The following is a 92,649-nucleotide window of genomic DNA, read 5'->3' as shown; positions in this document are numbered from 1 at the left end:
CAGCACCGCACTGCTTGGCTTTTCTGTGGGAGCTGGCTTGCCTGCGATGCAGGCACCTCGGTGTATCAGTAACACCCAGTTGATGCCACCGCAGGCAAGCCAGGTCCCACCTACGCGACCTGCCGGGCCTGCTCGCGCTCTGCGACCAATTGGCGGGTGAGTGGGATCAAGCGCTTGCCGTAATCAATTGCATCATTGAGCGGATCGAAGCCGCGAATCAGGAAGGTGGTAATCCCCAAATCGTAGTAATCCAACAGGGCTTCAGCGACTTGTTCGGCGGTGCCCACCAGTGAGGTGGAGTTGCCTTGGGCGCCGAGCAGCCCGGCAACTGCGGTCCACAACCGCTTATCCAGCCGCGAGCCTTGCGCCGCGGCTGCCAGCAACCGGCGTGAGCCTTCGTTCGGCGGTTCCCGTCGCACGAATCCGTTCTTCTCAGCCAGCGCCGTGGCCTGTTGCAAGATCGTCTCGGCGCGCGCCCACGCCAGTTCCTCGGTCTCGGCGAGGATCGGGCGCAACGACAAACTGAAGCGGATCGTGCGCCCATGCTTGGCCGCTTCGGCACGCACCTGAGTGACTACTTCTCGCACTTGCTCATAGGTTTCACCCCACAGCGCATACACGTCGGCATGTTTGCCCGCCACCGCAATCGCTGCCGCGGAGGAGCCACCGAAATACAGCGGAATGTGCGGCTGCTGCGGTGACTTCACCGTCGAGTGCGCGCCTTCCACCTGGTAGTACGTACCCGCGAAATCGAAGGGCTGCTCGCTGGTCCATTCCTGGCGCACTACGCTGAGGTACTCGTCGGTGCGTGCGTAGCGTTCGTCCTTGCCGATGTGGCTGCCATCGGCGCGCAGTTCGCGGTCATCGCCGCCGGTGATGATGTGCACGGCGGTGCGCCCGCCGTTGAAAACATCCAGGGTGCTGAACTGGCGCGCAGCCAGCGTGGGCTGAGCAAAGCCTGGGCGGTGGGCGATTAGAAACTGCAGCTTTTGGGTCACGCTGGCGGCATGCGCGGCGATCAACGTGCTGTCCGGGCTGCTGGAATGGAAGGCCACCAAAGCGCGGTCGAAGCCCGCCTCTTCATGGGCGCGGGCCACGGTTTCGACGTAGTCCGGTTGCAGGGTGGGGCCGCTGCGCGGGTGGATCTCAGAGGCGTGATGGCCGCCGATATAGCCGATGAATTCAATGCTCATGGTCAGTCCTTGTCAGGTACGGGATCAACACCTCCTCCGGGCGTGGGGTCGGTCACTCGGCTCAAAAGTAAGGGCAGAAGCCGGGTCTGTAAAATGCCTGTTGGTTCTAACCTAAGTATTAAAATATGGAATTATCATTCGATTTATTTATTAGCAACGCGCATTAAAAGGCGAGCTACAAGCTCAGCCGAATCTGCGCGCACAGCCCGCCGCCCGCGCGATTGCTCAAGGTCAGTGAGCCACCGATCGCCACCGCCAGTTGCTGCGCAATCGCCAGGCCCAGCCCGGTGCCGCCGGTGCCGCGATTGCGTGAACTTTCTACCCGATAAAACGGCTGCATGACGCGCACCAGTTCGTCCTCGGCAATCCCGGGTCCGCGGTCCAATACGCTGATCGACAGCTGCCCGTTTGGCGTCGAGCCGACTGCCAGTTCTGCGCTGCCGGCGAATTTCAGCGCGTTGTCCAGCAGGTTCACCAACACCCGCCGCAAGGCGTGAGGGCGGGTGTCGAGCACCAGCGCACTTTTACCGGTGATGCTGACCTGCTTGTGCATGTCCTGATAATCAAACACCAGGCTGTCCAGAAACGCGTCGAGGTTGATGCGATGGCTGGCTTCGGTAGCGCCGTGCACGCTGCGCGCGTAGGCCACGCCTTCACGCACCAGGTGTTCCATTTCCCCCAGGTCACTCCAGAGTTTGTCGCGGTCGGCAGACTCTTCCATGAACTCGGCGCGCAGTTTCATGCGGGTAATCGGCGTTTGCAGGTCGTGGGAAATGGCCGCGAGGATCTGCATGCGTTCCTTGAGGTATTCAGCGATGCGTTGTTGCATCTGGTTGAACGCCGCCGCCGCATGCGCCACTTCGGTCGGGCCGTGTTCGTCCAGCGGCGTCGGATGGGCGTTGGGGTCGAGGGTTTCTACCGCGCGGGCCAGGCGCGTCAGCGGGCGAATCGCCAGGCGCACGGCCAGCCAGGTGCAGCCGAGCAACAGCGCCAATTGCAGGATCAGCACCACCGGCAACCAATACGCCACGGGCAGGGCGGCCGGGCGCACGTCGAGGGTGATCGGGTTGCCGTCGGTCAGGGTCAGGTGCGCCTGGAAGTGCTTCTGCAGGCCGGGAATGGTGCGAAAGGTCAACGCGTACTGCTCGCCCAGCGCATCCGCAATCGAGGTGGCGGCCATCGGCACGTCGTCACTGCTCATCGGCTCACCGGTCTCGCCGGCATTGAGCAGGTAATGGTAGTTCTGGCGGTCGATACGCGGCAGCCAACTGGCGCGCTCGTTGGCGGGCAGGCGGTCGAGGATTGCCACCGAGGTCGACACATCGTTCTCCAGGTTGCCGAGCATCGCGGTGCGCGCGCTGATATAGCGCTCGTAGAATTGCGCGCTGAACGACAACCCATGGGCGCACACCAGGCTGATCAGAAAGATCAGTGACAACTGCGACGCCAGCGTGCGCGGCCAACCCAACCGCCATTTCATTGCGTGGCTCCAAGGATTTCCACCGCCAGGGAAAACACATAACCCTCGCTGCGCACGGTCTTGATATACGCCGGTTCACGTGCGTCATCCAACAGGCGTTGGCGCAGGCGGCTGACCAGCAGGTCGATGGAGCGGTCGAACAGATCCGCGTCACGACCCTGGGTCAGGTTGAGCAGTTGGTCGCGGTTGAGCACGCGCTGTGGGTGATCGAGGAACACCCGCAGCAGGCGGTATTCGGCGCCGCTCAAGGCCACCAGTGTGTCGTCTTCGTCGAGCAAATGGCGGGCGGTGGTGTCCAGGCGCCAGCGCCCGAAGCGGATCAGCCGTCCGGTTTCACTCACCACCAGGTTCGGCGGCAGCATGCGCGTGCGGCGCAACACGGCGTTGATCCGTGCCAGCAGTTCGCGGGCGGAAAAGGGTTTGACCAGGTAATCGTCGGCGCCCATTTCCAGCCCGATGATGCGGTCGGTTTCATCGTTGCGCGCGGTGAGCATCAGCACCGGCGTGGCTTTGTGCTTGCCCACCCGCAGCTCGCGGCACAGCTGCAAACCGTCGTCGCCGGGCATCATGATGTCCAGCACGATCAGGTCAACCGGGGTGGTGTCGAGGAAGCTGCGCATCTGACGGCCATCGGCGACCACCGTGGTGCGCATGCCGTTTTTCTTCAGGTAATTGCCCACCAGTTCGCGGATCTCGCGGTCGTCATCGACGATCAGGATATGGTCGACATGGTCCATGCTGCGTTCCTCGTTAAATGCTCATGGGCCGCAGTCTAGCCATCGCCGCAGGCTTTGCCTTGTGCCCTTTGTATTGCAGTGTATCTGGCGATAACGAGATACACAGCGAGGCAAAAAAACCGACAGGCTAGCGTCCGGCGTCGTTCACCCGCACGCCTAAGCTAATGCTAAAAAGGTATTTATTAAGGTTTTTTAAGATCGTTTAGCTTGGTTGCTCCAACCCAAGACGCTTATGGAGTGAGCCGCCGATGCTGCAATCAATCACCACCTTGCCGCTGCTGGATCTGTCGCAGCTTGACGGCACGCCTGAGCAACGCGGCGACTTTCTCGATGCTTTGCGCTCTGCTGCACGGCAGGTCGGTTTTTTCTACCTGACCGGTCACGGCATCGACCCGGCGCTGCTGGCTCAGGTGCAGCAGCAGGCGCGCGCATTTTTTGCCTTGCCCGAGGCCGACAAACTGGCGGTCGGCATGCTCAACTCCGCGCACTTTCGCGGCTACAACCGCGCCGCGTCGGAGATCACTCGCGGCCAGCCAGACCTGCGCGAACAGTTTGACGTCGGCGCCGAACGCGAGCCGTTGAGTGAGGCTGAGCACCCGGCCGCGTGGGCCCGTCTGCAAGGCCCAAACCAATGGCCTGTCGCCTTACCCGAACTCAAGCCCTTGGTGCTGGCCTGGCAGCAGGCAATGACGCACATGTCGTTGCGCTTGCTACGCGCCTTCGCCCAGGCGCTGTCGCTGCCTGAGCACGCGTTTGACGCACTGTACGGCGACCAACCCAACGAACACATCAAGCTGATTCGCTACCCCGGCCGCCACGCGCAACAAAGTCGCCAGGGCGTGGGCGCGCACAAGGACTCCGGCTTTTTGAGCTTCCTGCTGCAGGACGAGCAGGCCGGTTTGCAGGTGGAAGTGGAGGAGGGCCGTTGGATTGATGCGTCGCCACGCCCCGCAACCTTGGTGGTGAATATCGGCGAACTGCTTGAGCTGGCCAGCAACGGTTACTTGCGCGCCACCGTACACCGCGTGGTGTCGCCGCCGCTGGGCAGCGAGCGCCTGTCCCTGGCGTTTTTCCTCGGTGCGCAGCTGGATGCGGTGGTGCCGGTGTATGACCTGGCCCCCGAACTGCTGCGCGATGCCCACGGCCCCACCAGTGACCCGCGCAACCCGTTGCTGCGCGATGTCGGCTGGAACTACCTCAAGGGCCGCCTGCGCTCGCACCCGGATGTCGCCCAACGTTTTTACGCCGACGCCACACTTCCCCACGCACTGTCCGCCTGATCAGGAGATCACCATGTTGAAGAAAACCGCACTGACGTTGGCGGCATTGCTGGCCTCATTGAGTGTGTCGGCCGCCGATGCGCTGCGTGTCGCCGCCGACCCGATTCCCCATGCGCAGATCCTCGAGTATGTGCAGAAGCTCGACCCGAGCCTGAACCTGAAAATCATCGAGATCCCCAGCGGCGTGAACTCCAACGAGCTGCTGGCGCACGGTGATGTCGACGCCAATTACTTCCAGCACCTGCCATTCCTTAACGCCCAGGAACAGGCCCTCGGCCAGAAGTTTGCCGTGGCCGCCACCGTGCATATCGAGCCGTTGGGCATCTATTCGCATCGCCACACACGCTTCGCTCAGGTGCCGGACAAAGGCACGGTGGCGGTGCCGAATAACGTCACCAACCTCAGCCGCGCCTTGTACCTGTTGCAAGCGAACGGCCTGATCACGCTCAAGCCGGGCTTCAATGACGCGTCCAAGGAGCAGGCCACGCCCAAGGACATCGCCGAGAACCCCAAGCACTTGAAGATTCTGGAGATTGAATCGCCGCAAATTCCACGGGCGCTGGACGATGTGGACCTGGCGGTGATCAATGGCAACTTCGCTCTGGAAGCCGGGTTGGTGCCGGCCAAAGACGCCTTGGGCCTGGAGAAAGCCGAGGGCAACCCGTACGCGAATATCCTGGTGACCACACCAAAACTGGTCGATGACCCGCGCATCAAGCAGCTGGCCAAGGATCTGCGCTCGCCGGAGGTGGCCACGTTTATCAGCGAAAAATACGCGGGCTCCGTGATTCCGGTGGCGGCCGAATGATCGTCGTCGAGGGCGTCAGCAAAACCTACGCCGACGGCCAGCCGGCGGCGCTGGATAACGTGTCGTTGCAGATAAACGACGGCTCGATTTTTGGCATCGTCGGCCGCAGCGGGGCGGGTAAAAGTACCTTGTTGCGCTGCCTTAACCTGCTGGAGCGGCCCACCTGCGGGCGCATCCTTTTGGATGGCCAGGACCTGACCCAACTGAGCGACAAGCAACTGCGCGAGCAACGCCAGCGCATCGGCATGATCTTCCAGGGCTTCAACCTGCTGCATTCACGCACGGTGGCGGGCAACGTCGCGGTGCCGCTGGAAATCGCCCAGGTGCCCAAGGTCGAGCGCGCGGCGCGGGTGGCCGAGTTGCTGGCGTTGGTGGGTTTGAGTGACAAGGCTGAGGCGTTTCCTTCGCAGCTTTCCGGTGGCCAGAAACAACGTGTGGGCATTGCCCGGGCATTGGCGGCGCGTCCGGCCTATTTGTTATCGGATGAGGCCACCAGCGCGCTGGACCCGCAAACCACCGCGTCGATTCTTGAGTTGTTGCGCGACATCAATCGGCAGTTGGGCGTGACCATCGTGTTGATCACCCATGAACTCGATGTGGTCAAGGCCATCTGTGACAGCGCAGTGTCGCTGGCCGATGGCCGCGTGGTGGAAAGCGGCACGCTGCTGCAGTTGCAAGCCGACCCGACATCGAGCCTGGGCCGTTCGCTGGCGCCAAGTCTGCCCGTGGTGAGGGCCGTATGAAAACCGACTGGAATGAGATTGTTCAACTGCTGCTCAACGCCACCGGCGAAACCCTGTACATGGTGCTGCTGGCGGGCCTGTTCACGCTGTTGATCGGCTTGCCGCTGGGCGTGGTGCTGTTTGTCAGCCGACGCGGCGGTTTACTGCCTTTGCCACGGCTCAACCGGGCGTTGGGCGCCGTGATCAACCTGGGGCGGTCATTGCCGTTTGTGGTGATGCTGATCGCGTTGATCCCGCTGACGCGCCTGATCGTCGGCACCACATTGGGCAGTACGGCGGCCGTGGTGCCGATCACGATTGGCGCTTTTCCATTTTTTGCGCGCATCGTCGAGACCGCCCTGGATGAAGTGGACAAGGGGCGCATAGAAGCCATCGTCGCCATGGGCGGTGACGTGCGCCATGTGATCCTCAAAGTGCTGCTGCCGGAAGCCTTGCCCGCGCTGGTGGCCGGGGTGACGCTGACGCTGGTGATGCTGATCGGCTTTTCCTCCATGGCTGGCGTGATCGGTGGCGGCGGCCTGGGCGACCTGGCGATTCGTTATGGTTATCAGCGTTTCAACAATCAGATCATGGTGGTCACGGTCATCGTGCTGGTGGTGCTGGTGCAGGGCGTGCAAAGCCTGGGTGATCGCTGTGTGAGGTCGCTGGCGCACCGCCGATAAACGGTTATGTACTAATGAATTTTTAATATTTCTAGTTATATGCGCGGCTGGGTAAAGTCACCGTCACTTCTTTTATCTCGCCGCCGGGAAATTGTTCATGAACCGTCCCCACGGGCAGCCCACGCCGATCCTGACCTTGCCCCACGGCGAAAAAGACCCGCTGTCGATCCGTGCCAAGGCCCTGGTGTTTTCCGACCCGCGCTCGTTGCAACTGCTCGATTATTTGAAACGCGTCGGCCCCAGCGAAGCGCCGGTGTTGATCAATGGCGAAACCGGCACCGGCAAGGAGCTGGTGGCGCGCTACATCCACAGCGCCAGCGGCCGCACTGGCGCGTTTGTGCCGGTGAACTGCGGGGCAATCAGCGAGAACCTGGCCGAAAGCGAGTTTTTCGGGCATGAAGCCGGCTCGTTTTCCGGTGCTTCCGGGCGGCGGATCGGTTGGTTTGAAGAGGCCGATGGCGGCACCCTGTTCCTGGATGAAATCGGCGACCTGCCACTGCCTCTGCAGGTCAAGTTGCTGCGTGTGCTGCAGGAACAGGAGGTGGTGCGGGTCGGCTCGCGCAAGCCGGTCAAGATCAATATCCGCCTGGTGACCGCCACCAACATCGACCTGGAACAGGCGGTGGAGGCCGGCAATTTTCGTCTGGACCTGTTTTACCGCATCAACGTTGCGCAGGTGCAGGTGCTGCCGCTGCGCGAGCGGCCGCTGGACATCTTGCCGCTGGTGGAGCACTTTCGCCGGCTGTACAGCGCCAAGCTCAAGATCGCCGAGCCGATGCTCTCCGAATCCGCCACCCAGGCGCTGCTGGAGTACCCGTGGCCGGGCAATATCCGCGAGCTGGAAAACGTCGTGCACCTGGCGCTGCTGGTGGCCGGCGACAAGCCGATCATGCCCAGCCACCTGAAGTTCTCCGCCGGGCTCAGCGCGCTGCACGCGAGCGCCAATAGTGGTGCGCCGCGCATCCCTCAGGAGGTGATGCGCGAGCAGCTGTTGAGGTTGTTCGAGGTGCCGGGAGACACCTTGCTGCACGATATCGAGGACCTGATCGTGCGCGAGGCGTTTGCGTTTTGTGGCTTCAACCAACTGCGCACCGCAGACTTGCTGGGGATCACCCGCAACGCGATGCGCACCTTGCTGGTCAACCACGGCATGCTCAAGGGGCGCGCACGGCCTTGAGCAGCAGTGTCTCAAATAGTTGCTGCGCGCGCGGTTCATCACTGTGGGCGACATTAAAACGCATCGCGTTGAGGTGCGACGGGTCATAACCGAACAAGGCGCCCGGCGCCAGAACCATGCTGTGTTTCAACGCGTGCTGGGCCAGCAGTTCGCCGTCCACCGCCTGCGGCAGTCGCGCCCAGATAAACATCCCGCCCTCATACGCCATCGGCAGCTCGCACCCGCAACGCTTGAGCCATTGCTCGACGCGTCCGCCGGACTCCATCAACCGTTGCACCATGCGCTTGCGATGCCTGGCGTAGCTGCCTTCGCTGAGCATGCGATAGACCAGTTGCTCGAACAGCTCTGAGGTCACGCCACCGCTCATCAACTTCATATTGGTCAGGTTCGCCGCCAGTTGCGGCGCGGCCACCACATAGCTGACGCGGGTGTTGGCGCTCAGAATCTTGGAGAAACCAGACAGGTACGTGACCTGGTCCAGCCCGGCGAGAGCCGCCAGGCGCGGGGGCGGGCTGGGGTGCAGGTCGCCGTAGAGGTCATCCTCGACGATATGGCAGTGGTATTGCTGAGTCAGTTGCAGCAGGCGAAACGCCTGGCTGGGGCTGAAGGAATGGCCGGTGGGGTTATGCAGCACGCTGGTGGTCAGGTACAGACTGGGGCGATGTTCGGCCAGCAGTGCTTCAAGGGCGGCGAAGTCAAAGCCGTCGGGGCGGCGCTCGATGGTCACCACGTTGACGCCGTGCAAGGCCAGGTTGGCGTGGAAGTTGAAGTAGCACGGCGCGTCCAGCAGCACGGTGTCGCCGGGGCGGGCGAGCAGGCGCATGAGCATGTCCAGGCCTTGCACGGTGTTGGGCGTGGTGATGATTTGTTCCACCGGCACTGACAGGCCTTCAGCGTGCAGCTTTTGTTGCAGCGCCTGGCGCAGCGGCAACAGCCCGGCCGGCGCGCCCAGCCCGGCGATGCGCAACGACGGCGCGCGCACCACACTGCGCAGGGCTTGGCGGATGGCGTCGTTGTTCAACCAGCCCTCCGGCAAGTGCCCGCTGCCGGGACGCAGCTCGCCGCCGGCGGTGACCAAAGGGCGGCGCAACACGCTGAGCAGGTCTTGGGGCAACAGGTCGACCCAGGTCATCGAGGCGGGGCGGGCACTGTCCATCGCCACGAAGTAGCCGCGGCCCTGGCTGGAGGTCAGCAGGTTACGCCCGCGCAGGCGGTCCAGCGCTTCATTGAGGGTGAATTTGCCCACGCCCAGGGTCTGGGTCAATTCACGCACTGACGGCAATTTGCTGCCCGGCGCCCAGTCGCCGTGCTCGATGGCCTGGCTGAACGCGTCGACAATCTGCTGAACCTTGGGTGTGCCGTCAACAAAGGCGATGGCGGGTACAAACATAAACCTTCCTGGTATTTGCCGGTAATTTTACCGGTGATTTTTACCGGTAAAGTTCGGCCGGATTAGGCATTACTTTACCTGCCCTGTGCAAGGCTGCCGCTCTAGACTGCGGGCCATCAATGACAGGGATTACGTGATGGACAGCCAACTGATCAACCCCGGTGTGCCGTTCTGCCTGGGGGTGGCCCAGCATAAATACCTGGGGGCCGAAAAGGGCCTGCAAAGCGCCATTGACGGGGGCTACAGCCACTGGTACATCGACGCCAGCCTGTTAGGCGAAAGGGTCGAGGACTGGACTGATGCGCGCATCGCCAGCCTGCAGGAGAAGATCGCCGCCAGCGGTGTTCAGCCAATATTCCACAGTAACTTCAAGGCGCCGCTGGGCAGCGATGTCGGTGCTTTTCGTGCGGCGGCGGTGGAGTACGTGGAAAGAGAGGTTGATGTCGCCAGCCGTCTGGGCGCGCCGTTGATCATCCACGGCGGCTGCATCGTGGGTCCGCAAAGGGTGCTGGAGGCCAAGGACATCGCCCTTGAGCATTACCTCAAATCGGTCAGGGAGCTGGCGCAGTACGCCGAGGCCAAGGGCACGGATATCTACCTGGAGAGTCTGTCCAACTACGTCAACTACCGGATTTTCACCCACCCAGCGCAATTCGCCTTTGTGTTCGAGCACCTGCAAGCGCACAGCAATGTGTACTGCTTGCTCGACGCAGGCCACACACACATCGACAGCCGCTTGCCCGCGCAAGTGATGCGCAAGTACCCCGCGCTGATCAAGGGTATTTCCTTCAGCAACCACAAGGAGGGGCACGACGCTGACAACTGCGCGTACGCCGAGGTGCTGCGAGCTATCGTCGAGACGAACTGGAAAGGCCTGGTGGCCTTTGAAACCTGTCACCACAGTGCGCAGGCCGCGCTGGCCGACCTGGCGCGCACCTTCGCCGTTGTTTCTGCCAACCCGGGTCTGGGCTCATGACCAGTACGTTGACGCTTTCTTCGTTTGTCTATTTTCTGCTGTTTTGCGCCACCATGACCTTCAGCCCCGGCCCGATGACCCTGCTGCTGTTGAGCCTGGGGTTGAAGGACGGCCTGCGCAGCTCGATCCCGGCGCAGATCGGCGCCAGTGTGTCGTACCTGATTTCGATCCTGATCTTTGCCGTAGGCTTCTCGCAATTGATCAAGGGCAACCTTGTCATCACTCAGACCCTCCAGTGTGTGGGTGTGGCCTACATCCTCTACCTGGCCTACCGGCAGTGGACCAGCAGCGGCGTATCGATCAACCGGGACGGTGCCGCGCAGGGCGCGCGCAGCCTGTTCGGCAAGGGCTTGCTGACCGGGTTTTCCAACCCCAAGACCCTCATCATGTTCAGCGCTGTGTTCCCACAGTTTGCCGGAGCGGGAGGGCACAGCCGCGCGGCAGATATCGCCATCCTCGGGCTGACGTTCCTGTTGCTGCAGTTTGCCAGCGGCTGCCTGTATTGCTATTTCGGCCAACGCATCAAGCACGTGCTGGAAACCCCCAGGCGGAGGGTGTTGCTGCAACGGGTCACGGCAGTGCTGTTGCTGGGTGTGGCGCTGATGCTGGCGCGCGGTTTTTCGCACTGAGGGCGCGATTCGCAGGTTTATGAGCGGTAGTGGCGATTTGACGTTGCCCTGATAGACTCCAGGCATTCATCCAGGATCACATCAAGCCATGTCAACCGCCGGAGGAAATGGACTTCCGCTCGCTTCACGGTTGTATAAGTCGCGCACGCTGGGGCTGACGCTCGGTTTTGTGTGCGTGGTGTTTGGCATGTACCCCCTGCATCCCCCGCTGTGGGTGTGGGCGTGGATGCTGATCAACGCCTTTGTCTGGCCGCACATTGCCTATCAATGGTCGCGCCGCGCCAGCAACTCACTGCGCAGCGAACGCCGTAACCTGTTGTTTGATTCCTTCTGCGGCGGGTTCTGGGTCGGCGCCATGCACTTCAACCCGCTGCCCAGTGTCACCACGCTGTCGATGATGACCATGAACAACGTCGCCATTGGCGGGCCGCGCTTCATGCTGGCAGGCTGGGTGGCGCAGGCCTTGGGTGTCGGCGCGTCGTTGCTGGTGTTCGCCCCGGCGTTCATTGCCGTTACCACTGAAACCCAGCTTTACGCCTGCTTGCCGATTCTGATGGTGTACCCGCTGGTTCTGGGCTGGATCTGCTATCGCCAGGCCGTGACCCTCGCCCGGCACAAACGCGAGTTGCTGGCGCTGAGCCGCACCGACAGCCTGTCCGGCCTGCTTAACCACGGTGCCTGGAAGGACCACCTGGAGATCGAATTCCAACGCTGTCGCAGAGAGCAGGTGGGCGCGGCCATTGCGTTGATCGACATCGACCATTTCAAGACTATCAACGACACCTACGGCCACGTTACCGGCGATATCGTGCTGCGCCAACTGAGCAAAGTGCTGCGACAGAACCTGCGCACCACCGACCTTGCCGGGCGCTATGGCGGCGATGAGTTCTGCGTGATCCTGCCGGACATGCCCCTGCACCGCGCCACCGAAGTGATGGACGCCTTGCGCGACCGCTTCAACGCATTGGCGTACACCCAAGACCCGACACTGCGCGCCAGCCTGAGCATTGGCCTGGCGCCGTATCAACCTGCGCACGCGGATTCGACCAGTTGGCTCAACGACGCCGACCAGGCGTTGTATGAGGCCAAGAGCAGCGGGCGCAACCGTGTGAGTTCAGTGCAAGGGAGTTGGTTGCGATCGGTCTAGTGGGGTAGGGTGTTGGCGCACCCCCCAACAAAAAAACAAGGATCGGTCCATGCTCTTCACCTTCTCCCGTACCCTCCTGGCCGCGACCCTGGCCATGTCCTTCGCCGTGCCGGCCTACAGCGCTGAACCCCACAAACAGATCCAGACCGGCGCCGAACAATACAAGGCCCCAGCTCTGAAGCTGCTTGAGCGTCTGGTGAATATCGATTCGGGCTCCGGCTACGAGCCCGGCCTGACCCAAGTGCGCGACATCGCCGTAGAAGAATTGAAGCAGCTCGGTTTCAGCATCGAGCTGGTGCCGGACAAAGCGGCCAACAACAGTCACGTGATCGCCACCCTCAAAGGCACCGGCAAAGCCAAGATTTTGCTGATGGCCCACATGGACACGGTGTTCAAGGAAGGTTCGGCCGCCGAACGCCCGTTCCACATCAAGGACGGCCGCGCCTATGGCCCCGGTGTGATGGATGACAAAGGTGGCATCGTCGCTGGCATCTATGCGCTGAAGGTGCTGAAAGATCAGGGTTTCAAGGACTACGCACAGATCACCTTCCTGCTCGATGCCAGCGAAGAAACCGGCTCCGACGCTGCCTCCGAACTGATTCGCACCACCGCCAAGGGCCACGACGTCACCCTCAACCTCGAGCCCGGCCGCCCAGCCGACGGCCTGGTGGTATGGCGCAAAGGCAGCGCCACCGCCGTGGTTGAAGTCAAAGGCAAAGCCGCCCACGCCGGCGTCGCCCCGGAACTGGGCCGCAACGCCGCGATGGAAGCGGCGCACCAGATCCTGCAACTGGGCAAACTGGGCGATGAAGAGAAGAAAACCACCATCAACTTCACCGTGCTCAAGGCCGGCGACCGCGTCAACGTCATCCCCGACCAGGCGACGGCCAAGGCAGACGTACGCGCGGCATTGCCGGAAGAGTTCGACCGGATCGAGAAGGACCTGGCCCGTGTTTCGGCGAATAAGTTGATTGCGGACACCGAAGTGAAAACCAGTTTGCTGCGCGGTTTACCGCCAATGCCGCAGACGCCGGAGTCGGACAAGCTGGTCGCAATCGCCCAGGGGATTTACGGGGAGCTGGGGCGTAAGTTGACCATTGAAGGCAGCGGCGGGGCAGCGGATGCCAGTTTGTCTGCCGGGGTTGGGACACCAACGCTGGATGGGTTCGGGATTGTCGGTGGCAACATACATACCCCAGAGGAATATGCGGAAGTGGAGAGTGTAGCGCCGCGAATTTACTTGCTTAGCCGGATGATTATGGAGCTTTCGAAGCGTTGATTGGGGCGCTGGGTTCACTCATTTTTTGAGGGTGAACCTTGGTATCTGGTGAGTAGGCCTGTTGTGACTAGCGGTTTTATTGTGGCGAGCAGGCTTGCCCTGCGTTGGGCTGCGCAGCAGGCCCGAAACTGGCGACGCGGTTTTGGCTTAAGAGGCGCGTCGCCCTTGTTGGGGCTTCAGTCCCAAGCAGGGCAAGCCTGCCCGCCACAGTATTTCTAGGCGCGTCAGTGATGCCGGTGGCATTCACCATGTGGATTGGTCTTCGAGGCTGGCTTTTTGAAGGTCGTCTTTCCAACACTCATTCGTCAACCTTTAAATGTCCTCGAAGAAACCTCTTGGGTTCTCCAGAGTGCTCCATCCCCAGGGTAGGGAGCAGTAAAGTCCAGGCGCTGGGCTAAGCGCTTGCGAGAAGTTATAAGTGTGTCCTCAAGCGTGGCGCCTAAAGTGTCGATTAAAAGTTTTCGATGTCGGTAATTCAAGTCTGAGCTTTCAGGTCGTCTGGGTTTGGGATGTATCCTTTACCACTGCCTTGCAATTGCATGCGCACTATAGGGTTTCCGTAATAGTCTTCCCCTGTAAAAGGCTCCAGATTAGGGTCTGCTCTTGTGGTGGCTTCATTCAGGGCCGCGAGTTGCATTCTGTGACTTTCGAATTGAGTGCTCATTTACATAGAATTATGTTGCCTTTAGATAGAGTGTTTAGAGAGGTCGGTCTTGTATTGATTTTTTCTTAGGCTGCTTCTCTCTCATAGTGTTTAAGGCGTTCGAGTGGCACCCTCATAAAGGCTATGTTGTCGATCATTTCATCTTCGAAATAGGTAATAGATAGAAGGCAGATTCGAAATTTTCGTCTGTGGCGCAGCCAGTGCTCCAGCGAGGTGATGACCGACTGATAGGTGGCATATAAGGCCTTGATGTGTTCTTTAGAAACGTTGGGGTAAAAATTGACTCGGTACTTCTGGTTACGATCGCACTCGGTGATTTTCAGAATGCCGCTGGGGCCGATAAATTTTTTGATGGGGTCGCCCAGGGGTCACTGTTGGGGTCGATGGTTTGCAACATCACTGGCGTGTTGCCGATGGGTACAAATCGAGAACTCTGACGTAGCTTTCCGCCCAGAGCTCGTAGGTATTGAGGCAGCGTTTGAAATCGCTGAGAACGGATTCGACGTCTCGCGTCTCTGAATCATTGCGGCCAGTACCAGAAGGCCAATGTGTTGGTTGGTGGCGACGATCAAAAGACAGCCCCATTAACTGGGGCTTTAACGGAAAAAAACCATCTGCAATCCCTCGCACTGTGTGATCAGGCGAAGGACTTTGCCGAGGTTTTCAGGTGGTATCTGTAGAGCTTATCCGGGTGTTGCCTGTGATGTTTCGGTAGCCCTTGCCTGTTCTCGCCCAAGCACCAGACTGCACAGCGCTGGCAGGAACAACAGCGTCAACACCGTGCCCACCAGTACCCCGCCAATCAGCACGTAAGCCAGGGACGACCAGAACACCGACAGAGTGAGCGGGATAAACGCCAGCGCCGCTGCCAACGCCGTCAAAATCACCGGCCGTGCGCGGCGCACGGTGGCTTCGATAATCGCTTCGCGAATCGCCATGCCGTGCTCCTGGTTCTGGCGGATCTGATCGGTGAAGATCAGCGTGTTGCGCATCAGGATGCCGCCAATCCCGATCAGGCCCAGAATCGCGTTGAACCCGAATGGCTGGTTAAACAGCAACAAGGTCGGCACGGCGCCGATCAAACCCAGCGGCGCGGTGGCGAAGACCATGAACATCACGCCGAACGAGCGCACCTGGAACATGATCACGGTGAGCGTCAGCAAAATCATGATCGGGAACAGTGCGGCCAGCGCGACGTTGGCCTTGGCGCTTTCTTCCACCGGGCCGCCGATGTCGATCTGGTAACCGGCAGGCAGCTTTGCGATCAGCGGTTGCAGGTCTTTGTACACGGCCATTTCCACGTCGGGCGGTTGTACGCCGTCGATGATGTCGGCGCGCACTTCCACGGTGCTCGCGCGGTTGCGGCGCTTGAGGATCGGTTCTTCCATGACCGCCTGAAAATGCCCGACCTGAGCCAGCGGCACCGAGGTGCCAGCGCTGTTGGTCAGGGTCATATTGTTGAGATTGCCGAGGTCTTCGCGCTGGTTGCCCTGGGCGCGGGCGACCACGGAGACGGTGCGATTGCCTTCGCGCACCTCGGTGATCGGGTTGCCACTGAGCAAGGCATTGAGCTGCGATTTGACCTCATTGGGCGTGAAGCCCAGCAGGCGCAGGCGGTCCTGATCAAGCACCAGGCGATAGCCGCTGGTGCGCTCGCCCCAATCGAGAAAGGCGTCTTTGGTGAGCTTGTTGGCGGCGACAATGCGACGCACCTCTTCGGACACGCCGCGCAGTACATCCACGTTTGGCCCGGACACACGAAACACCACCGGAAACGGCACGGGCGGGCCGAACAGCAATTGCGTTACACGCACACGCGCAGCCGGGAATTCACCGGCCGCTATGCGCTCACGCATGCGCAGTTTCAGCGCATCGCGGGCATGCGAGTCCGGGGTTTGCACAATCAGCTTGGCGAACGCCGGGTCGGGCAACTCGGGGTTCAGCGACAGGAAGAAGCGCGGGGCGCCGCCGCCCACATAGGTATCGACCAGGCGGGTCTGTGGCTCTTGCAGCAGGGCTTTCTCCAACTGCGCCGCCACCGCCTCGGTGCTTTTGAACGCGCTGCCGGGCGGCATGTACACCTCAAGGATCAGTTCGGAACGGTCAGAGTTGGGGAAGAACTGCTTCTTCACCACGCCCATCCCCAAGCCGCACAGCACAAAGGCCGCCACCACCAAGCCCGTCACCCACCAGCGCCTGCGCACACAGGCTTGGACCACATCACGCAGTTTCTGGTAGTAACGGCCGGCGTAGATGGCGTCGTGGCCGCCCGGCACCGGTTTGATCCGCGGCAGCAATTTGACGCCCAGGTACGGCGTGAACACCACCGCCACCAGCCACGACGAAATCAGCGCAAAGCCGACGATCCAGAAGATATTGCCGGCGTATTCCCCGGCGCCCGAGCGCGCAAAACCCACCGGCAGAAAGCCGATGATCGTCACCAGCGTGCCGGTCAGCATCGGCGCGGCGGTGGAGCTCCAGGCAAACGTGGCGGCGTGAATCCGGTCAACGCCTTCCTCGAGTTTCACTACCATCATCTCGATGGCGATAATCGCGTCGTCCACCAGCAAACCCAGGGAAATAATCAGCGCACCGAGGGTAATGCGGTCGAATTCACGCCCGGTCAGCAGCATGATCACAAACACCACGGACAAGGTCAGCGGCACTGCGGCGGCCACCACCAGGCCCACGCGAAAGCCCAGCGCCAGCAGGCTGATGACCATCACCACGGCCAGGGCGACGAAGAATTTGAGCATGAATTCATTCACGGCCAGGCTGATGTTTTTCGCCTGGTCGGAGACCTTGGCGAAGTTCACGCCCAGCGGCAGATCGGCCTGGATTTTGGCTTCCTGGGCCTTGAGGCTTTTGTCCAGCTGCAGGCCGTTCCAGTGCTTTTCCATGATCACGCCGAGCATCAGCGCCGGGTCGCCCTGATGGCGAATCCGGTAGCTGGGCGGGTCTTCATAGCCACGGCTGACGGTGGCCACATCGGCAATGCGCAGCACACGGCCGTTGACTTCCAGCGGCACGTTTTCGATCAGCGCGAGGCTGTCGAAGGCGCCGTCGATACGGATATAGGCGCGGGCGCCGGCGGTTTCGACGAATCCCGATGGCGCTACGGCGTTCTGCGCGGCGAGGGCGGCGAAGATCTGATCGGGCTTGATGCCCAGGGTTGCCAGGCGCTCGTAGGAAAACTCCACAAAGATCCGCTGGGCCTGCTCGCCGAGGATGTTGACCTTTTTCACGCCCGGCAGGTTGAGCAAGCCCTGGCGCAGTTCTTCGGCCATTTGCACTTGCTGGCGATGTGGCAAGTGCTCGGCTTCCAGTGCGTAAAGGGCGAAATACACGTCGGAATATTCATCGTTGAAGAACGGCCCGATCACGCCTTTGGGCAGTTTCGACGCTTCATCGCTGAGCTTTTTGCGGGTCTGGTAGAACAGATCCTGGATTTCACTGGGGCGCGTGGACTCTTTGTAGGTCATGCGCATCGACACAAAACCCGGCTGGGCGATGGTCTCGACGCGGTCGTAGTAGTCCAGTTCCTGCAGGCGTTTTTCCAGGCGGTCGGCGACTTGCTCCTGCATTTCCTGGGCGGTTGCGCCGGGCCAGGCGGCGGTGATGGTCATGACCTTGACGGTAAATGATGGGTCTTCGGCGCGCCCCAGTTGGCCGAACGAGAAGATGCCGGCGGCGAGGATCGCGATGATCAGAAACAGCGTGACTGCGCGGTGTTTCACCGCCAGTTCGGAGAGGTTGATGCCGCGCATGCTCAGTGGTCCTGTTGACGGTTGAGGGCCAGTGCTTGGGCGGGCAGCAGGCGCACCACGTCACCGCTGTGCAGCAGGTGCGCGCCGAGGGCGACGATTGTCTGGCCGGGTGTGAGGCCGCTGTCGAGCAGGGCATCCTCCTGGCCGAGACTGGCGACCTTGACGGGGGCGAAGCTGACGGTGTCGTCTGCGCCAATCAGCCACACGCCGGTGCCTTGCCCGGCGTCTTGCAACGCGCCGATGGGCACGCGGGTTTGCTGGGCCTGGCCGTTGCCTTGCAGGCGAACGGTGATGGTCGAGCCAAGGGCGAAACGGTCAACGGCGCCGTGCAATACGTAGCGCGCGCGGTAGGTGCGGGTGGTCGGGTCGGCGCTGGCGGACAGCTCGCGCAAGGTGGCAGTCACGGCCTGGTCCGGCGCGCCGAAGGGGAACGCCAAGGCTTTTTGTGAGGCGTGGTCGCGTTGGTTTTCGGGCAGGTTGACGATGGCTTCGCGAGCGCCGTCATGGGCCAGGCGCGCGACGATCTGCCCTTCGGCGACGACTTGGCCGCGGTCCACGCGCACATCGGTGATGATGCCGTCGCCGTCGGCCTTGAGCACCGAGTAGGCGCGGCGGTTTTCGATCTGGCTGGCGTCCGATTGCGCCGAAGCCAGCTCAGCCTCGGCGACGCGCAGGTTGGTCGCCGACTGGTCGAAAATCTGCCGCGACACGGCGCCGGTGCTGGCCAGGCGTTGGTAGCGGTTTTCATCATCGCGGCGCTGGCGCACTTGCGCCTGGGCCGCGTTCACGCGGTTCCTGGCCGAGCGCAGTGCCAGCTCGAAGTCGCCGATGTCCAGCACCAGCAGGGTGTCGCCACGGGAGACATGTTGGCCGGGGTCGACCTTGCGGTCTATGACCTTGCCACTGACCCTGAAGCCCAGGTCGCTTTCTGTGCGCGCAGCCACTACGCCGGTGTACGCGCTTTGCTGGGTGCCGGCGGCTTCGACTTTGGCCGCGAGCACGGGGCGGGGCGGCGGCACTTCGGCGGCGGTGTCGGCCTTGCTGTTGCAGCCGCCGAGGAGGATCAACAGGGCTAAAGGGGTGAGAAGACGCAGGGGAAGAGGGATCATGACGGGCTCCGGGCTAACCTGTGAATAAAAAATTATGGACATAATTTTTTACGCATATTATGGTCGAAATATAAATTAATCCAGCCCCCGGATATTCCCCATGGCAAGCGCCCCGGCCCCCTCGCAAAGCATGTTGTTTTTCCTGGTGGCCCTTACGGCGCTGGGTGAAGTGTCGACGCAATTGATCATCCCGGGCCTTGGCGCTATCGAGCAGGCGCTGGCGGCGCCAGCCGGTTCGGCGCTGATGGCGTTGTCGGCGTTTGTTGCTGCATTCGGCCTCGGGCAGTTGCTGTTCGGGCCGTTGTCGGACCGTATCGGCCGTCGTCCGGTGCTGATCGGCGGCTTGGTGCTGTATGTACTGGCGACTTTTTCGATGCTGCTGGTCAACGACATTGGCCAATTCATTGCCGCCCGCGTGTTGCAAGGCCTCGGCGCCTGCGCCGCGCTGGTGTTGGCGCGCACCGTGGTGCGTGACGTGTGGCAAGCCGAAGCCGGGCCGGCCCTGGCGCTGACCATGATCGGCATGCTTTACGCCATTGTCGTCGCGCCGATGATTGGCGGGCTGCTGATCAAGCTGCTGGGCTGGCACGCGCCGATTGTTGTGGCCCTGATCATTGGCAGTGTGGTGCTGGTGTTGGCTGTGCTGTTCTTTCGCGAGAGCAACCACTGCCTCGATCCCACGGCCGGCCATTGGCGTACCCTCGGCGGGCACTACCTGGATTTGCTCAAGGGTCGTCAATACCGGGCGTACGCCGTGGCATTGGCCTGTACCTATGGCGCGATGTTCTCGGTGATTGCGGGTTCGTCGGCGGTGTTTATCAACCTGCTGGGTTTCAGCAGCCTTGAATACGGCATTAATTTTGGCGTGATTGTGTCGATGCTGATCGTCGGTTCCACCTACACCCGGCGCAACATCATGCGCCTGGGGCCGCAGCGGATTGTGGCGATGGGCGTGACACTGGTGGCCATCGGCGGCCTATCGGCGGTGCTGATTTACGAGCTGTTCGGCCTGTCGGTGCCGGGCCTGGACATTCCGGTGGCGCTGGTGACCCTGGGCGGTGGCCTGGTGCTCCCCGGCTCGGTCACGGGCGCGGTGATGCCCAACGCTCACCGCGCGGGCCTGGCCGCTGGCCTGATGGGGTTTTCGCAGATGTTTGGTGCGACCTGCAGCGGCCTGTTGCTGAGCCATTTGCGCGATGGCAGTGCCACGCCGATGATCGTCATTGAGGCCAGCTTTGCGGTGTCGACGTTTGTCGCGTTCCACTTGTTGCGCCAACGTCCGGTCAAGGGACTGTCCTATACGTAGGACGATCAGGGCTGCTTTTGCCGGCTAGTGTTCAGAGGCCGACGGACTTAGGGTGTAGGCACTTTGGAGGTACACCATGAAAAAAATCATCGGCATCTACACCAGCCCCCGTGCCCATTGGGTCGGTGACGGCTTTCCGGTGCGCACGCTGTTTTCCTACGACGCGATGGGCAAGCACATCAGCCCATTCCTGTTGCTGGACCACGCCGGCCCGGCCGATTTCACCCCCACCGAACAACGTCGCGGTGTAGGCCAGCACCCGCATCGCGGCTTTGAAACCGTGACCATCGTGTATGACGGCGAAGTCGAGCACCGTGATTCCACCGGCGCCGGTGGCACGATCGGACCCGGCGATGTGCAGTGGATGACCGCCGCGCGAGGCATCATTCATGAAGAATTCCATTCCGAAGCCTTTGCCCGCAGCGGCGGGGCGCTGGAAATGGTGCAGCTGTGGGTCAACTTGCCGGCCAAGGACAAAATGGCCGACGCCGGTTACCAGACCCTCGTCGACGGCGATATTCCGGTGCTGCCGTTGGCCAACGACGCCGGGCAATTGCGCCTGATTGCCGGTGAATTTTCCGGTACTCAAGGGCCGGCGCGTACGTTCACGCCGATAGACGTGTGGGACTTGCGGCTGAACGCCGGTAAAGCGGTCACGCTGGACCTGCACGCCGGGCGCAATACTGCGCTGGTGATCCTGCGTGGCACCGTGCTGGTCAATGGCGAGGAAGTGGCACGCCACGGGCAACTGGCGTTGTTCGAGCGCGACGGCGAGCACATCACCCTTGAGGCCAACGACGACGCCAAGGTGCTGCTGCTCAGCGGTGAACCGATCGATGAACCCATCGTCGGCCACGGCCCGTTCGTGATGAACACCGAGCAGGAAATTCATCAGGCGTTTGCTGACTACCAGTCCGGTCGTTTCGGACAGATGCAGGCTTGACGGTCGAGCGCAAACCCCTGTGGGAGCTGGCTTGCCTGCGATAGCATCACCTCGGAGCCACTGATACACCGAGGTGTCGGTATCGCCGGCAAGCCAGCGCCCACATTTTGTTTTCCAGCATTCCCGATTCATGCGATCTTCTGAGCATTCGCCCTGGAGTCGCCTGGATGCCCTCATTTATCGCTGATCACCCGATGTTGTGCGCCGTGGCGCTGATCTTTATCGACATTGCCGTGTGGCGGCTTATTTCCGTCAACCTCGCCAACTGGAAGCTGGCGGCGCGGTTGGCGATCTTTGCCGTGTACAGCGCCGTGCTGTTCAACGACGGCATGAACCCCATGCAGCTCGCACCGTACACCGACAACACCGCCTTGCACCTGTCGGCTACTGCTTTGCAGATCGGCTGGTGGCTGTTCGCCGCACGAACCCTGACGGTATTGCTCGGTGCGGTGATGATGCAACGGGTCGGCCATGGTGGGCGCTTGCTGCAGGATTTGATGGGCGCGGTGATCTTCCTGATCGCGATCATCGCCGCCATGGCCTACGTGCTCGACCTGCCGGTCAAGGGCGTGCTCGCCACCTCCGGCGCGGTGGCGATCATTGTCGGCCTGGCGTTGCAAAGCACTTTGAGCGACGTGTTTTCCGGGATCGTGCTCAACACCACCAAGCCGTATCAGCTGGATGACTGGATCTCCATCGACGGCACCGAAGGCCGCGTCACCGATATCGACTGGCGTGCCACGCGCCTGCAGACTTCCCAGGGCAGCATGGCGGTGATCCCCAATTCTCTGGCGGCCAAGGCCAAGATCATCAACTTCTCACGCCCCGCCGACATGTTCGGCCTGGCCGTCAGCCTGCAAGTCAGCCCGCATGCGCGTCCGCAAATCGTGATTGAGGCGCTCGAGCGCGCCATGCAAGGGTGCCGGCCGCTGCTGGCCAACCCCGCGCCGAGCGTGGCATTCAAGACCTCCGCCAGTGGCGGCGTCGAGTATGAAATCAGCGGCTTTGTGCCAGCCATGACCCTCAAGCGTGAAGTGCGTAACCAGCTTTACGATTTGGCTTTCAGGCACCTGCAGGCGGCGGGTGTGGGGTTGCTGTCCGCCACCGAAAGCGGCGCGCCGCCAGCGCTGTCCGGCGCACGCGCATTGCTGGAGCGCTCGTCGATTTTCTCCACGCTGCGCCAGGAGGAGAAAGACACCTTCAGCCAGAACATGACGCTGCACACTTACCGTGCTGGCGAAATGATCCTGCCGGCGGGGGAGGTCAGCGATCATTTGTTTATCGTCGAGTCCGGTGTGGTCTCGGTGATGCTGATCAAGGGCGGTCACAAATTCGAAGCCGGGCGCATGGGGCCGGGTGAAGTGATTGGCGAGGCGGGGATTCTGTCCGACCAGGCGGCGCTGGCGGACTTTTCCGCCAAGACCTTCTGCACCCTGTACCGCATCGAGAAGGAATACCTCAAACCCTGCCTGGACGCGCGGCATGACATCAGCGAAGCGATGAAGGCGCTGCTGGATTTTCGCGTGCACGCAGCGCAGGCCATGACCCAGGAAGCGCCGGTGGTGCCAGTCAAAAAAGGCTTTTTGCAGTGGTTGCGCAGTCGCGGGTTGTAAGCGCTCAGGGCGCCATCGCGACGCGGTAGCGCTGGTCAAAATCATCCGCCAACTGCGCCAGCGTTACATCGCCCAAGCGCGCCATCAATAGCGCCTGCGCCTGGTCGAATGCGTCCGTGAGGGCCGCGTTTACGGCCTGTTCCACCAGGCATTGCGGGTGGTCGGTGGACAGGCCAATGGCGAAAATCGACGGCGTGCCCAGCGCGTTGTGAATATCCAGCAAGGTGATGTCGCTCAAGGGTTTGCCCAGCGTCCAGCCGCCCTGATGGCCTTTTTCCGAGCGCACATAGCCCTTTTCCTTGAGCAACCCCAGGGTGCGTCGCACCACCACCGGGTTGGTGCCTAGCATCTGCGCGATGGTTTCCGAGGTGGCGCGCTCTTCATGGCGGCCCATATGGATCAGCACATGCAGCATGCGCGAGAGGCGGGTGTCGTTTCTCATCAAATAATCCCCAGTCGAGTCGGCGCAAAGTATCGTTTGTAACCTGAAAAGTTGCGAGACGCTTGACGCGGTATTTTTACGTAACTTATGGTGTGTCGTGAAAGCGCACGGATAACCGTGCGCGCAACACACGAGGTCACGTTCATGGTGCACGACGTCATTATTGTGGGCGGCAGCTATGCCGGCCTGTCTGCAGGCCTGCAGTTGGCGCGGGCGCGGCGCAAGGTGTTGATGATCGATGCCGGTCAGCGGCGCAATCGCTTTGCCGCCACCTCCCATGGTTTTCTCGGTCAGGACGGCCAGTCACCCAACGTCATCGCCGCCGAGGGTCGCAGCCAACTGATGGAGTATCCGACGGTAACCTGGGTGCAGGACAGCGTGATCACGGCCGTCGTGCAGCAGGGCGGTTTCAGTGTGCGCACCCAGTGCAATGGCGAGTTCAAGGCCAGACGCCTGATCCTCGCCACCGGTGTGGTCGACGAATTACCCGCCATCGAAGGCCTGCAGGAACGCTGGGGCACACGCGTGTTTCATTGCCCTTACTGCCACGGCTATGAACTCGACCAAGGCCGCATCGGCGTATTGGCCACCTCCGCGCTGGCGATGCATCACTCGCTGATGCTGCCCGACTGGGGCACCACCACCTTGTTCACCAATGGCGTGTTCACGCCGGATGCCGAACAGCAGGCGCAGTTGGATCGACGGGGAGTTTCAGTGGAAAGCACAGCCGTCACGCGCATCAGTGGCGAACGCGCCGACCTGGAATTGGCAGATGGCCGCGTCATTGCGCTGGACGGTGTCTTCACCCTGTCGCGCACCCGCATCAGCCCGTTGGCTGCGCAATTGGGGTGTGAATTGGCCGACGGCCCCACGGGCGCCTATGTGCACACCCATGAAACGCGCCAGACCTCCGTGACCGGTATTTTTGCCTGTGGCGATACCTCGCTTGCCGCCGGCTCCGTGGCGCTGGCGGTGGGCGAGGGCGTGCGCGCCGGGGTGGGCGCGCACTTTTCGTTGATCAACGGGTGAGGTAGACCGGGCTGGCGGTGGACAACGAAGCTTTCACCGCGTGGGTCATGTCAGTGATCAATGCTTCTTCACGGTCTTCGCTCAGGGCTTGCAAGGTGATCGCGACCACTTCCTGGGGCGTGCTTTTCGGTGCCTGGACATCGGCCACCATGTCGGTGTCGATATAGGCCGGGTGCACGCCGATCACCAGAGTATTTTGCTCGCGCAGTTCACCGCGCAGGCCGTTGGTCAGGCCCCACTGGGCGGATTTCGACGTGCTGTAGCCGCCGGAGCCGGGCGGGCTCAGCCAGCTCAATACCGAGAGGATATTGATCAGCGCGCCGCCGCCTTGCTTGGCCAGGATTGGCGCAAATGCGCGGCTCAGGCGCAGGGTGCCGAAGGTGTTCACTTCAAAGTGCTGCTGCAGGTTCTCGACACTGTCGTCGGCGAGCAACGAGCCGTACTTCAGAAAGCCCGCGTTGTTGATCAACACGCTGACGTCAGTGCACTGCTCGGCGGCGCGCTGCACGCTGGCCGGGTCGGTGATGTCCAGGGCAATCGGCGTGCTGCCGGGAATGTTCACGCTGGCCGGGTCGCGCGCCGCTGCATACACCTTGGCCGCGCCCGCTGCCAACAGCGCGGTCACAAAGGCTTTGCCCAGGCCGCGGTTGGCGCCGGTGACCAACACCACTTTTCCACGAATATCCATGATCAGCTCCCGCGATAAATTAGGTTTAATAATGAAACCGTTTTTATCCTGAGCCTGTTGGTCCTATAATGCAACCGAATATTTCTGATTGCTGGAGGCCCGACGATGAAACGCAAATGCCTGGAGGGCGACGGCTGCCCGGTCGCCCGTGCGTTGGATGTGGTGGGGGATTGGTGGACGCTGTTGATCATCCGAGACGCGTTTGCCGGGGTGACACGCTTCGGCGATTTTCAGAAACACCTGGGCGTAGCGAAAAACATCCTCGCCACCCGCCTTAAAGACATGGTCGAGCAAGGTCTGCTGCACACCAGTGAGGTCGGCGCGCGCAATGAATACCAACTGACCGACAAGGGCCGCGCGCTGATGCCGGTGCTGGTCACGCTGGCTCAATGGGGCGAGGCGCACACTGAGCCTGAGCATGTCAGTGCGCGCGTGCTGGATGCGCGTTCGCTCAAGCCACTGCGCAAGGTCGAGATCGTGTCTGAGGATGGCCGGGTGCTGGGCCTGGAAGACATCGTTACGCAAGCGCCGGTGGCTTGATGCGGCGTAGCCGCTGGACTTTACAAGAACGCTTCCCAGTGGTGAGCGGGTTAACGCCCCGTCCGGTGTACGGAGGTCTTCCTTGAGAGGAGACACGCCATAATCACCGACTTTGAAAGCAAGACCAGCTCCCAGGGGCTGACCTTCAAGCTGTACCGCGGCGAGGGCGCTGCGCTGCTGGCGTTCGACCTCGCGCAAGACCTGGCGCCGCCCGCCTTCGTGGGCTTCAGCATCGAAGTGCGCTGCCCCGGCGCCAACCAATGGGGCGCAGGTCAAGCGCCTGCATTTTTCCAGCCAGCAGCACAACAAAGTGCTGATTGTGCGGCGCGCGGGCAAGGCCATACGTGTGCTCGGCGGCTCCACCAGTTTCGCCCTGCGCGGCCTGTATATTCAGGCCAACAACGTGCTGCTGTTCGACGATGAAAACGTGGCCGGCAAGTGTGCCGGGGTATTCGACGCCTACCGGACCGCGCCCGCGACCTTGCGCAAGCATCCGCTTTCACCGCAGTGCTGGGAGGTGCGCGATCAGCCCGGCTCAAAAGTCTCACTGTGCTTTACGCCCCACGCCGACGGCGCGCTGTCCCTGAACCCTATCGCCACCAGCATCGGGCAAACCAGCAGTTCGGTGTTGTATTCCATCGTGTTCCTCAGCCAGATCAACGGCAAACTGCGTGTCGCCCAAGATCGCCGTGGTGCATGCCATCGAGGCGTTGCGCCTATTCGATCACTTCCACTTTCGCGTCAATGCCGGCCAGCCCGGCGCGCTGCACGCCTTGCGCCTGGCCAAACCGCCGGCTGCGGGGAGAAACCCTGGTTCGATGCCTGCCATCGCCCCGGCCATGTGAAGGCGCGGGACCGGGAATTGTTCGTGAAGTAGCCAGGTTCAGCCGTCCACCAGTTGCTGAAACAGCGGCGTCAGCAAGTCGATCAACACCTGCGGGTCGGCCTTGGCCAGCACCGACAGTTCGAGCATCTGGCGCATCACTTGAAAGCCTGACACCAGCGCCATCACCAGCGCTGCGCGCTCTTCGCGATGCGCGCCCTGGAGCGCGGCGGCCATGGTCGCCTGGTGGCCTTTTTCGACGTGCTCGCGGCCAATCGCCGTCGCGCGCTTGCTCAACGCCGAGTGCAGCATGATCAGGAAGCCATCCAGCGGCGTGCTGCCCGCTTCGGTGATGCTGACCAACGCGGTGGCGAGGGTGCGGCCGAGGGTTGCCGCGCTGAGGTTGCCTTGCGTCAGGGCGCGCGGGCTGGCCAGCGCCTCGGCGATCACCTCGGCAAACAGCTGCTCCTTGGAAACGAAGTAGCGGTTGACCAGCATTACGGTCACCCCCGCGCCTGCGGCGATTTCTCCCAGCCCGGTGTCATCGTAGCCTGATCGGGAAAACGCCTTGCGCGCAGACGACACGATGGCTTCGCGGGTGACGGCGGCATCGCGCCGGCGAGGAATGGGGTTGGGCATTGGCGTCCTGACGTGGCTGGGAACTGTGGGCGCGCAACCGGTGCGCGCCGACAGGGTACAGGGTCTATTTGCTGTCGAGGAAGTCCAACAGTGCGGCATTGAACAACGCCGGGTCTTGCAGGAAGGCGAAGTGGCTGGTGTTCGGCAGAATCAGCAGGCCGGCACCCGGAATGGTCGCGGCGATGTACTCAGTGTGTTCGCGCTTGATCGCTTCGTCATGGTCGCCATCCACCACCAGAATCGGGGTCTTGATGCTCGCCAGTTGCGCGTCGGTCCAGTTCGGTTGGCTGGCCCACATATGGCTGATCTGCTCGACAAACGCGTCGTACTCTTTGGGCGTCGGCGACAGCTTGGCGTACTCCTTGCCAGCGCGTTCGATGAAGGCGGCGAAGGTCGGGTTTTTCTCGACAGCGTCTTTGACGCCGGACGTCTGGGTGTTGGCGGCGAAGGCGAACACTTTGCCGATGCGGTCCGGGTGGCGCAGCGCCAGGTCAATGCCGATGATCGCGCCGTCGCTCCAGCCGACGATATCGGCACGCGGGATTTTCAGGCTGTCGAGCACGGCCACTACATCATCCGCCATCAAGTCGTAGCCGTAGGGTTTGTCATCCCGCGAACTGCGCCCGTGGCCACGGCTGTCGATACTGATCACCGTGTGCTTGGCCGCCAGGGCCTTGACCTGGTTGCCCCAGTAATCCGAATTGGACAAGCCACCGTGCAGCAACACCACCGGCGAGCCGTGGCCGGTGCGTGTGTAATAGACCTTGATGCCATTGACGGCGGCGTAACCGGTTTTGGCACCGGCCACCGGTGCTGGGGTGGGCGGCAGGGTTTCCCAGCGTTCGGCAGCGTGGACCGCAGAGAAAGACAGCATCAGGCAGGCAACTGCCAGCAGGCGACGTGACATGGCGATTCCTTTTTTGCAGTGAGAAGGCGCTGAACTCTAGCATTGGCCTCGGTGTTGAAAATATGCATTTTTGTCTATCGAAACTCACCGAATGAGAGAAAAAAATGCAGTTATATCAATGGAATAAAACCGTCTAAGTGCTCAGGGTGATTTTCTTCAATACCACGCACGTTCAGCGCTTTACCGTGGTGCCATCTTCGCTTGACACAACAAAAAGGAATCGCAATGAGCTTGATCCTCTCCATGGCCGCCTTCGCCCTGGCCACCTCCATCACACCGGGCCCCGTCAACGTGGTCGCGCTCAGCGCCGGCGCGCGCTTCGGCTTTGCCGCCAGCCAGAAACACGTGTTTGGCGCCGCCGTCGGCTTCACCTTACTGCTGGTGCTGATCGGCCTGGGCCTGCATGAAGTGTTGGTGCGCTGGCCGATCCTGACCCAGTTGATCCAGTGGGGCGGTGTCGCGTTTTTGCTGTACATGGCCTGGAAGCTGGCGGTGGACGATGGCCGGCTCGACGCTGATGGCACCGCCACCGCGCCGTCGATGCTTTACGGCGCGATCATGCAATGGCTCAACCCCAAAGCCTGGCTGGCCTGTGTGGCAGGGATGGGGTTGTTTGTGGCGGACGGCGATGCGGGCCAAGTGTGGCTGTTTGCGGCGCTCTACCTGGTGATCTGCTACCTGTCGGTGGCGTGCTGGGCATACGCCGGGACGTTCTTGCGACGCTATCTGAGCAACCCGCAAGGCGTACGCCTGTTCAACCGCTCAATGGCCGCGTTGCTGGTGGCCAGTGTGGGTTATTTGCTGATGGCTTGAGCAAGTCGCGGTATTGCCCCGGCGTAGCGGCGAAATGCTGTTTGAACGCGCGCTGAAAATGCGCCTGGTCGGCAAACCCTGCCGCCAGCGCCACGTCAGCGATCAACTCGCCGTTGCGCAATTGCGTTCGGGCAAACTGGATACGCCGGTTGACCAGAAAGGCATGCGGCGTCAGCCCGTAATACTGTTTGAACGCACGGATCAGATACGACGGCGACAGCTCGGCCGCCAGGCAAATCTCCTCGAGCTTCAACGCCTCGGTGCAGTGCGCGCGGATGTACTCGGCGGCCCGCTCCAGCTTGTGGTTGACCTCCCGCACTGGCGTCAACGAAGGGTTTAAACGCTGTTGCACCTCGGTGAAAAAACTCACCAGCGCGCTCTGTTTTTGCAGCAGTTCGGCGTGCTCATCCAGCAGCATTGCGTACAGCTCGATCAAACCGTTGAACAGCACCGGATCGCGGGTGTAAGGCGTGTTGAACGGCCGATAACCCTGATCGGTACTGAATCCCAGCTGGTATTGCAGGTCGGTCAGCCAAGGCGTGTCGAGGTAAATCATGTGATACGACCAAGGCTGGTCGTAGATCGGATTGCACGCATGCACATCGCCGGGGTTCATCAACACCACCGTGCCGGCGCTGATCTCAAACGTCTGCGCGCCGTAGTGGTAATAACTGCGCCCGGTGGTGATCGCACCGATGGAAAAATGCTCGTGGGCGTGACGGGTATAAGTGACCTTGCGCCCATCGGCGATGGTCCGCGCTTCGATGAACGGCAAACGCTCATCACGCCAGAAGCGCGGCGCTTGTGCGGGGTCAGCGGAGGTGTTCAGCGACATGGCGGTGGCTCCATCCCTTGAGGAACGAAGGGCGATCATTACACAGACCGCCAGGGCCGTCAGCAACACTGAGCTCTACACGCAGCCGTCGGCATCGCGAGTGTGTTGGTAGGTGTAGCCGGCTGGCAGGTGCCAGCCGTCGAGTACTCCACCCGACAGTTCAGCCTCAAAACCCTTGTGCGCAAAATGGGAGCGGCTTGCGGGTGGAATACGCCGGCCAAGGTCCATTTATGCTAAAAACCCTGCTCACGCCGTTTTCAGCCCTAGAGCCGCACATGACATCGTCTTCGTCCATCCAGATTCGCGCCGCCAGCCCCCAGGATGCCTTATGCATCGGCGTGCTGGGCATGCAGGTATTTCTCGACACCTACGCTACCCAAGGCATTCGCAGCGCCATCGCCACCGAAGCGCTGCAAGCCTTTGCGCCGGCTACCATCTCGCGGCTGATGACCGAACCCGGCAGCGCTCTGGTGGTGGCAGAAACCAACGGCCACCTCATCGGTTTTGCTCAAATCAAACTGCGCGCCGGGCACGCAATGCTTCCATCCTCCAACGTTGCCGAGCTACAACGCCTGTACATCCAGGAGCGCTTTACCGGCCGGGGTATCGGCTACCAACTGCTGCAAGCGGCCGAGCAACACGCAGCGCTGGCCGGGGCTTCACTGTTGTGGGCCACGGTGTGGGTCGGCAATGAACGGGCACTGGGTTTTTACCCGCGCCGCGGCTACGAACTGCTGGGCTCGCCGACCTATACGTTCCAGGGCGAAACCCACGAGAACCGGTTGTTTGGCAAAACCCTGAGCGCCGGCGGGTGAATGATGAGCGAGGATGGAGCAGCCTTTGGTCTAACCGTCGCCTACCTCAGGTGCGCCTTGGACGTCGGCGTTATCGATGTGGCCGCGGTCATTCAATGGGCGGATGCGACACTGGCGACACTGCAGCATCCTCCCTCTCCCTATGCGCTGATAGAACTCGCGCTCATGAGCAGGTCGAGTCGCGAGGAGGTCATGTGGCAGCTATTGCAAGTCGCCACGCCGGCCATGGTCGAAGACGAAATGCTGCCTTATGTGCTGTCGGTTGCGCACAGCCGACTTCTTGGCGACCCCACCTTCGGGCGACGCCTGGCCGAGGGCATCTACCGTCTATGGGCCCGGTCAGGCTACGACTTACCCGGCACCCTGCAGGCGTGCGGGTATTTTGATGATGCGTACAGCCTGGCGGATAGCGGGGTGCATGGGCATGCCGAAGTCATCGACCGCGAGCTATTCGAATTCACGCAACACTTTGCCGGCCTCGACTGGCAAACCCTCAAAGCGCCTTAGACAAAAACACCCGGCTGCTGCCCGCAGGCAAGCACGGCACCTCACCAAACCGCACCCACCCCTGCTTCTGGTAAAACGCCGGTGCCTGAAAACTGAGGGTATACAGCACCGCGCTCAAGCAACCCCGGCGCCGGGCTTCGTCTTCGAAGGCTTGCAGCAATTGGCTGCCCAGGCCCGAGCCGCGCAGGGCATCGGGCAAGTGAAACAGGTCGAGGAAGGCCATGCCCAAAGAGGTTTTGCCGGTGATGCCGCCGAGGATCTGCCGAGTGCCCGGATCCCTGACCAGCACCGTCAGTGGCTGGCGGTCGTTGGCACCGGTGATGGCTTCATTGAACGCGGCGAGACCGTTGCCGAGCAGGCGCTCGGCGTCGGGGTTGGGTTGGTCGCTGATTTCAACAAGTGGCGGTTGCATCGTGCTGAGCTCCAGTGGGCGCGCCTGCCAATGAACACTTAGCTGGGCTTTTAGGCGTTTTTTTTATCTGCTTGATGGCCGGGGCCGCTGCCTGAGTTGCTCGCTTGGGGACGCGAATGGCGTTACTACTTTGGGTGAGTACGCAGTAAACCGAATCTTGCGGCCAATCCTGGCGTTGCTTGGTAATCAGGCTGGTTGGACACAACAACAGCACGTCGCCGAACGAAAATAACGGGAAGGCCGACACCACGGGTTGGCCGCGCCGCTTTTCGACACCGCCCCAGACCGTCCGATCAAAGTCTTCCTTGGCATAGGTTTTCGTCAGCATGAAATTGGCTGGTTCAGGGTCTCGAACTTTCATGACTAGCGCTGCCGAGTAAACAATTGCAGCAGGGCTTCCCGGCGACATGATAATAACGATCAAGCCGATGCCCACTGTTGCTATTACGCTAAACGCGATGCGATTGAACAGATCAGCTTTACTGACATAGAAAATGATTACAGGCAGTAAGGCGACGCAGGCGGCGAACATTGAGATCGTCATCAACCGATTCACAGCCTCTGGCGTGTCTTTCCCGATATACGCCTTGATGATCAGAAGCGTGGGGAATACGGCGGATATCACTGTGCTGGCGAGCAGCAGCGTGACCATCAGCATGAACCAGAACCGTATCGGCCAGCTCGTTGAATTGCCCGGCCCGGCGTTGTCTGCGCAGGTGCAAACCGCATTCCTGAACGAGGGCATTAACAACGTCCAAAACAGGGCGAAGAGCAGCCACGCCAATGCCCAAATACCTTTCCAACAATTACTCAGCAGCGGCTCTTGGAAATTCAGCCATAGAAAACCGAGAATACCCACCAGCGCAGGCACCAAAATGACGCCAGTTAGCTTGGGCTGCAGGGGCGGGGCGTCATTGAACATAGATACCGTAAGCCCGAATAACACCGTCGTCGACAACAGGATCAGCATGTACGCGGCGAGCATTCCTATGACAGTGGCAAGCCAGGGGACCAAGGCTGATTTTGCCTCCAATGCAGCCGCGATTAAGTCGGGGCGCCCAACCGCAGTCGCGTAGGTCGATAGCGTATAAAACCCCAACAGCGCGCCAAGCCCGGTAAAGATAACGCTGAGCGGTGCCCAGAACGTCAGCATGCGCTTGAGATTCTTTTTAAGAGCTTGTTGAAAGGTGAGCGGTCTTGCGCTGGTCACGTGGAGGTTCCTTCCCCGGGTCAAAAATACGGGTTGCTGAGAGTGGTTGAGTCTTTTGTTCGGGATTGACGTTCGGCCCAAGGGTCGCGTCGAGAGAGCGGATAAGTAAGGGGCTGATCCGAGTTAATTCGGCGAGCCCAATGAGACGCTGGGTGAGGTATATGGCGGCAATTATAAAGCCATCACCATCTCATGCCACGCCATCCCGCCATGGTCAGAAGGCGAAGGCTGCACATAGCTGTAACCCATGCGCGTGTACAACGGCACATGCTGCTCCTTGCACATCAAGTGAATCGTCTGCTTGCCCATGGCCTGCATGCGTTGCACAAACTCGGTCATCAACCGCTTGGAATAGCCCTTGCCCTGCTGCGCCGGGTCAACCACCACCGACATGATCACCACATTCGGCGCCTCGGCCGAATGCCCCACCAACTCCTTGAACGCCTCGTCCGACATCACCACCTGATGGGCGCAGCCAGAGTTGATAAAACCCACCATCTCGCCATCCGCCTCCAGAATCAAAAAGCCTTCGGGGTACTGCGCAATGCGCGTAGCGATTTTCTCCAGGGTCGCGGCCTCATCGCCTTCGTAAGCGCTGATTTCGATTTCAAAGCAGCGCGCGGCATCGGCGGGGAGGGCGTTACGGAAGGTGAGGGCGGGCATGGGTATTTCCTGGGACGTTAAGCGAAAGGCCACATCATAAAGAAACATCAAGGGCCTGACACGGATTGTGGCGAGCGGGCTTGTTGCAGTACGCCGGCCCATTCAATGCCGCGCGCGGGCTTTTTGTGGCGAGCGGGCTTTACCCGCGTTGGGCTGCGAAGCAGCCCCAGTCAAAACAAACGCGGTACGCCAGGCAAATTTTAGTGGCTGTTTCTGGGGCTGCTGCGCAACCCAACGCGGGGCAAGCCCGCTCACCACAAAAAAGGTGGGCTTGAACCGACCGCCGAAAGCCAGAAAACCCGCCGAAGCGGGTTTTCTCACAACTCACCTTTCATCAAGCCACAGCAGGCACATCAAACCCCCGTTTCTCAATCACAGAAAAATATCCGCGACATCCTGAGCGAGAATAGGGGTCAGACCACGTTTTCAATAATGGTAGTCCGACCCCTATTTCCGCTCTAGTGCTATGAGACGAATTGTTCTCATCAATTTAATATGCATGGGAAAAATTTACGGGTGTTCTGGTTGCCCTGAGAGCCTAACGCCGCCATAAGTTGCGAAAAAGGCTTGGCTAAAATTAGCGACGAAGGAGCGCAAGCCAAGCTTTTGCGTCCGCTCTTGATGGCTTTGTTATATTCAAAATCTCGAAAATCATCTATTAGAAAAATTCTGAATTATTACTGCATCAGACTTGTGATCATTAGTGTCGATTGAGTAGCAAAAGCTTATTGATTGATCTGCACTGAACTCTTGGTATAAAGTAGGTCTTAGAAGTCTAGTTTTATTGTCATTGAACGGTGTTCTTGCTCGCCCATCTTGATTTCTCCTAACACCATAACAGTAGCGCTTTTTAGGATCTTGGCTATCACTCTTTGATAGAGATGCAATCATTGCTTCCTCAATCCGTGGTGGTTTACCTAAAGTTATTTGAGTTGGAATAAATTGAGCAAAGTATTCATTAAACTGGCTCAATATATCTCCAAGGTTTTCACCATACTCTATATTAAAAAACTCTCTCAATAGTTTCGGTTCAATAAGAAAACCATTTGCGTTAACAGCTGAAATCAGTCGTTCATTAATATTTTGACTCTTTAATATCTCTATTTTTAGCAGGGCGTATTTCGGCTTTATTTCTCCTTTCTCGTACAATTTTGCTAAGACGATGTAGTCAAGGCCTTTGTAATTCAAAGGGAAACCTTCTATAGCCCAACCGTTTGCAATCATGTCCGCTTTTAACAACTTGAAGCTTTCAAATACACTCATCTTTTTACTCTTATTGATCAGTCATGCCTATTGTATTGAATAGAATGCAACTATTGGGAGGCACGAGCCCTATGGAATATAACGGTTGAGTTGGTCGACGGCTTTATGATTGCATATTAGTGACTTCTTCATAACAATACCTCGCCCGGTCAATTCGGTACTTAAATTCTCTCTATAAAACAATTGGTTATGTTGTTGCTGTTGCATACAACCTGTATTCGTTTAACTTTTTCTTTTTGTGCAATCAAAAATACAGCATGAATGCGATATAGACAAGACACGCCTGCGAGAGCAGTTTCGTAACGTTATTGGGGTGAATCACTACAGCATTCCCACCGAGAAGACCTACTGGTACTGGATACGCTATTTCCCGCGCTACCACCGGATGCGCCACCCTCTGGAGATGGGACCAGCGGGGTTAGCGAGTTTCTTACATGGCTGGCCCTCAGTCTTCACCCGTTTCATCTTGGAGCTGGGAGCAAGGAGCTATTGAATAGTACCTTGCTTCCAAACGGCTTCAAGTCATCCGTAAACGTCCACTCTCGGCCAACAGCGGACAAAAGCAGCCGGGTTCAAGTGAGCTCAAAACCGGAGCGATCCACTTGGTCTAAAGTTTGAGTTCAACCCCATATAACTATTCACGGTAGGACTATGGCAGAAGAAACGGCGGAGACGAATAAAACGGGGTCAGACCCCCTTTAACACTATGCCTATCAACATAGTGGTCTGATCCTATTCCTCTCTTTCGACAGCACCGAATGCCTGTCCGGAACGTGCCTCAAACATGTTTTTTTTCGATTGCTGCCCCGAAGTGTCGATGGAGAAACTCGACCTGCGTGCGTAACACGTCGGCGAAACCTGCCCCGCCTTCGTAGACGTCATAGTGACCACCAGCGCTGCGGAACAATTCAGCCCGCGGAGCCTTGCGTGCAACCTTGAGCGCAGCCGGCACTGGCGCAATCGAGTCTGACTCCGGAACGACGAGCAGGAAGGGAACGCGCACTGACGCGGCACGGCGCACGGGGCGGCGCCACGAGAAACTCAGCAATGACCGCGCGGCCACCCGGTTATGCCATGGCGTCCCATCCTTCGGCATCATGAGCCTTTCCCCGAACACGCCGTCAGGTGTGGCACCGATGGACAGTTCCCCGGGTTTGCCGTGACCGGGAATGTAGATCGGCTGGCGGCCCACCAGGGCGCCGAGTACATCGAGCAGCGCCAACCCGAACAGCCGAACGCCAAGTTTGGGCGGGGCCATGATTGCTGCGGCCAAGCCGTCCGTGAGTGGCGCCTGAGTGATTGCACCTGCCAGGCGAGTGTCCGAAGCAGCCAGTTCGACGACATGCATACCGGCAAACGATGTGCCCCAGATAATGACCTTGCGCGGATCGATGTAGGGCTAGTCGGCGGCCCAGCCGATGACCGTTGTATAATCCTCGCGCTGGCGCGGAACAGAGAGTACTTCCCGCGGCTGCCCATCGGAGCCACCGAAGTTGCGGTAGTCGAAGGCGATGGCGACAAATCCCTCCTCGCGAAAACGCTCGGCGAACGGGGCCAGCCCGCATGCCTTGATCGCGCCGATGCCGTGGGCCATTACCACCACGGGATGAGGGCCAGTGCCTCCTGGCAGGTAGACCCACGCCTCGATCTCGTCACCCGACGCGGTCGGAATTCGGACAGTGATGCGCTCGGGAGCGTTGTGGGTGAGGCTTGTCATGATCGTTACCTTCCAGTCATTACGATTGGCGCCAACTGTGCTGCAACAGCACGCGACGCTGCGCCTGCTTCGATATGGCGACTCTCTCGTCATCCTGGTGACGCCGGGAGGTCTTTACACACCGTTTCGCGATACTTGCCGCCACTACGGCGTGCCAATTGCAAAAGCAGCACCACAAGGCCCAGGGCCGAAACCAATGCGCCCGCGAGGCCGGTGTACGAAATACCCAGCGTGGCGAGCGTCGCGCCGCCTACCCACGAGCCCAGCGCGATACCGCAGTTGAACCCCGCGATGTTCAGCCCGGCGGCTACACCGTGGGCGTGCGGCGCATGCAACTCGGCAACGCCGATCAGGCGGGCTTGCAGGGCCGGCACTGCGGCGAAGGTAAACATGCCTAGCAGCCCGACAAGGATGCCCATCGCAATCGTCGAGGACGCGAAACCCCACATTCCCAAAGTGATCAACGCAATGCCGGCGATCAAGGCTACGCTTGTGCGGTTTACCCCGAACCGATCGCTCAGTGCGCCACCAATCACGTTGCCGGTTGCGGCGAGCACGCCATAGACGAGCATGAAAACGCCGACGGTGTGGCTGCTGACCTGTGTCACTTGGGTGAGTAACGGGGCGATGTAGGTATAGGCAGTGAACGAGCCAGCATAGCCGAGGACGGTCACAAGGGCCGCGAACAGCAGAACTGGGTTAAAGATCGCTTTAAAGGCTTGCCCCACGTCGCCGGCACCTTCCCGACACTGAGCCTCCGTTGGCTCCTTCATGCCCAGCAGCAGCCCAAGGAAGCCCAATGCCCCGAATGCCCCGATTGCGCCAAGCACCGGGCGCCAGGAGATCACGCCACCCAGGTAGGTGCTGACGGGTACACCTATCGCCATGGCAAGGGTGAAGCCGCCAAACACCACCGCCACCGCGCTGCCTGCCTTCTTCGGGCCGGCAAGGCGCGCCGCCGTGCTGGAAGCCACCGCCAGGAACAGGCCGTGCCCCATGCCTGCCACAAAGCGCGCAATCAGCAGGGTAGAAAGGTTCGTCGCAAAGGCAGCAGCCACGCTACCGACGGTGAAGACCAGCGCAGTCATCAGCATGACCCGCTTTCGCGACCACCCTGCCGTCAGGGCCGTCAGGAACGGGGCGGCGAAAGTTGCACCCAGTGCATAGGCGGTCACAGCGCTACCGACCTGATTGACATCGATATTCAGGTTGTGGGCCATGACGTCAGTCAGGCCGATGGGGACGAATTCTGCAAGGCCCAGTGCGAATGCGCTGAGTGAAAAGATGTAAACAACAAATGGCATGACGTATCTCTCGAACGGCAGGTGGTCGGAGCAGGTCCGACGGATACGAAATCCTAGAGAATTGCTTGAAATTGAAAAAATTATTATTCTTTGGCCTTCGGATAAATATTTTTATGGCTAGAGTCGACGCTATTCTCTGTCGTGAGAGCGTGACAGCCAGGACGCGATGACCTCATGAGCCATCTGGATCACCTTCGTACGTTCATTGAGGCCTATCGGCTGCAGTCGTTTACCCGCGCGGCAGAGGCGCTGGGTATTACTCAGCCGGCGGCATCCCAGCACATCCAGGCACTGGAGGCGTTTGTCGGCAAGCCCCTGTTCGTGCGGCGCGCCCGGGGCGTTACAGCGACAGAGGCGGCCGATGAATTGGCGCGCGCGATTGGGCCGATGCTCGACGGCTTGCAAATGCGGTTGGCCTCCTACCGCCTGGGGAGCGAGGGAGGCGGCACCGTGCATATCGCCGGGCCCTCCGACTTCATCAATGCGAAGGTCGCTGCGGGGCTGGCACCATTGATGGCTCAAGGTTTCCGGATCCGCCTGCACACCGGCAACCGGGAACGTATCTACAGCCTGCTTCATGCCTCGACGGCCGACCTGGCGATCACCGCTTCCATGCCAGATGAGCATTCGCACGGATTCGCCAGGCTGCTCACCGAGCGGTTTCTGCTGGTGCTCGCGCCGCAGATTGCCAGCATGCTTGGCAAACGCCCGACCGCGGAACAGTTGGCGAGTGTTCCGCTCATCGCTTATGACGAGGACCTGCCACTGATCCGGCCGGTGTGGACAGCCATGTTCCAGTTTGCGCCCACACTGCAGGCGGCGCTGACCGTCCCGGATCTTCGCATCATCCAGGACCTGGTCATCAAGGGACATGGCTGGAGCGTGCTGCCTGACTACCAATGCAACGAGGCGCGGGAGTCGGGACGACTGGTTTCGATCACCCCGGAGAAGACCGCGCCCACCAACAATCTGTACCTGGTGTGGAACAAGGCCTCGATGCGCAATCCGCGCATCGTGCATATACGCGATTTCATCCTTGGGCTTTTTAACGAGAGCGCCAGTGCGCAGGCTTCTGACGGGGCGCTTTCAGGCTAGCTATTCGACCCTGGCAGCAGAAGTCGCGAGGCTCCTGCTTGATTAACTCAAGCCGACTACCGATAGGGCATTTCTGAACAGGATTACGTCATCGTGCAGGGCTAGCGAGACTCCATGTTCACGCGCTATATCGCTTGGTAAATAATTGAGATCTGGCTGTGTAGCAATGTCTGCCTCTGGCCGGTAGCTACCAGCCGCGAACGGCAGCTATCGCCAAAACCCAACCTGTCAGGTGAGTCGCAAAAAGGAAGGTTTACATCGCCATGGACATTCAACTGATCAAGCAACGCCTGGCCCGCCCTGCAGTGAAGTTCGTTGCTGGCGGCTTTCGTCCCTCTGGCACCGATGAAGAAAGCTGGCTGGGCAATGTCTTTGTGTTCCGACCTGATGAAGGCGTGCCGACTAATCAGGCGGGGCAGCCATTGCTTCCCTATGCGCAATTTTTTCTGCCCGCCATGCCCTTCAGCAGCCCGCTGCTGGAAGGGGTTCGTGTGCTGACGGTGTTTATTTCAAATCCGCTTCCAGAGCCCTTTGAGCCGATGGGGAACAACTGGGTTGTCCGCGAATATGCGGCGGATGATGTATTGGTTCGCAAGGCGCTGCCGGTGGACGGTTCGTTTCTCAAAGCCTTCCCGCTCAAAGCGCAAGCGGTGCCGGAAGACTTTCCACTGTGGGATGGCGGCGGTGTGCCGGCCGACATTGAGCAAGCCATACTTACGCTGGAACGGGCGGGCGAGATACCCAGCTATTACGACCTGGTCACTCACACCTACGAACACAAGATCGGCGGTTACCCCTCGTTCTGCCAGTCGGGTGTTGATCCGGGTGAAGGCTTCGAGTTTGTGTTCCAGATTTCGTCCGACGCAAAGATCAATCTGAACGTGGTCCACAGCGGGAGCCTGATGTTCTGGAAGCACATCGAAACCGGTGAATGGGCACTTTATTATGATTTTTACTAAGGTTCTGCGAGCGCTTAATGACTGACTACCGTGGATTGATGCTCGACGACACCCGCGAAGGCGCCTCCGAGCAGGCCATCTCGCAACTGGAGGCGCTGCTCGGTGCCCGCCTGCCGGACGATTACCGGCAGTTTCTCAAGGTGTGCAACGGTGGCACCGTGGATTACGACGTGCTGGCCACTATGAGTAATGGCGATAATGAGTTGCTGAGCTTTTCGCTGTATGGGCTGCAGCCCGGCGAAGGCTATGAATCCAACCCTTATGAACTGGAGCAACTGCGCAAGCAACCTGACTTCCCCACTACGGGGGTGTTGCCGATCGGCCGCGATGGCGGTGCGAGCCTGTTGCTGCTTGACCTGCGCGAGGGCCGTCAGGACGTGGGCGCGATGGTCGCAGGTTTACCCGCATGGACGGGGCGTCGCCAGCAAGGCGATGAGTATGTGGTGTTGGCGGACAGCTTCAATGCCTACCTGGACATGCTGCACCTGTCGCAGGAGCGGATTGCCGAGCATATCAATCACTTTGTCATCAGCGCGGATACGATCGAGGCGACAGTGGCGTGGCTGGATCAAGGCAGCCCGGGTTGGCGCGAGCGCTATCGGGCCCTCTGGAATGCACGGGTTGTGGACAGGCCAATCTGATACAAGCGTGCGGGCGCTTTGAATCCTCTATCAAAGCGCTGCGCATGGAGCTTATTGAAGAAAGTCGTTCAGCGCGGCCTGATGATTGCCGGCATCGAACAGGGCAAATGGAAGTGCTGTGATGGGTGAAAATGCTCGTCGAGCTTATTGAACAGGTTTGTTACCTGCAGATGCCCTGATGATTGATGAGTGTGAAGTCAAACTTGAACAGTGCGGGCGCGGTTCACATCCTGAACGCACGGGATTGCTACCGAGCGCCAACACTACTGAACGGGCCAACTATTTTTCTGGCCATCACGGACATCTATAACAGTGAGACGGTATGAATAATCAACTCGCCATTTTGATCAGCGACTACCAGGCAAGTGTCGGCGTCGCGGTGGCCATGATGCAGCGGTCTGGCATCCCGCTGCCCGCGACGAATGTGGATTGGGTGGTAAATGACGTTCCTCAGCACGGCGAGCTTGAAGGCGGCGTTCGTTACTTCAAGCACGGCTACGGCTGCGCGGTCAGCCTCCCCACAGGCACGGTGGACTTCGACTTTGGGGCCCACGGTGAGATCGATGGTTTCGACGTGTGGCGACTTGCTGATTTTGCCGGTGACAAGTTGTCGGCGTACGGTTTTGCTGATGAAGATGCACTCAAAAAGTGCTTTGAGGCAGAGGTGGCAGCCGGTGCTCTTACGTATTGCGGTTACATCCTTTACTACTTGGCGGATGCCACCTGACAACTCGTGTCGACACAGTCCGTTCGAAGTTCTCAGACCAAGCGCCGGTCGACGCAAGGCCGGCTTCACCTGGCCCGCTGCGGGTGGTTCTACGCCGCTGATAACCTTGCAGTGCGAGGGTCAGCTTCAGTTAAAGGCCACTGGGCGGGCAAATACGTTCAATTACCCACCCGCCTCATGACTCAGAGAACGACTGATTGATCAGAGGACAACAGCTTCCTGACTTCGGCAATGATCAAATCGATATCGAAGGGCTTTGGCAGCACAACATCAAACAAGTCCGATCGCTGCATGCCAATGTGCGCCTGAGCACCGCTCATCAAAATGATCGGTAAATGACTGCCTGCGGGAAGGGCGCGGACAGCGGTGGCGAACTCCTGGCCGTCCATGACCGGCATCATGAAGTCGGTGATGATCAGGGCAGGGCGTTCTCTGTCCAGCACCTCGAGTGCTTTTCGACCATTGCTGGCCGTTACCACCATGAACCCCTCATCCTCCAGCGCAAAGCTGAGAATATCAGCGATCAAATACTCGTCGTCGACGACCAGAATGGTGGTCATGTTAGTTCAACCCACTCGAAAGCTTAAGAAATTGAACCAGGTGATGACTCAGTGATGACTGAAGGTTCATGACTTGAAGCCTTTCTCAGAAAAACATTTTGATCTTGGATGACGACCTCGAATCGAGAGGGGTCATAAGCGCTATCTCGTACCTTAAGAATGGATAACGTCCTGCTTAGTTCATCGCGATTCTCAGAGAACCGCATCAGCATCAGGTTATCGACGATGCTGGACAGGTCGGAACTGGGTGCGCTGACCTCGGAGCCAAACAAATCGCGCATTTCCCAGGATGCAAAAACCGTAACGCCCCTGGACCGCAACTCGTTCATCAGCGCACTGAAGAAGTCGGTAATGCGCGCCGGGTTGGTCGAGACTCGCGTCATGCCACTGAGGCTGTCGATGAACAGGCGCTTGATGCCCTTTTCCTCAACGATGCTCAGCAATCGTGCTCCCAGCCCATCCAGCAGGCCTTCGGTGGTTGGCTGCCAGGCAATGCTCAGCGCGCCGCTGTCTTCCATGGCTTTGATATCGATACCCAGTGACTGGCCTTTGAGCCGCAACCGTTGTGGGCTCTCGTAGAAGCCAAAATGCAGCCCTGGCATATCCACCGTCGACTCGGACAGAAATTTCAGACCCAGGGTCGTTTTACCGATCCCGGAGGGCCCTATGACCAGAGACACACTGGAACTGTAAAGGCCTCCGCCCAATATGCCGTCCAGTGATCCAACGCCACTGGCGATGCGCGTCATGTCAGCGCTGTCCGGGGCGGACGGGTGGCTGTAAAGACTTTCGAGGCGAGGGTAAACCACCAAGCCATGGTCGGTGATTTCGCACTCATGAAGACCGGTCATTGCTCCGCTGCCGCGGGTTTTACGCAGTTGGATGCGACGTGCCGAGCGAGTGCCATACAGCTCTTCGCCCATCTCGATGACGCCATCTACCATGGTGTGCTCAGGGCTTCCGTCATCAAGTCGGGAGCTGGTAAGAAACAGCACCGTGCAACCGGCGAAAGCGGCGTGCCCTTGCAGTTCTGAAATGAATTTTTTCGTGTCTATGGGCGAATCGGCTTTAGAGCGCGCGTTGAGCAGCCCGTCTACTACCATCACGGTGGCTTTTTGGCGGCTTATCTCACGCCGAAGCAGCTTGACTACTTCATCCAGCCCGTCGTTTTCCAGCGTGTCAAAGGCGCTGACAAATTGAATTTCGGCACCGACTTTGGATGAATCAAAAAAGCTCAACGTAGAAAGAAATTGAAAAAGACGGTCATGTGACTCTGCCAGCAGCGTGGCGACCAGAACCCGGCCCCCATTATTCGCATGATGGAACCCCAGCTGGTTGGCAAGGATCGTTTTTCCAGACCCTGGGCGTCCTTGAATAATATATGAAGCACCCTCGACCAATCCGCCCTTGAGCAGAGCATCGAGCCCTTCTATTCCGCTTTGAAGGCGTTTTAGCTTTTCCACAATGCGACCCTGATCCGAAAAACAATCTGTTTAAACCAAGCTACTGGGTGGAATGCTACTCCATTTCGGCTCGGGAGCCATTAGGGTTAAATGGAAAGTTGTCGCGCAAGTCGCCGTTGTTATGTCGCAAGAACCCCTCACGAGTGGCAACTTATGGCCCATAGCAGACTAAGCAGCGCGCTACGTTTCAGCGGCTTTGTCAGACTAAGCCAGCCCTCGAATCGAACTTGGGTCATTATTGGCCACAACACGTCAACGGGCTGATCAAACGCTACGCACGTGCGCGCTTGCACAGCCTTCACGCGCGTAACCGCAGCCCAAACGAAAAAAACCACCCATACCGCAGCTGCAAAGCCACGATAGGGATGGTTCCACCCATTACTCCAAGAACGCTTCAGCCTTTTACCTCAAATGCCACCCACCAACTTGCCCCCCTCCATGCGTCGCTTATACGCACTGTCGCGACTCGCCAACCAGAAATACAACGGCGACGTCACCACCAGCCCCACCGCCCAGGACAAATCCGCGCCATTGATGTGTTCGGAAATCGGCCCTACATACAGCGGCGTATTCATAAACGGAATCTGCACTGCAATCCCGATGGCATACGCCAGCAGCGCCTGTGGGTTGTACTTGCCGTAAATCCCGCCATCCACGCGGAAGATCGAGGCAATATCGTATTTGCCTTTGTGAATCGCATAGAAATCGATCAGGTTGATCGCCGTCCACGGCACCAGTACCACCAGCAGCACCAGCACCATGTCGACAAAGTGGCCGATAAAGTCTTTGGAGGCGAACACCGCCGCAATCGCGCAGGCAGCGAGGACGAGAATCGAGATCACCGCACGGCTTTTGGCGGTAGGAATCCAGCGATACGCAAAGGTCTGCACCAAAGTGATGATCGACAGCACCGCGCCGTAGAGGTTAAGGGCGTTGTGGCTGATCACGCTGAGCAAAAACAGCACCAGCATCAGTGGGCCGATGGCGCCGGTGGCGAGTTTGACGGCGTCCATGGTGTCCATGCCGACCGGGGTGGCGAGCACGGCGACGGCGCCGAAGATGAAGGCCAGGCTGGAGCCAAGGACAGAGCCCAGGTAGGTGGTCCAGAACGTCGACGCCACGCGGACGTCGGCCGGCAGGTAGCGCGAATAATCCGACACGTAAGGTGCGAAGGCGATTTGCCACAGCGCCGCGAGGGACACGGTGGCCAGCCAGCCGGAAATGTTGAAGCTGCCGCGGGTCAGAAAATCCGAGGTCTGCACATGGGTGAAGATATAGCCGAAGCCCAGCACGATGCCGGCGCCGAGCACCCAGGTGCCGATGCGGTTTAGCACGTGGATGAAGCGGTAGCCGATGATGCCGATGATCCCGGAACCGATGGCGCCGATGACGATGCCGACCGGCACGGGCACGCTGTCGACCACGCCGTGCAGGGATTTACCGGCCAGCACGATGTTGGAGGCGAAGAAACCGATGTACATGACGCCGGCAATCACCACCACCAGCAGGGCGCCGAGGGAGCCGAACTGGGCGCGGCTCTGGATCATTTGCGGGATGCCCATTTGCGGGCCTTGGGCTGAGTGCAACGCCATCAGCACGCCGCCGACCAGGTGGCCGACGAGGATGGCGACGATGCCCCACACCAGGTTCAAGTGGAACAGTTGCACACCCAACGCGCCGGTGACGATGGGCAGCGGTGCGATGTTGCCGCCGAACCACAGGGTGAACAGGTCTCTTACCTTTCCGTGGCGATCTTCCGGGGGCACGTATCCAATCGTGTGTTTTTCGATAAGCGGGGCGGAGGATGTTGCAGTGGTAACCATGACGAGCTCCAAGGCAAGGTGAGTACGTTGACGTACTTCGCTGTGCGACGCGTGGGCGACGCTTTGTTGTTGGAGTGATCATCTGCAATGGGCGCAGGGAGGTAAATTAGTAAGTTTGTTGCTATAGACCTTAAAAAAAGTATCTCGCCGGATTTTTTGCTCCGGTATGTTGCAGGGGCTTGAATCAGTGTGAAAAAGCCGATTTTCGCGCACTTGTTTGGGGCGAAGTCCCACGTTTCCGGAGGTCCCGATGGCTGCCTATAACCTGCGCCAGCTCAGATATTTTGTTACCACGGCCGAGTGCGGCAGCGTCGCCGAGGCCTCGCGCAAGCTGTATATCGCGCAGCCGTCGGTCTCCACCGCGATCAAGCAACTGGAAGACAGCTTTGGCGTGCAGTTGTTTATCCGCCATCACGCTCAGGGCGTTTCACTCACGCCCAGCGGCGCACGGTTTTATCGCAAGGCGCTGGAGCTGTTGCGGGTGGCCCATGAGTTCGAGCAGAACGCCTTGGCCGACAACGATGTGGTGGCGGGGCAGATCGATATTGGCTGCTTCGAAACGGTGGCGCCGTTGTACCTGCCACGCTTGATTGCGGGCTTCAAGGCGCTGTGGCCGGGCGTGGAAATCCGTATTCGTGATGGCGAGCAGCAAGAACTGGTGCAGGCGCTGACGGCGGGCAGTATCGATGTGGCGATGCTGTTCGAGCATGACCTGGGCGGCACGATTGAAACCACGCCGCTGATGCCGCCGCAACAGCCGTATGCCTTGCTGCCGGCGGATCACCGTTTTGCGCAGCAGGCCAGGGTGTCGCTGGCGGACCTGGTGCTGGAGCCCATGATCTTGCTGGATGTGCTGCCGAGCCGCACCTACTTCGTGAGCATCTTTGAAGAGCGCGGGCTGACGCCCAATATCGTGTTCAGCTCGCCGTCGATCGAGATGGTGCGGGGCATGGTGGGCAGGGGGTTCGGGTTTTCGATCCTGGTGACCAAGCCGTTTACCGAATACACCTACGATGGCCAGAAGGTGGTGTGTGTACCGTTGGCAGAGACGGTGACCGGCTCAGGGCTATCGGCAGTCTGGCTGCGTCGCGCGCCGCTGACCAAGCCGGTGCAACTGTTCGTCGACCACTGCCGCGAAGAGCTCGCGCGGCTGCTGGGTTAGCACGGCGACATTTCTGCGCCCAGGCGCGCGACCAATTGTGCCAGGGTCGGCGCGCCCCGGTGGCCGCCAAACACTTCGCATTTGATCGCGGCGGCAACGCTCGCGGCGCGCACGCGCTCGGCCAGCGTCCAGCCATGCGCCAGGCCGTACGCATAGGTGCCATGCCAGACATCCCCGGCGTTGAGCGTGTCGATTGCGCGAATGCGGAGTGTCGTAAAGTGTTGGACCGCAGTGCTCGCCGCTTCGCGCTGCCAGATCAGCGAGCCGCGTTCGCCCAGGGTGACGCCGATCACCTTGGCTTCGCAGCGCGACGCCAGGGCCAACAAAGCCTCTTCGGGCGGGACGTTGCCAGCCAGCAACTGCAAGGCCGGTTCGGAAAACAGCACATGATCTGCCAGGGGGATCAGCGCGTTAAGGTCTTCCACGGCGGCGACGTCGGCATCCAGCAGGGTCGGCACGCCCAGCCGCCGGGCGGCGCTGAAGGCTGCGTGAGCCCCTTGCAGCCAGCGCATGTCGGCCATTACCGCCGCCGCGCCAGCGATGTCGTCGAGGGGCAGCCAGGCGGCGTCGGCTTCCAGTGTGGGGTCGATGAACGGCACGACGAGCCGCTCGCCGTCACGGTCCACCAGGATGGTCGAGAACGGCGTGCGTCCGCCAGGCACCTGGCGAATCCATGCGGTGCAGACGCCGGACTGGCTCAGGTCATCGATGAGCATTGTGCCGGTGGCGTCGTCGCCGATACGCGCCCACAGGGCAACCGGGCCACCCAGGCGCGCAATGCTTACCGCTGCGGCGGTGGCCATGCCTGACGCGGCCTGGACCGCCTGGCGGGGGAGAATCTTGGTGCCGCGTGACGGGATGTGATCCACGCTGAAGATGGTGTCCCACAGCGCGCAACCCACGCAGATGACACGGTTATCCGCCATGGCGCGGTTCTCCCGGCAGTGTCGCCTGCGGGGTATCGAGCGCGCGGATTCTGGCGCGAAAGTGTTCGGTACCCGCGACGATTTTATCGAGCACGGCGTCCAGGGCCCAATGGCGTTCGCGCACGTCGTAGTCGATCACCCGGCAACGTATGGACGCGAAGGTGCCGATCCGCTGGTGGTAGATTTTTGCCAGGGCCGGGTAGCCCATGCCTTCTGTGGTGGCCGCCAGCACCAGAAAGGTCGCGAGCTCTTGCGCCAGTGGCGGGTGTTGTGCGCCATGCAGGCGCAGCCACTGATACAGGTCGGGGTGGAAGTTGGTAAACACACCATTGAAGCCTGCGGCCCCGGCTTGCAGGGCGTCCCAGGCGATCGCCGCATTGGCGTTGAGAATGCGCAGCGACGAGCCCTGCGCCAAGGCAACGCGCCGCTTGACCACTTGCAGGTCGCAGCTCACGTCCTTGAGCATGATAAAGCGCTGGCTGTCGATGCAGGCCTGCAGCTCCTCGTCACTGAGCAAACGCCGGTAGGGCGCCGGGCACTCGTAGAGGCCCAAGGGCACGTCAACGGGCAGGCGTTCGAGCAGGGTGTGCAGGTTATCGAGAAACACCTTGCTGCCCTGGCGTCGCGGGTCAAGGTGGTTGGTCACCAGCACCACGGCGTCGGCGCCACTGGCGGCCATCGCATTAAGCTCGTGCACTTGGATCTCGAGGCAGTCGCTGATATGGCCGGACACCGCCACCGGCACCCGCCCGGCCACTCGCTCAACCACATGCCGGGCAAGTTGCGTGCGCTCGTCGAGGCTCAGCCATTGCATCTCACTGGACTGCGCCACTGCGAACAACGCGTCGCAGCCAAGGCCCAGGTACCACTCGATCAAGCGGTCGACGCCGGGGAAGTCGATGTGGCCAGTCTCGTCAAAGGGCGTGAGCATCACCGGCACAATGCCTTCGATGACAGGTTGGGCAGGGCGGGGCACAGCGGCGTCCTCTGGATGAATGTTCATGGGTGAGCCGCCACGGCGGTGACCGCGCAGGCGGGCGGGGTGTCGGGGATGGGGTGGCGTACCAGGAACAGGTACGACAGGGCGCCGATCATGGCGATGGCGGCGCCGGTCAGCAGTGCGGGCACGAACGACCAGGTCTGGGCGATGTAGCCGGTCATGATCGGCGCGAGTGCGCCGCCCAGGAAGCCGCCGAAGTTCTGGATCGCCCCCAGTGAAGCCACGCGATTGGCCGGCGCGACGGCGGTGGCCAAAGACCAGGCGCACGCCGAGGACGCGTTGGCCAAAAAGATCACCACGCAAATGCAGGCCACGGCGATGACATTGCTCTCTACCAGCGCGGCCGGGATGGTGAAAATCACCATGCCCACCATCGCGACGACCATCGCGTTGCGGCGTCCCAGCACCGCGGTTTCGCTGCGCCTGGTGATGCGGTCGGACACCCAGCCGGCGACCAGCGCGCCGATAAACCCGCAGAGGAACGGAATCGCAGCAGCCACGCCGCTCATCTCCAGGCTCATGTGCCGGGCGCTGCGCAGGTAGCCGGGCAGCCAGGTCAGGTAAACCCAGTTCAAGTACACCGAACCCATGAAGCCGAGCATCATGCCCCAGGTTGTCGCGTGGCAGAACAGTGCGCGCCAGTCAGCGAACGTGACCTTGGGAGTGGTGACGTGGGGTTCATCGCTGTACAGGTAGCGACGTTCTTCCTCGGTGAGCGTGTCCTTGACCGGGTCGCGATAGACCACCAGCCAGACCACCGCGACCAACAGCCCGGCGGCGCCGGTGAGGTAGAACGCCCAACGCCAGTCGAGTGCCGCGATCAGCGCCGAGAGGCACAGCGGGGCCAGCGCGATACCCAGCGGCGAGGCTGAATTGAAGATGCCGGTGGGCGTGCCGCGTGAGCGCAGTGGAAACCAGTTGCTCACCACCCGCGCGGCAGACGGGAATTGCGGCGACTCGCCGATCCCCAGTAGCACGCGGGCGAGCAAGAACCAGCCAAAGCTCGACATCAGGCCGCCAGCCGCCTGGGCCAGGGACCACAGCACCAGGCCGCCGCCCAGCAACCAGCGTGGCCCGATGCGGTCCACCAGGGCGCCGACGGGCAGTTGGCAAAGCGCATAGCTCCAGGAAAAAGCCGAGAGCAGGATGCCCATTTCGCCCAGCGACAGATCAAGGTCGGCGCGCACGAATTCATTGGCAACGGCCAGCGTGCCGCGGTCCAGGTAGTTGATGATGCCGCTGAGCACCAGCAGGCTGAGGGCAAGGGTTTGCTGGCGCCGAATGCGCGGTGGCGCAATCGGGTGTGCAGGTGTCTGACTCATGATGGATGTCTCTTTTTATTGTTTTTGACAGCGTGCGCTGACCCGGCACGTTGGCCCGGCTTCCCGGCTGACGTGGCAGCACATGGCATTATGTAATCGTTTGTCATCCCGACAAAAATCGTCCCTGGTTGCACGAACCTTTAACGCAGAGTGCTCAATATAAACAGCATATGTTGAAAATGTTTATTTTTGTCTAGCGCTTACATCCTAGATTTTCAGTTTGCTGGCTGTCAACGATTCATTGACTGCACCGAGGTGCCCGCTTAGGTTGTGCGTAACGCTTACTTTTTGACATGAAGCCACCTATGCCCGCTGCAATCACCACGCCCCGCGACACGCCTCATGCGCCCATTACCCAGGAACCGGTGCTCGCCGATGTCGCCCGGATCGCCAATGTGTCGACCGCAACGGTTTCGCGCTATTTGAATGAGCCGCAACGCGTCAGTGAGAAAACCCGCGCCAAGGTACGCGCGGCCATCGACCAACTGGACTGGGTGCCCAACGCGGCGGCGCGTTCGTTGGTTTCCAGGCGTTCGTACACCATCGGCGTGATCGTGCCGACCCTGGAACACGAGAAATTTCACCAGCAGTTGCAGGCGTTCCAGAACCGTTTGGGTGCCCAGGGGCTGGCGGTGTTTGTCGCCTGCTCGGCGTATGACCCGGGCGAAGGTTATCGTCAGGCCAGAGGCATGCTGGCGCGCGGCGTCGATGCGCTGGCACTGCTTGGGGATGATTACCCCGATGCGTTATTTGATCAGCTGGATGCCAAAGGCACGCCCTATGTGGTCACCTTTGGCAAGCGCGCCGGTGCGCGGCACCCCTGCGCGGGGTTTGACCATGGGCAGGCCTACGCAATGATCACCCGGCGCCTGCTGGCGCTGGGGCATCAGCGTTTTGGCATCATTTTCCAGTCGGTCACCGACAACGGCCGCATCCAGGCCCGGCTGCAGGCCGTGCACGCCACCCTGGCCGAGCAAGGGCTTGCCCTGCGGCCTCAGCATCAGGCCATTCGCGCCCAGAGCCTGAACGAGGGGCGCGTCGCGTTTGCCCGCGCCAGCCTCCAACGCATCATGAGCCAACAACCGGCGCCCACCGCGATCATTTGCGGTAACGACATGCTTGCCATTGGCGCATTGCTGGAAGCCCAGGCGCTGGGCATCGCGGTGCCCGACCAATTGTCCATTTGCGGGTTCGACGACATCGAGATCGCGGCCCACAGTCGGCCTGCCTTGACCACCGTTCAGGTGCCCGACCGGCAGATCGGCGAACTGGCCGCGCAGTACCTGATTGATCGTCTCGCCGGGCTTGCCTGTGAGGCGCCGCCGATGCTGGAGGTGCAACTTATTGAGCGCGAGTCGACGGGCGCGGCGCCACGCCAGGATTTAACACACCCTTGAGGGTGAGAGGGGATTTGCTCCCCCTCACCTTTGCTGTGCGGGTTTGACAGCCTGGCGGCTCAGGCGCGAATCGAGTTCAGCATCCGTTGCAACATGGCATCGCAGCCTTGCAACTGCGCCACACTGACAAACTCATCCGGCTTGTGCCCCTGGTCCATGCTCCCGGGCCCACACACCACCGTGGGAATACCCACCGCATCAAACAACCCGCCCTCGGTGCCGAACGCCACGGTGCCGAAATCCCGCGAACCGCTGAACGCTGCGATCAGCTGCGCTGCCTGGCTGCGCTCATCGGTGACCAGCCCCGGATACGCCGACAACTCGGTAAACCGAATCGCACTCTGCGCGCTCACCGCCTGCATACGCGGCAGCACCTGCCGTTCGGCGTAGGCCCGCAGCGCTGACGCCACGTCGCCTGGGTCCTGCGACGGCAAGGCGCGAATCTCAAAATCAAACCGACAGTCTGCCGGTACGATATTCAGCGCCTTGCCACCCGAGATCATTCCGGTCTGCACCGTGCTGAACGGCGGATCAAAGCGCGGGTCCTGTTGCTCGCGCAGTCGCTGGCCGATCCGCCCCAGCTCACCGATCAACTCGGCGGCATGCTCAATCGCATTCACGCCAGACGGCGCATACGCCGAATGGCAGGCCTCGCCATGTACATCGCAGCGCATCGCCAATTTGCCCTTGTGGCCGAGCACCGGTTTGAGTTCGGTCGGCTCGCCGATGATGCACAGCATCGGCTTCACCGGCCTCTGCTCCAGCACCGCCAGCAAGGAGCGCACGCCCAGGCAGCCGACTTCCTCGTCGTAAGACAGGGCGATATGCACCGGCAGGCGCAAGTCGGCTTCCACCAACGCCGGCACCAGCGCCAGCACACAGGCGATGTACCCCTTCATATCCGCCGTGCCGCGACCAAACAGCTTGCCGTCGCGCTCGGTCAACTCAAACGTCGGCACGGTCCACGGCTGGCCATCCACCGGCACGACATCGGTGTGCCCCGACAGCACAATGCCCGGCAGCTGCGTCGGGCCGACACTGGCAAACAGGTTGGCCTTGCTGCGCTGCGCGTTGTAGACCAGCTCGCTGGTGACCCCGAATTCGGCCAGGTAGTCGCGCACGAACGCGATCAACTGCAAGTTGGATTCGCGGCTGGTGGTGTCGAAGCCCACCAGCGTCTGCAGCAATTGGCGGCTGGTGCTCATCGCTCGTCCCCGGCCACGCCGTAGCCGGGCGAGCGGTCGGGGGCGAGCGCGCGGTCGATGTAGTCCTGCACTTGGGGGCGGTAGGCGTCCCACAGTTTTTGCAGTTCGCCGATCGGCTGTTCATCGGCCCAGTCCACCCGCAAGTTGATGATCGGCCACGTCAGTTCGCCCACCACCACCAAGGCGGCAGAGTGCACCGGGCCGGCTTCGCCACCGGCGGCGATGGCCGCGTGCATGGCGGCCAGCAGGCGGTCGGCGAGTTGGCCTTCGCCTTGCTCGAAGGCCGTGACCATCGCCTCGATCACCGCGCGGTCAGCGAGCATATTGCCCGCCGCCACGCATTGTTCGCCCGACACCGCGTGGTGCGTACCGAGGGTTTCGCTGCCGCTGAAATGCACGCTGCGGCCCAGGTGATCAATCGCCGTCAGTTGCCGGTACTGGCTGTAGCCGTTGCGGGTCAGGGCCTTGTCGACGGCCTCGGCCGGTGCGAGGCCGTGTTCGAGCAGGTCGAGCACGTCCGGGCCCAGGGCCGGCAGCGTGATGTTCTGGGTCGAGACCGCGCCCACACCGGGCCGCAGCCACGGGCAGCGCGCACCCACGGCGATACTCGATGAGCTGATGGCGATGCCCAGCTGGCCGGTGTCCGCGCAGCGCGCGACGATTGAAAAGGTCATGTGTGGCTCCTTATTCGGGGATGACGGCGATCACGTCAATTTCCATCAACCACTGCGGCTGGCCCAGGGCCGACACCACCAACCCGGTGGAAATCGGGAACACGCCTTTGAGCCACTTGCCGACTTCCTGGTACACCGGCTCGCGGTAGCGCGGGTCGATCAGGTAGGTGGTGGTCTTGACGATGTGGCTCAGGTCGGAACCGGCTTCTTCAAGCAGTTGCTTGACGTTGCGCATGGCTTGCTCGGCTTGCGCGCGCGGGTCGCCGAGGCCAACCAGGTTGCCGTCAAAATCAGTGCCCACCTGGCCGCGCACATACACCGTATTGCCGGCGCGCACGGCCTGGCACAGGTCGTTGTCCAGGCTCTGGTTGGGGTAGGTTTCCTTGGTGTTGAACATGCGGATACGCGTGTGAGTAGGCATCAAAAAACTCCAGAAAAAAGTGATCAGGCGCTGACAGGTGAGGGTTGAACAATCGGTGCGGGTTCACGGTACTCAAGGTATTGGCGCTGGATGGCAATGTGGTCGGCCACGTACTTGGCGTCATGCCAAACGCCCCAGATAAAGGACGAGCCACGGCGCGATTGCCAAGGCAAACCGAGGAAGTAAATCCCCGATTCGGGGGCCACGCCGCGCTGGTGCTGCGGCTTGCCGGCGGCGTCAAAGGCATCGACCTTCAGCCAGCTGTAATCCACGGCAAAGCCGGTGGCCCAGATGATCGAGGTGATACCGGCCTCTGCCAGGTCCAGTTCCAGGATCGGGTGTTTGATGCATTCGGCGTCGGGGAACACGCGGCGTGCTTCGGGTTCCATCGGCAGGTCGAGGCCATTGCGCTCGATGTAGGCATCTGCCGCGTCCAGCAGGGCCAGGTAGTTCTCATCGCCTCGTTTCAGGTTGTCCACCAAATTCGCCTGGAAGGTGGCGGTGCTGCCGTTGAAGGATTGGGTGAGGCCGACGAGGGTCATGCCTTGCTGGGCCAGCTCGCGAAAATCGATGGTCTTGCCGCCGTGGGCGCCGCTCACTGCAATGGTCACGTGCTCGCGGCCAGGCTTCATCGCGGCTTGATCCCATTCGCCCAACACGCCCAGCCACCAGCAGAAATCGCGGTTGCGGTAGGCACGCGGCGGGCGGTCGTGGGCGCCGACCGACAGGTACACCTGGCGGCCGCAGCGCTGCAGTTCATCGGCGATCTGCACGCCGGACGAGCCGGCACCCACGACCAGCACGGCGCCGGCGGGCAGTTGCGCAGGGTTGCGATAGTCGGCGGAATGGATCTGGTGCAGCGCGGTGTCTTTGGGCGCAATTGCTGGAATCACCGGTTTCTGGAACGGCCCGGTGGCCGCGACGACGCGGTTGGCTTCGATGACGCCTTCGCTGGTGTGCACGGTAAAGCCCGGGCGGCCGACATTGCGTACCACAGAGGTCACCTCCACGCCGGTGCGGATCGGCGCGTTGAATTTGCGCGCATAGGCTTCAAAGTAATCAGCCACGCGCTCTTTAGGCGCGAAACCATCGGCGGCGACGTCATCGAATTCAAGGCCTGGAAAACGGTCATGCCAGGCCGGCCCGTTGGCCACCAACGAATCCCACCGCCCGGTGCGCCAGCGCTCGGCGATGCGGCTGCGCTCCAGCACCAGGTGCGGCACACCGTGCTTGCTCAGGTGTTCGCTCATGGCCACGCCAGCCTGACCGGCTCCCACAACCAGGGTGTCTGTTTTTGTTATTGCTTGCGTCATGTGTCTGTCCTTGCGTAATGCAGTTGGATTCAGCTTGGGCATGGCGTCAAGGCTAGGGTGAGGGCGATTTTTAATAAAATATTATTAAGCTGGGAACAGAGCATAAATATCGGATGCAGAGCGGCTGACACGATCGCGCTGAATGGCGCAGAGCGAACGTGGCAGCGAGCTTGCCCGCGCATGGGGGATTTCAGTCAATATAGCTTTCACTGAGCCATCGCCTTCGCGAGCAAGCCCGCTCCCACATTGGACAAACGCCATGCCTACGATCCGTGTAATGACCCCCGCCGACTACGACGCCGTCCTCGCCCTGATGCAAAACACCCCGGGCATTTCCCTGCGCGACGCCGATTCCCGCGAGGCCACCGAGCGCTACCTGGCGCGCAACCCCGAGATGAGTTTTGTCGCCCACGCCGCCGGCCGGGTGATCGCCTGCGTGATGTGCGGCCATGATGGCCGGCGTGGCTATCTGCAACACCTGCTGGTGCTGCCGGACTATCGCCGCCAAGGCATCGCCCAGGCACTGATCGAGCGCTGCCTCGGTGCGCTGGAGCAACTGGGCATCGACAAATGCCACCTCGATGTATTCAAGACCAACACCCATGCCGCCGCGTATTGGCAAGGGCAGGGCTGGACGCTGCGAACGGACATCGACCGTTATTCCTTCACGCGCCCCGGCAACGAAAACGCCTAGCGCTCGGCGCAGTACTTGACGGCCGCCGCCGCGCGCGAGGGCACCTTCAAGCTGCGCAGCAGCGACGACACGTGAATGCGCACGGTGAATGGCGAGATCGCCAGGGCTTTGGCGATTTCCTTGTTGGTCTTGCCTTGGGCGATCAGGCGCAGCACCTCTTGCTGGCGCGCGGTGAGGGTGGGGGTGCTCAGGGGCAGCAGGCCGGAGGGCGCGAACTTGACCAGCACTTCGCCGTCGCGAATCGCCAGGAGCGCCTGGCCGATTTCGTCCGGGGTGATGTTCTTGCCGATAAACCCGTCGGCACCCAGCGCCATAACCTGCTCGATCAGCGCCGCGTCATCCACCATCGACACCACGATCAAGGTGCTGCGCCGCAAGTGCTGGCGCAGCTCGGCCAGCTGGCTCATGCAGGTCAGGCCGGGAAAGCGCAGGTCGAGGATCAGTGTGTCGATATCGCTGCCGTCGCGGGTCAATGCGTGCACCGCGTCCAGGTCGCCGGCCTCTTGCACCACGGCCTCGGGCAGCAGGCGCTGCACGGTGCGCAGCATGCCTTCGCGAAACATCGGGTGGTCGTCGGCTATGATGATCCGGCCGGTCATGGTGTGCTCCTTCCTGGGGCATGCGAGTGCTGTGCCATGCTACTTTAGCACCGCGCCACAGGGACGCTTCTGGCGCGTTCCGGACAGATCGATTGCCGCACAAGGACGTCATCCATGAGTCATGAGACCCACTCCGAACTCGATCAGGCCAACCTGCGCATCGTGGTGGCCGCCATCGCGATTATCTACATCGGCGCGCTGGGGTTCTTTCCCGGTCAGTCGGTGGACACCTACGTGCCGGTGATCCTGTACATCGTCGCGTTCCTGCTGGCCTCCATCGCGCTGCGCCAGGTCATCGCGCGCTGGCCCGGGCATTACCCGACGCGGCGGGTGCTGGGCATGATCCACGACTACACCGGCACCTCGTTCGGGCTGGTGGTGGGCGGTGAAGCGGCATTGCCGCTGTATGCCGTGATGGTGTGGGTCAACCTGGGCAACGGCATGCGCTACGGCTCGCGCTACCTGGCGATTGCCACGGGACTGGCGTTGCTCGCGCTGCTGATCGTGTACCGGCTGACGCCCCTGTGGCAGGCGCAACCGTTCATGGTGCTGATGCTGCTGATCACCAGCACGGTGATCCCGGTGTACGCGCATATTTTGCTCGAGCGCACGCGCAAGGCGTCCGACGAAGCCATCGCGGCCAACCTGGAAAAATCGCGGTTCCTGGCCCAGGCCAGTCACGACCTGCGCCAGCCGATCCACTCCATCGGGCTGTTTACGGCGTGTTTGCGTGAGGCAAAGCTTGGGCATGACGAACAGCGGTTGGTGGACAATATCGACCGCTCGCTGCTCAACGTGTCGCAGCTGTTCCGTTCGATTCTCGACCTCTACACCCTCGACAACGGCAGGCTGTTGCCCAAATACCAAGTGATTCACCTGGGCGAATTCCTCGCCGACCTGGTGCACCAGCACGCCGAGGCGGCGCACTGGGCCGGGGTGCAACTGCGCTTGCGGCCGTGTGCGTATTGGGTGCAGGTCGACCCCGCGATGTTGGCGGCGATGGTGCAAAACCTGCTCTCCAATTGCTTCAAATATGGCGCGCAGCGCCCGGTACTGATCGGCGCGCGCCTTCGCAACGGCGGCGTGTCGGTTCAGGTGCATGACCAGGGGCGGGGCATTGCCGAGGAGCATCAGGCGAAGGTCTTCGAAGAGTTCTATCGGGTACGCCAACTGCGTGACAAGGACGTCGAAGGCGTGGGCCTGGGGCTGTCCATCGTCAAGCGGCTGGGGCAGTTGATGGGCGTGCACGTGAGCCTGCGTTCTCGGCTGGGCCATGGCACCTCCGTGAGCCTGTACGGCCTGGCACTGGCGACGGCGCCGCGCCAACCGGCGGCGCGAGACGACCCGCGCCAGGCCGGCTTGCTCACGGGGCTGAAAGTTTGCCTGGTGGAAGATGACCACAACGTGCTGTTGGCCACCCAGGCCTTGCTGGAGCGCTGGGGCTGCGAGGTGCAGGCCGAATCCAGTGGGCAGGGCCTGGTCAGCGACTGCGACATCATCGTCGCCGACTATGACCTGGGCAACCACGCCACCGGCATCGAGTGCATCGATGCCCTGCGCCAGCAACGCGGCTGGGCGGTGCCGGCGCTGATCCTGACCGGGCACGACGTGGAAAAGATCCAGGCTGCCCTGCATGACCGCAAGATCGCGATTTTGTCCAAACCGGTGCGGCCTGCAGAGCTACGCGGCACGCTGCGTGACCTCAGCCAGCCAGCCGTCACTGCATGAACGGTGCGGCCTGACCGCCTTTGGCGCCTTTGGGCATGCACCAGGCGCTGGGTTTCATCAGGCCAAAGCTGGCCACGGTGAACAAGCCGCCGCTGGCACCGCTGGGCACGGTGCAGTTGTAATCCCCAGACGCGGTGCTGGCGAAGTAGTAGGTGGTCATGGAGTCATTGCGCACGTTGGAGATACGCTTGACCGGCTCACCGAGGTTGGTTTCCGACAGCGTCTTGAGATGGTCTTCATTGGGCTTGACGTTGCTGCAACCGGCAACACCGATAATCAGGGCGCCAAGCAGGGTGAGACGGGTAACGCAGGCGTGCAGGTTCATGAGGGTTCTTCCTTGGGATTGTCAGGGTTTTTCCAGCGTGCAAGGCATCCTCGCGCAACAGGCGTGCGGTGCCGGGGGGAGCGTTGGAAGTGCCGTGGAATATAGCGCCGCCGGGCAAAGGGGTCGATTAGCACAAGTGTGCTAATGGCACGATGAGGTCATGGACGGAGAGAAGCATGCTGCAGATTAAACGCGCCACCCAAGCGGACGCCCGAGCGGCGTTCGACATTCGCCTGTTGGCCATCCGCAGCCAATGCATCGGCGCCTACAGCCGCGAACAGATGCTGCTGTGGACCCGCGGCCGCGCCGAAGACGGCTACAGCGCGCTGATGGACAAGCCGTTTTACCTGGGCTGGGTGAATGGCGAGCCCGTGGTCACCGGGATGCTCGACCCGGATAACCACGAAGTGGGCGCGCTGTTTGTGCTCCCTGAATTTGCCGGACGCGGGTATGGCAAGGCAATGCTTGATCACTTGGAAAACCTCGCACGGGCACTGGCCATTGAGCACGTCGTGCTGGATTCGACGCTGAACGCGGCGAGCTTCTACAGAGCGTGCGGTTATGCGGGCGACAAACAAGCGGTGTATCACTCGCCGTCGGGGCTGACACTGGCGTGTATACCGATGACCAAGCGGCTGGTTGCCGAGGACGCGAACTAGCTCCGGCTAACACCGATGATCGCTGTGGGAGCTGTCGAGCCCCGGCGAGGCTGCGAAAGCGGTGGTTCAGGCAACAATTATTTCAGCAGTGCCGCCGCCTTCGCAGCCTCGCTAAAGCTCGACAGCTCCCACAGGGGATCGGGGGCGGGCTTGAAGAGGCGTGCGCCGCTGATCAACCGAAAGCTCGGAAACGTCTGGGCATGGACGCGGTCCGTGTGGGAGCTGTCGAGCCGCGGCGAGGCTGCGAAAGCGGTGGTTCAGGCAACAATTATTTCGGCAGTGCCGCCGCCTTCGCAGCCTCGCTAAAGCTCGACAGCTCCCACAGGGGATCGGGGGTGGGCTTGAAGGGCCGTGCGCAGTCGCTCGATCACCTGTTTAACCGAGTCCCCCTGAACCGCCGGCGGCGTTGGGCTTTCGCCGAACTCGCGCCACACAAACAGCGTCAACTCGGCCCCGTCGGTCAGCGTTTGCGCTGGCTCCTGGGTGCCAAAACGTTGCAGCACGCGGTATCGCGGGTCCTGCCAAAACGCCTGCTCGACCCAGTCGTACACCGGGATGAAGTGAAAGTGCAGCGGGAAGCCGGGCATGTGCCCGTAGCGGCTGATGTACAGCCATTTGGGCTGCAGCTGCGCCTCGATCACCCGTTGGGTTTTAGCCAGCAAGCCCCCCAGCTCAGCCAGCGCGGCTTCCGGCATGTCGGCGAGCGAGTCGATTGGTGTCTTGGCACCCAGCATCAGGTAGCCCGGCAGCTTTGACGCCAGGTGATGATTGAGCCGCCAGTGCTCGGTTTGGTGAAGGATGAAAGCGGGGTCGATCGGCATAAGCACGCGTCCATGAGAGCCGGGCGGGCAGGATAACAAGCGCGAGCTCCTGTATCCCACAAAAGCCGGCGATCTGTGTCTACCGCTGCGCGTGGCGGGCGGATAGGGTCGAGCCACGTTAAATAATGACCGAGCCCACCATGCAACTGACCGCCGTCCCGTTTGCCACCACCGACTGGTCCACCCTCGAACCTGAACTGCACCCAGGCGTCACCGGCAATGCCCTGTGGCGCACGTGCCACTTCGGCACCACCCGTGTGCGCATGGTCGAATACACGCCCGGTTACCTGGCCGATCACTGGTGCTGGCGCGGGCATGTGTTGCTGTGTCTGGAAGGGCAATTGCACACGCAATTGGAAGACGGCCGCCAGTTCACCCTCACGGCCGGGATGAGTTACCAGGTGGGCAATGACATGGAAGGGCATCGCTCATCCACCCTCACCGGCGCGAAGCTGTTTATCGTGGATTGAGCCTCACCCTTTGCGATACACCCCAGCAGACGCCCGCGCCAGGTCAATAAAGTTCTGCAGCGGCGCCGACGGGTTGAACGCGCGCCGCACCAGGGTAATCGGCGCCAGCAGCTTGGGCCTGGCGTCGCTGATCCGGCAATACACCACACTTTCGCGGTGCACATCACGCATCGACGCCGGCACCACCGAGATGCCTTCGCCAGCCGCTACCAGGCTGACGTTGGTCAGCATGCGTTCCACCTCAAAGGCGATCTTCGGTTCGAACCCGGCGTTCTGGCAGGCGGTGATCAGGTTGGCGTACATGCCCGGCGCGCCGGGGCGGCGGACCAGGATGAAGCGTTCGTCCTTGAGCGCGATGAGCGGCAGGGTGCTGCCAGGTTCTTTGAGCAAGGGATGCCCGGTGGGCAGGGCGAGCAGCATTTCTTCGTTGAGCAGACGGTGGAATGTCAGGCTTTGATGGGTGCTGACCGGCGCGCGCAGGATGCCGATGTCGATGCGTTTTTCGATGGCGTCCTCGGTCACTTCCCGGGCGCTGCCTTCGTTGATCGACAGTTCCACGCCGGGGTAGCGCTCGCGGTAGGCGCGGATGATGCGCGGGATCAGCGGGTGAGCGGCAGCCGAGCTGGTAAAACCGATCACCAGCGTGCCTTCGATGCCCTGGGCAGCACGGGAGGCCTTGAGCGCGCCGTGCTCGACGCGGGCGAGGATCACGCGGGCTTCGTCGAGAAACACCAGGCCGCCGGCGGTGAGGTCGACGCCCTTGGGATGGCGCTTGAACAGGTCGAAACCCAGTTCCTGTTCGAGGGCGCGAATCTGTTGGCTGAGGGGCGGTTGCTGCATATTCAGGCGCGCGGCGGCACGGGTGAAATGTCGCTCTTCGGCCACCATGATGAAATAGCGCAGATGACGAAGTTCCATGGTGGTGTATCCCGTGACAAGACTTTATTATCTGCGGCCAGAAGCGGCCAGGCGGTCAATATGCCGAACGCGGCGGTTAACGACAATAACAATAAATAAAAACAGGCAAGAGCGCTGATGTCGATCCGATACGCCAGCAACACAAGCCTGTCTATTTTGATTGCCATCGCACTCGGCATAACGGTGGGTTGGGCGTATCCAGAGCGGGCAGTTGACATGAAACTGCTCAGTGACGGCTTTATAAAGTTAGTCGGTTTATTGATGCCGTTTCTGCTGTTTGTATTGGTGACCACCGGGGTTGCGGGTATCCAGCGCGCGCCCGGTCAGCGGCATGTGGTGCGTCGGATCATTGTGTATTTCCAATTGATGTCCTGCGCTGCGCTGCTGGTCGGCATGGCCACCGGCTGGGCGTTCAACCTCGGGTATAGCGCCTTGCCCGCGCCGCCGGCACCTGCACTGGGGATGACTGAGCTGTCCCTGCTGTGCGCGTGGTCAACGCTTTATCACGTGTTTACCCAAAGCCTGGTGCTGCAAGTGATGCTGGCGGCGATCATCTGCGGGCTGCTGCTGGGGCGTGGTGGCGCCTTCGCCAATCGCTGCCTGAGCGGTTTGGAAACCGCGGTGCAAGGGTTGTTTTATCTGTTGCGGATTATCTTGCAATGGGCGCCGTTGGCGGCCTTTGGCGCCATGGCGTTTGTGGTGGGCAAGTATGGCGTTAGTTCGGTAGTGCCCTTGATAAAGTTTGTGCTGGTTATTTATATAACCTGTGCCTTGTTTGTGATGATTGTGTTCGCGGCTATCACGCGGTGGGTGGGTATCAAGTTGCCCAGCCTTATTGTTTATTTAAAAGAAGAATTGTTACTGGTGGCCTTCACCGGTTCTTCCGTGGCAGCACTTGCTGGTTGCGTGAGCAAACTTGAAGCGGCAGGCTGTGACCGTCAATTAGTGCGGCTTGTTTTGACCACCGGCTACACCTTCAACCTGGCCGGCACCAACCTGTACCTGACCATGGCCATCATGTTTCTGGCGCACAGGGGCGGGGTGGAAATGGCAGTGCCGCAATTGGTCGCGGTGTTGCTGGTGTGCCTGATCACCTCGTTAAGTTCGACCAGCGTGGCAGGTTCGGCGCTGTTCACCTTGATCGCGACCTTGAACATCCTGCAATGGGTGCCGCTGGAAGCGGTGGGATTATTGCTGGGAGTGGAGCGGCTGATGAAATGCCGCTCGCTGACCAATGTGCTGGGCAACTGTGTGGCATGCCTGGCGATATGCCGACGGCAGAAGTCGATAGATCCTGAGATGTTGCGCCGGCAAATGGCGATTTCAGACTGAACCCGGCGCAAAAAGGTGGAAGCGAGCAAGCCCGCTCTCACCTTTGGAATGCGCTTCAACCGTTGGTGTTGGCCAGTTTGTCGAACGCCGTGTCGAGGTTTTCTTCGGCGCCTTTGAGCTTTTCACGTCGCTCCTTGAGCCACTGCTGATCCCCCTCCAACGTCTTGCGCGCCTCCACCAGCATGCGCTTGACCTCCTGCGGTTGCGGGCCGCCGGTGCCTTTGCGCGTCTGCACCATGGTGGTCGGCGACAGCGCGGCTCGCAAGCCCGCTTCATCCAGCGGCAAGGTGTTCGGTGTCCACTTGTACGTGTCCGCCGCCTGCCTATACAGCTTCTGCGCATCGGCGTACGCGAAGGTCTTCGGCGTGGTGCCGTTGCTGCGCGCTTGGGTGACGATCAACGAGGCAAAGCTGTGACCGATGCGGAACGGCACCTTGTATTGGCGCTCCAGGGTGTCGGCCAGCTCCATCGAGGTGGTCCATTCCGATTCGAGTTCTTCCAGCGCGCGCTGCGGGTTAATCTGCAGGGCGTCGAGTACCGCGTCAATGGCCTCGAACATTTCGGTGGTCGAGCGGAACACGCCGAGCGAGTCGAAGGCAAACTTGTAATCGGTCATGCCCGTGGTGACGTTGTGCGCGCGCAGCGTCACGGCCTGGGCCAGGCCGACCACGTCCGAGGCGCTTTCACGTGCACGCATCAGCAAGCCCGGGTTGCGTTTTTGCGGCATGGCGCTGCTGGTGTAAGTGGCTTCTTCATCGAGCAACAACCACGGGCGGATCTGGTGGTACTGGGTGTGAATGTCGCCAATCATCGCGCCCACGCGAATTGCCGACGATGACGCCAGGTTGGCCGCCTCGATGGGGATGTCGTAGGTCGACACCTGGCTCGAATCCAGCGAGTTCTCGCGCACCCCATCAAAGCCCAGCAGTTCAGCCAGGCGCTCGCGGTTCAGCGGGTAAGCCGAGTTTGCCAGCACCGCAGTGCCCATCGGGCTCTGGTTCAAGCGGGCGTACAGCTCGCGGATGCGCTGGCCATCGCGGTCGAAGGCGGCTTCAAACGCCAGCAGGTAATGCGCGTAACTGATGGGCATGGCCTGCACGCCGTTGGTGTAGGCGGGCACCAGGGTGTCGACGTTCTTGTCGGCAATGTCGAGCAGGCGCAGGCGGGTGGCGTTCAGTGCCTCGCTGTAGGCCAGCACCTGGCTGCGCAGGGCGGCCAGGCGGTAGGTGGCGAGCATGTCCTGGCGGCTGCGGCCGGAGTGAATCAATGAGGCTTCAGGGCCGATCTTGTCGGTCATGATTTTTTCCAACTGCAGCACATCGCTGGGGCGCTTGCCGCCGGGCTGGTCGGCCTGGGCAATGGCGTAACGCACGCCACCGGCGATCTTCTGGCCCATGGCAGGCGCCACGATGCCTTCTTCGGTGAGCATTACGATCGAGGCTTTGTTGATGCGGTTCAGCCAGGCGAATTGAGTCTGGGTCGGGTCGCCCTTGGCGTTGTGCCCGGTTTGCGCGCTGTCGGGCGTGGCACCGACTTTGGCCGCCTGGGCCGCGCATTGTTCGGTGGTGGCGCAGGGCAGTTCGCCGGTGTTGGCCGCCTGGGCGCCGACGCTGTGGAACAGGGCGAAGGCCACAGCCAGGTGAAGCAGACTTTTGAGGGCGCGGGGAGATGTGTTCACAGAGGTACCCGATTATTGTTGGAATTATGAGCCGTCGAACGCGGTGAGGCGCGCGCGTCAACATCAGGCTATCGGGTCTGTTTGTAGATTGAAAATATATAGAAAGTGTTGAGGGCAGAGCTTTTGGATATGGCGTTGGCGTGGGCTGGGAAGGGCTTGTTGTGTTGGGCTAGCTTATCGTGGCGAGCGGCCTTGGGGTGGCGAGCGGGCCTGTTGTGGCGAGCGGGCTTGCCCCGCGTTGGGGCGCGAAGCGGCCCTGAAACCAGGCGCCGCGTTATTGCTGATGGATTGCGGTGGATTGACTGGGGCCGCTGCGCAGCCCAACGCGGGGCCAGCCCGCTCGCCACGCTAAGCCCGCTATCCACCACAAGCTGCTCGACACGCCAAGCCGGCTCGTTGCAACAAGCGCGGTTCGCCACGAGGTGGCTTAGTGCATCGTGCTGTGGTCCATACCGTCCAGCCCACGGGCTGGCGCTTTGACTTCAATCGACTGTTTCTCGCCTTTGGCGTTCTCCACCGTCAGCGTCAGCGGCACTTGGTCGCCTTCCTTGATTTGCCCGGTCAGGCCCATCAGCATCACGTGGTAACCATTGGGGTCGAGCTTGACCGCCTTGCCCGCAGGCAGGGCGACCGAGTCCACCGGGCCCATGCGCATCACGTCGTCCTTCATGCTCATCTCATGGATCTGCACGTCCTTGGCCACCGGCGACGCCACGCTGAGCAGTTTGCTGTCGCTGTCGGCGGTGACGGTCATGAACGCGCCGCTGGACGGCTGGCCCGGCACAGAGGCGCGAACCCACGCGTCGGTCACCAGCACCTGGGCACTGGCGTGCGCCGCAAGGCCCAGCAGGGACAGGCCGATCAGGGTGCGCTTGAGGTGTTGAACAGCAGTCATTAGCAGACCTCCATGACGGTGAGCAGGTCTTCTGCGCACTCTTTAGCGGTAAGGGATGCCGACAGGCCCAGGCGCAGGTTGCCGCGGGTGTCGAAGACGAAACTGGTGGCCGTGTGCGACAGGGTGTAGGTGTCGCCGGCGGGGATCTTTTCATAAAAGATCCCGAACTCCTTGGCGGCCACGGCGATTTCTTCCGGGGTGCCGTAGAGCGCTTCAAAGCTTGGGTCGAAGGCCTTGACGTACTTGTCGAGAATCGCCGGGGTGTCGCGCTCGGGGTCGAGGGTGATGAACACCACTTGCATGATCTCGCCGTCGCGGCCCATCAGCTTCTTGGCCTGGGCGGCGCGGGCCAGAGTGGTCGGGCACACGGCCGGGCACTGGGTAAAGCCGAAGAACACCACCGGCATCAAGCCACGGAACGAGCTCAAGGTGACGGTTTCACCGTCGGTGTTCTTGAGCTTGAAGGTGCGGCCCATGATCTTGTCACTGAGGTCCTTGCCGTACTTGAAGTTCAGCTTGGGGCTGTAATCACAGCCGCCCAGCAGGCTGCCCAGGCCCAACAGGCCCATACCGGTCAGCACTTTGCGGCGGGTGAATAACGTACTCATCAACTGTGCATCCTGTGAAACGCCTGGATGACTCTGCAACGGCATAGCAGGCTTTGAAAAGGAGTAATGATGCGGGCGCACAGTCTATCAACCTAGGCCAGCCCACGTAATCTGCGACGTTCTGCCACAGGGCGCGCCGTGCTTCATCCCTTTGGCGCTTCAGTGGTAGAGTCGCCGCCATGAAATTGAGCCACCCCGACCGTTCGCTGATCGCCTGGGCCCTGTACTTCTGCGTGCTGATGAACCTGTTCGTCTGCGGTTTGGGCCATGGGCAGATGCTTGGCGAGCAGCTCAACGGCATTGGCGGTGCGTTCTGCTCGGTGGACGGCAGCCAGGCGCCACTTTCCGACAAAGGGTTGGGTAACCCGTCTTCTGGCAACATCTCGAACTACTTTGCCTGCCCGGTATGCGCTGCCGTCACCGTGGCCATCGTGTTCCTCATCGGGCTGGCCTGGCTGTTGGGGCTCGGCCACGCCCCACGTCCTGCCCATGAGCGGCGCAACAAAGCGCCGCCGCGTTATTCCTGGCCCTCGGCCAACCCTCGCGCTTCCCCCGCATTCTGACGTGTGCCTTGGGTCTCCTGTGTTCAGGAGGCGTTCTATCGTCACGACTGTGAGTGTATTTGATGATCTCTGTATTGCCTGCAGGCGCCAGTCGCCTGGTCAGCAAGGCATCTCGGCGTATGCGCGCCGAACCGACGCTGCCTGATTACCCGAGCAATTCGCGCTGTTTCGTGCACCTGGATGCGCGTTTATTGCCGTATTGGCACACCTTGTTCGACATCTGTCCGGCCTTGCTCAAGCTGGATCCTCCGGAAGGGTTGAACCTGTTTCGCAGTTTCATGACCTGGGCCTATCACAACCAGCCACCACTGGATTGGACGTACCACCTCAACGTCTGCCGCTGGCTGCTCGCCTCGGGGTATCGATCACAGATTGATGAGGAGCCCATCGAGGCTTTCATGGCGGCCGCGGCGGCGCGCTGGATCACTACCGATCAAAGCCAGGCGCAGGGCGTGGTTCTGGGGTGGCGAGGGGCGAGGATTTTCGATTGGAAGGGCAGCGCGTTGGCAGGCGTCGAACATCAGCAATTGCCAGCGCCGCTGGATGACTTTGGCTGGTGCCCGTTGAACCATCAGGGTGATTTCAGCGGTTGGTTGCCGGTGCCCTGAGTCCCTGGGAGGTCGCGGCGGGTCCAAGGCCACGCCGTGGCCTTGGGAGCAAGGTAGGTGGCGAGGCGTTTCACCTGGCCCTTGTGAGTGGCTAGTTGCTGCTGCTGCTGCTGCTGCTGCGCGGCGTCTTTTTCTGGGTTTTTTTCGCGTCGGATTGCTTGTGTGAAGTCCCGCTCGTCGAGGCCTTCTCTTTGGGTGGCGTTTCAGTTTTTTTGTCGCTGTCGGAAGGGCTGCTCGGATAGGTGCCTGGCGGCAGAGCAGAACCTGCTGCGCTGTTACCGCTCAGTGAATTCGCGGCGGGGGCGACGGCATCGCCAAAGGCGGCGAAAGCAGGGCTTGCCAGCAGCGCTGAGACGCCGACGACGAGCAACATCCTGTGGGAAATACTGGTCTTCATGACTCAATCCCCTTGCGTGGGCCGAAGCCCGGGAAACCCGGGCCCCGGTGGTGCTTCAATCAAGACTTCTTGGCGCCGCCGCCGGAGCTGTGGGCTCCGCCTTTCTTGCCGGCTTCAGAAGCTTTTTCACGGTCGTTGGCAAAATTGCCGCCGGAGCCTTGACCGCCACTTTTCTTGGCTGTGTCTGGCTTGGCTTTACCGCCTGCCCCTGTCGTGGTTTTTCCGCTGGTAGCCATTTCAAAATCCCTCTTCAATGAATGAATCAACGGTGTCGCCTAATTGGGAATGCGTAATCCAAATCAAAGTTTGAAATAGTTCGTGGCCATGCGACGAACGGGCATCAGGCCGCGATCGGCTTGACGCCCTGGGCTTTCTTGTGCGCAGCTTTCATCGCTTCCATTTCTGCGCCAAGGGCTTCGAGCACGGTCTTGCCCAACAGCTTCTTGGCCTGCGGGAACATCTCGGATTCTTCTTCTTCGATGTGGTGCTCCAACAGTTCCTTGACCACTTTGACGCGCCCGGAAAACTCAGTGGTGGACGGCTCGGTCTGTTTTAGGTCGGGCAGCACCAGGGCATCGACGGTGCGATGCTCTTCCTTGGCTTCGTGGTACATGATGTCCTGCTCTTTACCGCCAGCCTTGCGGAAGGCCGGGTAAAGGATCTCTTCCTCGAGTCGGGTGTGCAGGCTGATTTCCATCTCGAGTTTGGCCAGCAATTCAGTGCGTTTCTTGACGCCACGCTCGGTGGACTCGCTCAGTTGGGTCAGCAGCGCTTTGACGCGTTCGTGGTCAGCCTTGAGAAGGTCGATTGCATTCATGGTGGAACCTCACGGATAGCATTCGGGCATGTCGAAGTGCACGCCTCGTGCCATGGAGGTTGCATCAGTTGTACCAACTTGAAAAAATTTAATAAATCTATATTAATCAATGAGATAAGAAGATATGCAAGGCAACGAATTCGTGCAGCTTGCATGGTTGGGCAGGCGGCAGATTGCAATACGCCGCCTCTATGCGCCGCTGACCTTCCAATGCTTGATGTCTTCAGCGAACACCACCTGTTGCACCTCGTGGGCGATGCCATAGGCCAGCGATTCATGCGCAGCGATGACTTTTTCCTCAGCCGACAGGCACTTGAAAATGTCTAGCTGGGTCTCGGCTCGAGTAGTCTCCAACTCATAGATTTTCACATAGCGCGCCAGGTCGTTATCCAGGCTCGACAGGTATTCCCGCAGACGCTGGTGATCGACTGAACTCTGGCTGAAATACCAGTTCATTGGATGGATCAAGAATCGAGAGTGTGGCGTGGTGATGCGTCGGTTCGCCGCCAGGAACATGATGATGCCCATGGACTCGATGTTGCCCGCGTTGATCGCGCACAAGGGCACCGGCAACGCCTTGAGGAAGGTGTAGAGGGTAAAGCCGAAATTGGTGCTGCCACCGGTGGTCGACAGGTTCAGCAGCAGGGAACTGGCGCCTTCGCCGATAGCGTCCAGGCAACAGTCGCGAAAGCGCTCGGTGGTGCTCTGGTCGATCTGGCAGTGAAAGTGGATAACGTGCTCGGTCATCCTGAACCTCCTTAAATCAGTGCAGGCGAGGTGATTCAGTGTTGAGTCTAGAAGGTCACGCAGGATTAGCTGCAACCGTTGGGCGTGAGCCCTTGCTGAAAATCGAATGGAACCCTCAGGCCATCTGCTTGACCTAATGCATAGACCTCAGGAGGTGAGCTATGCAATTGGAAACTATCTGGATCATTCTGGCCGTGATTCTGCTGATCTTGGAACTATGGGCGATCAACGTCGTACTGCGCAGCACCGGTGGCTGGGAGACCAAGGGGCTGTGGTTGATCATTCTGATTTTCGTGCCGCTGTTCGGGCTGATTGTCTGGGCCTTGTTCGGGCCAAAACGTGAAATGGCCGAGCAGCGTAAAAGCTGAGTCCATTGAAGACCGCAAACAGGCGCCCATTGGGCGCCTGTTTACGTTCAAGCGGGTGGTTTAGCCCGCAACAGCTTTAGCAATCGCTTCGTTGAACGCCGGCAAGTCATCCGGGGTACGCGAGGTGATCAGGGTCCAGCCATTGGCCTTGCATTCCTTGACCTGGGCATCCACCCAACCGGCGGCTCCAGCGTTTTCAAGGTCGATCCGCACGCTTTTGTACGAGGTCAGGGTCTTGCCCTTGATCACGCCAGCATCGATCAGCGTCCATGGCCCGTGGCAGATCGCCGCGATGGTTTTGCCGGCCTTGACGAAGTCATTGATCAGGCGCAGCGCGGCAGCATCCTGGCGCAAGGTGTCAGCGTTGACGGTGCCGCCCGGGATAACCAGGGCGTCAAAGTCGCTGCTTGTAACCTGAGACAATTGCACGTCGGATTCCACAGTCTTGTCCTTCTCGGTGTCACCGACGAAGGTCTGAGTGGTGCCGCCTTTGCTGGACGCGTGAGTCACCGTGGCGCCATAACCGCGCAGCGCTTCCAGTGGCTTGACCAGCTCATCGCGTTCGATACCGGTATTGGAAGTGATGATGAGGATTTTCTTGCCGTTGAGTTGCGAACTCATGGTCGAGTGTCTCCTGGGTCAGGGATGGTTTTAGTGGTCGTGTTTGGCTTGCAGCTCCTTGGCCATTTTCAGGTGGGCTTCAAGGGTCGGCAGGGTCTTGGCGGCGAAGGCCTTCAGCTCGGCGTTGTCCGAGGAAGCGGCTTCTTTCTGGAACAATTCGACGGTTTTTTCGTGAGCGGCGACCTGGTTGTTGGCGTAGGCCTTGTCGAACGACTCGTCGCGCATTTCGAGAATGGCTTTTTTGGCCTTATCGGTCAGGGCGGCGTCATCGGGGACTTCGATATCCAGCTTTTTCGCCAATGCCGTCAGTTCCTGATTGGCTTTGGTGTGGTCGGTAACCATGTGCTGCGCAAAAGTCTTGACGTCGGCCGAGCTGCTTTTTTCCAGGGCCAGCTTGCCGGCTTCCACCTCGGTGATACCGCCCTGGGCGGCGTCGTCGACAAAGCTGTTGGACGTTGCGGCCATGGCCGTGGAAATCGAGCCTGCAACCAGCACAAAGGTCAGGCCCATTTGTTTCATCAGCAGAGTAGTCATGGTGGATCTCCTTGAAATCGACAGTGGCGTGATGCCGTACCTGACTGTTGAGGGGGCGCCTCGGCAAAAGGTTTAAATTAATTCGCGGTTTTTTCTCCGGTGGTCATGCATGCCAATTTCCTTGAACTATCGAAATTCGACAGGCTCTGCTGCATAAGCGCCTGCTATTTTTTGTGGGCCTTCAACTGCCTGGAGACAGACTGTGACTGCCGATAAAACCCCAACCCCGATCAGTTCCGAAGACGCCCAAAAAGGCACCGACAAAGCCGACAAGGGCCACACGCTGGAACGCCCGAACCCAAAAACTGAAAGTGTCGACAAGGTGCTGACGCCCACGTCGATCAAAGACATCGAACGCCAAACGGACGCCATCAACGAGCAAGCCGCCAAGGCTGAGCGCAAGTTGGGCCACTGAGCATGGCCAGGTCGATTACGGCTGCGCAGTTGGGCATCGAATTAAGGCCTGAAGACGACGCCAGCCTGTTCAAGTGGTTTATCGCCAGCTTCCTGATGGGCAAGCGCATTCAGGCGCCGATCGCTGCCCAGGCATACAAGGTGATTGTTGAAGAGCAAGGCCGCGATACCGCGCGCAAGTTGCAGCACTGCACCTCCAGGGAGTTGGTGTCGATGCTTGGGCGCGCGCATTACGTGCGCTATGACGAAACCACGGCGCAGCGTTTGCTCGACCTGAGTGCCAAATTGAATGCCGAGTATGGCGGCAAGATCAGCCATATTCGCAGCGCCAGCGAAGACCGTGAGGCCTTCGAAAAGCGCCTGGGTGAATTTGCCGGAGTCGGGCCCAAGACCATCGAGATTTTCATGCGCGATGCCGCCAAGGTGCTGTTTTGACGGCAGCGCTGTATATGGGCTGCGCGGGGTGGAGTTTGCCGCGTGAACAGTGGGCGGCGTTTGCGAGCGAGGGTACACACCTGCAGCGTTACGCGTCGCGTTTCAACGCCGTGGAAATCAACAGTTCGTTTTATCGCCCGCACCTGCCCATGACCTATGAGCGCTGGGCGCAATCAGTGCCGCCGGCGTTTCGTTTTTCGGTCAAGGTGCCCAAGCGCATCACCCATGAATTGCGCTTGCAGCGCTGCGAAACCGCGCTGGATGAATTCCTTGGGCAGTGCCTGAGACTGGGTGGAAAGCTGGGCTGCCTGCTGATTCAATTGCCACCGTCTTTGGGCTATGACGCGGCGATTGTTGCGCCGTTTTTCACGGCGCTACGCCAACGTTTTGCCGGTGCCGTGGTTCTGGAACCGCGCCATGCCAGCTGGCTTGAGGCCGAGGCGTTATTGCAGGATTTACACATAGGTCGTGTGGTCGCCGACCCGCCGGTCATCGACGCGGGCATCGGCTGGCAGGGCGTGCAGTATTGGCGATTGCACGGCTCGCCGCGTATTTATCACAGCGCGTATGGGCCGGAACGCGTGCAGGCATTCTCGCAGCAACTGAGCCACTACGTTGCCGCAGGCATTCCCACCTGGTGCATCTTCGACAACACCGCCAGCGGTCATGCCACCGCCGATGCCTTGTACCTACTCAACCTCCACGCGCAGCACTTCCAGCCCTAACTGCTCATAGGCTTCAACACTCGGTACGTGCCACTCGGTGATCAGCGTATGGATGCGGCTGCACGGGCCCACCACAAAGGGCTCCACCGCGCCGAGCTTGTCTGCCATGGTCACCGCCACCACATGGGAGGCACTGTCGAGCAACGCTTGCTTGACCGCCACTTCGTCGAAATGCAACGAGCTGATGCCCACCTGCGGATGCAACGCGCACACGCCGGTAAACAGCAGGTCGGCCTTGATGCTTTGGATCAGGCGCACGGTTTCGTGGCCGCTGGTGGACAAGGTGGCAGGGTTGAGTTGGCCGCCCGCCACAATCACTTTCACATCCGGGTGGTCGGCCAGGGCGATGGCAATCATCGGCGACGGCGTAACCACCGTCAGGCGGATCGCGCGTGGCAGGGATTGCGCAATTTGCAGCGTGGTCGAGCCGGAGTCGAACAGCACGATCTGGCCGTCTTCCACGCGATCGGCGGCCAGGCGCGCAAGGTGGCGTTTGACCTCATTGGTCTCGCCCACACGGGTGAAGAAGTCTTTGCCGGTGTCTTTGGGCCGGGGCAGGGCACCGCCGTGCACGCGTTGCAACAGGCCGGCGGCGGCCAGTTCACCGAGGTCGCGGCGGATGGTGTCCTGGGACACGGCAAAGTGATCCACCAATTCGGATGCGGTCACTTTGCCGTCGCGCTCCAGCAGCAACAGTATCTTCTGTTTGCGCAACGAAGGCAGGTCAATGGCTTGATGAGTGTTTTGCATGTTTATGCGTCTTTATGCGGGTTTGTGCGAGATTAGGCTTCTGCCGATATAAACGCAATGACTGGTTGCGCGGCTGATCGGCGGTTACTCTCTGGGCTCAGTTCAGGGAGAGGTGACCTAGATGTCGTTGATTACAACCATCGAAGACTTACGCAAGCTGGCGCAAAAACGTGTCCCACGGATGTTCTACGACTACGCCGATTCCGGCTCCTGGACTGAAAGCACCTATCGGGCGAATGAAAGCGATTTTGCCCGCATCAAATTTCGTCAGCGCGTGGCGCGCAACATCGATCAACGTTCGATCCGCGCCAGCATGATCGGCCAGGACATGGCCATGCCGGTCGCGCTGGCGCCCACGGGGCTTGCGGGCATGCAGCACGCCGATGGCGAAATCCTGACTGCCCGCGCCGCCGCCGCTTTTGGCCTGCGCTACACGCTGTCGACCATGAGCATCTGTTCTCTTGAGGACATCGCCGAACAGGTTGGCCAGCCATTCTGGTTCCAGCTGTATGTGATGCGAGATCGCGGGTTTATCGAGCAATTGATCGAGCGCGCCAAAGCTGCGGGTGTGGATGCGCTGGTGCTGACCCTGGATCTGCAGATTCTTGGGCAACGCCACAAGGACTTGATCAACGGCTTGTCGGCGCCTCCCAAACTGACTCTGCCCAACATCCTCAACATGGCAACCAAGCCGCGCTGGGTGATGGGCATGCTGGGCACCAAACGCCGTGGTTTCGGCAATATTGTCGGCCACGTTAAAGGCGTGGCGGACATGAGTTCGCTGTCGTCATGGACCGCCCAGCAGTTCGACCCGCGCCTGAGCTGGGACGACGTGGAATGGATCAAGAAATGCTGGGGTGGCAAGCTGATTATCAAGGGCATTCTCGATGTGGAGGATGCACGGCTGGCGGCTAACTCCGGCGCTGATGCATTGGTGGTGAGTAACCACGGTGGGCGCCAGCTGGACGGTGCGCCGTCGAGCATCAGCCAACTGCCGGCAATTGTCGAGGCGGTGGGCAATCAGATTGAAGTGTGGCTCGACGGCGGCATTCGTTCCGGCCAGGACGTGCTCAAGGCGATGGCACTGGGCGCCAAAGGCACCATGATTGGTCGACCGCACCTGTATGGTTTGGGCGCCATGGGCCAAGCGGGCGTGACCAAGGCCCTTGACATCATTGCCCGTGAGTTGGATGTGTCGATGGCGCTGTGCGGCTATAACGATATACGCGATGTGAATCGCGATATTTTGCTGCCCGGCACCTTTCCCCAAGGGGTTTGCTGAGCAAAAAGATCGTAAAAAAGTAAAAAGAGTTGTCCACGAAAACCGTGGGTATCTCTGTGGATAACTTTGCGAAGGCCCGGCAGGGTTGGCGATTTAACCCTCGGTTAATATTTGATCAACTTGCGGCGCGGGCCAGTATGGGCAGGGTTTACGCTTGACAGCCAAGCGCGGACCCAGTGCCGAAAAGTACTTTCAAGAGTCGCCGTTGCGACCTGTGGAGTGCGTCACCACCTGTGCGGGCATCTGCGCTTGCATCAGTTTTTCCAGCGCTTGCCCATAGTTGCGCCCGGCCAGGCTCATGCTGTTGTTATGCGTGGCGCCAGGCACCAGCAGCAACCGTTTGGGCTCTTGAGCGGCGTCGAACAGTTGTTGGCTGAAACGCGGTGGCACGTAGGGGTCGGCCAGGCCGTGCACCACCAGCAGCGGCATGTGCACGCCGGCAATCTTGTCGATGGAGTCGAACTTCTGCGACAGCAGCCAGCGCACCGGCAGCGAGGTATTGGCCACGGCCGCGGCCGCGTCCCCCAGCGAGGTGAAAGTGGATTCGATCACCAGGCCGCGCACAGGCACCGGCGTCTGTTGACTCAACTGCGCTGCCAGGTCGATGGCCACCGCGCCACCCAGCGAGTGCCCGTAGATCAGGCGTTTGCTCGGGTCTGGCTGCAGCACCTGAAAGCGCTCCCAGGCGATGCGGGCGTCTTCATACACACTGGTTTCCGAAGGCAAGTCGCCGTGACTCTGGCCGAAACCGCGGTAGTCGATGGCCAGCACCGAAAAGCCCAGTGCGTGCAGTTGTTCAATGCGAAACAGCTGGCCGGTGAGGTTCCAGCGCACGCCGTGCAGGTAAAGAATCGCCGGAGCATCCTGCTTGTCGGCCGGGTACCACCAGCCATGCAGGTTCTGGCCTGATTTGAAACTGGCGGGTTTTATATCGAATTCCTGCACGGCCTTGGGCAAGCCGGTGTACCAGCCGGCGGTACCCGGCTCAATGCGAAACACCAGCTCACGCTCCTTGTGTTGAAGCACCGCGCAACCTACCGGCAGGCCGATGATCAGGATGGCCATGCACAGCAGGGGAAACCAGCGCAGGCCCAGGCGAGACAAAAAACGAGATGACATGAAGGTTCCAGGACAAAAGCGAAGCTGGGGTTTTACCAGATGGCTTTAAGGGGCAGGAATTAATTCGACAGCCGTGAATGGGGATTACTTGCAAAGTGTTACAGCATTGAACAACGCATGCCTGGGTTGTTAGGGTGGCGGGCTTAACAGGAGAGTATGCACATGGATTTCACAGGCAAAACCGCCATTGTCACCGGTGGCGCACGCGGGCTGGGTCTGAGCTATGCACGGGCGTTGGCGACCCGTGGCGCGCGGGTAGTGATCAGCGATATCGGTGCCGACAGTAACGGCGCCGGCAGCGATGGCTCGGTGGTGCTCAATGCGGCGCAGCAGTTGCAGGCGCAAGGGCTCAAGGTGCTGGGGCATGGCGGCGACTTGTCTACGCCCGAGGGGTGCCGGCAACTGATCGGGTTCGCTATCGAGGCGTTCGGTCAACTCGATATCTTGATCCACAACGCCGGATGGGTGGGTTATCAGAACATCGAAGACCTGGATGCCGCGTTCCTCCAGCGCGCCATGGACATCAACCTCTACGCGCCGCTGTGGTTGTGCAAGCATGCGTGGCCGCACCTGCTGCGCTCATCGGCGCCGCGCATCATCCTGACCACCTCCGACCGCGCCCTGTACGCGCAATACGAGCAGACCGGCCTGGTAGCCTATAGCGCCGGCAAGATGGCGCAACTGGGCATCATGAATGCCCTGAGCCATGAAGGCGCCGAAGCCGGCATCAAGGTCAATGCGATTTCGCCGGTGGCCAAGACGCGCATGTGGGGCGTGACCGGGGAACCGGACGAACTCAAGCCAGAATGGGTGACGCCGGGTGTGCTGTTTCTTGCCTCGCAGCACTGCCAGGACACGGGATACGTCCTGCGGGCCAGCAATGGCCAATTCACGGCGACGCGGTTCACTGAGAACCCTGGGGTGGATTACCCGCGCGATCTGGCACGGATCAAGGCCGCCAGCGCTGAAGAAGTTGCAGCCGCGTGGCCGCGCATCAAGCAACCGCTCGCTCAGGCCGTGACTGCTTCCTGAACCCGATACCCCGCGCGCCTGTTTGCACAAGCGATTCGCTTGACGCTGACATTGGCGCCGCGACATGCTCGCGCTCCTTTGAGCAGAGGCCAGACCATGGACAACAGCCCCGTTCGCATCACCGCCGAAGAAACCCTGTCGAACAATTGGTATCTTCTGAAAAAATACACCTTCGACCTGCGCCGCCAGGATGGCAGTTGGCAAGCCCAGACCCGCGAGGTGTACGACCGCGGCAACGGTGCAACGATTCTGCTGTACAACCGCGCACAGCGCACCGTGCTGCTGATTCGCCAGTTCCGCATGCCCACGTTCGTCAACGATTACCCCGGCTACTTGATCGAAGCGGCCGCCGGCCTGTTGGACAACGCCACCCCCGAGGAGCGCATTCGCCTCGAAGCCGAAGAAGAAACCGGCTACCGCGTCGGCTCCGTGGAGAAAATCTACGCGGCGTTCATGAGCCCCGGTTCGGTGACCGAGCGCATTCACTTCTTTATCGGCGAGTACCAGGCAGCAGACCGGGTCGGCGAGGGCGGCGGGCTGATCGACGAGGGTGAAGACATCGAAGTGCTGGAGCTGAGCTTTGAACAGGCGCTGGCCATGGTGCAGAGCGGTGAGATTGTCGATGGCAAAACCATCATGCTGTTGCAGCACCTGGAATTGCGCATGTTGAAAGAAGGGTGGTGATGCGCGATGCGCGCGTGGGCGTTGCTATGGGTACTGGCGGCCGGCAGTAGCAGCGCCGCTGACGCGTTCTACACCTGGGCGGACCCTGTGCCGCCAATGCCCGGCAAACTGCTGCGCAGTGAAGCATTGACGCCGCAGCAGAGCCTGGCGTCGGCCGGGCTGAACCTGCGGATCCTGTATTCCTCCACCGATGGGCTCGACAACCTCACGCCTGTCGCGGTCTCCGGTGCGTTGTTCGTGCCCAAGGGCCCAGCGCCTGCGGGTGGCTGGCCACTGATGGCATGGGCTCACGGCACGGTCGGCAGTGCTGATCGTTGCGCGCCTTCGCTGAATCAGCGCAGTCCACGGGATACGCGCTATCTCAATGACTGGCTCGAGCAGGGCTATGCGATTGTTGCCACGGATTACCAGGGGCTGGGCACGCCCGGGTTGCACCCTTATGGGCTGACGCGTCCCTTGGCGTATGGCGTACTGGACAGCATCCGTGCGGTCGGCGCTGCGCCTGTCAACGTGTCCAAGCGGGCAGTGGTGTTCGGGCAATCCCAGGGTGGCCGCGCGGCGTTCGCCACGGCGGTAATGGCCAAGGACTACGCGCCGGATGTCGAAGTTGTCGGGGTGGTGGCGACCGGTACGCCTTATGCCTCTGCGCACGCCCAGGGCCACAGCCCAGAACTTGAAAACGCACGCCGTTCGGTGGTGCCGACGTTTGCCTATAACCTGTTGCGCCTGAGTACGGTGGCGTTGCTGGACCCTTCGTTCGTGCCCGCCGACTACCTGGCTGAGCGGGCGCTGCCGGCCTTCAGGGCGAGTCAGGATGAGTGCTTGCATGCCATCGAGCAGCGGGTAGTGGCTGACGGGTTGACCTTCAATAACAGCTTCAAGCGATCGCCCAAGGCAGCGTTGGATCGGGTGGGGCGTGAAGCGGCTTATCCCACGTTGAAAACCGATATTCCGGTGTTTCTCGGCACTGGCGGTAAAGACCGAGATGTGTTTGTGCCGGGGCAACAAGCCTTGGTCCGGGACGCCTGTCAGGCAGGGGATCGGGTGGAATGGCATTTCTATCCAGCGCTGGATCACTCCGGGGCGGTGAATGGGTCTTTGGGGGATTCGATAGGGTTTGTTCGGCGGGCGTTTGCGGGCGAGGCAATCAAGGGCAATTGTGGGCGATGAGTGGTGGGGATGGTGGTCACGGCTGTTTGCCGCTCCCGCAAACAACAAATCCCGCCATGTGGCGGGATTTGTCGGGGTAAAGCGCGCTACACAATCAGCGTGATCAAGCCGGGAACAGCTCGCTCAGCTTCATTGCCAGCATCATGTCGCCTTCGGTGCGCAGTTTGCCGCTCATGAAGGCCTGCATGCCATCGGTGTCGCCGCTGACGATGCCTTCCATGGTTTCGCCGTCGGTGACCAGCGTGACCTGGGCGTCAGGGTTTTCGCCTTCGAGCAGTTCGCAGGTGTTGTTCTTGACCACCAGCGAGAAGTTCTGGGTGTCGTCGATACGGAAACCGAACACCAGGTCCAGGCCGTCGGCAGCGGCTGGGTTGAATTTGGCTTTCATTGCTTCTACAGCTTTGGCTACGTCAGTCATGGTTTCGATCCTTAAGGGTAGAGTCCAGTGACCTTGGGGTCACGGTTGGCCGCAGTTCATCGGAAAGTGATGAGCTGCGGCGCCTTCAACAGTTGCAAGTGGGTATGACTGTTGAAGGAAGCCAGCGCCACCTCGCGTCCACGGAATTTCAGTTGGTTGAGCGAGGTGTTAACAATTTGCCAATTGAGTTCGAACGCCTGGGCGGCAGGCATGCGGGTAATCAAGTGAAGCAGGGCGGTGATCGTGCCGCCGGAGGTGAACACGGCGATCTTGTCAGTGTTCTCGGCGGTTTCGAGAATCCGTTGCAGGCCGCCTTGTACGCGTTCGACAAACCCCAGCCAGCTTTCCAGCCCCGGTGGGTCATAGGTGCCGGCCAGCCAACGCTCGATGATCAACGCAAAGATGCGCTGGAATTCGCTGCGGTTGTGCGCCGCATTGCGCAGGATCTCCAGGGCTTCGGGCTCGGTGGTCAGCAGGTCGGGGAGCAGGGCGCGGATGATCGCGTCGGCGTCGAATTCGTTGAAGGCGCTGTCGATGTCCAGCGAAGGTACCGGCAGGCCACGGGCTGCATATTGATCGAGTACGGACGTGGCGGTGTGCTGCTGGCGGCGCAGGTCGCCCGCTATACAGCGATCGAACGTGAGGCCCAGGTCGGCCAGATGGCGTCCGAGCACTTGCGCTTGTTCCACGCCGACGGGCGACAGGACGTCATAGTCGTCTGCACCGAAAGAGGCCTGGCCATGTCGAATCAGATAAATGCTGCCCACGTCCGTTTTCCCGGTACGTTGAAAGTCTGGCGAGGTTATGAGGATGCCGGAGAGCTGTCAATGAAAAAACATACGCTTGTTTTAAAAGCCCGTTAGAGCCCGCTTGCTGGCGGTTTGATCACTGGCTCGAACGCGGTGCCGTCGGTATGCTGGGCCCATCCGCGCCTGGCGCAGTGCATTTTTAAGGAGACATATGGATTTTCTGGCCGAATACGCGAGCTTTCTGGCGAAGACCGTCACCCTGGTGGTCGCTATTCTGGTGGTACTGATCAGTTTCGCGGCGCTGCGCAGCAAAGGCCGTCGCAAGTCCGCCGGCCAATTGCAGGTCAGCAAGCTCAATGATTTCTACAAGGGCATGCGTGAGCGCCTGGAGTCGAGCCTGCTCGACAAGGACCAGCTCAAGGCCCTGCGCAAAGCCGAAAGCAAAACCGAAAAAAAGAATGGCAAGAAGAAATCCGAGGCCAAGCCACGGGTGTTTGTGCTGGATTTCGACGGCGACATCAAGGCCTCGGCCACCGAGAGCCTGCGCCATGAAATCACCGCACTGCTGAGCCTGGCCACGCCGAAAGACGAAGTGGTGCTGCGCCTGGAAAGCGGCGGCGGCATGGTCCACAGCTACGGCCTGGCCTCATCCCAGCTGGCGCGTATCCGCCAGGCGGGCGTGCCATTGACCGTGTGCATCGACAAGGTCGCGGCCAGCGGCGGCTACATGATGGCGTGCATCGGCGAGAAGATCATCAGCGCACCGTTCGCCATCCTTGGTTCGATTGGCGTGGTAGCGCAGTTGCCCAACGTCAACCGCCTGCTTAAAAAACATGACATCGATTTTGAAGTGCTGACGGCCGGTGAATACAAACGCACCCTCACCGTGTTTGGCGAAAACACCGAGAAGGGCCGCGAGAAGTTCCAGGAAGACCTGGACATCACTCATCAGCTGTTCAAAAACTTCGTGTCGCGCTATCGCCCTCAGCTGGCAATCGATGATGTCGCGACCGGGGAAGTGTGGCTGGGTGTTGCCGCCCTCGACAAGCAACTGGTCGACGAGCTGCAAACCAGCGACGAATACCTGGCCACCAAGGCCAAGACCGCCGAGGTGTTCCACCTGCACTATGCCGAGCGTAAAAGCCTGCAAGAGCGGGTCGGCCTGGCGGCCAGCGGTTCGGTGGACCGAGTGCTGATGACCTGGTGGAGCCGGTTGACCCAGCAGCGGTTCTGGTAATTCCAGACTGCAGGTCAACCCCTTGTGGGAGCGGGCTTGCTCGCGAATGCGGTGGTTCAGTTCAGATATGTTGACTGACACAGCGCATTCGCGAGCAAGCCCGCTCCCACATTCAGTTCTGCGCTAGCACAACGGGAATCGGCTTTCGCATCAGCATTCCCACCACCAACGCCCCCAGTAATCCCAACACCCCCGCCACCCACAACACCGCGCTGAACCCACCCACAAACGCTTGCCGTGCCAACGGTTGCACCACCGCCCGTGCCGTCTGCGGCAACACACCCATCGCTGCCTGCATATCACCGGCTACCACGCGCGAGGCAATCGCCGCTGCCTGCGCCTGCCACTGCGGCTCGATACTTGCGCGCAGCAATTGCTCGCTGTGGCTGCTCAGCAATGCCCCGTACACGCCGATAGCCAACATGATCGCGCTGAAGCGCATCGTGGTACTCATGCCTGATGCCATGCCCGCACGGTCCCGAGGCACGCAAGCCATGATGTTTTTCTGCGTATCGCCATTGAGCAGGCCCGCGCCGGCGCCGGTCACGGCTATTGCCAGGGCGAAGGGCACGTAGCCGCCCACATTCACCGCCCAGGCGCTCAACAGGTTGCCGCAACCGACCAACGCCAAACCGCTCGCCATCATGGTCGCCGGTGCGAAGCGCCCGGCCAGGCGAGCGCCGATCCGTGGGCAAATCAGCATGGTCAGCGCAAACGGCAGCATCCCCAGGCCCGAGGCAATCGCACAGAGGCCCAAACCGTTTTGCAGGTAAAACGGCAGCAGCGTCATCATTACTTGGGCGCAGCCGGCATAGGCAAACATCCCCAGCAATGCGCCGATAAAGCGCGGGTGGCGAAACAGCTGCAGGTCCACCATGGGCCGTCGCTGCACGCGCTCGGCGAGCACAAACACACCCAGCAGCACGGCGCCGCCAATAAGCCGCGCATAGGTCAGCGGGTTGTCCCAGCCGATGCGATTGGCCTCGATCAATCCCCAGATCAGGCACAACAGGCTGGCACTGAAGGCCAGGCTGCCCCACGGATCAAGCCGCGCCGATTGGGTATCGCGGGACTCTGCAATCGCACGCAGCACCAGCGCCATCAGCCCCAGGCCCACGGGCAGGTTGAGGTAGAAAATCCAGCGCCAGCCCAGGTACTGAGTGATCAAGCCCCCCAAGGCCGGCGCGGCGGTCATCGCCACGCCCATGCACGCGCCCCAGAACGCCCAGGCTTTGGCGCGCTCCACTTCATCGTGAAACGTATGGCCGATGGAGGCCAGGGCGGAGGTCAGCAGTAACGCCGCGCCGACGCCTTTGACGGCGCGGGCGATGTCCAGAAACAGCGCATTCGGTGCGGCGCCACAGCCCAGGGAGGCCAGGATGAAAATGCTCAAGCCCCAGACCAGGGTCTTCTTGCGCCCAAAGCGGTCGGCGAGGCTGCCGGCCGGCAATAACAACGCGGCAAACGCGAGCATATAGGCGCTGACCACCCACTCGATGTCAGCAAAATTGGCGCCCAGGTCACGGGCGATGCTCGGCAGGGTCACGGCGACAATATTGGTGTCGAGCACGATCAGCGCACAAACGCCGGACGCCGTGAGCAGCGTCAAGCGCGGACTGACCCGGCTCATGGCTGAATTACCCTGCAGGCAATAAGGAAAAGGCAGTTGACGATCATCGCGTAGGCTCTCTAGTGTTGAGGTGCTGTGAGCTTATCGCCAGCGAAGACCGGTCTTGTTAGCTGGCCTGAAGCACTTCATTACCTTTGAGCTAATCCTGCAATGGACATCCGCCATTTCCGCTACTTCCTCGCCGTCGCCCGTCAGCGCAACTTCAGCCGCGCCGCCGAGCAGTTAGGCATCGCCCCGCCGACCTTGAGCCGGCAAATCCAGGACATGGAAGCCAGCCTGGGCACGCGCTTGTTTGTCCGCCAGCAGCGCGAAGTCAGCCTCACCGAAGCCGGTGCGGCGTTGCTGGTTGAAGCCGAAGCCACGGTGCACCAATTCGAATTCGCCCAGCGCAGTGCCCAGCGCGCCGGGCGCGGCGAAATCGGTCATATCGAGTTGGGCTACGTGGCCTCAGCGGTGTACTCCGGCGTGTTGCAGCGCCAGATGCGCGCGTTCAGCCAGGCATTTCCCGATGTGAGCGTGAACGTGCGCGAATGGGCGATGGCGACATTGCCGAGCGCGGTGGCGGACGGGCGCTATGACATCGGCTATATCCGCTCGCCCATGACTCTGCCCGATGGCGTGGACGCCGTGCGCCTGGCCAGCGATGGCTTTGTGTTGGCGCTGCCGCAGGACTCCTGGCTGCTGGGGCTCAAAGCCATTGGCTGTGAACACCTGCAAAACGAGACCTTTATTCTGCCGGAACAAATCAGCGGCACCTTGCACGTCGCCGCACAGGGCGGTTTTGCCCCGCGCCTGGGGCCACAGCCGGGTGGCTTGGTGGCGGTGATGGCGTTGGTGTCGTTAGGGCAGGGCGTGGCGGTGGTGCCGGCGTCGATGGTCGGGCATGTGAGTTTGCCGGGCGTGGTCTACCGCAGCATCCAGGGCAGCGAGGCCTCGTCGTGGCTGTCGCTGATTCATCGGCGCTTTGAGAAAGCCCCGGCGGTGGTGCGTTATATCGAGCAGGTCAAGCAGATGACTAAGCTGGATGCTTGATCGCGGCGGGTTGGAGGCTGTGCGGGCTAACCGTGTGTCCCGTACGGTGGGCGACATGATGGGTTATGACTTTATCGACATACACGGGCAGCCGGCGGTCAACGCCATCCAGGGGCGGGTGATCGGCCTGACGGTGCAGGCGCTGTTTCGCATCCCGGACGTGGTGGCGATTGCCAGTGAGAACACCAAGGCGGCGGCGACGCTTGGCGCGTTGCGCTCGGGGGTGATTAATACCCTTGCAACCACGGTGACGAATGCGCATACGATTTTGGCGCTGGATGATGCGACGCGTAAAAGCTGACACGACGCAGAGCAATCTGTGGGAGCGAGCTTGTGTGGGAGCTGGCTTGCCTGCGATAGCGTCACCTCGGTTTGACTGACGCATCGAGTTGCCTGTGTCGCAGGCAAGCCGGCTCCCACATGGGTTTTGTGTTGGCTTGTGTACAGATTTTGTAATAGTTTTGCGTTGTAGGAAATTTAGGTTTCGATTGTACGATTCAGGTCCTTTTCCACTGCAGGACTTGCATGAACACCCTCTCGGAGCCTCCCAGTCGTCTTTCCCCAAGACATCCGCTGTTGCTGTTCCCGCTGAAGCACCCCGTATTCCGATGGCTGCCCTTGTCCCGGTCCACTGACCGCGCCTTGCCGTGTCCGGCATTCAGACATCTATAACGAGGCTCTATAAATGGAATGGTTAGCGGATCCAACGGCCTGGCTCGGCCTGTTGACCTTGATTGTGCTGGAACTGGTACTGGGCATCGACAACCTGGTGTTTATCGCGATCCTGGCGGACAAGCTGCCGCCGGAGCAGCGCGACCGGGCGCGGTTGATCGGGTTGTCCCTGGCGTTGCTGATGCGCCTGGGCCTGCTGGCGAGTATTTCCTGGATGGTCACCCTTACTCAGCCGCTGTTCGAGGTTTTCGGCAAGGGGTTTTCCGGCCGTGACCTGATCATGTTGTTTGGCGGTGTGTTCCTGTTGTTCAAGGCCACTATGGAATTGCACGAGCGCCTCGAAGGTCATGTGGCCCAGCGGGCGGGCAATGCCACCTATGCGATGTTCTGGCCGATCGTCGCGCAGATTGTGGTGCTCGACGCGGTGTTCTCCCTCGACGCGGTGGTGACCGCCGTGGGCATGGTCGATGAGCTGGCGGTGATGATGATCGCAGTGATCGTGTCCATCGGCCTGATGATTGTCGCGAGCAAGCCGCTGACGCGTTTCGTCAACGCGCACCCGACGGTGATCATGCTGTGCCTGAGTTTCCTGATGATGATCGGCCTGGTGCTGACTGCCGAAGGCTTGGGTTTCCACGTGCCCAAAGGCTACTTGTACGCGGCGATGGGCTTCTCGATTGTGGTGGAGCTGTTTAACCAGCTTGCCCGCGCCCGTCGCAAAAAGTCGGTACAGGGTACGTTGCCGGTGCGCCAGCGCACTGCGCATGCGGTGATGCGTTTACTGGGGGGTCGCAGTCTGGCCGTGGAGGGCATGGATGACGACGTTGCCGACTTGATGGACGAGCCGGATGCGACCCAGGGCCCGCTGTTTGATCGACGCGAGCGCGTGATGATCAGTGGCGTGTTGCAGTTGGCCGAACGCCCGATCCGCAGCTTGATGACGCCGCGGGCCAAGGTCGACTGTATCGATCTGGCGGACGATGCCGACACTATCCGCCGTAAATTGATGCATTCGTCCTATTCCCGGCTGCCGTTGATCCGCAACGGTGCTGTCGATGAGCCATTGGGCTTTGTGCACAAGAAGGAGTTGCTCAAGGAATACCTGGCCGGCCACGAGCCGAATCTGGAGCACCTGGCGCGCCGCGCGGTCAACCTGCTGGAGAGCTTTTCGATTCTCAACGCCCTGGAGCAGATGCGCCAGGCATCCACCCATATTGCGTTTGTGATCAACGAATTCGGCGATTTCATCGGCGTGTTGAGCATGACCGACATCCTTGAATCCATCGCTGGTGAGTTGCCGGATGCGAGCGAAATCGAAGGGCCGGATATCGTCGAGGAGGGCGCAGGCTTTCGCGCCAATGGCGCCTTGACCCTTAACCAGGTGCGCCAGCGCACCGGCTTCAAGGCCGTGGCCACCGACGATTACCAGACGCTCGCAGGTTTGGTGATGAGTCTGCTGGACCGCTTGCCGCGAGTGGGCGACAGCCTGGAGCACGAAGGCTGGCACCTGACGGTGGCGGCAGTGGAGGAGCGGCGGGTGACGCAGGTGCTGCTGATACCTACGGCGCGTAGTCTTTGAACACCTGATCCAGAAGTGCTTCCTGTTCATCCGGCGCGCCGATGCCCTTGAGGTTTTCGACCTCAAGGGCATTTTTGTAGACCACCAGGGTGGGTGTGCCGTCGACGCCTTCGATTCTCGGCGTCCGGGCGGTGTCCAGGATCATGCTCTTCACTCGGCCGGCGTATTTTTCGGCGATGTTATTAAAGCGTGGGTGAACTCCCAGGCACGCCTGGCAGGACTGGGAAGTAAACAGCACGATCACCAGCGGGTGCTGATTCAGAATCTGCTGGTAGTCGCTGAGGGTATCAATCACCGCATTGGCAGCACCCATGATGATCTCCTTGTGCACCTGGCCGAGGGGGCCTGCCGGGTACGCTAGATCGCGAGATCACCACCGTCTACTGTCAACCTTCACAGGTAGACAGGCTCATGCATCGTCGGCACGCTCGGTTCGTTCACGCGCCTTGCGCGCCTGGCTCGCGCATTTCTTGTATTCCTCATTGTCCCTGGACGCCTTCGCCCGACGATAGCCATGGTGGTTCTGGCTGGTGTAATCGGTGCTGAAGGCTTCCTTGAGCTTCTGCAGTTCTTCCTTGCATTCACGGCGATCATTACTGGCCGAAGCCGTACCGGCCGCCAGACAGCCCAGCAACACCACCATTAGGCTTACCTTCATCACGCCACGCTCCCGTACACAGACCTCCCACCAGCCTAGCCCAGCACAAAAAAACAACCAGAGCCTCGCCAAGAAACGCTGGTGACGAGCAGACCTGCCATGGCAGACGGGCGACTTGTGGCAGATGGGCCATGTGACAAACGGGCCAGTCGTGGCAAACAGGCTAGCTGTAGTGAGCAAGCTTCCTGTGGCGAGCGGGCTTGCCCCGCGTTGGAGTGCGAAGCGCTCCCAAGCCAGCCGCCGCGCTATACCTGAAAAACCGCGTCGCCAGGTTTTGGGGCCGCTTCGCAGCCCAACGCGGGGCAAGCCCGCTCGCCACAAGAAGCCCGCTTGCCACCACCAGAAGCCCGCTTGCCACCATAAGAAGCCCGTCTGCCATCACACGCCCGCCTGCCACACCGGGCCCGCTTGCCACAGAAAACACCCACGCCCTAGCACCGCCACGGTGCACGGTAACGCTACCGTGGTGCGCCGCATCCAACTGTCACCGCCGTGTGTGGCCTTGCGTAGCAACACATGCCCGGCTGCTGGCATAGCGCCTTACCCCAACTCAATATCTATCCACTTGATTTAAAACAGCTTTACTCGCGTCATGTTTTTCTGCGACTGCGTGTGGCACACTTTCTGCTGTCTATTCCGTTGTTACATACTAGGTTCCGGTATAGCGGAATACACAACTCCTGGAGTGCTTGTCATGCATCACCGACCTTCCGTGTTTAAAGCGTGTGTTTTTCTCTTCGCCGCATCGGCTTCCCTCGCAAGCGTTGTGCACGCGGCGGACAGCAAGCTCGATGATGTGCTCAAGCGTGGGCATCTCATCGTGGGTACAGGCAGTACCAATGCGCCGTGGCACTTCCAGGGAGCGGATGGCAAGTTGCAGGGTTTTGATATCGACATCGGCCGCATTGTGGCCAAAGGCTTGTTCAACGACCCGAGCAAGGTCGAGTTTGTGGTGCAGTCTTCCGACGCACGTATTCCCAACCTGCTGACCGACAAGGTCGACATGAGTTGCCAGTTCATTACCGTTACCGCCAGCCGTGCGCAGCAGGTTGCCTTTACCTTGCCGTATTACCGCGAAGGCGTGGGCCTGCTGTTGCCGAACAACAGCAAGTACAAGGAAATCGAAGACCTGCAAGCCGCCGGCGACGGCGTCACTGTGGCCGTGCTGCAAAACGTCTACGCCGAAGAGCTGGTGCACCAGGCGCTGCCCAAGGCCAAGGTTGATCAGTACGACAGCGTCGACCTGATGTACCAGGCCGTGAACTCCGGCCGCGCCGATGCTGCCGCCACCGACCAGTCGTCGGTCAAGTACCTGATGGTGCAAAACCCAGGCCGCTATCGCAGCCCGACCTACGCCTGGAGCCCGCAAACCTACGCGTGCGCGGTCAAGCGTGGCGACCAGGACTGGCTGAACTTCGTCAACACTGCGCTGCATGAAGCCATGACCGGCGTGGAATTCCCGACCTACAAGGCCTCGTTCAAGCAGTGGTTCGGCGTGGATTTGCCAGAGCCGGCGATCGGTTTCCCGGTTGAGTTCAAGTAAATCGTAAACCCTGGGGCGTCGCTGACGGCGCCCCAATCAGGTACTGCCGACCATGAACTATCAGTTGAACTTTGCCGCCGTGTGGCGTGATTTCCCCAGCTTGCTGGCGGGGCTCGGCCTGGGCCTTGAGCTGGCGCTGCTGTCGATCGCGATTGGCTGCGTGATCGGCCTGATGATGGCGTTCGCCATGCTGTCCAGACACCGCGCGTTGCGCATCATCGCCTCGGTGTACGTGACGGTGATCCGCAATACGCCGATTCTGGTGCTGATCCTGTTGATCTACTTTGCACTGCCGTCACTGGGGATTCGTCTCGACAAAATCCCGTCCTTCATCATCACGCTGTCGTTGTACGCCGGTGCCTACCTCACCGAAGTGTTTCGCGCCGGGCTGCTGAATATTCCCAAGGGTTTGCGGGAAGCCGGCTTGGCCATCGGCCTGGGTGAGTGGCGTATCCGCGCCTACATCACCGTGCCGGTGATGCTGCGCAACGTCTTGCCGGCGTTGTCGAACAACTTCATTTCGCTGTTCAAGGACACCTCGCTGGCCGCGGCGATTGCCGTGCCGGAGCTGACCTATTACGCCCGCAAGATCAACGTCGAAAGCTACCGGGTGATTGAAACCTGGATGGTCACGACCGCGCTCTACGTGGCTGCCTGTTACCTCATTGCCATGCTGCTCCGTTACCTGGAACAGCGTCTGGCGATCCGTCGTTAAAGGAGGGTTTCCATGTACGAGTCCCCCAGCTGGCTGCATGAGTTGTGGATCGCCCGGGACACCCTGTGGGCGGGCTTTCAGGCCAGCGTGTATGTGTCTGCGCTGGCCATTATCTTTGGCACGCTGATCGGCATTGTCGCCGGGTTGATCCTGACCTACGGCAAATTCTGGATGCGCGCGCCGTTTCGTCTATATGTCGACCTGATCCGTGGCACGCCGGTGTTTGTGCTGGTGCTGGCGTGTTTCTACATGCTGCCGGCGCTCGGTTGGCAGATCACCGCGTTCCAGGCCGGCGCCGTCGGGCTGACGCTGTTCTGCGGCTCTCACGTGTCGGAAATCGTGCGCGGTGCGCTGCAAGCCATTCCCCGTGGGCAACTGGAAGCGGGCAAGGCGATTGGCCTGACATTTTACCAGTCGCTGGGCTACGTGCTGTTGCCTCAGGCGTTGCGCCAGATCCTGCCGACCTGGGTCAATTCCTCCACGGAAATCGTCAAGGCCTCGACCTTGCTCTCGGTGATCGGCGTGGCCGAGCTGCTGCTGAGCACCCAGCAAGTGATCGCGCGCACCTTCATGACCCTGGAGTTCTACCTGTTCGCCGGGTTTCTGTTCTTTGTCATCAACTACGCCATCGAGTTATTCGGGCGCTACATTGAAAAGCGGGTGGCCTTGCCATGAACCAACCTCAAACCAACCAACCGCTTTTGAACATTCGCGGCCTGCGTAAACAGTACGGCCAGGTCGAAGTGCTCAAGGGTGTCGATCTGTCCATGCAGCGCGGCAACGTGGTGACGTTGATCGGCTCCAGCGGCTCGGGCAAAACCACGCTGCTGCGCTGCGTCAACCTGCTGGAAGAATTCCAGGGCGGGCAGATCACCCTGGACGGCGAGTCCATCGGCTACAGCGAAATCGCCGGCAAGCGTGTGCGCCACCCCGAGCGGGTGATTGCCCAGCACCGCGCGATGACCGGCATGGCGTTCCAGCAGTTCAACCTGTTTCCGCACCTCACCGCGTTGCAAAACGTCACCCTCGGCCTGCTCAAGGTCAAGAAGATGGGCAAGGACGAAGCCGTGGCCCTGGCCGAAAAATGGCTGGATCGCGTCGGCCTGCTGGAACGGCGCAATCACTTCCCCGGCCAGTTGTCCGGCGGTCAGCAACAGCGCGTGGCGATTGCCCGGGCGATTGCGATGAACCCCAGCTTGATGCTCTTCGACGAAGTCACCTCGGCCCTTGACCCGGAGTTGGTGGGCGAGGTGCTCAGCGTGATCAAGGGTCTGGCGGAAGAGGGCATGACCATGTTGCTGGTCACCCACGAAATGCGCTTTGCCTATGAAGTGTCGGACAAAATCGTATTCATGAACCAGGGCCGCATTGAAGAGCAGGGCAGCGCGAAGGACATCTTCGAACGCCCACAATCGCCGCGCCTGGCGGAATTTTTGAAGAACATTCGTTTTTAAATCAGGAGCAACTTTATGAGCATTACTCGTTACGGCACCGGCAGCACCGCCGGCGGTGGCCAACCGCGTCCTTTCGCACGTGCAGTGGAAGCGGACGGCTGGCTTTACGTCTCGGGCCAGGTGCCAGCGGTGGACGGTGAAATCATCAACGGCGGCATCATCGAACAAACCCGCCAGACCCTGCGCAACGTGGTGGCCATTCTGGAAGAGGCCGGTTACGAGTTGAAGGACGTGGTGCGCGTTGGTGTATGGCTGGAAGACCCGCGCGACTTCTGGAGTTTCAACAAGGTGTTCGGCGAGTATTTCACCCCCGAACACGCCCCGGCACGCGCCTGTGTGCAGGCCAACATGATGGTCGACTGCAAGGTTGAGATTGATTGCGTGGCCTACAAGAAAAAAGGCTAAATGCCCCTCTCTTGAAATCCACTGAAGATCAAATGTGGGAGGGGGCTTGCCCCCGATAGCGGTGTATCAGCAACACCTGTATTGACTGACACACTGCAATCGGGGGCAAGCCTTCTCCCACAGGGGATCTCTGCTAGACCCTAGAATTTCGACCGGACCGAACTGCCATGACCGAAGACACCATCAAACGCCGCGCCAAAGGACTGGACCGTGCATTCGATATCCTCGATTTTCTCAAGGAAATCGGCCAGCCCCTGCGCCCGAATGATATTGCCAGCGGCATCGGCAGCCCAAAATCCACGGTCTACGAATTGGTCGCCTCGTTGCTTGAGCGGCGCATCCTCGAAACCGTGGGCAAGGACGGCCACGTCTACCTCGGCCGCCAACTGTATTTCCTCGGCCAGGCGCATCTGCGCCACTTCGACCTGACCCGCGAGGCCGATCACGCCCTGCAGGAAATCGTCAGCCAGACCCACGAAACCGCGCAGATGTGCCTGCTCAACGGGCGCAAATACACGGTGGCGCTGATGCGCGAGGGCGAGCGGCATTTCCGCATCTCGTCGGACATCGGCGAAAACGCACCGATCCCGTGGACTGCTTCCGGGCGCCTGTTGCTGGGGCACCTGAGCGACCAGCAGATTATCGACCTGATCGACTACGACGATTTCATCCTGCCAGACGGCCAACGCCTGCCGCTGGAGACGTTTCTGGCGCAGATCCGCCAGGCTACGCTCGATGGGTTCTTCTCCTTCGACAGCGTGGCCGACACCTTCACCCATTGCTTCGCCGCCCCGGTGCGGGACGCGCAGGGTATCAGCATTGCGACCTTGTGCATCGTTGCCCCACGGGCCGACGCGATCAAAAACTACAACGACTATCGCCGGGTGTTGATCGACAGCGCCAACAACCTGGCCCGACGCATCAACGAATAGGAGTTTTTATGACTGCCCTCAACGCCGTTGAAAAAGGCGCCGCCGCCGTTGGCGCCCACCTGGTCCGCGACGTCAGCCTGCCGGCCCTGGTGCTGCACCGTGACGCCCTGGAACACAACATTCGCTGGATGCAGGACTTCGTCAGCAACAGCGGCGCAGAACTGGCGCCCCATGGCAAAACCAGCATGATGCCGGCGTTGTTTCAGCGCCAGATCGAGGCGGGCGCCTGGGGCATCACCCTGGCCAATGCGGTGCAGACCCGCGCCGCCTATGCCGGGGGCGTGCATCGCGTGTTGATGGCCAACCAATTGGTCGGCGCGCCGAACATGGCGTTGATTGCTGATCTGCTGGCCGACAAAGACTTCGACTTCCATTGCATGGTCGATCACCCGGACAACGTCGCCGACCTGGGGCTGTTTTTCGCCGCCCGTGGCCTGCGCTTGAACGTGATGATCGAGTACGGCGTGGTCGGCGGCCGTTGCGGCTGCCGCAGCGAGCAGGAAGTGCGCGAGTTGGCCAAGGCGATCAAGGCCCAACCGGCGCTGGCCCTCACCGGCATTGAAGGCTACGAAGGCGTGATCCATGGCGAGCACGCCATCAGCGGCATCCGCGACTTCGCCGCCAGCCTGGTGCGCCTGGCGGTCGACCTGCAAAACAACGGCTCTTTCGACCTGCCCAAACCGATCATTACCGCCTCGGGTTCGGCCTGGTACGACCTGATCGCCGAGTCCTTTGAAGAACAAAACGCCGCCGGCCGCTTCCTCAGCGTGCTGCGACCTGGCAGCTATGTGGCCCACGACCACGGTATCTACAAGCAAGCGCAATGCTGCGTGCTCGACCGTCGCAGCGACCTCAACGAAGGCCTGCGCCCGGCGCTGGAAGTCTGGGCGCACGTGCAATCGATGCCCGAGCCAGGCTTTGCGGTGATCGCCCTGGGCAAGCGCGACGTGGCCTACGACGCCGGTTTGCCGGTGCCGCTCAAGCGCTACCGGGCTGGAATTGTGCCGGCCGAAGGCGATGACGTCACCGCCTGCATCGTGACGGCGGTGATGGACCAGCATGCGTTCATGACGGTGGCACCGGGGGTTGAGTTGCGCATCGGCGACATCATCTCGTTCGGCACCTCGCACCCTTGTCTGACCTTCGACAAGTGGCAAGTGGGCTGCCTGGTGGATGAGCAGTTGCAGGTGATCGAGTCGCTGCATACCTGCTTCTAGACCACGTCGCGCCTATCGCGGGCAAGCCCGCTCCCACATTGGATTGTGAACACGTCCAAATGTGGGAGCGGGCTTGCCCGCGAAGAGGCCCTCCAGAACAGCGAGAGACCAAGGCATGAACCCACAACCGCGCATCGCCCTGATCGGCGAATGCATGATCGAACTCCAACATCGCGCCGACGGCAGCCTCCAACAAAGCTTTGGCGGCGACACCCTGAACGCAGCGGTGTACCTGCGCCGCGAGCTGGGCGACATCGGCACGGTCGACTACGTCACCGCCCTGGGCGATGACAGTTTCAGCGACGCCATGTGCAAGCACTGGGCCGAAGAGGGCCTGGGCCTGGGCAGGGTCCAACGCCTGCCCGGGCGGTTACCGGGGTTGTACTGCATCCAGACGGACGCCAACGGCGAACGCAAATTCCTCTACTGGCGCAACGAAGCCGCCGTGCGCGACTGCTTCACCACCCCGGCCGCCGAGCCGATCCTGGCGGCTTTGCCGGGTTATGACGTGGTGTATTTCAGCGGTATTACCCTGGCAGTGCTGGGAGAAATCGGGCGTACGCGGTTACTGCAAACCTTGATCGAAACGCGCAAGCGCGGTGGCAAGGTAGTCTTCGACAACAACTACCGGCCGCGTTTATGGGCCAGCGTCGAGGCGGCGCGCGCGGCGTACCACGCCGTGTTGGCCGAGGTGGATATTGCCTTGCTGACCGAGGACGACGAGCGTGCGTTGTTTGGGTATGCCGACAGCGAGCAGGTGTTTGCGGCGTACCCGGCGATTGCAGAGGTGGTGCTCAAGCGCGGCGCGGATGAATGTTTGATCCGTTGTGCTGGCGAGCGCTTTGCCGTGCCGGCGTTGAAGGTCGAGAAGGTGGTGGACACGACGGCGGCGGGGGATTCGTTCAGTGCGGCGTATCTGGCCAGTCGGCTGAAGGGTGAGCCGCCGCAAGAGGCAGCGTTGGCTGGGCATCGGTTGGCGAGCCGGGTCATCCAGGTGCCGGGGGCACTGATTCCGAGGTAGCGGGTACATGGCCGCCTGCGGCGGTTCGCGGGCAAGCCCGGCTCCCACCGTTGACTGCATTCCTTCAGCAGGCTGCATTCCTTCAGTGGAAATGCAGCCAAGTGTGGGAGCTGGCTTGCCTGCGATTGGCCAGTCGGCTGAAGGGTGAGCCGCCGCAAGAGGCAGCGTTGGCTGGGCATCGGTTGGCGAGCCGGGT

General features: G+C 60.8%; 99 protein-coding genes and 3 pseudogenes. 52 read left to right on the top strand and 50 right to left on the bottom strand.

Annotated elements, in window-relative coordinates; translation table 11 throughout:
• Nucleotides 1-110: 110 nt before the first annotated feature.
• From AACV02_RS30000 to AACV02_RS29990, 3 genes are all read right to left on the bottom strand, one after another.
• Nucleotides 111-1,193: an LLM class flavin-dependent oxidoreductase gene (locus tag AACV02_RS30000; RefSeq protein ID WP_106580207.1), complete on the bottom strand. Its 1,083-nt coding sequence runs from the start codon at nt 1,191-1,193 to the stop codon at nt 111-113.
• A 175-nt stretch (nt 1,194-1,368) separates the two neighbouring features.
• Nucleotides 1,369-2,673 (bottom strand): ATP-binding protein, encoded by a 1,305-nt coding sequence (locus tag AACV02_RS29995; protein WP_119735433.1) that lies wholly within the window; start codon nt 2,671-2,673, stop codon nt 1,369-1,371.
• A complete protein-coding gene (locus AACV02_RS29990) occupies nt 2,670-3,410 on the bottom strand; it encodes a response regulator (protein ID WP_106580205.1) in 741 nt (246 codons plus the stop codon). Before AACV02_RS29990 ends, AACV02_RS29995 begins: the two co-directional genes overlap by 4 nt.
• 248 nt (nt 3,411-3,658) lie before the next feature.
• Here AACV02_RS29990 and AACV02_RS29985 point away from each other — a divergent pair, with 248 nt between their 5' ends.
• The 5 genes from AACV02_RS29985 to AACV02_RS29965 all read left to right on the top strand — a co-directional run bounded on the left by AACV02_RS29985 (nt 3,659) and on the right by AACV02_RS29965 (nt 8,080).
• Complete coding sequence (locus AACV02_RS29985) at nt 3,659-4,690, top strand: isopenicillin N synthase family dioxygenase (RefSeq protein ID WP_119735432.1); 1,032 nt, start codon at nt 3,659-3,661, stop codon at nt 4,688-4,690.
• 13 nt (nt 4,691-4,703) lie between these two features.
• Nucleotides 4,704-5,498, top strand: a complete 795-nt coding sequence (locus AACV02_RS29980; RefSeq protein ID WP_119735431.1) for a MetQ/NlpA family ABC transporter substrate-binding protein — start codon at nt 4,704-4,706, stop codon at nt 5,496-5,498.
• Nucleotides 5,495-6,241, top strand: coding sequence for a methionine ABC transporter ATP-binding protein (locus AACV02_RS29975; RefSeq protein ID WP_119735430.1), 747 nt, complete (start codon nt 5,495-5,497; stop codon nt 6,239-6,241). The genes AACV02_RS29980 and AACV02_RS29975 overlap by 4 nt, the downstream gene beginning before the upstream one ends.
• Nucleotides 6,238-6,903 carry a methionine ABC transporter permease gene (locus tag AACV02_RS29970; RefSeq protein WP_119735429.1) on the top strand — a complete coding sequence of 222 codons (666 nt, stop codon included), beginning with the start codon at nt 6,238-6,240 and terminating at the stop codon, nt 6,901-6,903. Before AACV02_RS29975 ends, AACV02_RS29970 begins: the two co-directional genes overlap by 4 nt.
• A 97-nt stretch (nt 6,904-7,000) precedes the next feature.
• Entirely contained in the window at nt 7,001-8,080 is a 1,080-nt protein-coding gene (locus AACV02_RS29965; protein WP_119735428.1) for a sigma-54 interaction domain-containing protein, read from the top strand.
• On the opposite strand, the gene AACV02_RS29960 is transcribed toward AACV02_RS29965, so the two are convergent.
• The gene (locus AACV02_RS29960; protein ID WP_119735427.1) at nt 8,058-9,470 is read right to left on the bottom strand and encodes an aminotransferase-like domain-containing protein; all 1,413 of its coding nucleotides are present in this window, start codon (nt 9,468-9,470) and stop codon (nt 8,058-8,060) included. The two genes, AACV02_RS29965 and AACV02_RS29960, sit on opposite strands and share 23 nt — an antisense overlap.
• Nucleotides 9,471-9,606: 136 nt before the next feature.
• Here AACV02_RS29960 and AACV02_RS29955 point away from each other — a divergent pair, with 136 nt between their 5' ends.
• The 4 genes from AACV02_RS29955 to AACV02_RS29940 all read left to right on the top strand — a co-directional run bounded on the left by AACV02_RS29955 (nt 9,607) and on the right by AACV02_RS29940 (nt 13,501).
• A complete protein-coding gene (locus tag AACV02_RS29955; RefSeq protein WP_119735426.1) occupies nt 9,607-10,446 on the top strand; it encodes a sugar phosphate isomerase/epimerase family protein in 840 nt (279 codons plus the stop codon).
• Nucleotides 10,443-11,075, top strand: coding sequence for a LysE family translocator (locus AACV02_RS29950; RefSeq protein WP_119735425.1), 633 nt, complete (start codon nt 10,443-10,445; stop codon nt 11,073-11,075). The genes AACV02_RS29955 and AACV02_RS29950 overlap by 4 nt, the downstream gene beginning before the upstream one ends.
• A gap of 88 nt (nt 11,076-11,163) precedes the next feature.
• A complete protein-coding gene (locus tag AACV02_RS29945) occupies nt 11,164-12,222 on the top strand; it encodes a diguanylate cyclase (RefSeq protein ID WP_106580196.1) in 1,059 nt (352 codons plus the stop codon).
• A gap of 49 nt (nt 12,223-12,271) precedes the next feature.
• Entirely contained in the window at nt 12,272-13,501 is a 1,230-nt protein-coding gene (locus AACV02_RS29940; protein ID WP_106580195.1) for a M20/M25/M40 family metallo-hydrolase, read from the top strand.
• A gap of 855 nt (nt 13,502-14,356) precedes the next feature.
• Here the strand turns inward: AACV02_RS29940 and AACV02_RS31070 are convergent.
• From AACV02_RS31070 to AACV02_RS29930, 3 genes and pseudogenes are all read right to left on the bottom strand, one after another.
• A pseudogene (locus tag AACV02_RS31070) lies at nt 14,357-14,744 on the bottom strand (hypothetical protein); the annotation flags it as partial.
• Between the two features lie 104 nt (nt 14,745-14,848).
• Nucleotides 14,849-17,932, bottom strand: coding sequence for an efflux RND transporter permease subunit (locus AACV02_RS29935; RefSeq protein ID WP_119735424.1), 3,084 nt, complete (start codon nt 17,930-17,932; stop codon nt 14,849-14,851).
• Between the two features lie 2 nt (nt 17,933-17,934).
• Nucleotides 17,935-19,041, bottom strand: coding sequence for an efflux RND transporter periplasmic adaptor subunit (locus tag AACV02_RS29930; RefSeq protein ID WP_119735423.1), 1,107 nt, complete (start codon nt 19,039-19,041; stop codon nt 17,935-17,937).
• A gap of 100 nt (nt 19,042-19,141) precedes the next feature.
• On the opposite strand from AACV02_RS29930, the gene AACV02_RS29925 reads away from it, so the two are divergent.
• From AACV02_RS29925 to AACV02_RS29915, 3 genes are all read left to right on the top strand, one after another.
• Nucleotides 19,142-20,347, top strand: a complete 1,206-nt coding sequence (locus AACV02_RS29925) for a multidrug effflux MFS transporter (protein WP_119735422.1) — start codon at nt 19,142-19,144, stop codon at nt 20,345-20,347.
• 76 nt (nt 20,348-20,423) lie between these two features.
• Nucleotides 20,424-21,290: a pirin family protein gene (locus AACV02_RS29920; protein ID WP_119735421.1), complete on the top strand. Its 867-nt coding sequence runs from the start codon at nt 20,424-20,426 to the stop codon at nt 21,288-21,290.
• 167 nt (nt 21,291-21,457) lie between these two features.
• A complete protein-coding gene (locus AACV02_RS29915) occupies nt 21,458-22,903 on the top strand; it encodes a mechanosensitive ion channel family protein (RefSeq protein WP_119735420.1) in 1,446 nt (481 codons plus the stop codon).
• A gap of 4 nt (nt 22,904-22,907) precedes the next feature.
• Here the strand turns inward: AACV02_RS29915 and AACV02_RS29910 are convergent, their stop codons facing one another.
• A complete protein-coding gene (locus AACV02_RS29910; RefSeq protein ID WP_119735419.1) occupies nt 22,908-23,345 on the bottom strand; it encodes an Rrf2 family transcriptional regulator in 438 nt (145 codons plus the stop codon).
• Nucleotides 23,346-23,489: 144 nt separating this feature from the next.
• Here AACV02_RS29910 and AACV02_RS29905 point away from each other — a divergent pair, with 144 nt between their 5' ends.
• Entirely contained in the window at nt 23,490-24,374 is an 885-nt protein-coding gene (locus AACV02_RS29905; RefSeq protein WP_119735418.1) for an NAD(P)/FAD-dependent oxidoreductase, read from the top strand.
• Here AACV02_RS29905 and AACV02_RS29900 read toward each other — a convergent pair.
• Nucleotides 24,364-25,062, bottom strand: a complete 699-nt coding sequence (locus AACV02_RS29900) for an SDR family oxidoreductase (protein ID WP_119735417.1) — start codon at nt 25,060-25,062, stop codon at nt 24,364-24,366. The two genes, AACV02_RS29905 and AACV02_RS29900, sit on opposite strands and share 11 nt — an antisense overlap.
• Before the next feature lie 105 nt (nt 25,063-25,167).
• Here AACV02_RS29900 and AACV02_RS29895 point away from each other — a divergent pair, with 105 nt between their 5' ends.
• Together AACV02_RS29895 and AACV02_RS29890 are read left to right on the top strand one after the other, a co-directional pair.
• Nucleotides 25,168-25,602 carry a winged helix-turn-helix transcriptional regulator gene (locus tag AACV02_RS29895; RefSeq protein ID WP_106580186.1) on the top strand — a complete coding sequence of 145 codons (435 nt, stop codon included), beginning with the start codon at nt 25,168-25,170 and terminating at the stop codon, nt 25,600-25,602.
• A gap of 310 nt (nt 25,603-25,912) precedes the next feature.
• On the top strand, nt 25,913-26,479 hold the full coding sequence (locus AACV02_RS29890; RefSeq protein ID WP_119735416.1) for a hypothetical protein: 567 nt from the start codon (nt 25,913-25,915) through the stop codon (nt 26,477-26,479).
• A 6-nt stretch (nt 26,480-26,485) separates the two neighbouring features.
• Here AACV02_RS29890 and AACV02_RS29885 read toward each other — a convergent pair whose 3' ends face one another.
• Together AACV02_RS29885 and AACV02_RS29880 are read right to left on the bottom strand one after the other, a co-directional pair.
• Nucleotides 26,486-27,064, bottom strand: coding sequence for a TetR/AcrR family transcriptional regulator (locus AACV02_RS29885; protein ID WP_256680185.1), 579 nt, complete (start codon nt 27,062-27,064; stop codon nt 26,486-26,488).
• Between the two features lie 64 nt (nt 27,065-27,128).
• Nucleotides 27,129-27,971 (bottom strand): alpha/beta fold hydrolase, encoded by an 843-nt coding sequence (locus AACV02_RS29880; protein WP_119735414.1) that lies wholly within the window; start codon nt 27,969-27,971, stop codon nt 27,129-27,131.
• 225 nt (nt 27,972-28,196) lie between these two features.
• On the opposite strand from AACV02_RS29880, the gene AACV02_RS29875 reads away from it, so the two are divergent.
• On the top strand, nt 28,197-28,784 hold the full coding sequence (locus AACV02_RS29875) for a LysE family translocator (protein WP_106580182.1): 588 nt from the start codon (nt 28,197-28,199) through the stop codon (nt 28,782-28,784).
• On the opposite strand, the gene AACV02_RS29870 is transcribed toward AACV02_RS29875, so the two are convergent.
• The gene (locus AACV02_RS29870) at nt 28,726-29,619 is read right to left on the bottom strand and encodes an AraC family transcriptional regulator (protein WP_119735413.1); all 894 of its coding nucleotides are present in this window, start codon (nt 29,617-29,619) and stop codon (nt 28,726-28,728) included. The two genes, AACV02_RS29875 and AACV02_RS29870, sit on opposite strands and share 59 nt — an antisense overlap.
• 275 nt (nt 29,620-29,894) lie before the next feature.
• On the opposite strand from AACV02_RS29870, the gene AACV02_RS29865 reads away from it, so the two are divergent.
• Both AACV02_RS29865 and AACV02_RS29860 read left to right on the top strand, forming a co-directional pair.
• A complete protein-coding gene (locus AACV02_RS29865; RefSeq protein ID WP_256680183.1) occupies nt 29,895-30,434 on the top strand; it encodes a GNAT family N-acetyltransferase in 540 nt (179 codons plus the stop codon).
• A 192-nt stretch (nt 30,435-30,626) separates the two neighbouring features.
• Nucleotides 30,627-30,941, top strand: coding sequence for a hypothetical protein (locus AACV02_RS29860; RefSeq protein ID WP_250212342.1), 315 nt, complete (start codon nt 30,627-30,629; stop codon nt 30,939-30,941).
• Here AACV02_RS29860 and AACV02_RS29855 read toward each other — a convergent pair.
• The 4 genes from AACV02_RS29855 to AACV02_RS29840 all read right to left on the bottom strand — a co-directional run bounded on the left by AACV02_RS29855 (nt 30,928) and on the right by AACV02_RS29840 (nt 34,489).
• Nucleotides 30,928-31,353 carry a GNAT family N-acetyltransferase gene (locus AACV02_RS29855; protein ID WP_106580209.1) on the bottom strand — a complete coding sequence of 142 codons (426 nt, stop codon included), beginning with the start codon at nt 31,351-31,353 and terminating at the stop codon, nt 30,928-30,930. The genes AACV02_RS29860 and AACV02_RS29855 overlap by 14 nt on opposite strands.
• Nucleotides 31,334-32,563: a hypothetical protein gene (locus AACV02_RS29850; RefSeq protein ID WP_119735411.1), complete on the bottom strand. Its 1,230-nt coding sequence runs from the start codon at nt 32,561-32,563 to the stop codon at nt 31,334-31,336. The genes AACV02_RS29855 and AACV02_RS29850 overlap by 20 nt, the downstream gene beginning before the upstream one ends.
• A gap of 171 nt (nt 32,564-32,734) precedes the next feature.
• Nucleotides 32,735-33,226, bottom strand: coding sequence for a GNAT family N-acetyltransferase (locus AACV02_RS29845; RefSeq protein WP_106580178.1), 492 nt, complete (start codon nt 33,224-33,226; stop codon nt 32,735-32,737).
• A 651-nt stretch (nt 33,227-33,877) separates the two neighbouring features.
• Nucleotides 33,878-34,489 carry a DUF6037 family protein gene (locus AACV02_RS29840; RefSeq protein WP_119735410.1) on the bottom strand — a complete coding sequence of 204 codons (612 nt, stop codon included), beginning with the start codon at nt 34,487-34,489 and terminating at the stop codon, nt 33,878-33,880.
• 238 nt (nt 34,490-34,727) lie between these two features.
• Here AACV02_RS29840 and AACV02_RS29835 point away from each other — a divergent pair, with 238 nt between their 5' ends.
• Complete coding sequence (locus AACV02_RS29835; RefSeq protein ID WP_305955845.1) at nt 34,728-34,982, top strand: phage integrase N-terminal SAM-like domain-containing protein; 255 nt, start codon at nt 34,728-34,730, stop codon at nt 34,980-34,982.
• A gap of 285 nt (nt 34,983-35,267) precedes the next feature.
• Here AACV02_RS29835 and AACV02_RS29830 read toward each other — a convergent pair whose 3' ends face one another.
• From AACV02_RS29830 to AACV02_RS29820, 3 genes are all read right to left on the bottom strand, one after another.
• Nucleotides 35,268-35,837, bottom strand: a complete 570-nt coding sequence (locus AACV02_RS29830; RefSeq protein ID WP_218568275.1) for an alpha/beta fold hydrolase — start codon at nt 35,835-35,837, stop codon at nt 35,268-35,270.
• 51 nt (nt 35,838-35,888) lie between these two features.
• Complete coding sequence (locus AACV02_RS29825) at nt 35,889-36,206, bottom strand: alpha/beta hydrolase (RefSeq protein WP_218568274.1); 318 nt, start codon at nt 36,204-36,206, stop codon at nt 35,889-35,891.
• Nucleotides 36,207-36,295: 89 nt separating this feature from the next.
• Entirely contained in the window at nt 36,296-37,510 is a 1,215-nt protein-coding gene (locus AACV02_RS29820; RefSeq protein WP_119735409.1) for an MFS transporter, read from the bottom strand.
• Between the two features lie 174 nt (nt 37,511-37,684).
• Between AACV02_RS29820 and AACV02_RS29815 the strand changes: the two genes are divergently transcribed.
• The 4 genes from AACV02_RS29815 to AACV02_RS29800 all read left to right on the top strand — a co-directional run bounded on the left by AACV02_RS29815 (nt 37,685) and on the right by AACV02_RS29800 (nt 40,932).
• Nucleotides 37,685-38,605 (top strand): LysR family transcriptional regulator, encoded by a 921-nt coding sequence (locus AACV02_RS29815; RefSeq protein ID WP_119735408.1) that lies wholly within the window; start codon nt 37,685-37,687, stop codon nt 38,603-38,605.
• 263 nt (nt 38,606-38,868) lie between these two features.
• A complete protein-coding gene (locus AACV02_RS29810) occupies nt 38,869-39,564 on the top strand; it encodes a DUF1963 domain-containing protein (RefSeq protein ID WP_119735407.1) in 696 nt (231 codons plus the stop codon).
• A gap of 17 nt (nt 39,565-39,581) precedes the next feature.
• Nucleotides 39,582-40,205 (top strand): SMI1/KNR4 family protein, encoded by a 624-nt coding sequence (locus AACV02_RS29805; RefSeq protein WP_119735406.1) that lies wholly within the window; start codon nt 39,582-39,584, stop codon nt 40,203-40,205.
• 322 nt (nt 40,206-40,527) lie between these two features.
• Nucleotides 40,528-40,932 (top strand): DUF6896 domain-containing protein, encoded by a 405-nt coding sequence (locus AACV02_RS29800; protein ID WP_119735405.1) that lies wholly within the window; start codon nt 40,528-40,530, stop codon nt 40,930-40,932.
• A 182-nt stretch (nt 40,933-41,114) separates the two neighbouring features.
• Here AACV02_RS29800 and AACV02_RS29795 read toward each other — a convergent pair whose 3' ends face one another.
• From AACV02_RS29795 to AACV02_RS29785, 3 genes are all read right to left on the bottom strand, one after another.
• Entirely contained in the window at nt 41,115-41,492 is a 378-nt protein-coding gene (locus AACV02_RS29795) for a response regulator (RefSeq protein WP_119735404.1), read from the bottom strand.
• Nucleotides 41,493-41,515: 23 nt separating this feature from the next.
• Nucleotides 41,516-42,955: an ATPase domain-containing protein gene (locus AACV02_RS29790; RefSeq protein WP_119735403.1), complete on the bottom strand. Its 1,440-nt coding sequence runs from the start codon at nt 42,953-42,955 to the stop codon at nt 41,516-41,518.
• Nucleotides 42,956-43,362: 407 nt separating this feature from the next.
• Nucleotides 43,363-44,778, bottom strand: coding sequence for a purine-cytosine permease family protein (locus tag AACV02_RS29785; protein ID WP_119735402.1), 1,416 nt, complete (start codon nt 44,776-44,778; stop codon nt 43,363-43,365).
• Between the two features lie 250 nt (nt 44,779-45,028).
• Between AACV02_RS29785 and AACV02_RS29780 the strand changes: the two genes are divergently transcribed.
• Entirely contained in the window at nt 45,029-45,940 is a 912-nt protein-coding gene (locus AACV02_RS29780) for a LysR substrate-binding domain-containing protein (protein ID WP_119735401.1), read from the top strand.
• Here AACV02_RS29780 and AACV02_RS29775 read toward each other — a convergent pair.
• The 3 genes from AACV02_RS29775 to AACV02_RS29765 are packed head-to-tail and all read right to left on the bottom strand — an operon-like array spanning nt 45,937 to nt 49,188.
• On the bottom strand, nt 45,937-46,866 hold the full coding sequence (locus AACV02_RS29775; RefSeq protein ID WP_119735400.1) for a PfkB family carbohydrate kinase: 930 nt from the start codon (nt 46,864-46,866) through the stop codon (nt 45,937-45,939). The genes AACV02_RS29780 and AACV02_RS29775 overlap by 4 nt on opposite strands.
• Complete coding sequence (locus AACV02_RS29770) at nt 46,856-47,869, bottom strand: dihydrodipicolinate synthase family protein (protein ID WP_119735399.1); 1,014 nt, start codon at nt 47,867-47,869, stop codon at nt 46,856-46,858. The genes AACV02_RS29775 and AACV02_RS29770 overlap by 11 nt, the downstream gene beginning before the upstream one ends.
• A complete protein-coding gene (locus AACV02_RS29765) occupies nt 47,866-49,188 on the bottom strand; it encodes an MFS transporter (RefSeq protein ID WP_119735398.1) in 1,323 nt (440 codons plus the stop codon). The genes AACV02_RS29770 and AACV02_RS29765 overlap by 4 nt, the downstream gene beginning before the upstream one ends.
• Nucleotides 49,189-49,493: 305 nt before the next feature.
• Between AACV02_RS29765 and AACV02_RS29760 the strand changes: the two genes are divergently transcribed.
• The gene (locus AACV02_RS29760) at nt 49,494-50,585 is read left to right on the top strand and encodes a LacI family DNA-binding transcriptional regulator (RefSeq protein ID WP_119735397.1); all 1,092 of its coding nucleotides are present in this window, start codon (nt 49,494-49,496) and stop codon (nt 50,583-50,585) included.
• A 59-nt stretch (nt 50,586-50,644) separates the two neighbouring features.
• On the opposite strand, the gene argE is transcribed toward AACV02_RS29760, so the two are convergent.
• The 4 genes from argE to AACV02_RS29740 are packed head-to-tail and all read right to left on the bottom strand — an operon-like array spanning nt 50,645 to nt 54,240.
• Nucleotides 50,645-51,790 carry an acetylornithine deacetylase gene (gene argE, locus AACV02_RS29755; protein WP_119735396.1) on the bottom strand — a complete coding sequence of 382 codons (1,146 nt, stop codon included), beginning with the start codon at nt 51,788-51,790 and terminating at the stop codon, nt 50,645-50,647.
• The gene (locus AACV02_RS29750) at nt 51,787-52,464 is read right to left on the bottom strand and encodes a DUF1028 domain-containing protein (RefSeq protein WP_106580167.1); all 678 of its coding nucleotides are present in this window, start codon (nt 52,462-52,464) and stop codon (nt 51,787-51,789) included. Before AACV02_RS29750 ends, argE begins: the two co-directional genes overlap by 4 nt.
• Before the next feature lie 10 nt (nt 52,465-52,474).
• Nucleotides 52,475-52,885 (bottom strand): RidA family protein, encoded by a 411-nt coding sequence (locus AACV02_RS29745; RefSeq protein ID WP_010171793.1) that lies wholly within the window; start codon nt 52,883-52,885, stop codon nt 52,475-52,477.
• 23 nt (nt 52,886-52,908) lie between these two features.
• The gene (locus AACV02_RS29740) at nt 52,909-54,240 is read right to left on the bottom strand and encodes a flavin-containing monooxygenase (protein WP_372239705.1); all 1,332 of its coding nucleotides are present in this window, start codon (nt 54,238-54,240) and stop codon (nt 52,909-52,911) included.
• A gap of 217 nt (nt 54,241-54,457) precedes the next feature.
• Between AACV02_RS29740 and AACV02_RS29735 the strand changes: the two genes are divergently transcribed.
• Nucleotides 54,458-54,892, top strand: a complete 435-nt coding sequence (locus AACV02_RS29735; RefSeq protein ID WP_119735394.1) for a GNAT family N-acetyltransferase — start codon at nt 54,458-54,460, stop codon at nt 54,890-54,892.
• Here the strand turns inward: AACV02_RS29735 and AACV02_RS29730 are convergent.
• Nucleotides 54,889-55,491, bottom strand: a complete 603-nt coding sequence (locus AACV02_RS29730) for a LuxR C-terminal-related transcriptional regulator (RefSeq protein ID WP_119735393.1) — start codon at nt 55,489-55,491, stop codon at nt 54,889-54,891. The two genes, AACV02_RS29735 and AACV02_RS29730, sit on opposite strands and share 4 nt — an antisense overlap.
• Nucleotides 55,492-55,605: 114 nt before the next feature.
• Here AACV02_RS29730 and AACV02_RS29725 point away from each other — a divergent pair, with 114 nt between their 5' ends.
• On the top strand, nt 55,606-57,219 hold the full coding sequence (locus tag AACV02_RS29725) for an ATP-binding response regulator (RefSeq protein ID WP_119735392.1): 1,614 nt from the start codon (nt 55,606-55,608) through the stop codon (nt 57,217-57,219).
• Here the strand turns inward: AACV02_RS29725 and AACV02_RS29720 are convergent.
• Nucleotides 57,209-57,544 carry a hypothetical protein gene (locus AACV02_RS29720; RefSeq protein ID WP_119735391.1) on the bottom strand — a complete coding sequence of 112 codons (336 nt, stop codon included), beginning with the start codon at nt 57,542-57,544 and terminating at the stop codon, nt 57,209-57,211. The two genes, AACV02_RS29725 and AACV02_RS29720, sit on opposite strands and share 11 nt — an antisense overlap.
• Nucleotides 57,545-57,720: 176 nt before the next feature.
• Here AACV02_RS29720 and AACV02_RS29715 point away from each other — a divergent pair, with 176 nt between their 5' ends.
• Nucleotides 57,721-58,203 carry a GNAT family N-acetyltransferase gene (locus AACV02_RS29715; protein ID WP_119735390.1) on the top strand — a complete coding sequence of 161 codons (483 nt, stop codon included), beginning with the start codon at nt 57,721-57,723 and terminating at the stop codon, nt 58,201-58,203.
• Nucleotides 58,204-58,505: 302 nt separating this feature from the next.
• Here AACV02_RS29715 and AACV02_RS29710 read toward each other — a convergent pair whose 3' ends face one another.
• On the bottom strand, nt 58,506-59,024 hold the full coding sequence (locus AACV02_RS29710; RefSeq protein ID WP_119735389.1) for an HIT family protein: 519 nt from the start codon (nt 59,022-59,024) through the stop codon (nt 58,506-58,508).
• A 140-nt stretch (nt 59,025-59,164) separates the two neighbouring features.
• Between AACV02_RS29710 and AACV02_RS29705 the strand changes: the two genes are divergently transcribed.
• On the top strand, nt 59,165-59,494 hold the full coding sequence (locus AACV02_RS29705; RefSeq protein ID WP_119735388.1) for a DHCW motif cupin fold protein: 330 nt from the start codon (nt 59,165-59,167) through the stop codon (nt 59,492-59,494).
• A 3-nt stretch (nt 59,495-59,497) separates the two neighbouring features.
• Here AACV02_RS29705 and AACV02_RS29700 read toward each other — a convergent pair whose 3' ends face one another.
• On the bottom strand, nt 59,498-60,412 hold the full coding sequence (locus AACV02_RS29700; RefSeq protein WP_106580158.1) for a LysR family transcriptional regulator: 915 nt from the start codon (nt 60,410-60,412) through the stop codon (nt 59,498-59,500).
• Nucleotides 60,337-60,630 carry a hypothetical protein gene (locus AACV02_RS29695; RefSeq protein ID WP_177413652.1) on the bottom strand — a complete coding sequence of 98 codons (294 nt, stop codon included), beginning with the start codon at nt 60,628-60,630 and terminating at the stop codon, nt 60,337-60,339. The genes AACV02_RS29700 and AACV02_RS29695 overlap by 76 nt, the downstream gene beginning before the upstream one ends.
• Between AACV02_RS29695 and AACV02_RS29690 the strand changes: the two genes are divergently transcribed.
• Nucleotides 60,530-61,744: a cation:dicarboxylate symporter family transporter gene (locus tag AACV02_RS29690; protein ID WP_119735387.1), complete on the top strand. Its 1,215-nt coding sequence runs from the start codon at nt 60,530-60,532 to the stop codon at nt 61,742-61,744. The two genes, AACV02_RS29695 and AACV02_RS29690, sit on opposite strands and share 101 nt — an antisense overlap.
• Before the next feature lie 55 nt (nt 61,745-61,799).
• Here AACV02_RS29690 and AACV02_RS29685 read toward each other — a convergent pair whose 3' ends face one another.
• From AACV02_RS29685 to AACV02_RS29675, 3 genes are all read right to left on the bottom strand, one after another.
• Nucleotides 61,800-63,422: an argininosuccinate lyase gene (locus AACV02_RS29685; protein ID WP_119735386.1), complete on the bottom strand. Its 1,623-nt coding sequence runs from the start codon at nt 63,420-63,422 to the stop codon at nt 61,800-61,802.
• Nucleotides 63,423-63,849: 427 nt separating this feature from the next.
• On the bottom strand, nt 63,850-64,317 hold the full coding sequence (locus tag AACV02_RS29680) for a copper chaperone PCu(A)C (RefSeq protein WP_106580154.1): 468 nt from the start codon (nt 64,315-64,317) through the stop codon (nt 63,850-63,852).
• Nucleotides 64,317-64,925, bottom strand: a complete 609-nt coding sequence (locus AACV02_RS29675; protein WP_119735385.1) for an SCO family protein — start codon at nt 64,923-64,925, stop codon at nt 64,317-64,319. The genes AACV02_RS29680 and AACV02_RS29675 overlap by 1 nt, the downstream gene beginning before the upstream one ends.
• 179 nt (nt 64,926-65,104) lie before the next feature.
• Here AACV02_RS29675 and AACV02_RS29670 point away from each other — a divergent pair, with 179 nt between their 5' ends.
• Nucleotides 65,105-65,488 carry a DUF2946 domain-containing protein gene (locus tag AACV02_RS29670; protein ID WP_119735384.1) on the top strand — a complete coding sequence of 128 codons (384 nt, stop codon included), beginning with the start codon at nt 65,105-65,107 and terminating at the stop codon, nt 65,486-65,488.
• A 62-nt stretch (nt 65,489-65,550) separates the two neighbouring features.
• Nucleotides 65,551-66,096 carry a putative natural product biosynthesis protein gene (locus tag AACV02_RS29665; RefSeq protein ID WP_119735383.1) on the top strand — a complete coding sequence of 182 codons (546 nt, stop codon included), beginning with the start codon at nt 65,551-65,553 and terminating at the stop codon, nt 66,094-66,096.
• 91 nt (nt 66,097-66,187) lie between these two features.
• Here the strand turns inward: AACV02_RS29665 and AACV02_RS29660 are convergent, their stop codons facing one another.
• The 4 genes and pseudogenes from AACV02_RS29660 to AACV02_RS29645 all read right to left on the bottom strand — a co-directional run bounded on the left by AACV02_RS29660 (nt 66,188) and on the right by AACV02_RS29645 (nt 68,057).
• On the bottom strand, nt 66,188-66,493 hold the full coding sequence (locus AACV02_RS29660) for a hypothetical protein (RefSeq protein WP_119735382.1): 306 nt from the start codon (nt 66,491-66,493) through the stop codon (nt 66,188-66,190).
• A gap of 59 nt (nt 66,494-66,552) precedes the next feature.
• Nucleotides 66,553-66,663: pseudogene (locus AACV02_RS31065) on the bottom strand (KGG domain-containing protein); the annotation flags it as partial.
• 170 nt (nt 66,664-66,833) lie between these two features.
• Nucleotides 66,834-67,310, bottom strand: coding sequence for a hemerythrin domain-containing protein (locus tag AACV02_RS29650; RefSeq protein ID WP_119735381.1), 477 nt, complete (start codon nt 67,308-67,310; stop codon nt 66,834-66,836).
• A 189-nt stretch (nt 67,311-67,499) separates the two neighbouring features.
• Complete coding sequence (locus AACV02_RS29645) at nt 67,500-68,057, bottom strand: ATP-dependent Clp protease proteolytic subunit (protein WP_119735380.1); 558 nt, start codon at nt 68,055-68,057, stop codon at nt 67,500-67,502.
• Nucleotides 68,058-68,218: 161 nt separating this feature from the next.
• On the opposite strand from AACV02_RS29645, the gene AACV02_RS29640 reads away from it, so the two are divergent.
• Nucleotides 68,219-68,425: a PLD nuclease N-terminal domain-containing protein gene (locus tag AACV02_RS29640; protein ID WP_106580146.1), complete on the top strand. Its 207-nt coding sequence runs from the start codon at nt 68,219-68,221 to the stop codon at nt 68,423-68,425.
• Between the two features lie 60 nt (nt 68,426-68,485).
• On the opposite strand, the gene AACV02_RS29635 is transcribed toward AACV02_RS29640, so the two are convergent.
• Nucleotides 68,486-69,046 carry a type 1 glutamine amidotransferase domain-containing protein gene (locus AACV02_RS29635; protein WP_106580145.1) on the bottom strand — a complete coding sequence of 187 codons (561 nt, stop codon included), beginning with the start codon at nt 69,044-69,046 and terminating at the stop codon, nt 68,486-68,488.
• Nucleotides 69,047-69,076: 30 nt separating this feature from the next.
• A complete protein-coding gene (locus AACV02_RS29630) occupies nt 69,077-69,580 on the bottom strand; it encodes a DUF4142 domain-containing protein (protein WP_106580144.1) in 504 nt (167 codons plus the stop codon).
• Nucleotides 69,581-69,782: 202 nt separating this feature from the next.
• Between AACV02_RS29630 and AACV02_RS29625 the strand changes: the two genes are divergently transcribed.
• From AACV02_RS29625 to AACV02_RS29615, 3 genes are read left to right on the top strand one after another with little or no spacing between them, the layout of a single operon-like run.
• Complete coding sequence (locus AACV02_RS29625; protein WP_119735379.1) at nt 69,783-69,995, top strand: hypothetical protein; 213 nt, start codon at nt 69,783-69,785, stop codon at nt 69,993-69,995.
• A 2-nt stretch (nt 69,996-69,997) separates the two neighbouring features.
• On the top strand, nt 69,998-70,429 hold the full coding sequence (locus tag AACV02_RS29620; protein ID WP_106580142.1) for a DNA methylase: 432 nt from the start codon (nt 69,998-70,000) through the stop codon (nt 70,427-70,429).
• A 14-nt stretch (nt 70,430-70,443) separates the two neighbouring features.
• A complete protein-coding gene (locus AACV02_RS29615) occupies nt 70,444-71,154 on the top strand; it encodes a DUF72 domain-containing protein (protein ID WP_119735378.1) in 711 nt (236 codons plus the stop codon).
• On the opposite strand, the gene AACV02_RS29610 is transcribed toward AACV02_RS29615, so the two are convergent.
• Nucleotides 71,119-71,904 (bottom strand): DeoR/GlpR family DNA-binding transcription regulator, encoded by a 786-nt coding sequence (locus AACV02_RS29610; protein WP_119735377.1) that lies wholly within the window; start codon nt 71,902-71,904, stop codon nt 71,119-71,121. The genes AACV02_RS29615 and AACV02_RS29610 overlap by 36 nt on opposite strands.
• A 121-nt stretch (nt 71,905-72,025) precedes the next feature.
• Here AACV02_RS29610 and AACV02_RS29605 point away from each other — a divergent pair, with 121 nt between their 5' ends.
• On the top strand, nt 72,026-73,186 hold the full coding sequence (locus AACV02_RS29605; RefSeq protein WP_119735376.1) for an alpha-hydroxy acid oxidase: 1,161 nt from the start codon (nt 72,026-72,028) through the stop codon (nt 73,184-73,186).
• A gap of 192 nt (nt 73,187-73,378) precedes the next feature.
• Here AACV02_RS29605 and AACV02_RS29600 read toward each other — a convergent pair whose 3' ends face one another.
• Nucleotides 73,379-74,305 (bottom strand): alpha/beta hydrolase, encoded by a 927-nt coding sequence (locus tag AACV02_RS29600; protein ID WP_106580139.1) that lies wholly within the window; start codon nt 74,303-74,305, stop codon nt 73,379-73,381.
• A gap of 162 nt (nt 74,306-74,467) precedes the next feature.
• On the opposite strand from AACV02_RS29600, the gene AACV02_RS29595 reads away from it, so the two are divergent.
• From AACV02_RS29595 to AACV02_RS29585, 3 genes are all read left to right on the top strand, one after another.
• Nucleotides 74,468-75,337 (top strand): SDR family NAD(P)-dependent oxidoreductase, encoded by an 870-nt coding sequence (locus AACV02_RS29595; RefSeq protein ID WP_119735375.1) that lies wholly within the window; start codon nt 74,468-74,470, stop codon nt 75,335-75,337.
• A 96-nt stretch (nt 75,338-75,433) separates the two neighbouring features.
• Nucleotides 75,434-76,021, top strand: coding sequence for an NUDIX domain-containing protein (locus AACV02_RS29590; protein ID WP_119735374.1), 588 nt, complete (start codon nt 75,434-75,436; stop codon nt 76,019-76,021).
• A gap of 6 nt (nt 76,022-76,027) precedes the next feature.
• Nucleotides 76,028-77,191 (top strand): alpha/beta hydrolase, encoded by a 1,164-nt coding sequence (locus AACV02_RS29585; protein ID WP_119735373.1) that lies wholly within the window; start codon nt 76,028-76,030, stop codon nt 77,189-77,191.
• A 103-nt stretch (nt 77,192-77,294) separates the two neighbouring features.
• Here the strand turns inward: AACV02_RS29585 and AACV02_RS29580 are convergent, their stop codons facing one another.
• Both AACV02_RS29580 and AACV02_RS29575 read right to left on the bottom strand, forming a co-directional pair.
• Nucleotides 77,295-77,609, bottom strand: a complete 315-nt coding sequence (locus AACV02_RS29580; RefSeq protein WP_016969749.1) for an SCP2 sterol-binding domain-containing protein — start codon at nt 77,607-77,609, stop codon at nt 77,295-77,297.
• Nucleotides 77,610-77,665: 56 nt separating this feature from the next.
• Complete coding sequence (locus AACV02_RS29575) at nt 77,666-78,376, bottom strand: histidine phosphatase family protein (RefSeq protein WP_119735372.1); 711 nt, start codon at nt 78,374-78,376, stop codon at nt 77,666-77,668.
• Nucleotides 78,377-78,569: 193 nt separating this feature from the next.
• Here AACV02_RS29575 and sohB point away from each other — a divergent pair, with 193 nt between their 5' ends.
• Entirely contained in the window at nt 78,570-79,595 is a 1,026-nt protein-coding gene (sohB, locus tag AACV02_RS29570) for a protease SohB (protein ID WP_119735371.1), read from the top strand.
• Nucleotides 79,596-79,707: 112 nt separating this feature from the next.
• On the opposite strand, the gene AACV02_RS29565 is transcribed toward sohB, so the two are convergent.
• Complete coding sequence (locus AACV02_RS29565) at nt 79,708-81,225, bottom strand: MFS transporter (RefSeq protein WP_119735370.1); 1,518 nt, start codon at nt 81,223-81,225, stop codon at nt 79,708-79,710.
• Between the two features lie 150 nt (nt 81,226-81,375).
• On the opposite strand from AACV02_RS29565, the gene AACV02_RS29560 reads away from it, so the two are divergent.
• The 3 genes and pseudogenes from AACV02_RS29560 to AACV02_RS29550 all read left to right on the top strand — a co-directional run bounded on the left by AACV02_RS29560 (nt 81,376) and on the right by AACV02_RS29550 (nt 84,508).
• Nucleotides 81,376-82,257 (top strand): LysR family transcriptional regulator, encoded by an 882-nt coding sequence (locus tag AACV02_RS29560; RefSeq protein WP_119735369.1) that lies wholly within the window; start codon nt 81,376-81,378, stop codon nt 82,255-82,257.
• Between the two features lie 31 nt (nt 82,258-82,288).
• Nucleotides 82,289-82,558 (top strand): annotated as a pseudogene (locus AACV02_RS29555) (sugar-binding domain-containing protein); the annotation flags it as partial.
• Nucleotides 82,559-82,942: 384 nt separating this feature from the next.
• Nucleotides 82,943-84,508 (top strand): TerC family protein, encoded by a 1,566-nt coding sequence (locus AACV02_RS29550; RefSeq protein ID WP_119735368.1) that lies wholly within the window; start codon nt 82,943-82,945, stop codon nt 84,506-84,508.
• Here the strand turns inward: AACV02_RS29550 and AACV02_RS29545 are convergent.
• The gene (locus AACV02_RS29545) at nt 84,489-84,821 is read right to left on the bottom strand and encodes a thioredoxin family protein (protein WP_119735367.1); all 333 of its coding nucleotides are present in this window, start codon (nt 84,819-84,821) and stop codon (nt 84,489-84,491) included. The two genes, AACV02_RS29550 and AACV02_RS29545, sit on opposite strands and share 20 nt — an antisense overlap.
• Nucleotides 84,822-84,917: 96 nt before the next feature.
• Nucleotides 84,918-85,166: a hypothetical protein gene (locus tag AACV02_RS29540; protein WP_106580129.1), complete on the bottom strand. Its 249-nt coding sequence runs from the start codon at nt 85,164-85,166 to the stop codon at nt 84,918-84,920.
• A 694-nt stretch (nt 85,167-85,860) separates the two neighbouring features.
• On the opposite strand from AACV02_RS29540, the gene AACV02_RS29535 reads away from it, so the two are divergent.
• The 8 genes from AACV02_RS29535 to AACV02_RS29500 all read left to right on the top strand — a co-directional run bounded on the left by AACV02_RS29535 (nt 85,861) and on the right by AACV02_RS29500 (nt 92,453).
• Nucleotides 85,861-86,709, top strand: coding sequence for a transporter substrate-binding domain-containing protein (locus AACV02_RS29535; protein WP_065929539.1), 849 nt, complete (start codon nt 85,861-85,863; stop codon nt 86,707-86,709).
• 52 nt (nt 86,710-86,761) lie between these two features.
• Entirely contained in the window at nt 86,762-87,424 is a 663-nt protein-coding gene (locus tag AACV02_RS29530) for an amino acid ABC transporter permease (protein ID WP_106580127.1), read from the top strand.
• Nucleotides 87,425-87,436: 12 nt separating this feature from the next.
• On the top strand, nt 87,437-88,099 hold the full coding sequence (locus AACV02_RS29525) for an amino acid ABC transporter permease (protein ID WP_025857548.1): 663 nt from the start codon (nt 87,437-87,439) through the stop codon (nt 88,097-88,099).
• Complete coding sequence (locus AACV02_RS29520; protein ID WP_119735365.1) at nt 88,096-88,878, top strand: amino acid ABC transporter ATP-binding protein; 783 nt, start codon at nt 88,096-88,098, stop codon at nt 88,876-88,878. Before AACV02_RS29525 ends, AACV02_RS29520 begins: the two co-directional genes overlap by 4 nt.
• A gap of 15 nt (nt 88,879-88,893) precedes the next feature.
• Nucleotides 88,894-89,283 (top strand): RidA family protein, encoded by a 390-nt coding sequence (locus AACV02_RS29515; RefSeq protein ID WP_106580125.1) that lies wholly within the window; start codon nt 88,894-88,896, stop codon nt 89,281-89,283.
• 167 nt (nt 89,284-89,450) lie between these two features.
• The gene (locus AACV02_RS29510) at nt 89,451-90,215 is read left to right on the top strand and encodes an IclR family transcriptional regulator (RefSeq protein ID WP_106580124.1); all 765 of its coding nucleotides are present in this window, start codon (nt 89,451-89,453) and stop codon (nt 90,213-90,215) included.
• 8 nt (nt 90,216-90,223) lie between these two features.
• Nucleotides 90,224-91,432, top strand: coding sequence for an amino acid deaminase (locus AACV02_RS29505; RefSeq protein ID WP_119735364.1), 1,209 nt, complete (start codon nt 90,224-90,226; stop codon nt 91,430-91,432).
• Nucleotides 91,433-91,547: 115 nt separating this feature from the next.
• The gene (locus AACV02_RS29500) at nt 91,548-92,453 is read left to right on the top strand and encodes a sugar kinase (RefSeq protein WP_119735363.1); all 906 of its coding nucleotides are present in this window, start codon (nt 91,548-91,550) and stop codon (nt 92,451-92,453) included.
• The last annotated feature ends 196 nt before the right edge of the window (nt 92,454-92,649 follow it).

This window comes from Pseudomonas sp. Larv2_ips, from assembly GCF_963879675.1.
GTDB lineage: Bacteria > Pseudomonadota > Gammaproteobacteria > Pseudomonadales > Pseudomonadaceae > Aquipseudomonas.
The sequence above is the reverse complement of the archived record's forward strand: the minus strand, read 5'-3'. Positions and strand labels throughout refer to the sequence as shown.

Excerpts from the sequence above, each read along its gene's own strand:
- AACV02_RS30000 (WP_106580207.1), bottom strand. The coding sequence starts at position 1,193 with ATGAGCATTGAATTCATCGGCTATATCGGCGGCCATCACGCCTCTGAG.
- AACV02_RS29995 (WP_119735433.1), bottom strand. The coding sequence starts at position 2,673 with ATGAAATGGCGGTTGGGTTGGCCGCGCACGCTGGCGTCGCAGTTGTCA.
- AACV02_RS29990 (WP_106580205.1), bottom strand. The coding sequence starts at position 3,410 with ATGGACCATGTCGACCATATCCTGATCGTCGATGACGACCGCGAGATC.
- AACV02_RS29985 (WP_119735432.1), top strand. The coding sequence starts at position 3,659 with ATGCTGCAATCAATCACCACCTTGCCGCTGCTGGATCTGTCGCAGCTT.
- AACV02_RS29980 (WP_119735431.1), top strand. The coding sequence starts at position 4,704 with ATGTTGAAGAAAACCGCACTGACGTTGGCGGCATTGCTGGCCTCATTG.
- AACV02_RS29975 (WP_119735430.1), top strand. The coding sequence starts at position 5,495 with ATGATCGTCGTCGAGGGCGTCAGCAAAACCTACGCCGACGGCCAGCCG.
- AACV02_RS29970 (WP_119735429.1), top strand. The coding sequence starts at position 6,238 with ATGAAAACCGACTGGAATGAGATTGTTCAACTGCTGCTCAACGCCACC.
- AACV02_RS29965 (WP_119735428.1), top strand. The coding sequence starts at position 7,001 with ATGAACCGTCCCCACGGGCAGCCCACGCCGATCCTGACCTTGCCCCAC.
- AACV02_RS29960 (WP_119735427.1), bottom strand. The coding sequence starts at position 9,470 with ATGTTTGTACCCGCCATCGCCTTTGTTGACGGCACACCCAAGGTTCAG.
- AACV02_RS29955 (WP_119735426.1), top strand. The coding sequence starts at position 9,607 with ATGGACAGCCAACTGATCAACCCCGGTGTGCCGTTCTGCCTGGGGGTG.
- AACV02_RS29950 (WP_119735425.1), top strand. The coding sequence starts at position 10,443 with ATGACCAGTACGTTGACGCTTTCTTCGTTTGTCTATTTTCTGCTGTTT.
- AACV02_RS29945 (WP_106580196.1), top strand. The coding sequence starts at position 11,164 with ATGTCAACCGCCGGAGGAAATGGACTTCCGCTCGCTTCACGGTTGTAT.
- AACV02_RS29940 (WP_106580195.1), top strand. The coding sequence starts at position 12,272 with ATGCTCTTCACCTTCTCCCGTACCCTCCTGGCCGCGACCCTGGCCATG.
- AACV02_RS29935 (WP_119735424.1), bottom strand. The coding sequence starts at position 17,932 with ATGCGCGGCATCAACCTCTCCGAACTGGCGGTGAAACACCGCGCAGTC.
- AACV02_RS29930 (WP_119735423.1), bottom strand. The coding sequence starts at position 19,041 with ATGATCCCTCTTCCCCTGCGTCTTCTCACCCCTTTAGCCCTGTTGATC.
- AACV02_RS29925 (WP_119735422.1), top strand. The coding sequence starts at position 19,142 with ATGGCAAGCGCCCCGGCCCCCTCGCAAAGCATGTTGTTTTTCCTGGTG.
- AACV02_RS29920 (WP_119735421.1), top strand. The coding sequence starts at position 20,424 with ATGAAAAAAATCATCGGCATCTACACCAGCCCCCGTGCCCATTGGGTC.
- AACV02_RS29915 (WP_119735420.1), top strand. The coding sequence starts at position 21,458 with ATGCCCTCATTTATCGCTGATCACCCGATGTTGTGCGCCGTGGCGCTG.
- AACV02_RS29910 (WP_119735419.1), bottom strand. The coding sequence starts at position 23,345 with ATGAGAAACGACACCCGCCTCTCGCGCATGCTGCATGTGCTGATCCAT.
- AACV02_RS29905 (WP_119735418.1), top strand. The coding sequence starts at position 23,490 with ATGGTGCACGACGTCATTATTGTGGGCGGCAGCTATGCCGGCCTGTCT.
- AACV02_RS29900 (WP_119735417.1), bottom strand. The coding sequence starts at position 25,062 with ATGGATATTCGTGGAAAAGTGGTGTTGGTCACCGGCGCCAACCGCGGC.
- AACV02_RS29895 (WP_106580186.1), top strand. The coding sequence starts at position 25,168 with ATGAAACGCAAATGCCTGGAGGGCGACGGCTGCCCGGTCGCCCGTGCG.
- AACV02_RS29885 (WP_256680185.1), bottom strand. The coding sequence starts at position 27,064 with ATGCCCAACCCCATTCCTCGCCGGCGCGATGCCGCCGTCACCCGCGAA.
- AACV02_RS29880 (WP_119735414.1), bottom strand. The coding sequence starts at position 27,971 with ATGTCACGTCGCCTGCTGGCAGTTGCCTGCCTGATGCTGTCTTTCTCT.
- AACV02_RS29875 (WP_106580182.1), top strand. The coding sequence starts at position 28,197 with ATGAGCTTGATCCTCTCCATGGCCGCCTTCGCCCTGGCCACCTCCATC.
- AACV02_RS29870 (WP_119735413.1), bottom strand. The coding sequence starts at position 29,619 with ATGTCGCTGAACACCTCCGCTGACCCCGCACAAGCGCCGCGCTTCTGG.
- AACV02_RS29865 (WP_256680183.1), top strand. The coding sequence starts at position 29,895 with ATGACATCGTCTTCGTCCATCCAGATTCGCGCCGCCAGCCCCCAGGAT.
- AACV02_RS29860 (WP_250212342.1), top strand. The coding sequence starts at position 30,627 with ATGTGGCAGCTATTGCAAGTCGCCACGCCGGCCATGGTCGAAGACGAA.
- AACV02_RS29855 (WP_106580209.1), bottom strand. The coding sequence starts at position 31,353 with ATGCAACCGCCACTTGTTGAAATCAGCGACCAACCCAACCCCGACGCC.
- AACV02_RS29845 (WP_106580178.1), bottom strand. The coding sequence starts at position 33,226 with ATGCCCGCCCTCACCTTCCGTAACGCCCTCCCCGCCGATGCCGCGCGC.
- AACV02_RS29840 (WP_119735410.1), bottom strand. The coding sequence starts at position 34,489 with ATGAGTGTATTTGAAAGCTTCAAGTTGTTAAAAGCGGACATGATTGCA.
- AACV02_RS29830 (WP_218568275.1), bottom strand. The coding sequence starts at position 35,837 with ATGCATGTCGTCGAACTGGCTGCTTCGGACACTCGCCTGGCAGGTGCA.
- AACV02_RS29825 (WP_218568274.1), bottom strand. The coding sequence starts at position 36,206 with ATGACAAGCCTCACCCACAACGCTCCCGAGCGCATCACTGTCCGAATT.
- AACV02_RS29820 (WP_119735409.1), bottom strand. The coding sequence starts at position 37,510 with ATGCCATTTGTTGTTTACATCTTTTCACTCAGCGCATTCGCACTGGGC.
- AACV02_RS29815 (WP_119735408.1), top strand. The coding sequence starts at position 37,685 with ATGAGCCATCTGGATCACCTTCGTACGTTCATTGAGGCCTATCGGCTG.
- AACV02_RS29810 (WP_119735407.1), top strand. The coding sequence starts at position 38,869 with ATGGACATTCAACTGATCAAGCAACGCCTGGCCCGCCCTGCAGTGAAG.
- AACV02_RS29805 (WP_119735406.1), top strand. The coding sequence starts at position 39,582 with ATGACTGACTACCGTGGATTGATGCTCGACGACACCCGCGAAGGCGCC.
- AACV02_RS29800 (WP_119735405.1), top strand. The coding sequence starts at position 40,528 with ATGAATAATCAACTCGCCATTTTGATCAGCGACTACCAGGCAAGTGTC.
- AACV02_RS29795 (WP_119735404.1), bottom strand. The coding sequence starts at position 41,492 with ATGACCACCATTCTGGTCGTCGACGACGAGTATTTGATCGCTGATATT.
- AACV02_RS29785 (WP_119735402.1), bottom strand. The coding sequence starts at position 44,778 with ATGGTTACCACTGCAACATCCTCCGCCCCGCTTATCGAAAAACACACG.
- AACV02_RS29780 (WP_119735401.1), top strand. The coding sequence starts at position 45,029 with ATGGCTGCCTATAACCTGCGCCAGCTCAGATATTTTGTTACCACGGCC.
- AACV02_RS29775 (WP_119735400.1), bottom strand. The coding sequence starts at position 46,866 with ATGGCGGATAACCGTGTCATCTGCGTGGGTTGCGCGCTGTGGGACACC.
- AACV02_RS29770 (WP_119735399.1), bottom strand. The coding sequence starts at position 47,869 with ATGAACATTCATCCAGAGGACGCCGCTGTGCCCCGCCCTGCCCAACCT.
- AACV02_RS29765 (WP_119735398.1), bottom strand. The coding sequence starts at position 49,188 with ATGAGTCAGACACCTGCACACCCGATTGCGCCACCGCGCATTCGGCGC.
- AACV02_RS29760 (WP_119735397.1), top strand. The coding sequence starts at position 49,494 with ATGCCCGCTGCAATCACCACGCCCCGCGACACGCCTCATGCGCCCATT.
- argE (WP_119735396.1), bottom strand. The coding sequence starts at position 51,790 with ATGAGCACCAGCCGCCAATTGCTGCAGACGCTGGTGGGCTTCGACACC.
- AACV02_RS29750 (WP_106580167.1), bottom strand. The coding sequence starts at position 52,464 with ATGACCTTTTCAATCGTCGCGCGCTGCGCGGACACCGGCCAGCTGGGC.
- AACV02_RS29745 (WP_010171793.1), bottom strand. The coding sequence starts at position 52,885 with ATGCCTACTCACACGCGTATCCGCATGTTCAACACCAAGGAAACCTAC.
- AACV02_RS29740 (WP_372239705.1), bottom strand. The coding sequence starts at position 54,240 with ATGCCCAAGCTGAATCCAACTGCATTACGCAAGGACAGACACATGACG.
- AACV02_RS29735 (WP_119735394.1), top strand. The coding sequence starts at position 54,458 with ATGCCTACGATCCGTGTAATGACCCCCGCCGACTACGACGCCGTCCTC.
- AACV02_RS29730 (WP_119735393.1), bottom strand. The coding sequence starts at position 55,491 with ATGACCGGCCGGATCATCATAGCCGACGACCACCCGATGTTTCGCGAA.
- AACV02_RS29725 (WP_119735392.1), top strand. The coding sequence starts at position 55,606 with ATGAGTCATGAGACCCACTCCGAACTCGATCAGGCCAACCTGCGCATC.
- AACV02_RS29720 (WP_119735391.1), bottom strand. The coding sequence starts at position 57,544 with ATGAACCTGCACGCCTGCGTTACCCGTCTCACCCTGCTTGGCGCCCTG.
- AACV02_RS29715 (WP_119735390.1), top strand. The coding sequence starts at position 57,721 with ATGCTGCAGATTAAACGCGCCACCCAAGCGGACGCCCGAGCGGCGTTC.
- AACV02_RS29710 (WP_119735389.1), bottom strand. The coding sequence starts at position 59,024 with ATGCCGATCGACCCCGCTTTCATCCTTCACCAAACCGAGCACTGGCGG.
- AACV02_RS29705 (WP_119735388.1), top strand. The coding sequence starts at position 59,165 with ATGCAACTGACCGCCGTCCCGTTTGCCACCACCGACTGGTCCACCCTC.
- AACV02_RS29700 (WP_106580158.1), bottom strand. The coding sequence starts at position 60,412 with ATGGAACTTCGTCATCTGCGCTATTTCATCATGGTGGCCGAAGAGCGA.
- AACV02_RS29690 (WP_119735387.1), top strand. The coding sequence starts at position 60,530 with ATGTCGATCCGATACGCCAGCAACACAAGCCTGTCTATTTTGATTGCC.
- AACV02_RS29695 (WP_177413652.1), bottom strand. The coding sequence starts at position 60,630 with ATGTCAACTGCCCGCTCTGGATACGCCCAACCCACCGTTATGCCGAGT.
- AACV02_RS29680 (WP_106580154.1), bottom strand. The coding sequence starts at position 64,317 with ATGACTGCTGTTCAACACCTCAAGCGCACCCTGATCGGCCTGTCCCTG.
- AACV02_RS29675 (WP_119735385.1), bottom strand. The coding sequence starts at position 64,925 with ATGAGTACGTTATTCACCCGCCGCAAAGTGCTGACCGGTATGGGCCTG.
- AACV02_RS29670 (WP_119735384.1), top strand. The coding sequence starts at position 65,105 with ATGAAATTGAGCCACCCCGACCGTTCGCTGATCGCCTGGGCCCTGTAC.
- AACV02_RS29665 (WP_119735383.1), top strand. The coding sequence starts at position 65,551 with ATGATCTCTGTATTGCCTGCAGGCGCCAGTCGCCTGGTCAGCAAGGCA.
- AACV02_RS29660 (WP_119735382.1), bottom strand. The coding sequence starts at position 66,493 with ATGAAGACCAGTATTTCCCACAGGATGTTGCTCGTCGTCGGCGTCTCA.
- AACV02_RS29650 (WP_119735381.1), bottom strand. The coding sequence starts at position 67,310 with ATGAATGCAATCGACCTTCTCAAGGCTGACCACGAACGCGTCAAAGCG.
- AACV02_RS29645 (WP_119735380.1), bottom strand. The coding sequence starts at position 68,057 with ATGACCGAGCACGTTATCCACTTTCACTGCCAGATCGACCAGAGCACC.
- AACV02_RS29640 (WP_106580146.1), top strand. The coding sequence starts at position 68,219 with ATGCAATTGGAAACTATCTGGATCATTCTGGCCGTGATTCTGCTGATC.
- AACV02_RS29635 (WP_106580145.1), bottom strand. The coding sequence starts at position 69,046 with ATGAGTTCGCAACTCAACGGCAAGAAAATCCTCATCATCACTTCCAAT.
- AACV02_RS29630 (WP_106580144.1), bottom strand. The coding sequence starts at position 69,580 with ATGACTACTCTGCTGATGAAACAAATGGGCCTGACCTTTGTGCTGGTT.
- AACV02_RS29620 (WP_106580142.1), top strand. The coding sequence starts at position 69,998 with ATGGCCAGGTCGATTACGGCTGCGCAGTTGGGCATCGAATTAAGGCCT.
- AACV02_RS29615 (WP_119735378.1), top strand. The coding sequence starts at position 70,444 with ATGGGCTGCGCGGGGTGGAGTTTGCCGCGTGAACAGTGGGCGGCGTTT.
- AACV02_RS29610 (WP_119735377.1), bottom strand. The coding sequence starts at position 71,904 with ATGCAAAACACTCATCAAGCCATTGACCTGCCTTCGTTGCGCAAACAG.
- AACV02_RS29605 (WP_119735376.1), top strand. The coding sequence starts at position 72,026 with ATGTCGTTGATTACAACCATCGAAGACTTACGCAAGCTGGCGCAAAAA.
- AACV02_RS29600 (WP_106580139.1), bottom strand. The coding sequence starts at position 74,305 with ATGTCATCTCGTTTTTTGTCTCGCCTGGGCCTGCGCTGGTTTCCCCTG.
- AACV02_RS29595 (WP_119735375.1), top strand. The coding sequence starts at position 74,468 with ATGGATTTCACAGGCAAAACCGCCATTGTCACCGGTGGCGCACGCGGG.
- AACV02_RS29590 (WP_119735374.1), top strand. The coding sequence starts at position 75,434 with ATGGACAACAGCCCCGTTCGCATCACCGCCGAAGAAACCCTGTCGAAC.
- AACV02_RS29585 (WP_119735373.1), top strand. The coding sequence starts at position 76,028 with ATGCGCGCGTGGGCGTTGCTATGGGTACTGGCGGCCGGCAGTAGCAGC.
- AACV02_RS29580 (WP_016969749.1), bottom strand. The coding sequence starts at position 77,609 with ATGACTGACGTAGCCAAAGCTGTAGAAGCAATGAAAGCCAAATTCAAC.
- sohB (WP_119735371.1), top strand. The coding sequence starts at position 78,570 with ATGGATTTTCTGGCCGAATACGCGAGCTTTCTGGCGAAGACCGTCACC.
- AACV02_RS29565 (WP_119735370.1), bottom strand. The coding sequence starts at position 81,225 with ATGAGCCGGGTCAGTCCGCGCTTGACGCTGCTCACGGCGTCCGGCGTT.
- AACV02_RS29560 (WP_119735369.1), top strand. The coding sequence starts at position 81,376 with ATGGACATCCGCCATTTCCGCTACTTCCTCGCCGTCGCCCGTCAGCGC.
- AACV02_RS29550 (WP_119735368.1), top strand. The coding sequence starts at position 82,943 with ATGGAATGGTTAGCGGATCCAACGGCCTGGCTCGGCCTGTTGACCTTG.
- AACV02_RS29545 (WP_119735367.1), bottom strand. The coding sequence starts at position 84,821 with ATGGGTGCTGCCAATGCGGTGATTGATACCCTCAGCGACTACCAGCAG.
- AACV02_RS29540 (WP_106580129.1), bottom strand. The coding sequence starts at position 85,166 with ATGAAGGTAAGCCTAATGGTGGTGTTGCTGGGCTGTCTGGCGGCCGGT.
- AACV02_RS29535 (WP_065929539.1), top strand. The coding sequence starts at position 85,861 with ATGCATCACCGACCTTCCGTGTTTAAAGCGTGTGTTTTTCTCTTCGCC.
- AACV02_RS29530 (WP_106580127.1), top strand. The coding sequence starts at position 86,762 with ATGAACTATCAGTTGAACTTTGCCGCCGTGTGGCGTGATTTCCCCAGC.
- AACV02_RS29525 (WP_025857548.1), top strand. The coding sequence starts at position 87,437 with ATGTACGAGTCCCCCAGCTGGCTGCATGAGTTGTGGATCGCCCGGGAC.
- AACV02_RS29520 (WP_119735365.1), top strand. The coding sequence starts at position 88,096 with ATGAACCAACCTCAAACCAACCAACCGCTTTTGAACATTCGCGGCCTG.
- AACV02_RS29515 (WP_106580125.1), top strand. The coding sequence starts at position 88,894 with ATGAGCATTACTCGTTACGGCACCGGCAGCACCGCCGGCGGTGGCCAA.
- AACV02_RS29510 (WP_106580124.1), top strand. The coding sequence starts at position 89,451 with ATGACCGAAGACACCATCAAACGCCGCGCCAAAGGACTGGACCGTGCA.
- AACV02_RS29505 (WP_119735364.1), top strand. The coding sequence starts at position 90,224 with ATGACTGCCCTCAACGCCGTTGAAAAAGGCGCCGCCGCCGTTGGCGCC.
- AACV02_RS29500 (WP_119735363.1), top strand. The coding sequence starts at position 91,548 with ATGAACCCACAACCGCGCATCGCCCTGATCGGCGAATGCATGATCGAA.